The 115,343-nt window shown below is 46.7% G+C and carries 113 protein-coding genes and 4 riboswitches (2 of these 117 running past the window's edge); of the genes, 51 read left to right on the plus strand and 62 right to left on the minus strand.

Features of this window, described 5'->3' with window-relative positions:
- Both K7G97_RS15850 and K7G97_RS15855 read right to left on the minus strand, forming a co-directional pair.
- A protein-coding gene (locus K7G97_RS15850; RefSeq protein ID WP_223041013.1) for a glutathionylspermidine synthase family protein crosses the window boundary here: on the minus strand, positions 1-1,101 show its 5' portion. It extends 123 nt beyond the left edge of the window; only the first 1,101 of its 1,224 coding nucleotides appear in the window; its start codon is at positions 1,099-1,101; its stop codon lies off the left edge, out of view.
- On the minus strand, positions 1,098-1,427 hold the full coding sequence (locus K7G97_RS15855) for a hypothetical protein (RefSeq protein WP_035395686.1): 330 nt from the start codon (positions 1,425-1,427) through the stop codon (positions 1,098-1,100). The genes K7G97_RS15850 and K7G97_RS15855 overlap by 4 nt, the downstream gene beginning before the upstream one ends.
- Positions 1,428-1,574: 147 nt before the next feature.
- On the opposite strand from K7G97_RS15855, the gene K7G97_RS15860 reads away from it, so the two are divergent.
- The 4 genes from K7G97_RS15860 to K7G97_RS15875 all read left to right on the plus strand — a co-directional run bounded on the left by K7G97_RS15860 (position 1,575) and on the right by K7G97_RS15875 (position 4,785).
- A complete protein-coding gene (locus K7G97_RS15860) occupies positions 1,575-2,018 on the plus strand; it encodes a hypothetical protein (RefSeq protein WP_058704372.1) in 444 nt (147 codons plus the stop codon).
- Between the two features lie 86 nt (positions 2,019-2,104).
- Positions 2,105-2,278: a hypothetical protein gene (locus K7G97_RS15865; protein ID WP_023469740.1), complete on the plus strand. Its 174-nt coding sequence runs from the start codon at positions 2,105-2,107 to the stop codon at positions 2,276-2,278.
- 31 nt (positions 2,279-2,309) lie between these two features.
- The gene (locus tag K7G97_RS15870; protein ID WP_023469741.1) at positions 2,310-3,866 is read left to right on the plus strand and encodes an ABC-F family ATP-binding cassette domain-containing protein; all 1,557 of its coding nucleotides are present in this window, start codon (positions 2,310-2,312) and stop codon (positions 3,864-3,866) included.
- Between the two features lie 124 nt (positions 3,867-3,990).
- Positions 3,991-4,785, plus strand: coding sequence for an alpha/beta hydrolase family protein (locus K7G97_RS15875; RefSeq protein ID WP_262415773.1), 795 nt, complete (start codon positions 3,991-3,993; stop codon positions 4,783-4,785).
- A 9-nt stretch (positions 4,786-4,794) separates the two neighbouring features.
- On the opposite strand, the gene K7G97_RS15880 is transcribed toward K7G97_RS15875, so the two are convergent.
- Genes K7G97_RS15880 through K7G97_RS15890 form a run of 3 tightly spaced genes read right to left on the minus strand, consistent with a single transcriptional unit; the run spans position 4,795 to position 6,571 of the window.
- Positions 4,795-5,364, minus strand: a complete 570-nt coding sequence (locus tag K7G97_RS15880) for a ferric reductase-like transmembrane domain-containing protein (RefSeq protein ID WP_262415774.1) — start codon at positions 5,362-5,364, stop codon at positions 4,795-4,797.
- Positions 5,361-6,251, minus strand: coding sequence for an FAD:protein FMN transferase (locus K7G97_RS15885; RefSeq protein ID WP_223041016.1), 891 nt, complete (start codon positions 6,249-6,251; stop codon positions 5,361-5,363). The genes K7G97_RS15880 and K7G97_RS15885 overlap by 4 nt, the downstream gene beginning before the upstream one ends.
- Positions 6,252-6,262: 11 nt before the next feature.
- On the minus strand, positions 6,263-6,571 hold the full coding sequence (locus K7G97_RS15890; RefSeq protein WP_058704368.1) for a hypothetical protein: 309 nt from the start codon (positions 6,569-6,571) through the stop codon (positions 6,263-6,265).
- A 101-nt stretch (positions 6,572-6,672) separates the two neighbouring features.
- On the opposite strand from K7G97_RS15890, the gene K7G97_RS15895 reads away from it, so the two are divergent.
- The 3 genes from K7G97_RS15895 (at position 6,673) to K7G97_RS15905 (ending at position 9,005) form a co-directional block, all read left to right on the plus strand.
- Complete coding sequence (locus K7G97_RS15895; RefSeq protein WP_023469746.1) at positions 6,673-7,350, plus strand: response regulator transcription factor; 678 nt, start codon at positions 6,673-6,675, stop codon at positions 7,348-7,350.
- Positions 7,343-8,512, plus strand: a complete 1,170-nt coding sequence (locus tag K7G97_RS15900) for a sensor histidine kinase (RefSeq protein WP_223041017.1) — start codon at positions 7,343-7,345, stop codon at positions 8,510-8,512. The genes K7G97_RS15895 and K7G97_RS15900 overlap by 8 nt, the downstream gene beginning before the upstream one ends.
- 79 nt (positions 8,513-8,591) lie before the next feature.
- The gene (locus K7G97_RS15905) at positions 8,592-9,005 is read left to right on the plus strand and encodes a DUF2231 domain-containing protein (protein WP_050677186.1); all 414 of its coding nucleotides are present in this window, start codon (positions 8,592-8,594) and stop codon (positions 9,003-9,005) included.
- Between the two features lie 66 nt (positions 9,006-9,071).
- Here K7G97_RS15905 and K7G97_RS15910 read toward each other — a convergent pair whose 3' ends face one another.
- From K7G97_RS15910 to K7G97_RS15930, 5 genes are all read right to left on the minus strand, one after another.
- Positions 9,072-10,304 carry a DEAD/DEAH box helicase gene (locus K7G97_RS15910; protein ID WP_087681667.1) on the minus strand — a complete coding sequence of 411 codons (1,233 nt, stop codon included), beginning with the start codon at positions 10,302-10,304 and terminating at the stop codon, positions 9,072-9,074.
- 104 nt (positions 10,305-10,408) lie between these two features.
- Positions 10,409-10,708 carry a DUF3817 domain-containing protein gene (locus K7G97_RS15915; protein ID WP_023469750.1) on the minus strand — a complete coding sequence of 100 codons (300 nt, stop codon included), beginning with the start codon at positions 10,706-10,708 and terminating at the stop codon, positions 10,409-10,411.
- A 78-nt stretch (positions 10,709-10,786) separates the two neighbouring features.
- Positions 10,787-11,752, minus strand: a complete 966-nt coding sequence (locus tag K7G97_RS15920) for a ring-cleaving dioxygenase (RefSeq protein WP_223041018.1) — start codon at positions 11,750-11,752, stop codon at positions 10,787-10,789.
- A gap of 119 nt (positions 11,753-11,871) precedes the next feature.
- Positions 11,872-12,072: a cold-shock protein gene (locus tag K7G97_RS15925; RefSeq protein WP_023469752.1), complete on the minus strand. Its 201-nt coding sequence runs from the start codon at positions 12,070-12,072 to the stop codon at positions 11,872-11,874.
- A 274-nt stretch (positions 12,073-12,346) separates the two neighbouring features.
- A complete protein-coding gene (locus K7G97_RS15930) occupies positions 12,347-14,737 on the minus strand; it encodes an immune inhibitor A domain-containing protein (protein WP_223041019.1) in 2,391 nt (796 codons plus the stop codon).
- Between the two features lie 254 nt (positions 14,738-14,991).
- Between K7G97_RS15930 and K7G97_RS15935 the strand changes: the two genes are divergently transcribed.
- The 3 genes from K7G97_RS15935 to K7G97_RS15945 all read left to right on the plus strand — a co-directional run bounded on the left by K7G97_RS15935 (position 14,992) and on the right by K7G97_RS15945 (position 18,599).
- The gene (locus K7G97_RS15935) at positions 14,992-16,479 is read left to right on the plus strand and encodes an HD domain-containing phosphohydrolase (protein WP_223041020.1); all 1,488 of its coding nucleotides are present in this window, start codon (positions 14,992-14,994) and stop codon (positions 16,477-16,479) included.
- Between the two features lie 18 nt (positions 16,480-16,497).
- On the plus strand, positions 16,498-16,929 hold the full coding sequence (locus K7G97_RS15940; RefSeq protein ID WP_029342941.1) for a GyrI-like domain-containing protein: 432 nt from the start codon (positions 16,498-16,500) through the stop codon (positions 16,927-16,929).
- Between the two features lie 173 nt (positions 16,930-17,102).
- Positions 17,103-18,599, plus strand: coding sequence for a M4 family metallopeptidase (locus K7G97_RS15945; RefSeq protein WP_223041021.1), 1,497 nt, complete (start codon positions 17,103-17,105; stop codon positions 18,597-18,599).
- A gap of 107 nt (positions 18,600-18,706) precedes the next feature.
- Here the strand turns inward: K7G97_RS15945 and K7G97_RS15950 are convergent, their stop codons facing one another.
- The 4 genes from K7G97_RS15950 to K7G97_RS15965 form a co-directional block, all read right to left on the minus strand.
- Positions 18,707-19,573: an SH3 domain-containing protein gene (locus tag K7G97_RS15950; protein ID WP_223041022.1), complete on the minus strand. Its 867-nt coding sequence runs from the start codon at positions 19,571-19,573 to the stop codon at positions 18,707-18,709.
- Positions 19,574-19,640: 67 nt separating this feature from the next.
- Positions 19,641-20,624 carry a YhdH/YhfP family quinone oxidoreductase gene (locus K7G97_RS15955; RefSeq protein ID WP_223041023.1) on the minus strand — a complete coding sequence of 328 codons (984 nt, stop codon included), beginning with the start codon at positions 20,622-20,624 and terminating at the stop codon, positions 19,641-19,643.
- A gap of 257 nt (positions 20,625-20,881) precedes the next feature.
- Positions 20,882-21,391 (minus strand): hypothetical protein, encoded by a 510-nt coding sequence (locus tag K7G97_RS15960; RefSeq protein ID WP_262415775.1) that lies wholly within the window; start codon positions 21,389-21,391, stop codon positions 20,882-20,884.
- Positions 21,392-21,437: 46 nt separating this feature from the next.
- Positions 21,438-22,205: a hypothetical protein gene (locus K7G97_RS15965; protein WP_223041024.1), complete on the minus strand. Its 768-nt coding sequence runs from the start codon at positions 22,203-22,205 to the stop codon at positions 21,438-21,440.
- A 141-nt stretch (positions 22,206-22,346) separates the two neighbouring features.
- Here K7G97_RS15965 and K7G97_RS15970 point away from each other — a divergent pair, with 141 nt between their 5' ends.
- On the plus strand, positions 22,347-23,984 hold the full coding sequence (locus K7G97_RS15970; protein ID WP_223041025.1) for a glycoside hydrolase family 55 protein: 1,638 nt from the start codon (positions 22,347-22,349) through the stop codon (positions 23,982-23,984).
- A gap of 258 nt (positions 23,985-24,242) precedes the next feature.
- On the opposite strand, the gene K7G97_RS15975 is transcribed toward K7G97_RS15970, so the two are convergent.
- The 3 genes from K7G97_RS15975 to K7G97_RS15985 all read right to left on the minus strand — a co-directional run bounded on the left by K7G97_RS15975 (position 24,243) and on the right by K7G97_RS15985 (position 27,067).
- The gene (locus tag K7G97_RS15975) at positions 24,243-25,064 is read right to left on the minus strand and encodes a DUF1028 domain-containing protein (protein WP_223041026.1); all 822 of its coding nucleotides are present in this window, start codon (positions 25,062-25,064) and stop codon (positions 24,243-24,245) included.
- A gap of 100 nt (positions 25,065-25,164) precedes the next feature.
- Positions 25,165-26,568 (minus strand): YfcC family protein, encoded by a 1,404-nt coding sequence (locus tag K7G97_RS15980; protein ID WP_223041027.1) that lies wholly within the window; start codon positions 26,566-26,568, stop codon positions 25,165-25,167.
- Between the two features lie 217 nt (positions 26,569-26,785).
- Entirely contained in the window at positions 26,786-27,067 is a 282-nt protein-coding gene (locus K7G97_RS15985) for a putative quinol monooxygenase (RefSeq protein ID WP_087681678.1), read from the minus strand.
- 156 nt (positions 27,068-27,223) lie between these two features.
- Here K7G97_RS15985 and K7G97_RS15990 point away from each other — a divergent pair, with 156 nt between their 5' ends.
- The 5 genes from K7G97_RS15990 (at position 27,224) to K7G97_RS16010 (ending at position 33,457) form a co-directional block, all read left to right on the plus strand.
- Positions 27,224-27,709, plus strand: a complete 486-nt coding sequence (locus tag K7G97_RS15990) for a cupin domain-containing protein (protein ID WP_214748814.1) — start codon at positions 27,224-27,226, stop codon at positions 27,707-27,709.
- Between the two features lie 86 nt (positions 27,710-27,795).
- Entirely contained in the window at positions 27,796-28,686 is an 891-nt protein-coding gene (locus K7G97_RS15995; protein ID WP_223041028.1) for an aldo/keto reductase, read from the plus strand.
- Positions 28,687-28,699: 13 nt separating this feature from the next.
- Positions 28,700-29,632, plus strand: coding sequence for an aldo/keto reductase (locus tag K7G97_RS16000; protein ID WP_058265651.1), 933 nt, complete (start codon positions 28,700-28,702; stop codon positions 29,630-29,632).
- Positions 29,633-29,712: 80 nt separating this feature from the next.
- The gene (locus K7G97_RS16005; RefSeq protein WP_156501866.1) at positions 29,713-30,165 is read left to right on the plus strand and encodes an OsmC family protein; all 453 of its coding nucleotides are present in this window, start codon (positions 29,713-29,715) and stop codon (positions 30,163-30,165) included.
- Positions 30,166-30,292: 127 nt separating this feature from the next.
- Complete coding sequence (locus K7G97_RS16010) at positions 30,293-33,457, plus strand: DEAD/DEAH box helicase (protein ID WP_223041029.1); 3,165 nt, start codon at positions 30,293-30,295, stop codon at positions 33,455-33,457.
- Here the strand turns inward: K7G97_RS16010 and mutT are convergent.
- Positions 33,432-33,836, minus strand: coding sequence for an 8-oxo-dGTP diphosphatase MutT (gene mutT / locus K7G97_RS16015; protein ID WP_064300723.1), 405 nt, complete (start codon positions 33,834-33,836; stop codon positions 33,432-33,434). The two genes, K7G97_RS16010 and mutT, sit on opposite strands and share 26 nt — an antisense overlap.
- Before the next feature lie 184 nt (positions 33,837-34,020).
- Between mutT and K7G97_RS16020 the strand changes: the two genes are divergently transcribed.
- A complete protein-coding gene (locus tag K7G97_RS16020; protein WP_223041030.1) occupies positions 34,021-35,205 on the plus strand; it encodes a class I SAM-dependent rRNA methyltransferase in 1,185 nt (394 codons plus the stop codon).
- 84 nt (positions 35,206-35,289) lie between these two features.
- Here K7G97_RS16020 and K7G97_RS16025 read toward each other — a convergent pair whose 3' ends face one another.
- A complete protein-coding gene (locus K7G97_RS16025; RefSeq protein ID WP_223041031.1) occupies positions 35,290-36,288 on the minus strand; it encodes a zinc-binding dehydrogenase in 999 nt (332 codons plus the stop codon).
- A gap of 109 nt (positions 36,289-36,397) precedes the next feature.
- Between K7G97_RS16025 and pepT the strand changes: the two genes are divergently transcribed.
- The gene (gene pepT / locus K7G97_RS16030; protein ID WP_223041032.1) at positions 36,398-37,633 is read left to right on the plus strand and encodes a peptidase T; all 1,236 of its coding nucleotides are present in this window, start codon (positions 36,398-36,400) and stop codon (positions 37,631-37,633) included.
- 39 nt (positions 37,634-37,672) lie between these two features.
- Here pepT and K7G97_RS16035 read toward each other — a convergent pair whose 3' ends face one another.
- The 4 genes from K7G97_RS16035 to K7G97_RS16050 form a co-directional block, all read right to left on the minus strand.
- A complete protein-coding gene (locus K7G97_RS16035) occupies positions 37,673-38,692 on the minus strand; it encodes a WxLIP family cell surface protein (RefSeq protein WP_223041033.1) in 1,020 nt (339 codons plus the stop codon).
- 23 nt (positions 38,693-38,715) lie between these two features.
- On the minus strand, positions 38,716-39,408 hold the full coding sequence (locus tag K7G97_RS16040) for a WxL domain-containing protein (RefSeq protein ID WP_223041034.1): 693 nt from the start codon (positions 39,406-39,408) through the stop codon (positions 38,716-38,718).
- A gap of 16 nt (positions 39,409-39,424) precedes the next feature.
- Entirely contained in the window at positions 39,425-41,032 is a 1,608-nt protein-coding gene (locus K7G97_RS16045; RefSeq protein WP_223041035.1) for a hypothetical protein, read from the minus strand.
- A 232-nt stretch (positions 41,033-41,264) separates the two neighbouring features.
- Entirely contained in the window at positions 41,265-42,134 is an 870-nt protein-coding gene (locus K7G97_RS16050) for a prohibitin family protein (RefSeq protein ID WP_223041036.1), read from the minus strand.
- A gap of 299 nt (positions 42,135-42,433) precedes the next feature.
- Between K7G97_RS16050 and K7G97_RS16055 the strand changes: the two genes are divergently transcribed.
- The 3 genes from K7G97_RS16055 (at position 42,434) to K7G97_RS16065 (ending at position 46,496) form a co-directional block, all read left to right on the plus strand.
- A complete protein-coding gene (locus K7G97_RS16055; RefSeq protein WP_023469778.1) occupies positions 42,434-44,056 on the plus strand; it encodes an ABC-F family ATP-binding cassette domain-containing protein in 1,623 nt (540 codons plus the stop codon).
- Between the two features lie 64 nt (positions 44,057-44,120).
- Positions 44,121-44,501: an NUDIX domain-containing protein gene (locus K7G97_RS16060; protein WP_223041037.1), complete on the plus strand. Its 381-nt coding sequence runs from the start codon at positions 44,121-44,123 to the stop codon at positions 44,499-44,501.
- Between the two features lie 114 nt (positions 44,502-44,615).
- Positions 44,616-46,496: a PhoX family protein gene (locus tag K7G97_RS16065; protein ID WP_223041038.1), complete on the plus strand. Its 1,881-nt coding sequence runs from the start codon at positions 44,616-44,618 to the stop codon at positions 46,494-46,496.
- 39 nt (positions 46,497-46,535) lie between these two features.
- On the opposite strand, the gene K7G97_RS16070 is transcribed toward K7G97_RS16065, so the two are convergent.
- The 6 genes from K7G97_RS16070 to K7G97_RS16095 form a co-directional block, all read right to left on the minus strand.
- The gene (locus tag K7G97_RS16070) at positions 46,536-47,003 is read right to left on the minus strand and encodes an SRPBCC family protein (RefSeq protein WP_223041039.1); all 468 of its coding nucleotides are present in this window, start codon (positions 47,001-47,003) and stop codon (positions 46,536-46,538) included.
- Between the two features lie 75 nt (positions 47,004-47,078).
- A complete protein-coding gene (locus K7G97_RS16075; protein WP_223041040.1) occupies positions 47,079-48,026 on the minus strand; it encodes an ATP-grasp domain-containing protein in 948 nt (315 codons plus the stop codon).
- Entirely contained in the window at positions 48,023-49,081 is a 1,059-nt protein-coding gene (locus K7G97_RS16080; protein WP_223041041.1) for an LLM class flavin-dependent oxidoreductase, read from the minus strand. The genes K7G97_RS16075 and K7G97_RS16080 overlap by 4 nt, the downstream gene beginning before the upstream one ends.
- A gap of 75 nt (positions 49,082-49,156) precedes the next feature.
- Positions 49,157-49,259: riboswitch (SAM riboswitch) on the minus strand.
- A 111-nt stretch (positions 49,260-49,370) separates the two neighbouring features.
- Positions 49,371-50,009, minus strand: coding sequence for a DUF975 family protein (locus tag K7G97_RS16085; RefSeq protein WP_223041042.1), 639 nt, complete (start codon positions 50,007-50,009; stop codon positions 49,371-49,373).
- 90 nt (positions 50,010-50,099) lie between these two features.
- Positions 50,100-51,338, minus strand: a complete 1,239-nt coding sequence (locus K7G97_RS16090; protein WP_223041043.1) for a DUF2325 domain-containing protein — start codon at positions 51,336-51,338, stop codon at positions 50,100-50,102.
- An 87-nt stretch (positions 51,339-51,425) separates the two neighbouring features.
- Positions 51,426-52,211 (minus strand): DUF817 domain-containing protein, encoded by a 786-nt coding sequence (locus K7G97_RS16095; protein WP_223041044.1) that lies wholly within the window; start codon positions 52,209-52,211, stop codon positions 51,426-51,428.
- Between the two features lie 152 nt (positions 52,212-52,363).
- On the opposite strand from K7G97_RS16095, the gene K7G97_RS16100 reads away from it, so the two are divergent.
- The 5 genes from K7G97_RS16100 to K7G97_RS16120 all read left to right on the plus strand — a co-directional run bounded on the left by K7G97_RS16100 (position 52,364) and on the right by K7G97_RS16120 (position 56,356).
- Positions 52,364-53,029: a YczE/YyaS/YitT family protein gene (locus tag K7G97_RS16100; protein WP_058265637.1), complete on the plus strand. Its 666-nt coding sequence runs from the start codon at positions 52,364-52,366 to the stop codon at positions 53,027-53,029.
- A gap of 154 nt (positions 53,030-53,183) precedes the next feature.
- Positions 53,184-53,639: a MarR family winged helix-turn-helix transcriptional regulator gene (locus K7G97_RS16105; protein WP_223041045.1), complete on the plus strand. Its 456-nt coding sequence runs from the start codon at positions 53,184-53,186 to the stop codon at positions 53,637-53,639.
- 1 nt (position 53,640) lies between these two features.
- Positions 53,641-54,276: a nitroreductase family protein gene (locus K7G97_RS16110; protein ID WP_223041046.1), complete on the plus strand. Its 636-nt coding sequence runs from the start codon at positions 53,641-53,643 to the stop codon at positions 54,274-54,276.
- 51 nt (positions 54,277-54,327) lie between these two features.
- Entirely contained in the window at positions 54,328-54,963 is a 636-nt protein-coding gene (locus tag K7G97_RS16115) for a nitroreductase family protein (protein WP_023469790.1), read from the plus strand.
- A gap of 76 nt (positions 54,964-55,039) precedes the next feature.
- On the plus strand, positions 55,040-56,356 hold the full coding sequence (locus tag K7G97_RS16120) for an NAD(P)/FAD-dependent oxidoreductase (RefSeq protein WP_223041047.1): 1,317 nt from the start codon (positions 55,040-55,042) through the stop codon (positions 56,354-56,356).
- 21 nt (positions 56,357-56,377) lie between these two features.
- Here K7G97_RS16120 and K7G97_RS16125 read toward each other — a convergent pair whose 3' ends face one another.
- The 5 genes from K7G97_RS16125 to K7G97_RS16145 all read right to left on the minus strand — a co-directional run bounded on the left by K7G97_RS16125 (position 56,378) and on the right by K7G97_RS16145 (position 61,435).
- A complete protein-coding gene (locus K7G97_RS16125) occupies positions 56,378-57,814 on the minus strand; it encodes a DEAD/DEAH box helicase (RefSeq protein WP_223041048.1) in 1,437 nt (478 codons plus the stop codon).
- Between the two features lie 63 nt (positions 57,815-57,877).
- A complete protein-coding gene (gene rlmN / locus K7G97_RS16130; protein ID WP_023469793.1) occupies positions 57,878-58,951 on the minus strand; it encodes a dual-specificity RNA methyltransferase RlmN in 1,074 nt (357 codons plus the stop codon).
- A 124-nt stretch (positions 58,952-59,075) separates the two neighbouring features.
- A complete protein-coding gene (locus K7G97_RS16135) occupies positions 59,076-59,882 on the minus strand; it encodes an ABC transporter permease subunit (RefSeq protein WP_262415776.1) in 807 nt (268 codons plus the stop codon).
- Entirely contained in the window at positions 59,879-60,760 is an 882-nt protein-coding gene (locus K7G97_RS16140; RefSeq protein WP_223041049.1) for an ABC transporter ATP-binding protein, read from the minus strand. The genes K7G97_RS16135 and K7G97_RS16140 overlap by 4 nt, the downstream gene beginning before the upstream one ends.
- A gap of 15 nt (positions 60,761-60,775) precedes the next feature.
- Positions 60,776-61,435 carry a methyltransferase gene (locus K7G97_RS16145; protein ID WP_223041050.1) on the minus strand — a complete coding sequence of 220 codons (660 nt, stop codon included), beginning with the start codon at positions 61,433-61,435 and terminating at the stop codon, positions 60,776-60,778.
- Between the two features lie 89 nt (positions 61,436-61,524).
- On the opposite strand from K7G97_RS16145, the gene K7G97_RS16150 reads away from it, so the two are divergent.
- The 3 genes from K7G97_RS16150 (at position 61,525) to K7G97_RS16160 (ending at position 64,674) form a co-directional block, all read left to right on the plus strand.
- Positions 61,525-61,845, plus strand: a complete 321-nt coding sequence (locus tag K7G97_RS16150) for a heme oxygenase (protein WP_023469797.1) — start codon at positions 61,525-61,527, stop codon at positions 61,843-61,845.
- Positions 61,846-61,970: 125 nt separating this feature from the next.
- Positions 61,971-62,708: a uracil-DNA glycosylase family protein gene (locus K7G97_RS16155; protein WP_223041051.1), complete on the plus strand. Its 738-nt coding sequence runs from the start codon at positions 61,971-61,973 to the stop codon at positions 62,706-62,708.
- Positions 62,709-62,800: 92 nt separating this feature from the next.
- Positions 62,801-62,979, plus strand: a riboswitch (Lysine riboswitch).
- 111 nt (positions 62,980-63,090) lie between these two features.
- Positions 63,091-64,674 (plus strand): Na+/H+ antiporter NhaC family protein, encoded by a 1,584-nt coding sequence (locus K7G97_RS16160; RefSeq protein WP_223041052.1) that lies wholly within the window; start codon positions 63,091-63,093, stop codon positions 64,672-64,674.
- A gap of 64 nt (positions 64,675-64,738) precedes the next feature.
- On the opposite strand, the gene htpG is transcribed toward K7G97_RS16160, so the two are convergent.
- Together htpG and K7G97_RS16170 are read right to left on the minus strand one after the other, a co-directional pair.
- A complete protein-coding gene (gene htpG, locus K7G97_RS16165) occupies positions 64,739-66,601 on the minus strand; it encodes a molecular chaperone HtpG (RefSeq protein WP_223041053.1) in 1,863 nt (620 codons plus the stop codon).
- Between the two features lie 83 nt (positions 66,602-66,684).
- Entirely contained in the window at positions 66,685-67,554 is an 870-nt protein-coding gene (locus tag K7G97_RS16170) for a PDZ domain-containing protein (RefSeq protein ID WP_223041054.1), read from the minus strand.
- Between the two features lie 135 nt (positions 67,555-67,689).
- Here K7G97_RS16170 and K7G97_RS16175 point away from each other — a divergent pair, with 135 nt between their 5' ends.
- Positions 67,690-68,520, plus strand: coding sequence for an SDR family oxidoreductase (locus K7G97_RS16175; protein ID WP_050678545.1), 831 nt, complete (start codon positions 67,690-67,692; stop codon positions 68,518-68,520).
- A gap of 139 nt (positions 68,521-68,659) precedes the next feature.
- Positions 68,660-69,814, plus strand: a complete 1,155-nt coding sequence (locus K7G97_RS16180; RefSeq protein WP_223041055.1) for a M20 family metallopeptidase — start codon at positions 68,660-68,662, stop codon at positions 69,812-69,814.
- An 84-nt stretch (positions 69,815-69,898) separates the two neighbouring features.
- Here K7G97_RS16180 and K7G97_RS16185 read toward each other — a convergent pair whose 3' ends face one another.
- Positions 69,899-70,246 (minus strand): hypothetical protein, encoded by a 348-nt coding sequence (locus K7G97_RS16185; RefSeq protein WP_223041056.1) that lies wholly within the window; start codon positions 70,244-70,246, stop codon positions 69,899-69,901.
- 85 nt (positions 70,247-70,331) lie between these two features.
- Here K7G97_RS16185 and K7G97_RS16190 point away from each other — a divergent pair, with 85 nt between their 5' ends.
- A complete protein-coding gene (locus tag K7G97_RS16190) occupies positions 70,332-70,757 on the plus strand; it encodes a DUF1801 domain-containing protein (RefSeq protein ID WP_223041057.1) in 426 nt (141 codons plus the stop codon).
- Positions 70,758-70,806: 49 nt separating this feature from the next.
- Here the strand turns inward: K7G97_RS16190 and K7G97_RS16195 are convergent, their stop codons facing one another.
- Complete coding sequence (locus K7G97_RS16195; protein ID WP_023469805.1) at positions 70,807-72,045, minus strand: MFS transporter; 1,239 nt, start codon at positions 72,043-72,045, stop codon at positions 70,807-70,809.
- Between the two features lie 26 nt (positions 72,046-72,071).
- Positions 72,072-72,527, minus strand: a complete 456-nt coding sequence (locus tag K7G97_RS16200; protein WP_223041058.1) for a CBS domain-containing protein — start codon at positions 72,525-72,527, stop codon at positions 72,072-72,074.
- A 183-nt stretch (positions 72,528-72,710) separates the two neighbouring features.
- Here K7G97_RS16200 and K7G97_RS16205 point away from each other — a divergent pair, with 183 nt between their 5' ends.
- Positions 72,711-73,133 (plus strand): MarR family winged helix-turn-helix transcriptional regulator, encoded by a 423-nt coding sequence (locus K7G97_RS16205; RefSeq protein WP_029342988.1) that lies wholly within the window; start codon positions 72,711-72,713, stop codon positions 73,131-73,133.
- Positions 73,134-73,201: 68 nt separating this feature from the next.
- Here the strand turns inward: K7G97_RS16205 and mmuM are convergent, their stop codons facing one another.
- The 4 genes from mmuM to K7G97_RS16225 form a co-directional block, all read right to left on the minus strand.
- The gene (mmuM, locus tag K7G97_RS16210; protein ID WP_223041059.1) at positions 73,202-74,137 is read right to left on the minus strand and encodes a homocysteine S-methyltransferase; all 936 of its coding nucleotides are present in this window, start codon (positions 74,135-74,137) and stop codon (positions 73,202-73,204) included.
- Positions 74,112-75,515: an amino acid permease gene (locus K7G97_RS16215; protein ID WP_223041060.1), complete on the minus strand. Its 1,404-nt coding sequence runs from the start codon at positions 75,513-75,515 to the stop codon at positions 74,112-74,114. The genes mmuM and K7G97_RS16215 overlap by 26 nt, the downstream gene beginning before the upstream one ends.
- Positions 75,516-75,592: 77 nt before the next feature.
- A riboswitch (SAM riboswitch) is annotated at positions 75,593-75,694 on the minus strand.
- Positions 75,695-75,802: 108 nt separating this feature from the next.
- Positions 75,803-77,269 carry a polysaccharide pyruvyl transferase family protein gene (locus K7G97_RS16220; protein ID WP_064300751.1) on the minus strand — a complete coding sequence of 489 codons (1,467 nt, stop codon included), beginning with the start codon at positions 77,267-77,269 and terminating at the stop codon, positions 75,803-75,805.
- A gap of 204 nt (positions 77,270-77,473) precedes the next feature.
- Positions 77,474-78,388 (minus strand): ketopantoate reductase family protein, encoded by a 915-nt coding sequence (locus tag K7G97_RS16225; protein WP_223041061.1) that lies wholly within the window; start codon positions 78,386-78,388, stop codon positions 77,474-77,476.
- A 182-nt stretch (positions 78,389-78,570) separates the two neighbouring features.
- Here K7G97_RS16225 and K7G97_RS16230 point away from each other — a divergent pair, with 182 nt between their 5' ends.
- The 6 genes from K7G97_RS16230 (at position 78,571) to ahpF (ending at position 85,942) form a co-directional block, all read left to right on the plus strand.
- Entirely contained in the window at positions 78,571-79,287 is a 717-nt protein-coding gene (locus tag K7G97_RS16230) for a GntR family transcriptional regulator (RefSeq protein ID WP_149428065.1), read from the plus strand.
- Entirely contained in the window at positions 79,280-80,821 is a 1,542-nt protein-coding gene (gene gntK, locus K7G97_RS16235; protein WP_223041062.1) for a gluconokinase, read from the plus strand. The genes K7G97_RS16230 and gntK overlap by 8 nt, the downstream gene beginning before the upstream one ends.
- Before the next feature lie 24 nt (positions 80,822-80,845).
- A complete protein-coding gene (locus tag K7G97_RS16240; protein ID WP_087681717.1) occupies positions 80,846-82,192 on the plus strand; it encodes a GntP family permease in 1,347 nt (448 codons plus the stop codon).
- 20 nt (positions 82,193-82,212) lie between these two features.
- A complete protein-coding gene (gnd, locus tag K7G97_RS16245) occupies positions 82,213-83,613 on the plus strand; it encodes a decarboxylating NADP(+)-dependent phosphogluconate dehydrogenase (protein ID WP_214772358.1) in 1,401 nt (466 codons plus the stop codon).
- A gap of 221 nt (positions 83,614-83,834) precedes the next feature.
- The gene (ahpC, locus tag K7G97_RS16250; protein ID WP_023469815.1) at positions 83,835-84,398 is read left to right on the plus strand and encodes an alkyl hydroperoxide reductase subunit C; all 564 of its coding nucleotides are present in this window, start codon (positions 83,835-83,837) and stop codon (positions 84,396-84,398) included.
- A 14-nt stretch (positions 84,399-84,412) separates the two neighbouring features.
- On the plus strand, positions 84,413-85,942 hold the full coding sequence (ahpF, locus tag K7G97_RS16255) for an alkyl hydroperoxide reductase subunit F (RefSeq protein WP_050678558.1): 1,530 nt from the start codon (positions 84,413-84,415) through the stop codon (positions 85,940-85,942).
- A gap of 43 nt (positions 85,943-85,985) precedes the next feature.
- Here ahpF and K7G97_RS16260 read toward each other — a convergent pair whose 3' ends face one another.
- Positions 85,986-86,555: a hypothetical protein gene (locus K7G97_RS16260; RefSeq protein ID WP_223041063.1), complete on the minus strand. Its 570-nt coding sequence runs from the start codon at positions 86,553-86,555 to the stop codon at positions 85,986-85,988.
- Positions 86,556-86,805: 250 nt separating this feature from the next.
- Here K7G97_RS16260 and K7G97_RS16265 point away from each other — a divergent pair, with 250 nt between their 5' ends.
- Positions 86,806-87,348 (plus strand): ECF transporter S component, encoded by a 543-nt coding sequence (locus tag K7G97_RS16265; RefSeq protein WP_223041064.1) that lies wholly within the window; start codon positions 86,806-86,808, stop codon positions 87,346-87,348.
- 44 nt (positions 87,349-87,392) lie between these two features.
- Here K7G97_RS16265 and K7G97_RS16270 read toward each other — a convergent pair whose 3' ends face one another.
- Complete coding sequence (locus tag K7G97_RS16270; protein WP_223041065.1) at positions 87,393-88,886, minus strand: malate:quinone oxidoreductase; 1,494 nt, start codon at positions 88,884-88,886, stop codon at positions 87,393-87,395.
- Between the two features lie 244 nt (positions 88,887-89,130).
- Between K7G97_RS16270 and K7G97_RS16275 the strand changes: the two genes are divergently transcribed.
- A complete protein-coding gene (locus K7G97_RS16275) occupies positions 89,131-90,660 on the plus strand; it encodes a cryptochrome/photolyase family protein (RefSeq protein WP_223041066.1) in 1,530 nt (509 codons plus the stop codon).
- A 40-nt stretch (positions 90,661-90,700) separates the two neighbouring features.
- Here K7G97_RS16275 and K7G97_RS16280 read toward each other — a convergent pair whose 3' ends face one another.
- Positions 90,701-92,068, minus strand: coding sequence for an amino acid permease (locus K7G97_RS16280; protein ID WP_223041067.1), 1,368 nt, complete (start codon positions 92,066-92,068; stop codon positions 90,701-90,703).
- 160 nt (positions 92,069-92,228) lie between these two features.
- Positions 92,229-92,306, minus strand: a riboswitch (glycine riboswitch).
- A 209-nt stretch (positions 92,307-92,515) separates the two neighbouring features.
- Between K7G97_RS16280 and K7G97_RS16285 the strand changes: the two genes are divergently transcribed.
- Positions 92,516-93,055, plus strand: a complete 540-nt coding sequence (locus K7G97_RS16285; protein ID WP_223041068.1) for a histidine phosphatase family protein — start codon at positions 92,516-92,518, stop codon at positions 93,053-93,055.
- Here K7G97_RS16285 and K7G97_RS16290 read toward each other — a convergent pair.
- Positions 93,047-94,021 (minus strand): PD-(D/E)XK nuclease family protein, encoded by a 975-nt coding sequence (locus K7G97_RS16290; protein WP_223041069.1) that lies wholly within the window; start codon positions 94,019-94,021, stop codon positions 93,047-93,049. The two genes, K7G97_RS16285 and K7G97_RS16290, sit on opposite strands and share 9 nt — an antisense overlap.
- A 221-nt stretch (positions 94,022-94,242) precedes the next feature.
- Here K7G97_RS16290 and K7G97_RS16295 point away from each other — a divergent pair, with 221 nt between their 5' ends.
- Entirely contained in the window at positions 94,243-95,466 is a 1,224-nt protein-coding gene (locus tag K7G97_RS16295) for an MFS transporter (RefSeq protein WP_223041070.1), read from the plus strand.
- Positions 95,467-95,507: 41 nt separating this feature from the next.
- Here the strand turns inward: K7G97_RS16295 and K7G97_RS16300 are convergent, their stop codons facing one another.
- Both K7G97_RS16300 and K7G97_RS16305 read right to left on the minus strand, forming a co-directional pair.
- Positions 95,508-96,029 carry an NUDIX hydrolase gene (locus K7G97_RS16300; protein WP_223041071.1) on the minus strand — a complete coding sequence of 174 codons (522 nt, stop codon included), beginning with the start codon at positions 96,027-96,029 and terminating at the stop codon, positions 95,508-95,510.
- An 18-nt stretch (positions 96,030-96,047) separates the two neighbouring features.
- On the minus strand, positions 96,048-96,542 hold the full coding sequence (locus K7G97_RS16305) for an LURP-one-related/scramblase family protein (protein ID WP_047394907.1): 495 nt from the start codon (positions 96,540-96,542) through the stop codon (positions 96,048-96,050).
- Positions 96,543-96,684: 142 nt separating this feature from the next.
- Between K7G97_RS16305 and K7G97_RS16310 the strand changes: the two genes are divergently transcribed.
- From K7G97_RS16310 to K7G97_RS16325, 4 genes are all read left to right on the plus strand, one after another.
- Complete coding sequence (locus tag K7G97_RS16310) at positions 96,685-98,292, plus strand: FMN-binding glutamate synthase family protein (protein ID WP_223041072.1); 1,608 nt, start codon at positions 96,685-96,687, stop codon at positions 98,290-98,292.
- Positions 98,293-98,399: 107 nt separating this feature from the next.
- Complete coding sequence (locus tag K7G97_RS16315) at positions 98,400-99,398, plus strand: tRNA dihydrouridine synthase (protein ID WP_195866080.1); 999 nt, start codon at positions 98,400-98,402, stop codon at positions 99,396-99,398.
- A gap of 55 nt (positions 99,399-99,453) precedes the next feature.
- Positions 99,454-99,945, plus strand: coding sequence for a MerR family transcriptional regulator (locus K7G97_RS16320; protein ID WP_223041073.1), 492 nt, complete (start codon positions 99,454-99,456; stop codon positions 99,943-99,945).
- A 60-nt stretch (positions 99,946-100,005) separates the two neighbouring features.
- Entirely contained in the window at positions 100,006-100,737 is a 732-nt protein-coding gene (locus K7G97_RS16325) for an SDR family oxidoreductase (RefSeq protein WP_195866082.1), read from the plus strand.
- Between the two features lie 50 nt (positions 100,738-100,787).
- On the opposite strand, the gene K7G97_RS16330 is transcribed toward K7G97_RS16325, so the two are convergent.
- From K7G97_RS16330 to K7G97_RS16350, 5 genes are all read right to left on the minus strand, one after another.
- Complete coding sequence (locus K7G97_RS16330) at positions 100,788-101,309, minus strand: SF0329 family protein (RefSeq protein ID WP_223041074.1); 522 nt, start codon at positions 101,307-101,309, stop codon at positions 100,788-100,790.
- A gap of 31 nt (positions 101,310-101,340) precedes the next feature.
- Complete coding sequence (locus K7G97_RS16335; RefSeq protein ID WP_223041075.1) at positions 101,341-104,100, minus strand: glycoside hydrolase family 3 protein; 2,760 nt, start codon at positions 104,098-104,100, stop codon at positions 101,341-101,343.
- Positions 104,101-104,116: 16 nt separating this feature from the next.
- Complete coding sequence (locus K7G97_RS16340) at positions 104,117-105,181, minus strand: alpha/beta hydrolase (RefSeq protein WP_223041076.1); 1,065 nt, start codon at positions 105,179-105,181, stop codon at positions 104,117-104,119.
- 192 nt (positions 105,182-105,373) lie between these two features.
- A complete protein-coding gene (locus K7G97_RS16345; RefSeq protein ID WP_223041077.1) occupies positions 105,374-106,561 on the minus strand; it encodes a DUF4317 domain-containing protein in 1,188 nt (395 codons plus the stop codon).
- 82 nt (positions 106,562-106,643) lie between these two features.
- Positions 106,644-106,841 (minus strand): hypothetical protein, encoded by a 198-nt coding sequence (locus K7G97_RS16350; protein ID WP_223041078.1) that lies wholly within the window; start codon positions 106,839-106,841, stop codon positions 106,644-106,646.
- Between the two features lie 192 nt (positions 106,842-107,033).
- Here K7G97_RS16350 and K7G97_RS16355 point away from each other — a divergent pair, with 192 nt between their 5' ends.
- The 4 genes from K7G97_RS16355 (at position 107,034) to K7G97_RS16370 (ending at position 108,620) form a co-directional block, all read left to right on the plus strand.
- On the plus strand, positions 107,034-107,654 hold the full coding sequence (locus tag K7G97_RS16355; protein ID WP_396133879.1) for an HNH endonuclease family protein: 621 nt from the start codon (positions 107,034-107,036) through the stop codon (positions 107,652-107,654).
- A 15-nt stretch (positions 107,655-107,669) separates the two neighbouring features.
- On the plus strand, positions 107,670-107,909 hold the full coding sequence (locus K7G97_RS16360; RefSeq protein WP_058265610.1) for a hypothetical protein: 240 nt from the start codon (positions 107,670-107,672) through the stop codon (positions 107,907-107,909).
- Positions 107,910-108,065: 156 nt separating this feature from the next.
- Positions 108,066-108,218: a hypothetical protein gene (locus K7G97_RS16365; protein WP_215148623.1), complete on the plus strand. Its 153-nt coding sequence runs from the start codon at positions 108,066-108,068 to the stop codon at positions 108,216-108,218.
- 27 nt (positions 108,219-108,245) lie between these two features.
- On the plus strand, positions 108,246-108,620 hold the full coding sequence (locus K7G97_RS16370) for a hypothetical protein (RefSeq protein ID WP_223041080.1): 375 nt from the start codon (positions 108,246-108,248) through the stop codon (positions 108,618-108,620).
- A 1-nt stretch (position 108,621) separates the two neighbouring features.
- Here the strand turns inward: K7G97_RS16370 and K7G97_RS16375 are convergent, their stop codons facing one another.
- The 8 genes from K7G97_RS16375 to yycH all read right to left on the minus strand — a co-directional run.
- On the minus strand, positions 108,622-109,098 hold the full coding sequence (locus K7G97_RS16375) for a GNAT family N-acetyltransferase (RefSeq protein ID WP_223041081.1): 477 nt from the start codon (positions 109,096-109,098) through the stop codon (positions 108,622-108,624).
- 194 nt (positions 109,099-109,292) lie between these two features.
- Complete coding sequence (locus K7G97_RS16380) at positions 109,293-111,308, minus strand: hypothetical protein (RefSeq protein WP_223041082.1); 2,016 nt, start codon at positions 111,306-111,308, stop codon at positions 109,293-109,295.
- 93 nt (positions 111,309-111,401) lie between these two features.
- Positions 111,402-111,881: a 23S rRNA (pseudouridine(1915)-N(3))-methyltransferase RlmH gene (gene rlmH / locus K7G97_RS16385; protein ID WP_023469837.1), complete on the minus strand. Its 480-nt coding sequence runs from the start codon at positions 111,879-111,881 to the stop codon at positions 111,402-111,404.
- A gap of 72 nt (positions 111,882-111,953) precedes the next feature.
- Positions 111,954-112,115, minus strand: coding sequence for a CxxH/CxxC protein (locus K7G97_RS16390; protein WP_223041083.1), 162 nt, complete (start codon positions 112,113-112,115; stop codon positions 111,954-111,956).
- Between the two features lie 145 nt (positions 112,116-112,260).
- Positions 112,261-113,550, minus strand: coding sequence for a S1C family serine protease (locus K7G97_RS16395; protein ID WP_223041084.1), 1,290 nt, complete (start codon positions 113,548-113,550; stop codon positions 112,261-112,263).
- Positions 113,551-113,656: 106 nt separating this feature from the next.
- Positions 113,657-114,448, minus strand: coding sequence for an MBL fold metallo-hydrolase (locus K7G97_RS16400; RefSeq protein ID WP_023469840.1), 792 nt, complete (start codon positions 114,446-114,448; stop codon positions 113,657-113,659).
- A gap of 10 nt (positions 114,449-114,458) precedes the next feature.
- Entirely contained in the window at positions 114,459-115,295 is an 837-nt protein-coding gene (locus K7G97_RS16405) for a two-component system regulatory protein YycI (protein ID WP_058265606.1), read from the minus strand.
- Positions 115,296-115,301: 6 nt separating this feature from the next.
- Positions 115,302-115,343, minus strand: the 3' portion of a protein-coding gene (gene yycH / locus K7G97_RS16410; protein WP_058713711.1) for a two-component system activity regulator YycH. Its footprint extends 1,275 nt past the window's final position; the window shows 42 of its 1,317 coding nt (coding positions 1,276-1,317); the start codon falls outside the window, past its right edge; its stop codon occupies positions 115,302-115,304.

Genomic DNA, 115,343 nt, shown 5'->3' on the forward strand with positions numbered 1-115,343 from the left:
ATACATATACGCGACTTCTCCCTCTTCCCGAAGTGAGTACGTCGGTAATTCTTGATACGCTTGATAAACAGCCGGTTGATCACGAAACGTATGCTGTTCATTCTTTAGCATGATATGTCCTTGTCCATCATGGACCGTCACGGTATCTCCTTCACGCCCGAAGATTGGTTTTTTAACGAATGATCTCTGGCTTGAAATGAATGGATCAGCGGATAAGTACGTCGGTAAAAAATAACGCGCAATCGTCATGTGGTCCGTTTCACTCAAGTACGGATGATTGGCTTCATGCAACATCCAGATCAATGCAAGAACCGACTTGGCTTGCATTAAAAAGGCAGACGGTGGATTGATGATTTCGAGTCGCCCCGTCTCGACGAGTTGCAGGAGCAATTGTCCTAAATTTCTTCCGTCCTCATCCCGGTCAAGTAAGGCCATCTCGATCGGAAAGGTTTGACGATATAAAATATCGATTCTTTTACCTGCCTCATCGTACAGACCTTCTTCCGGACGAATCTCTAATGCATGAAGTGGACAGTAGGTCGCATCAACCCAAAATGACTGCAAATACTCAGCCGTCAATCGATCCTCGATGTGGTCACCATGTGAGGTGAAGACGACATGCGGATGCTGTTTCGTCCGATGTGTCGCGGCTTCGATCGCACGACGGACAGTTGCCTTCAGCCATTTGTTTTCCCCATCGTTGACCCGTTCAAAACCTTGTTTTTCCGCTACGACATCATTGACTTCAAATACTTCCTTAATGAAAGTCGGCGTATCCGCGTTCCATTCCATGAGTGAAATACGATCTGCCGTCGCAATGAAATCAAAGCGTCCGATGACGGTCAACGGTCGCATCGTCTCAAGTCGTAAAAAAGCGAGACTTTCAACTGGAAAGCCAAGCTCGAGCAGTGCCTCATCATCCATCGATCGAAGAATCGGAAGTACTTTTTCAAATATCTTGTAAACTTCTTGCGCCGCGATATGCAGTTGGTCGATTCGTTCGTCCGAGATGGGCATGATTTCCGTCACAGCGTACGGTTCCCCGTCCAGCACATCCCAAAAACGATCGATGTCTCCGTAAAAGGTTTGTCGTCTGTTCATCCGCCGAAAAAGCCGGAAGATGAGCCTGTTCCGAATCCCTTTGTCTTCGTGTTATAACTCTTTACTTCTTTTGATTTCGGCGTATACCCTTTCGTTCGCATCGCACTATGCATCAAGGCACGTGATGCGAAATAACTACCACCCCAGTAATAGTATCCTGAATGAGTTGATGAACTATCATCACAGTACCAAACGCCTTCATCATTATCATACTCATAGTCATCACAATCCGGATCATCTGGTCGTTCCGCTCGTGCATCATCCGATCCACACCCACTCAGTGTCGTTCCGATCAACAGTGTTGCAGCTAGTGTCGCTTGTTTCATCCAATTCACCGTCTCAGTCCCCTTTCCTTTTACTCTCGTTATGGATAGTATACGCTTTTTTGGAGAGAAAAGTTTCTTTGTTCTGCCGGAACTTTTTTTCCTTCAATGTGGTAATAGTATCTATAGAATGAAAAGGAGGATTTACGCATGTCACTCGCCTACTACGTTGAAGAAAATGGTGAATTCCATCCGATCTATCAATATGATCGTTATGCGATCGAACCAGAAGAAATCATTGCCCACCAACTCTGCGAATTTCATATCATCGAAGGACATCAATACGAGCTTCGTTCCAATGAGATGGCAGGTGAATATGATCAATTGATCGTCGACCACATTAAAGCATCACCACGTGCGACAGAAGAACGCGTTTATCCACCGCATCAAATTCATATCGAGTTCAGACAGTATTTATCTGACAGCGCGCAACCGCTCTTAAAGACATCAACGGTTCCGAATCACGTCCAAGCGATGCGTTTTTTGATCAAGGACAAGATCGAAGTCGAAGGACACGGTGTGTTTGAGCGTGACAGCTGTGAAATCGATATCGACCGGAATTGTTACGTCGTCTATCTTGCCGATACACTTTGAGATGTAAAATCAGGTCTCTTCATTTCCAAGAGACGTTTTTTTTGGCATACTAGAAAGTAAGAACGAATCAATCGAGGTGAACGAACATGAGTGAACAACCAAAAAAACTATCATTGCAAGAGGCAATGATCGAACGCTTGAAAGCAAAAAAACAAGCACAAACAAAACGTCCGACTGGCTTACAAGGAACACAAACGAAACAATTGACGAGCCAACAGACGAAAAAAGCAAACAACCAGAAAAAACGGACAGGCGTCTAAGTCACAGGAATTCATGAAATAAGGAGTAATTATGAGTATTTTAACGGTATCTAACTTAAGTCACGGATTCGGTGACCGCGCCATTTTCGAAAATGTCTCCTTCCGCCTGTTAAAAGGCGAGCACATCGGTCTCGTCGGTGCGAACGGTGAAGGAAAATCGACGTTCATGAACATCATTACGTCGCAACTTGAGCCGGATGAAGGAAAAGTCGAATGGGCGAAACATGTACGCGTTGGTTATTTGGATCAGCACGCTGTCCTTGAAAAAGGATTAACCATCCGCGATGCACTTAAAGGTGCATTCCAGTACATGTTCGACATCGAACAGGAAATCAATGATTTGTACGGTAAAATGGGTGAAGTCGAGCCAGAAGAACTGGAAAAGATGCTCGAAGAAGTCGGCGTCTTGCAGGACATTCTGACGAATAACGACTTCTATACGATCGATGCAAAAGTCGAAGAAATCGCGCGCGGTCTTGGGCTCGATGAGATCGGACTCGACCGGGATGTACAAGAGCTCAGTGGTGGACAGCGGACGAAAATCCTGCTCGCCAAACTCCTTCTTGAAAAACCGGACATTCTCTTACTTGATGAGCCGACCAACTATCTCGATGTCCAGCATATCGAATGGTTGAAACGCTACTTGAATGAATATGAGAATGCGTTTATCTTGATTTCGCACGACATTCCATTTCTCAATAGCGTCATCAACTTGATTTATCATATGGAAAATCAAGAATTGAATCGTTATGTCGGTGATTACGACAACTTCGTTACGATCCATGAAGCGAAGAAAAAGCAACTCGAGTCTGCGTTCAAGCGTCAACAGCAGGAAATCTCTGAGTTGAAGGACTTCGTTGCCCGGAACAAGGCACGTGTCTCGACACGGAACATGGCGATGTCACGTCAGAAGAAGCTCGATAAGATGGATGTCATCGAACTTGCGCAAGAGCGTCCAAAACCAGAGTTCCACTTCCTCCAAGCACGGACACCAAGTAAATTGATGTTCGAAGCAAAAGGTCTCGTCATCGGTTACGACGAGCCGCTCTCGCGCCCTCTTGATCTAACGATCGAACGTGGGCAGAAGATTGCGTTGCACGGTGCGAACGGGATCGGGAAATCGACGTTGCTCAAGAGTTTGCTCGGTGAAATTCCAGCTGTCTCGGGTGTCGTTGAGCGAGGCGAGAACTTGCATATCGGGTACTTCGAACAAGAAGTTAAAGAGAAAAACTCGAATACGTGTATCGAAGAGATTTGGAATACGTTCCCGTCTCTGACACAACAACAAGTGCGTGCTATGCTCGCGAAGTGTGGTTTGATGACGAAACACATCGAATCGAAAATCGAAGTGCTCAGCGGTGGGGAAAAAGCGAAAGTCCGTCTTTGTAAATTGATGAATACGGAATCGAACATCCTCGTACTCGATGAGCCGACGAACCACTTGGACGTCGAAGCCAAAGAAGAATTAAAACGTGCGTTACAAGAGTACAAAGGAACCGTCCTGTTGATCTCACACGAACCAGAATTCTATGAAGCTGTTGCGACAGACTTATGGAACTGTGAATCATGGACGACAAAAGTATTCTAAGCTACACCATACAAAAGATGGGATGCCCAGAAGGGTATCCCATCTTTTTAGTTCACACACTTAATCATTGCATGATTGTGCATCTTCACGCACACTAAGACTTAGAAAATGATTATGAAGGAGCGTGTTTTTTTTGGAAACGATCACGAAAAAGGCAACACTATCCTATCTCCATGTTCCAAGCGGTGGTTCAGAACAGTTGATTGCCCGTCTCTATTCACCTGAACATACAGCGAATGCTCCACTGATTGTCCTCTTCCACGGATTTCCCGGGAAACAGTTGAACATGGACTGGGCAGTTCAACTTCAAAGTGCAGGGTACCATGTACTCGTCACGTCGTATCGTGGAACGATCGGGAGCCCTGGAACCTTCCGATTCCAACATGTTTTGGAAGACGCGACCGCGACACTACAGTATGTCTGCTCAGAGTCTTTTACTGCCGAACATGGCATCAAGGCGGATCAGATTACCGTCGTTGGTCATAGCATGGGCGGCTTCGCCGGTCTACATGCTTTTGCTGAGACACCAGAGGCTGCACATTATGTCGGAATCTCTCCGTTTAATTTTGGTCTCGTCGGTCAGCTCGTCCTCGAACATCCGGAATACGAAGCTGCGCTATACGGTGTACTCGAACGAGGAGCTGCTTTCCTAAATGGTGCTGTTGCTGACGCGTTACTCGATGAGTTGAAGCACCATCATACGACTTGGAACTTACTGACGCTAAAAGAACGTTTAGCCGATCGCTCGATGTTGCTTATGACGTCAGAACGGGACGAAACATCGATTAAAGCACTCCATCATGACTTATTGCTACCCGACAGTCCGTTCGAGGAAGCAATCGTCGATAGTGATCACAACTATATCGAAAATCGGGACGCTGCCTTTAACGAATGGACGGCTTGGCTCGCCCGACAATGAAAAGAGCGCTCAGCGTACGACTGAGCGCTCTTTTGCTGAAGTTCGAGTCCGTTGCACAGGACGGATCCGCATCCGATAAAGGACGAGCGTAAACATCGTCAGTGTTGAGACAGTGTACCAAATGGTCGTGAATAGGGTTCCGGTATCCGTACCGATGAAAAGCCCATGTGCCGTCATTAATAGCCAAGCAGGTAAGACAAGCCAGTGCGTCAATTTCCAAAGCGTCTTGCCTAACGTTTCCTTCAAGAAATCCGATGTCACGAGAACGAATCCGAATAAGTAAAGACTGATCGTTCCTAGCGCATTCCAGAGTGGTTCATAAGAAGCTTGGCCCGGAATCAGGACCTCAAAAATCGTCAGTGGTGCGTATGAATCGACGATGATGAGTGTCGCATGAAGGACGATTGCGAGCAACCCTGCCCAGCCACTATATAAATGCACGTGATGTAGCCGTGCTTTTTGTTTTTTGAGTGCCGGGTAAGAACCGAGCAATCCCGCTAAGACAGAAATCGTCATGAAGAAGTGCCCACTTAATCCACTCAACCGAATCATCGTCCATGTCGAGAATAACCATTTCATCCAGTCCATATCTCACTCACTCCCTTCTGTTCACTTCGCCATTCCCCAGCAGTATCCAAAATCAATAATCGTCCTTTTGGAAACCAACGAAACAGCTTTTCCTGACGTTCTGTCTCTGTCATCTGAAAGGCAAGCTTCGTCATGACTTCTGCTTCATAGAGTTGTGGCGCAGATGCGGTCACTTGAAGAATCGGACTTTTCGTCGGACGTCCTGTTCGTCCATCTAATAAATGATGATGCGTCTGGTCGTCCGTCTTCCACGATCGATAGACACGGTTCGATGTCGCGACCGCGCCTTGTCGCAATTTCACATCAGCGACGCGTTGTTCGGTCTCGGGATGTGTGATCGTGATATTCCATGGTTCCTCATCCGACCAGACGATGACGTCACCACCCGCTTCAATCAATCCGCGATTCCAGGTTTTTCGTAGTCGTTGCGCTGCGATCATCGCGGCAGCTCCTTTCCCGATACCACCTAGGTCGATAAAACCGCCTCCGACTCTCGTCACGTCACAGCCTTCAATGATGAACGGGGCGATTTCTGGTGGAGCAACCTCTTCATAAACGACAGCTTGTGTGAAGGGAAATGATTGGCGATAGCCATTGGCTTGTTGTTGCGCCAGCAGGAATGGGGAAAAATAACGTTCGGTCTGCTCGAAGTATCGCGTGGCGCGGGCCAGCAAGCGGGCTAACGGTAAGGACACCGATAACGTGTCGCCGATCCGTAAGCGATTCAATCGACTGACTTCGCTTTGCTCATCAAAGCGTGACCACTGCCGATCTACATAATGAAAGAATCGGACAAGTTCCTCCCATTCTGCTTCATCGATCGGCTGATCCGTTACGAATCGCACCTGATTATGCATCGCATACAATTGTCGCTCCATCTTCCTCCTCCTTACCTCGAATGGCTAGACTGACCGTCACTCGATCCACCCGGTTGACTGAAGCCAGATGATTCATCACCTTGCCATTGATCGTCATCGTCTTCTTCGTAATATCCATCATCCCCTTCGTATTCGCCTTCATCATCGCTATACTGATTCCCTTGAGATGGTAGCGTCGTATCGTTCGAATACGTATCGCCTGTCGAAACAGGTGTCGTCGAGGAATCGTTCGAGCTAACACTCAACTGACCAATCGCAAGTCCGATGAAGACGGAACTACTAAGCCCGACGAGCCATTTCGCAAATGGTTTGGGTTTCATCTGTTTCCTCTCCCTTCTTGTTACGTTTACTGTATCGAAAAAAACTGACAACTAACTGACGGCAACTATGGGATAATGAGAAAAAAAGAGGAGCGATGTGCATGCGCGTTTTGGTAGCAGAAGATGATCAGCGTCTTGCGAAGATGTTACGCCTCCATTTGGAGCGGGCAGGATATCAGGTAGATGTTGCGCAGGATGGAGTGGAAGCGCTCCTCCAATGTCAGACGTATCGCTATGACTTACTCGTTCTCGATTGGATGATGCCTCGTAAGAGCGGAGTCGAAGTCGCCGCTACCTTACGGCAAGAACAGTTTGAAGGCGGCATCTTGATGCTGACTGCTCGTGATACGGAAATCGATCTCGTTCATGGTCTCGATAGTGGAGCCGACGACTATCTCGTTAAACCGTTTCAATCGAATGAATTACTGGCACGACTGCGCGCGCTCAGTCGTCGTCAACAAAAGGCATTCGTGTCGACGGTCTCCTTCAACGGACTAGTACTCGATCTATCGTCACAAACAATTTCCTATGAACATCATCCGATTGATTTAACACGACGTGAATTTGAATTCCTTTCCTTACTGTTAAGACGACCTGAACAGGTGATGAGTCGTGAATTGATCATTGAAGTCGTGTGGGGGATTGGGGCGGATATTACGGATAACGCGCTCGATGCGCTCGTCCGACTCGTTCGGAAAAAATTAGATGCGGTCGGAGCTCCTAATTTGATCCGGACAGTTCGCGGATTCGGTTATCGTTTAGGTGATCCGCATGCTTGAATCGATTCGAAAACGACTGACCTTGTTATTCAGCGGTTCGTTCTTTCTTGTACTAGTCCTCATCCTGATTGGTGTGTATGTCACGAACGCTCAATTGCTGAATCGAATGGAATTGAATCAATTGAAGGGCGTATCTGATCGAGATATCTTCGAACGGATCGAGCATGGGGAATATCAATTCATTCGAAATCCGATTTACTTCCAGTTACTCGATGGTTCAGGAAACGAACGCTATGCAAGTCTGCCGCCAGACGTCGAGTCTAAAACACTACGCCGTTTTTTAAGCTCGAATGATACGACGCAACAAGTGGAATGGGATGATCGACACTTCTTACTGTATCAACGAAGTACCGAAGAAGGACGACTACTACTGATGAAGGACATTTCTCCGACCGAAGATACCTTACAACGATTGATTGCCGTTCTTGCGGGGATTGCGGTGCTCGCAACGGTTGTCCTAACACTAGTCGGATACATCCTTGCTGGTCGAGCCGTCATTCCGGTGCAACAAGCATTCGATCGCCAACGTCGTTTTACGTCCGATGCTTCACATGAACTACGGACACCTCTGACAATTGTCTATAGCGGAATTGAATTGCTAGAAGCGGAATCACTTTCGAATGAAGGACGTACGATTCTAGAGGACATTAAAGCAGAAACGGCAGGCATGCAGTATTTGGTCACCGATTTATTATTGCTTGCGCGAGAAGGACAGCCGTCCCCAAAACAGGAAGTTGACCTCAGTTCACTCGTTCAAAAGACTGTCGAACGTTTTCAGCACGCCTACTTGGATCGCGTCATCCACGCCTCGATAATGCCTGACTTACGCATGAAAGGGGATGCCCATCAATTAAACCGCTTATTGACGGTCTTTCTTGAGAATGCTCTTGTCTACAGTGATGATGTCATCGATGTCTCATTAAACGAAACAGCCACAGAACGCCAGTTGACGATACAGGACCGCGGAATCGGTATCGCTTCCGATCAACAAACTAAAATATTCGAGCGCTTTTACCGAGGGGACCATTCACGTCACGGAACAGGAACCGGTCTTGGGTTATCGATTGCTCAATCCATTGTGGAGCAACATGGTGGAACGATTTCCATTGATTCAACATTAGGTGAAGGTACACGGTTCATCATTCATTTCCCAACTCTTTAAAACGATGTCAGTTAACTGTCAGATAAGCAGGGTAAAGTAAGACTAGGATTTACCATACTTATCCAAGGAGGTTTTTGATATGTTGGGAAATGTACCGCTTCATCCGCTTCTTGTCCATGCACCGATTGCACTTTTGTTATTCGCGACGATCTTATTACTCGTCAGCCTGAAATGGACGCAATTCAAACTGTTTGCCCTTTTTACGTTGGTCGTCGGTCTGATTTCTGGAGTTGCCGCCTATTTGTCTGGAGACGGGGCAGAAGAGTATGCGGAAGCGAATTTAAGTAGCGTCACCCATGCTGCCATCGAAAATCATGAGCATTTCGCGTTATTCAGCCTTGTTGCCTTTGGTGTCTCGCTGTTATTTCTTTTGTTGGGTTACCGCTCGAACAAAAAAATGTTTTTATTACTCAGTTTCGTCGTTGCCATCGTCGGTAGCGGACTACTTGCTTATACTGGTCATCTCGGTGGTCAAATGGTCTATGCCAAATAAAACAAGAGCCGGTCTATTTTCTCTTTTGATCAGAGAAGTAGACCGGCTCTTTTATATTGTTGCGATTTATTTACGATGTGCACGTCCCGGGCGACGGTTATTCGAACGACGCGTGTTTCCGCGTCCTTCTGTCGTCTTCCGTGATCCTTTACTTTGATCGTGTTGTGCGCGAATCGCTTCTTCAGACAATTCGACGACAATCGGCGTGACCGAGATGTTCAATTCCCGCTCCATATCACGGAACGTCCGACCATCTTTTGGCGTCACGATGGAAACGGCAATTCCGTCGTTCCCAGCACGTCCTGTCCGACCGATTCGGTGAACGTAGCTTTCCGCATCGTCCGGTAAATCATAGTTAAAGACGTGTGTCACACCTGTCACATCAAGTCCACGAGAAGCAACATCTGTTGCGATCAGGAATTGTGTTTTTCCTTGATAGAACTTCGCCATCGCTTTTTCCCGTTTCCCTTGCGTTAGTCCACCGTGCAATTCATCCGTCGGATACCCTTGCATCTGCAGTTCTTCGTTCAATTTACTGACGCGACGTTGTGTACGGCAGAAAATGATTGCTGCGTACGGACGCATCTCGTCAAGCATCGTCCGCAGTGTCGCTTGTTTGCGGCGATCCGTCGTCTCGACGACGAACTGTTCGATTGCTTCAACAGTAATACTTTCCGCTTCCACCTGTACTTCGACTGGATTACGCAAATACGTTTTCGCCAGTTCCTCTACTTTCGGTGGCATCGTTGCGGATAACATGACGAATTGACGATCGACCGGTGCTGCTTCGATGATGTCTTCGATTTCTGGCAAGAAACCGATTTGTAGCATTTGGTCCGCCTCATCCAAGACAAGCGTCCGTAATTCACTTAAATCAAGTGTGCCGCGACCGACGTGGTCAAGAATCCGTCCTGGTGTTCCGATGATGATTTGTGGCATCCGACCGAGACGTTGAATCTGTTTAAAGACGTCTTGTCCGCCATATACAGCAAGCGCACGGTACTGTTCCGTATTCCGAATCAGTTTATGCGTCTCATCGGCAATTTGACGCGCAAGTTCGCGTGTCGGTGCGACGATCAATGCTTGAACCGTTTGTGATTCGACATCAATTTGCTCAAGGATTGGTAAGAGAAATGCTAACGTCTTCCCTGTTCCCGTTTGCGCCTGACCAATCAAGTCGCGTCCGTCAAGTAATGACGGAATCGCCTGTTCTTGAATCGGTGTTGGCTCCTTGATGCCTTGTTTTTGTAATTTTTTTATCCACAGGTCACTGATGTGTAATGTTTCAAATGTTGACATGATATATCCTCCTAAAAATTATCCACAGAAAAAAGCTGTGGATAACCTGCTTCGCATAGACAAAAACAGTTATCCACAGCCGTGCTCTATTCAGTATACACAATTTACGCGTTTGTTGCTTCCTGTTTTAGTTTCCAGTCGAGTACGAATGTACCAAACGGGATGAATGATGCGATGAACGCAATCCCTGCCTTAACGATCGACCAATCATATTTGAATTTAACGACTGCAAGCCAAAGTGCATACATGACGAACAAGACACCGTGAAGTGCACCCACGACCGAAACAGCTTGCGGAATATCTGCCATATACTTCAACGGCATCGCAATCAACAGTAAGACTAAAAACGAAATTCCTTCTAGTATCGCAATCATTCGGAATTGCCCAAGCGTAGTTCTTAACATCCCGTCACTCCTTTTTCTTGATTCCTGTACTTAGTATACGGGATGGACGATCCTTCTGTGACCTGTGTCACAGGATTGTCAGATTTCGAGTGGACGTAACCGCGCTTCGATGGCAGCTCGCTTTGGTTCAAGAAACGGTGGTAACGCAAGCGTCTCCCCTAACGTTTCAACCGACTCATCCGTCGCGAATCCCGGTGTATCCGTCGAGAGTTCAAATAAGATATGGTTCGGTTCCCGGAAGTAAAGAGCTTGGAAATAGTGACGATCGACTTTACCAGAGTTCGGTAAGTGATAGGCATTCAGGCGTTCGACCCACTTTTCATATTCATCACTGTTCGGCACTCGGAACGCGACGTGATGGACGCCACCACGACCAAGACGTTCTCGATCGAGATCTGGACGTGCCTCGATATGAACCTCTGCTCCTATACCACCTTCTCCCGTTGCATAGACTTCAATCGGTGCAAATTCACCTGCTAAAGATGGATAAGAACCTACTTTTCGGAATCCCATGACTTCCGTCAGTACACGGATCGTCAACGTTGGATCGTTGACCGTCAATGTGACGGCTCCTAGTCCAACGATCGCATGCTCCGATGGAATCTCTTCTTGTGGCCATGGTACACCACCTGCGACACCTACCTCACCATCTTCCGCGACGAGAATCAAACGTGTTCCTTCCTGATCACGAAAAGCGAGTGTTCGACGCCCTGCTCGCTCGACGATTTCATCGTGATCCACACCTTTCGCTTCAAAACGTTGTTTCCAAAAATGAAGTGCAGCCGTTGTTTTGACACGAAGCGATGTCGAAGAGATACTCGATGCCCCCGGTACGCCCGTTCCAAGATGCGGAATATCAAAAAACGTCAAGTCCGTTCCTGGATTCCCTTCCGCGTCCCCATAAAACAAATGATACGATGTCGTGTCATCTTGATTGACAGTCTTTTTGATCAGACGCATGCCAAGTATTTGTGTGTAGAATTGATAATTGCGTTCCGCCATGCCTGTTAAAATTGATACATGATGAATTCCGAGTAATTCCATCTTCCTCACTCCTTGTCAATGATTTGGTAATTGGAGTATATCTCACATTTATCTTGAATTCAAGATATTAGTCTAATAAAAAACCGCCCCTCCGAAAAGGGACGATTGAATAGTTGAAATTAAAGTTTTACGACGTTAGCAGCTTGTGCTCCACGTGCGCCTTCAGTGATTTCGAACTCAACTTCTTGACCTTCGTCAAGAGTTTTGAAGCCTTCACCAGTGATTGCTGAGAAATGTACGAATACGTCTTCTCCGCCTTCAACTTCGATGAAACCGAAACCTTTTTCTGCGTTAAACCATTTTACTTTACCTGTGTTCATGGGAACAACCTCCAAAAATAAATTACTTAATACATATGCTGGGCATATGAAAAGAATTCATTATTGTCCCGAAATACATGGAGCAACGAAAAGATTGTTCGTGACACGATGTGAATCCGTAATGACAATAACAATATTAAGCTAACGTAAGTATAGAATGGATGCGCTTTAAAAGTCAAGTTGTCAGACCAATGTTTTTTCCAATTGATTCCACTTCTTCTACATAACTAAAATAAAAAACAGGTTCAGCCGAAACTGAACCTGTTCTTCTGTTTTAACGGTGGATCCAGACTGCTCCAGCAGAGTTATCTTTCGCTTCACCGATGACTTGAATCTTCAGCCCGTTGTTCGGAAGCAATTTCCCTGCGTCCGGAATCAACTGGTTGATGTACGATTTCGAATCATCAAACTTCGTCACACCTGGTAGACCTTTGTAGTCGTATGTTCCACGTGATGGCGAATCGATGAGCCATGCAGGTGCCTTATCGTAGCTGAAAGCAGCATCTGCGATCTGGTAACGTGTGCTTCCTGTCGTGACCGGTTTACCGTTGAGTGTTCCAACGATTGCTTCAGGGTGCGAGTCGACAACTCCAAGGAATCCTTCACCTGGGTGTACGCCAACCCAGTTATTGTCAAAGCTCGAGTCACCGTACCAGACGACAAGACCTGTGTTGTACTTGACGCCACGTGCATGCTCGAGTGCTTTATCCGAGCCTGCATAGTTACGCCATTCGAGGTAGTATGCGTTATCAGCATAAGAGAAACCATTTGAAGCGATGAAACCATTCAATGTGAATTTCGGAGTGCCTTCTGCATCATCTTCGAAGACGACTTTACCGTCAACTGTCAACTTCGCGTTATCAAGTGCGAATCCGTCAAGTGCGAGACCCGCATCACCGACATATTCGAACTTCAACGTGACTTTTTTACCAGCAAATTCGCTCAGATCATACGATTTATCAACCCATGCACCTTTTGTCGAATCAGCGCGCTGATCGCCATCTGTATCTTCATCACCGATTTTGTCGATGATTTTTGATTGACCACCGGCAGTTGCCGTGACAGTCAAGAAGTCATAGTTGTATTCAACGTCATATAGTGTCTTGAAGTCGAATTTCGCTTCTTTTGCATTCGTTAAATCGAATTCTGGTGATGTCATCGACGTTTTCAAATCATTTCCTTTTGTACTGTAGTAATATTTTTGACCGAACGCCGGCGCGATACCTTTCACCGGTTTTTTCGGTAAGTTAACCTTGATGATTCCTGGATTTTTTGATTTCGTTACGCTTTGGTCGAGGTACGATGCCGTCCCTGCCTTAGTGAGTGAATCAAAATCAATCTGTTGGATGTTCGCCCAGTTTCCACCCATCACATTTTGGAAGAACTCTTTGTTTTGTGGTGAGAAACTTGTTGGCTCTGTTCCAGCGATGTTACCATTCCAGCTACCACCACTCATGATCGACCAAGACGCAACTGGCTCACCTTGACCTGTGTACTGTGTATCGTACTCATCAGGAAGTCCAAGATCATGACCAAATTCGTGCGCGAAGACACCAACTGCGCCATCTTCTGGTTGGACTGTGTAATCAAATGCAGCCATCTTGCCGTCCCAATAATCGACGCTTGCTGTCGTGTTTTCTACAGGATGAACACCATCTAGCGTCCAGCGGTGCGACCAGATCGCGTCGTCACCAAGTTTACCGCCGCCTGCTTCTTGTCCTGTACCAGCATGAATGATCATCAAGTGATCGACGAGACCGTCTGGCTCATTCAAGTTGCCGTCTCCATCCATATCGTACTGGTCAAACTTATCGTAATCTGCTAAGTTGATGCCAGCTTTAACAGCTGCAGCTAACGAATCTTTAACGAGACCACGTGGTCCTTTTGCTCCAGGAAGGTTATCGTTCCCGCCTTTTGGATCATCAGAACCATAATCTTTTGCTGTTCCAGGAACTGTTAACCAATTCGATACCGTACCATCGACTGAATAACTACCACCTGATTGTTCTTCATAATATTGCTTGAACGTCTTTACTTTGTCTCCGTTGAAGAGCTTGAATTCTTTATCACCAAACATTAAATCTTGATAATGTTTTTGGTTGAAGTCATCTGAATACATATATCCAGGCTCTTGAACGACGTTGTTATGCTTGAAGTCGCTGTACTCGACGAGGAGGACAAGGACTTTATCCGTCCGTGTTGCGCCGTTATAGGCTGCCTGTTTTGCTTTATCCACTTTGACGAAGCCATTCGGATTGCCTTTTTTGTAGTTCCCGTGTTTTTTCTTCAATTGTTTAGCAAGTTGTTCTTTTTGTTTTGTTAAGAAGTCCTTTGTTTTCTTATCGAATGCGGCTTCTTTACTGGATTCATGATCGTGATCATGATCAGCGGCCGGTTTTCCGTTCGCCTTTTTGTCCAGATACTTTTGAACGGCTTGTTGTTTCGCTTCTGCTGAAGCTGCTTTTGAGATGACCCCACGTTTTTCAAGCACTTTTGCTAATCGATCCTGATCGACCGTGTTCAAGTCCATCGGTGCACCAGGTGCTACTTTTTCTGCTGCTTGTACAGACGTTACCTGCCCACCAGGTAAGACCGGACCAACAGCAAACGCAGCTGCCGTAATTCCAGACAGAACGGCTAGGCTAAGCTGTTTCTTTTTTCCCACGTGAATTGACCCCCTATGTAGTAGTGAAAAGCATGTGATTACTATACTTTTCTGAATATTCAAATCATAGATTATTTTATTTCGTTAATCAATTGCTTTTAAGACAATTAGTGCTTTCTAACCATACCTATTTTTAGGTAGTAATTTTAAATGATTTTCCAAGGATTCTTTCACCTCTTTTTCAAAAAAATACGCTTCTCTCATTTTAGAAAACGGTACGCTGAAGGCACTCTGATTACCATAAGGAGGATCCAATGAGCGCTTTACGACATTTTGAACGTCATTTACTTAGAAACTACCTGATTGGTTCATTCGTCGCTGTCTTCGGCGTCGGTTGCCTATTTATTTTCGAGACGCTTACCTTCACCGGAATAGAACAATTGATTTTAATCGGTATCATGGCTATGTCCGTCAGTCTGATGTTTTCACTGGAATACATGCTCTACTCCCGACATGTCGCTTCCTTACGTCGCTTTTTCGAAAACGATATTCCTTCGCTCGTCTCGTTTCAAGAAGCCTATCAAACGACACATCGTTTTCCGGTACTGACTGTACAGCGCATCATGGGACCACACTTTTTAGGTCTTTCCGTTCCTGCTTCACTTCTGACAGCCCTGGCGATCTCTCAAGGGTGGTTACAGATGCCGTACTATTTAATTGGTCTTGCTTGTTTTGGTGCGGTCCTCGTCGCCATCCTTCATGCTTTGATTGAGTTTTTTCTTACTTATCGTGTTACCGAACGTATGCTACTCACTTTAGAAAACTATGCGGTTGAACACGGATTTGATTTTCCTAAAAAAACGACGGTCGTCACACTAAAGCAAAAAATGCTCATCAGTACACTGATCATCGGTGTTTTTCCCGTCATGCTGTTCGTTCTCGCTTCAGCTGTCCAGTTAACGGAAAATGAGAGCCTTCGCTCTTACTGGAGTTGGGCGACACTCATTTTAATCGTCATCTTATCCGTTGCGACGTTTTGTAGTCTTCTTCTCTATGAAAACATCCGTAAACCAATCGCTACCCTGCAACAAGGGATTCAAGATGTCGAAAGCAATCGACTCGTCTCGTTACCGAATCCGTATTCGGACGAGTTCTCCCACCTCGTTTCTGGTTTCAACTTGATGATGGAAGGTATCAAAAAGCGTGATGCGGAAAACGAACAGTTACTCGATAGTTTGTTCACCTTATTCGCTGCGACACTAGATGCCCGCGATCCTTACACAGCCGGTCATTCCGTTCGTGTCGCTGCCTATTCAGTCGAAATTGCTACCGCTGCTAATCTTCCCAATGAACAAATCGAATTGTTACGTAAATCCGCACTGTTACATGACATTGGAAAAATTGGGATTCGAGACGATGTGTTATTGAAAGAAGGACGTCTTACCGATGAAGAATTTCAAATCATCCAGCAACATCCAGTCATTGGCGTGCACATTCTATCGCAAGTTCAGCTTCCAAAGACGTTACAACCGATTCTTCCTGGGGTAAAGTACCATCACGAACGCTACGACGGAAAGGGGTATCCGGAAGGTCTTATAGGAGAGGACATCCCACTCTTTGGTCGGATCATGGCGATTGCTGATGCCTATGATGCAATGACATCCGATCGTCCCTACCGTAAGGGAATGCCCGTGGAAAAAGCTTTATCTATCTTAGAAGAAGGCATGGGTACACAATGGGACGCTACCTTTACGCGTCTATTTCTAGATTTGAAGCGTTCGCCCGTCGAGGACGTGTCATAAGAAGGAAGGGAGTTTCTGATGCATCCAAAAATCGTTGAACGCCATGAATTTTATTTTGTTGGACTTGGACTGACTTGCGAAGAAAATGAACTGCATACGCTGATGCCGGAACTCTGGCGTGAATTTTCAAGACGTTCGCATGAGATTCCTGCGAAGCCGGATAGTTATCCGCTCGACATCTCCCTTGAACGAAACGGAACAAAATATTCGCAATGTGTCGGGTATCCTGTTGCATCACTTGATGGAATTCCAAAAGGAATGAAGGGTCACCGGATTCCTGCTGCGCGTTATGTCTTCTGGAAGCATGAAGGACCGGATATCGAAATTTGGAAATCGTTCGAGAAAATCCAACGCTTCGCTTCAAAACAAGGAATTGAGCTTGATCCACATGATTTTAAAATTGATGAGACCCGAGATGACGTCCACCATCTCTACCAACGCATTCGCTGAACCATTCTCTTGAATGGTTCTTTTTTTGTCTTGAAATATCTTTTACACTTAATAATTCAGTCCAGGTACTACGGACTATATTCAGAAAATTCTATTTAATTCGAATGACTTATTCTCGCTTCTCTGATTCTTTGGCATAGTTAGACTCAACCCAAACAAGGAGGCGATTTATTTTGAAAAAGTTTCTCGCTACATCGCTTGTCGCAAGTGTACTTGTTGTTCCTACGGTAGTAGGTGCAGAAGGTCTTCAGTCTGGTAAGCTCACGAAAGCTTCGTCAGAACCAGCTGCAACGATTGTTAAAGATTTTGTGAACAAAAAAGGTGACTTTGCTGTTCAGAACGTCGAAAAAGACGGATCTTCACAGATCGTACGTCTCCAACAAGAAGTGGATGGCGTCCCTGTCTTTGGTAGTGTCGTCGTCGGGAACGTCGCGAAAGACGGTACTTTGAAAGCAGTCGTAAACGATGCGATCAACGTCAAAGGAAAACCAGGTCTCGCGAAAAAAGCAACGCTCTCTGAAAAGAAAGCGATCAAACTTTATCAAAAAGCAATCAAGGCTTCTGAATTCGAAGTCGCTCCAAAAGCAGAACTCGTCATCTATCCAGTAAAAGATGATGCTGTCTATGCATACAAAGTCACATCGACGGTCCTCGCGGGCAAAGAGCCATCACGTTGGACATACTTCATCGATGCGAACTCAGGTAAAGTACTTAACAAGTTCGACCAACTCGCTCACGCAACAGGTACGACAGTACTTGGCACAAGCGCAACGTTCAACACGACATTGAGCGGTTCAACGTACTATCTCCAAGATACGACTCGTGGTAAAGGTGTCTACACATACGACGCGAAAAACCGGACATCACTCCCAGGAACACTCTGGGCAGATGCAGATAACGTCTTCAACGCGACATATGACCGCGCTGCTGTCAGTGCACACGTCAACGCTGCAAAAACATATGATTTCTATAAAAACACATATGGTCGTAACAGCTTTGATAATGCTGGTGCCCGCTTGAACTCAACGGTCCACTATTCAACGAACTACAACAACGCATTCTGGGATGGAACGAAGATGGTCTATGGTGACGGAGATGGCACGACATTCGTTGCACTCTCAGGCGCACTTGACGTCGTCGCTCACGAATTGACGCACGCTGTCACAGAATACACAGCTGGTCTCGTATACCAAAATGAATCAGGTGCGATCAACGAAGCCGTTTCAGATATCATGGGTACAGTAGCTGAATATACAGTCGGATCGAACTTCGACTGGCTCGTAGGAGAAGACATCTACACACCTGGAGTCAGCGGTGACGCACTCCGTTCGATGTCTAACCCAGCTGCTTACGGTGATCCAGATCACTACTCTAAACGTTACACAGGTACACAAGATAACGGTGGTGTCCACATCAACTCTGGTATCATCAACAAAGCCGCTTACCTCCTCGGTAACGGTGGAACGTTCTACAACGTATCTGTCACAGGAATCGGTGTACCAAAACTCGGTGCGATTTACTACCGTGCTCTTAACACGTACTTGACTCCGAACTCGAACTTCAGCTCACTCCGTGCAGCAGTCGTTCAATCGGCAAAAGATCTTTACGGTTCAACAAGTGCAGAAGCAACAGCTGCAGCGAAATCATTTGATGCAGTAGGCGTCTACTAAGAAAATCTCCTCCCAAAGGATTTTCATATTTCCTCCCGAGTGTCGGACTCGGGAGGTTTTTTTGCGCAAAAAAAAACGGATTCGCTTGAAGCGAATCCGCCGTTCATTCATTCTTGTCCAGGATCACGCGCAAGACGTAGACGCATCTTTCCGTTATCCGGGAACACTTTTAGTTGTAAGGATTCTCCCTCGTACCACGTACCATAGCTCGTATCGACGACGGGTTCACCCAATGTCGATAACCCACCAGTCGAAGCATTCGTCCAGTCGATTGCTTCAATGATTCCATCCGAGACGACGAGCAGATATCCAGCATTCGAGAAGTAGTACGTATTGACGGCATCTTGTTGTGTATTACCAACAGCACCATACTTCGCTTCGAATTCAGCAATCGGTTTTCCGAGATACTGCTCCGGCTTGTCGATCGGTTGATTGGCGACTGCTTGCGAAAGCGCCGCAAGAACGGCTTCGTCTGATGTCCCTTTTGGTGCTTCCAAACGAACATCACTTTCCGGTAAGTACCCTTCGATGCTGTCATTGAGTTTGAGATGGACCATACCGTCCTTCGCATCTAACACCTCATAAACGTCACCTAAATCTGCTTTGTAGATGACACTACTACGACTCGCATCGCTATAGACGTTCGCGAACGGACGTGTTACCCAAGCCGCTTGCGCATACTCTGCTGCTTTTTTCTTTGCTTTCTTCTTTTCTTTTTTCGCTTCTTTTTTATCATCCGTTGTTGCTGTTTTCTTCTTCGACTCTTCGTTTTGTGTTGCTTGATCGGTCGTTTTCGGCTTCTCGAGCGTCGATGTTGCTTGAGAGGCGTCGTTGTTCGTCAACATATATAACCAACCACCGACGATGAAGAGTGTTGCTAAAATACCTCCGAAAGCAATCCCTCGACGATTGCGTTTTTGTTTCCGTCTTTCTTGTCGGGACTGTCGTTCTTGTTCTTGTTGGTGTTCACTCATGTATGGTTCCTCCTGAAAAAGTCGACACAGTTTTCCCCACTATACCACCAATGTTTACTCGAAATATTTAAATTTCGATGACAGTTCGACCACGATGACGTGAAGTCAGCAAGGCTTCTGCAATTTCAGATAAATCGTTTAGTGTTTTGATATCGACTTCTGACGCAAGATCGACCTTCCAGTCACCCGCTAAACGTTGCCATAGCTCTTCGCGATAAGCGATTGATGTTTGCACCGCATCGATTCCGATCAAGCGGACACCACGTAGGATGAAGGGATAAACTGTCAACGTCATCTCTGCCCCACCGACGTTCCCACACGTCGTCACAACACCACCATATTGCACGAAGCGAATGACGGACGCGAGCAATGGTCCCCCGACCGTATCAATAACACCGGCATAAAGCCCCTTTTTTAGAGGACGATCGGTTTCTTCTAGGAATGTCGTGCGGTCTAGTACCTCAGCCACTCCCTTTTTGAGCAATCGTTCTTGTTCTACTCGTTTTCCAGTCACGGCATGTACCGTGTACCCTAAGCGAATGAGTAAAGCGATTGCAATCGTACCAACGCCTCCCGTCGCTCCAGTCACGAGGATCGGTCCTGCATCCTTCGAGACGATTCGTAACAATTCATCGACTGATTGTGCTGCCGTCAATCCGGCTGTTCCATATTGCATCGCTTCTAATGGACGAATGGATTCTGGAAGTAGCGTCACCCAATCTGCTGGTACGCGTATGTATTCTTGAAATCCGCCTGAAGTGTTCATCCCGAAATCAAAGCCATTGACGACGACGGCTTGACCAGGTTGAAACCGTGCATCTGTCGTTTGTTCGATATATCCTGCTGCGTCAACGCCTGGTGTATGCGGATAGGATTTCGTCACCCCACGATTACCCGACATCGATAAAGCATCCTTATAGTTGACGCATGAGTGCGTGACACGAATCAGAATATCTCCTTCTGGTAAATCATCGACGTGCTTTGTCTCGATATTCCCCTCGTATGATCCATCGACTTCTCGAACGACGAATGCTGAAAAAGTGTGTTCCATGATCTCTCTCCTTTCGCTTGTGCTTCTCTATACCCTGTTGTTTCCATCGACACACTAAAAACCCCTGCCGTTTCTCAAAGAAGCGACAGGGAGCGGGGACGGAAAAATAACATCAGGATTCCATAGGTGGTCAAAGGTAACAGGTCAATCTGTCAACGGTTCGTGGTCATCGGTTTGCCATCGCCATTTCTTCTCCACAAAGGAAAATTGAGGTCCGTCCCCTATCCTTGACGGGGAGTCTCACCGCGCCAAGGAAGTTACATATAACGTCCACCATCAAAGTCAATCGTCGTCTGATAGTTTGCCGCATTGATTGCATTCGATACTTTGTGTGCTCGTCGTTCCACTTCCTCCGCTTTTAAACGATAGGCATCTGGATCAAACAAGGCATGACGAATGATCGTCGTCCCTTCGAACCCGTATTGGAACTCGCGTTTTGGTCGACTTGCGAGCATCTGATAGTTTTGTGCCTTTGCCCGTAATTGGGTAGCCCACTCGATCGCTTCGACGAGTGGTATGTCTCCTTCATCCGTCTCAATTACGGTGTTTAAATTCGCTGCATAAACGAGACGATCCAAGACCCGCATGTCATGACGTACGATGTCCATGGCGGCTTCGACATCGGTTAAGGTTCGACCTTGTTGCGCGGGGAGTGCTTCTCCCTTTTCTAAATCAATGAAAGCGACGCGCTCCATCTCTTCAATCAACTGATCAAGCTGTTTCCTCAGGATACTCTTTAATTTCACAGCATCTGCTAGGTACATCATCATCTCCCCTTTCCTGTTCCATTTACGTCATCTAATTCAAAAAGTTTCAATTGAACTGGTGGACGAAGGCTCCGAATTCTCCCTGGATCGTTTGTTTATCCATCTCCGATAACGTAGTAGCTTTTTCTGTGTACCGTTCTAAGAGATAGGTTTTTATTAAGAGATGGGAAGGTTGAAATCCGATCCGCAGGAACCATTCCTGAAACGTCTCTGTATCATGCCGCTGTAAACGGACCGGTAGGATCTGATTGAACTGGATGAGCTGTTTGCGAATCCAGGCATCTGGTAAATCAATTTGTTTCTCGATCGAAACATAATCGTTGTGTATAGGCTGCAACGGGATATCCGTTCTTATCAAGTCTTCATCTTGTTTCTTGGTCTTTCGACGTTTCCGCCAAACGATATAGCTTATGATGACTAGAGGGAGAACAAGCAGACTCATCAGTAACATCGATGAGGACGATCCCCCTTTTCCGTTCATACCTCGCTTAGCATTTTTAACCCCTACAACGATCACCTTACTCTTTTTCGGTTTAAGGTCTTTCTGCTTCTTCGGCTTTTCCTTCGTATCCCAAACGCGCAAATCTTCATCATTCTTTATCTTCTTTTTAGGTAACCACGAAAGAAACGGAATGTTTAACAATTTGCCATTTTTCTTGCAGTTTGGTTTACATGATCTATTCATTTCGATTCCAGACGGCTGAACCGCTTTTGGCTTCATTGCTTGAACAGCCGCTTCTGTCAGTGGCTTACCGATCCCTAATAGCAACAAAATCAATCCGATACCAATTACGAGTCGTTTGCGAAGTGACATCAGAAGACCCCCTCTTTTAAAATCCATTATAATCCATTTAAAAAATTTTTGTGTATTTTAATGGATGTATTAAAACGAGGAATGTTTGTGTAAGGAGAGGGGAAAAGGTAGACAGACCTATTCAGAGAGGGGAACTATTTCATGTTAAAACTCGATCACACGCATGATCCGTATCAAAATGCGGCGTTGATTCAGGAATACGTTGAAACGTCAACCAACGAACAAGCAGTTCGACAAGCGGAACAACTGCTACACGATAGTCCATTCGTCGCACCAAGACGCAATCCTCACCTCAGTCGAACGCTTCGTTCGATGATTTCGCCATTATTTTTGACGAATCGTGATAAACATATTCTACCGCTAACACCTGCTTTCGTGACACCACGCGATGAGATTCGACCGAGTTGGTTCGGTCGTCTCAATCATGAGTTCGAGCGTTTGATCAGCGATGTCGAAACCGTCGATGTCTCGAACTACGGTGCAATCGGTGATGGACAGACGGATGATACACAAGCGTTCATCGACGCACTCGGTGATGGACATCGACAAGTCCATGTCCCACCCGGTACGTACGTCGTTCGGGGGATTCGTTTGCCTAGTTACACGATTTTAACGGGAGCCGGTAAAGGGAAAACGATTATAAAGATGCACGATGAGGCACCAAAAGGACGACGTCTCGTGACGAATCAAAATTATCTTCTCGGTAATCATCATCTCCTCGTCGAGAAAATGACGCTCGATTGGAACATTAAACGCATCGGTGACGCGAAAAAAAGTAGCACATGGGGGAACCACTCCAGTTGTCTCACATATGCGCATGTCACCTATGGATGGGTCTTTGATGTCGAGGCCGTCAACCCGGGACTTCACTGTTTTGATATCTCGACACCGTATTACAATTACAACGGAGACGGAGCCCGCGCGAACTTAAGTAGTTCGTTCATCTGGTTCGATGGATTGACTGGTTACGGATTCGGAGATGACGGGATCACGACGCATCATAGCGATCACCTCTTCATCTCGAACTGTTTCATGCATGACCCAAGTGGACGTGCCCATGCAGAAGGCTTCTCCAATTCAAACGGAATCGAAGTCGATGATGGATCACGCGACGTCTGGTTGTTCAATAACGCAACAAGTCGTTGTTTCGGTGGACTTGAAATTAAGGCACATGCAACCTCTTCTGCTGCCTCAACCGTCAAAATCGTCGGACACCTATCGATTGATGATCATCGCGCCTTTAACTTCCGACATATCGGTCACCATCAAGCGACTGATCCGACGTCTCAGACGGCTTATAATATCATCGCAACGCGTTTGATCGCTCAGACCCCTAAATACACGGAACTCTATGCGAATTCAAAACCGCGTGCGCTCGTCGTTTCCGCTTACCGTAATGTCGTCATACATGATTTTACGGTGCTCGGTGATCCGTATTATGACTATCAAGAACAACCGATGATCGGGATTCAATATAAGGCACGGAACGTCACGATCAGTCAGTTGAAGATGAGCGGATTCCGACAAGCGAAAACGGACATCCAAATCTTTGGGGGAGAAAACGGGGCTGAAGACGTACGCCTTCGTGATATCCGCATTGAGGATTCCGCCAAACACGGGATTACGATCGGTCCAGACATCACGCGTGTCAAGCTAACGAACGTGGCATTAAAAGGAGACGGAACAGTTGGCTTAAACGCTAAATCGGAACCGGAAATGGAACGGTTCATCGCGACCGGATTCAAAGTACCGATTCGCGCCAAGTCGACACAAGTATGAACAAAATGACGAGGCCGACTCAAAAAAAGAATGACGCGTCTTTTCACGCCCTTTCCTCAGGCGAGACACAAGCCAGTTTTCCTGCTTCGTTGAAGCAGGAAAACTGGTCTTGTTTGTCTCTGACAGCGCGATGCGCTTTTTCCTGTAGGAGTGGCGTGTGACGCGCCATTCTTTTTGTTACGAGATAAGGGAGGCAGATCATCATTCTGCCACTCGTATCTTTGGGAAAATCGACTTTTGAGTCAGCTCCGTCATTTTTCATTGGGATCGAATATACGCGAGAACACGTGTATCAATCGCACGATCCGCTTGTTCGCGCATCTCGAAGTTTTCCGTATGCAGATATGTCCGGAACGCGTCTTCGAAATCACCGCGATAGCCAAGCGCTAATAATTTATCCATCAACTCTGACTCTAAGGCATCATCGATCGGCTTGATTTCTTCCGGCTTACTCGGTTGCAGATACAGTGTATGCAGTTGATAGATGCGTTCGAGCTCTTCAATCGGACTCGGGTGATCGTCAACGCGTAAATCAATATAGCGGTCGTTGAATCCACCGTATCCGCCACCCTCCTTGACGACGAGAAGTGCCGCTGACTGCATTCCGCGTGAGTCCCCGCCTGCTGCTTGACCAGCTGCTAACGCACGCAACAAACGTTCTGCAAGCGGACCTTGCGTCGATTCAAAGACGCGTGCCATCTCTTTCACCGTATTGCCGTCTACAAGAATATTCCCTTGTGCTGCAAAGTGTTTACCGGCAATCCCACCTGCCCAGTCGTTACATCCCTCACCCGTGAATGTTGCACTCTTGCCATTCGCATCGATGATCCCGACCTGGCGATCCTCTCGTCCTTCATCTACTTCCGTCAATCGACGTAACACCTCGTCCGCTGAAGCGCCTTGTTCGATCATCCGCAATCCTTCAGGACCATACGTCGTGTTTGCAAACGACTGTGTCGCTACCGCACCCACTCCTGCCTTCGCAAATGGTACGGCACTCCCGACCGCTAAAAACTTCGACTGTACGGCAACACCCCACGCTTGTTCTTTTTCACAATACCCAACGATTGAATATGTCACTTCAGTTCCCCCTTTAGTCATTACCTAATTCCGTTCGTGATAACGCTTCCCGATTCCTGCAACTGAAAAACCTTCCGGACAGATGTCCGAAAGGTCGACTTCATTGAATACCAAGCGTTACGGCAAGTAATAAGGCAGCACATGCCAAGGCAATCCAAATCGCGAAGAGTTTCCAGACGAAGCGTAACCATTGCTCATACGGAATGCCTGCGATTGCGAGAAATGCCATCAAATGCGCACTCGTCGGGAAAATCATGTTCGTCAGTCCATCTCCATATTGGAATGCTAAGACAGCCACTTGACGCTCGATCCCGAGTAAATCCGACAATGGTGCCATGATGGGCATCGTCGTCGCCGCTTGTCCACTCCCCGATGGAATAAAGAAGTTTGTAATCAATTGCACGGCGTACATCCCGATGACGGCAAAGAACGTCGGTAAATGTCCTACGGCATTCGATAAGCCGTAAATGACCGTATCGATAACACGTCCTTCTTCGAGAATGACGACGATTGCTCGAGCAAATCCAACAATCAAGGCACCGAACGTCACGGCTTTTGCGCCGTCAATCAAACTCTCGAACGTACCGTTCACACCAAGCGTAACGATTCCCGCAATCATCCCGATGATCAAGAAGGATGCGGTTAATTCCGTCAAATACCAGCCCCACTCAAAGATTCCGATCACATTGAGCGTAATGCCACCGATTAAAACCAGTAAAACAAAGGCATGACGTTTCGAAAAGCTTGAAATCGTCGTCGCTGCTTCTTCCGAACGACGTTGTTCGAGATCATAAACAAGACTGCGCGCCGGATCATGTTTAACTTTCCCTGCGTAGTTCATCACATAAAGAATCGTCACCGCTAAAAATACGATATAAACAGCCGTTCGATAACCGAGACCACTAAAGAGCGGTACTTCCGCAATTGATTGAGCGACACCTACCGTAAACGGATTCAACATTCCGCCGGCAAAACCAACCGCCGCCCCTAGACTGACGATCGCGGCTCCTGTCATCGCATCATATCCAAGGGCACGCGCTAACATGATCCCAATCGGCACGAAGATGATTGTTTCCTCTGCCATACCAATCGTCGCCCCGGCAATCGAAAAGACGAACATCGTCATCGGAATCATGATGTGTCCTTTTTGACCGAATCGGCGAATCAATTGATTGATTCCTGCTTCAATGGCGCCGGTTTGACGAATGATGCCGAAGACACCACCAACAAGAAAGATATAGAAGATGATCGCAGCACCCGCTTCCATGCCTTGCGGGATTGCTTCAAATAAACCAAAGAGATTGACAGGTGCAGACTCTACCGCGCGATATGTGCCATCGATGACGACGGTTTGTCCGTCTTGTTTTTCACGGTCGAATTGCCCTGCTGGAAGTGTATACGTCAAGATGACTGAGATGATGAGAATCGCCATGATGATGGCATATGTATGAGGCATCTTGAAGAATGATCGCTTCGACTCTGGTGCATTCGTTCGTTCATTCATGATAAAAGCCTCCTTTTTGTGTCATTATAAGAATAATGCCCTAATCAGGGAAAAACTAACAGTTTCAATGAAATGTCATATGATTGTAAAAGAAAAGTGGAATACTTCTAACTTAAATAAAGGCTTTAACCGATTATGTCGCATAAAACAAAAAAGAAGGTATTCTAGGTCACGAACCCAGAATACCTTCCTTATGTGTTACGTCAATCTCTTATGATTATGCTTGGAACGATTGAACGTCTAATGGTTTAGCAAGAGCTGTTTGTGCAAACGCAACGAATTGTCCGAAATGAGCACTCGTGTTGTGTGCTTCGATTGCAGCTTGGTCTTCCCATTTTTCAATCATCATGAAGACATTTTCGTCTTCTGTGCTTTGGAACAAGTCGTAGCCAATGTTTCCAGCTTCAGCACGTGATGCTTCTACTAACGTTTTTGTTGCTGCTAAAAACTCTTCTCGTTTTGCTGGTTGTACTTCTAATTTTGCTTCGATGGCGATCATCAGAAAGCCTCCTTTGTAATTTCGTTAACTTAAGCATCTTAGCACCTCCGAATTCGTTACGCCATAAAGATGCTCGGACGATTGATGATATTTAATTACGGGTAATTACAGATGTAATTATTACTTTGTGCCACATCAGAGAAAGGAGCAACGAAGATGCGCGTTGAGGTATTTTATTTTGAGGATGACGGGCACATTCCGAACAATCCGACATTCCCGGTGTTGATTTATCGGCACGCATTTGCAGAGCCATCACACATCGAACAGACCTTCCATGCACATGATTGGCGTAACAGCTGGGTGGATGGCATTTTTGACTTTCATCATTATCATAGTATCGCCCATGAAGTGATCGGGATTCTTGAAGGGCATGCAACTGTTCAGCTGGGTGGTCCGCTTGGTAAGACCTTCACTTTGACGAGTGGAGATGTTCTTCTACTCCCTGCCGGTACAGGACATAAAGCACTTGATACAAGTCGACACTTTCGAGTAATCGGTGCCTATCCGGACGGTCAAGATTATGACACGCTGACAGGTCAAACAAGTGAACGCCCGGAAAATCTTCAACGTATTCGTCAGGTGATGCGTCCAACTCAAGATCCTGTATTCGGTGATCACGGTCCCTTGTTTGAGCATTGGTGACGTCTCTTTCTCTGGAAGAAGACGTTTTTGTTCAGAGTTCGCGTGGTAAACCCTACTATTGTCTCTCTACTAAAGGAGGAAGAACGATGAACGCAACAGAAAAGACGTTGATACTTGCTGCATTAAAGCAAAAAACGGTGACGTTTCCCGATCAGACGCATGTTCGGGCACTCGGACAAGGCACATGGCGGATGGGAGAAGAGTCGGAGAAGCACGAGGCAGAAATCGAAGCACTCCGTGTCGGTCTCGATAGTGGAATGGAACTCATCGACACGGCAGAGATGTACGGGGAAGGTGCTTCTGAAGAATTGATTCGCGACGCGATTGCAGATCGACGAGAGGAAGTCTTTCTCGTCTCGAAAGTGTATCCGCATCACGCTGGTGGAGAAGCGTTAAAGAAAGCTTGTTCCGAAACGCTTGAACGTCTCGGTACGGATTATCTTGATCTCTATCTTCTTCACTGGCGTGGTGACATTCCACTCAAAGAAACGGTCGAAGGACTGGAAGCTTTAAAACAAGAAAGCAAGATTCGCCGTTGGGGTGTGTCCAATTTTGACGTATCAGACATGAAAGAACTGTTGGCACTACCAAGTGGTGATCAATGCGCTGTCAATCAGGTACTTTATCACCTTGGATCACGGGGAATCGAGTACGAACTATTACCGTTACTACGTGAGCATGGTATACCAGTGATGGCGTATTGCCCACTAGCAGAAGGTGGTTCATTACGTGATCAACTTCTGAATCATCCGACCGTCGAGGAACTCGCCGAGACACATGGCGTTGAACCGGCACAGATTCTACTCGCATGGGCGATTCGTGAAGGTGACGTCATCGCGATTCCTAAGGCTGGTCAGGCACATCATGTCGAAGCCAATGGTCGCGCTGCGCTTCTGAATTTAACAGAGGAAGAGCTCGCTGCACTTGATCAAGCGTTCCCAGCACCAACGAAAAAAGAACCACTCGATATCGTTTAAGGAGGTCATTTTCATGACAAAACATGTTCAACTCGGTCAATCTAACTTATTCGTTCACCCCATCGGTCTCGGTACGAATGCTGTCGGTGGACACAACTTATATCCGAATCTCGATGAGCAAGCCGGACGCGATCTCGTTCGTGTCGCTTTGAAGCAAGGAATCAATTTCCTCGATACCGCTTTCATCTACGGACCAGAACGTTCGGAGGAACTCGTTGGTGAGGTCTGGAAAGACACAGTCGCTCGAGAAGATGTCGTCCTCGCGACGAAAGGTGCGCATCAGTTCGTTGACGGAAACGTCGTCATGAACAATTCACCAGACTTTCTCCGTCAATCGGTCGAAGAGAGTTTAAAACGTCTTCAGACAGACTATATCGATTTGTATTACATTCATTTTCCGGATGAATCAACACCAAAGGATGAAGCTGTCGCAGCACTCGCTGAACTGAAAAAAGAAGGAAAAATTCGCGCAATCGGTGTCTCGAATTTCTCACTCGAACAACTGAAGGAAGCGAACAAAGACGGACATGTCGACGTCTATCAAGGGGAATACAACCTATTCAAACGGGATGCGGAAAAAGAATTACTCCCGTATATCGTTGAGAACGGTATGTCGTTCGTCCCGTACTTCCCACTCGCTGCTGGATTATTGGCAGGGAAATATACAAAAGAGACAACGTTTGATGATTTACGAAAAAACGATCCTTTGTTCCAAAAAGATGTCTTCGAAGAAAACCTCGCAAAAGTCGATCAACTGCGTCCGATCGCAGAAGCACATAATGCGGAAGTCGCACACGTCGTACTCGCGTGGTATTTAGCACAGGACGGTATCGATGCCATCATCCCTGGTGCGAAACGACCAGATCAGGTGACGGATACGTTGCGTACGTTAGATGTTCAGTTGTCACAAGAGGATATCGAAAAAATCGACCAGATTTTTAGCTGATTGTTCTTTTCGTATGTACATGAGCAGAATAGGCGAAAAATCATGCTGAACTTCGTATGATGGAGGCATGGAGGCGATTGATCATGAAGCACCATTTTCATTTAACCGCAGACTGGCCGGGCAATCGCAATGATGTTGGTCAGATCGAGACGGGTGAACTAAAAACAAAAATTTCAATTCCGGACGCCATGGATGGCCCAGGGGTTGGTACGAATCCAGATGAGATGTTACTTGGGGCAGCTGCTACGTGCTATATCATCACGCTTGCCGCAATGCTTGAGCGTAGTCACATTCCAAAAGTCTCGTTAACGATGGAGTCTGAAGGCATCGTTGATGTCACGAACGGTGTCTTCACGTACGACGCGATCATACATCGTCCGAAACTTTTATTGCCAGCCGATCTGTCGGATCGTGATCTGGAGAAGGCGCAACGTCTTGCTGAAAAAGCGGAAGGTTCGTGTATGATTACGCGGGCACTAGCTGGTAATGTCAAAGTATCGCTTGAGGCTGTTGTGGAGCGAATTTCAAATTAATAAACAAAAATCATCGTTTAACTTTTTAGTAAAACGATGATTTTTTTACTTTATTTATCTATTTATTGGTATATTATTGATGATTTACTCGTTATAAATACCATTTACTATCATTCGGAGGATAACCATGTCTTATTATGAAACACTACGTTCTTCAACTGAAACTAACTCACAATCTGATACAACAAGTGTCTCTGTACCAGCACATGACTACACAACAGAATTACTTACACATCTTAATCAAGTACTATATCAATCTTTAGACCATTTACAAAAACAAGATAAACCTGATCAAATGGTTGAAACGGTCAATGAATGGCTCCTTCATTTAAATCAACCTCCGATCGACTCGCCGCTTCATCGTGAACTCACTACTAACACAACTCATGCTTTACCTACACAATATAAAAATTCTTTGCGTGCTTGGGAGCTCATTGCTCCTGGCCAACTTGAACAAGAACAGTTGTTGCATCACATCAATCAAGAATTGTGGACAGCATCTGCTGCTGATTGGATGGTAAGTTTTACACGACATTCTGGAATCCAGACGCTTGTCCCAGCTTTAAAAGAAGCAGAAGCTCAAAACAAACCAATTCGTATTTTGACTTCATTCTATATGAATATTACAGAAGCGAAGGCTATCCGACAGTTGATGGAATTCAGCAATATCGAAGTAAAAATTTATGAACCGATTAAAAAAAATCATGCGTTTCATCCGAAAGCCTATTTATTTTCACGTCCTGATCAGTTGGATAGTGCTATTGTTGGATCTTCTAATTTATCAAAATCAGCTTTAACGCACGGCATGGAATGGAATATTCGTATACCTTCTACACCCGTCACAACATTAGTCACTCAAGCGAAAAACTTGTTTGAACAGCTTTGGAACAGCCACGAAGCGACTATATGTACAGAAGAATTATTAGTTCAATACGAACAGTACCAACAAGAAACACCACCTATAAGATCATTTTCTATCCGCGATACAGTTGCCGAACCCGCTGTCGATTACACCGTTATTGAACCAAACCTCATGCAGATTCCAGCTTTAGAAGAACTGAATCGTTTGCGTGAGCGAAAAGAAACAAAAGCAATGGTCATTGCGGCAACAGGAACAGGGAAAACGTATTTAGCAGCATTTGATGTCCGTCAAGCTCAGGCTAAAAAAGTATTATTTGTTGCACATCGTGGAAAGCTACTATCACAAGCTGAGCATACATTTAGGCAAGTTTTTTCAAATGAAAGTTATACATTTGGTAGATATTCAGGATCACAACAAATTCAAGATGCACAATTTACCTTCGCTACCGTTCAAACACTTTCAAAAGAGGTTCATCTTAATCAATTTTTACAGGATACGTTTGACTACATCATTATTGATGAATTCCATCACGCTTCATCTGCTTCTTACCAAAACATTCTTAACTACTTTACGCCGAAATTTTTGCTTGGCGTAACGGCAACACCAGAACGAATGGATGGTCAAAATATCTTCCAGCTTGTTGACTATAATGTCGCTTACGAAGTTCGTCTGTATGATGCCTTAGCACAAGATTTACTTTCACCATTCCATTATTTTGGTATTCAAGATGATGAATCGATTGATTATTCTCTTATTCCTCAACAAAACGGCTTTTATGTAGAACAAGATCTTGTTGTTGCACTCGAACGCTCAACACGAACAGATTATATTGTTGAAATGATTCGTAAATTTGGGTTCAGTGGTAATCAGGCTGTTGGATTAGGATTCTGCGTCAATATCAATCATGCAGAGTTTATGGAGCAAGAATTTAAACGACATCAAATTGAAGCAATGGCTGTTACAAGTAAACAGTCTGAAGAAGAACGCGAAGAAGCCATTCGCCGACTAGAGGACGATCAAGATCCACTACAATATATTTTTACAGTTGACTTGTTTAACGAAGGAGTCGATATTCCAAAAGTCAATCTCATGCTATTTTTACGTCCTACGGAGTCTCCTACTATTTTTATTCAACAATTGGGGAGAGGCTTACGTAAACATAGCTCAAAAGAATTTGTTACGATTTTAGATTTTATCGGAAATAGTCAAAAGGCTTTTGTTGCACCGCTTGTGTTGTCTGGTCAACAATCGTTTCATTCTATTGATCGTTATAAAATTGCTACTGCTGTAAAACAGCATTTTCCGATTTTACCGGAAGGATCTTTAGCCATTCTAGACTCAATTACAGAAAGATTTATTATTGAACAAATGAAAAAAATAGAGTTTTCAGCTAGCAAACAGCTCCGTGAAAGTTATCAACGGCTGACACGTATGATCGGAAATCTTCCGAGTTTAAATGATTTAGTTACGCATAAAGACGCACCAGCTATTGAAAGTATTGTTCAGCAATGGAGAAGTACATTACGTCTTAAGCAACTTGAAAAACATGCTACCGATGAAGAACTACGTTTATTGCTCGATGACACGACACGCAAAATTGTTGAACAGCTCGAAGGACTATTCCCAATTCGTGAGCCCTTCAGCTTACTGATTTTAAAACATTTACTGCATCATCCTTCTGCTTCAGTACAAGATATTGAACAAGAAGTTTTCAAAGAATTCGCCTTATCGACGAATCATTCTTTTTCAAAACGACCTATCATTCATCATCTTTTTAAACGCTGGTCTACTGCGTTTAAAAATGACCGTATTCAATTGCTAGATGCTGTATCAGAAGAGCGCTATCGCTTTTCAAATACAGTCGTTCAAGCACTTCAACAATCAACTGAATTACGTTCATATATGATGCATTTTATCCAAGCAGGTCTACTTGCATTTCATCAACTACCAGATCGAATTAACTGGTTGATCGAAGACCAGGCGTTTCTATTACATCAAACATACAATCGTTCTGTTATCCAACGTCTTCTTTGTTCACCAAGTCAGGAAGGTTCTTGGCGTGAAGGCGTAGCTCAAGCTGGTGACGATTATATTTTATTCGTGAATTTACACAAAGATGAAGCCATTGATGAGCAACTAAAATATAATGATTATTTCTTAGATCAATATCGTTTCCACTGGCAGTCTCAAAGTAATGCAACTGCTACAGGTAAAGCCGGTACTTTATATCAAAACCATGAGAGCGAAGGAATTCGTATTCATTTGTTTATGCGGAAAGCAGATAAAGAACAAGGAAAAACGCTACCGTTCACATACTTTGGCCAGTTAAAGCATCTTCAAAGTACAGGTTCTAAACCGATTAGTGTGACTTGGTCACTTCATTCTCCATTATCAATTGAACTGTTTAAAGAGTGGCAAACTCTTTCTTAATGTACTCAACTGCAGGAATATCGGCAGGAGCCCATTCAAGCTGATCAAGGTCTGAAACAGATACCCAGCGAAGCTCTGCATGTTCTACAGCAATCGGTTCTCCTGTTACGATTTCAGCTTCAAACGTATGCAATGTAACAATAATAGCATCGTACTCGTACGTCGTTTTTTCGATTGGCTGTTTAACCTTAATGTTACATTTTAATTCTTCATTGATTTCGCGAACTAACGACTGTGAAGGCGTTTCATGTAGCTCAATTTTTCCACCAGGAAACTCCCATAAGTTGGGCAATGACATTTGGCTACTACGAAGTGCACACAATATTTCATTATGATCGTTGCGAATGACAGCCCCTACGACTTGAACATGTTTTTTCATTTTTATGTTTCACTCCAAATCATTATAGATTTTTCAGTTCTTTGCTTATCATAACAAAAACCGTTATTCCTTTGACTTATACAAAGAATAGCGGTTTTATTTATATCCAGTTATCCACATGTGGATAACCCCATTTATGGTATACTTATGGCACTTATCCACAAGTAGAAATGAGGAAACTAACATGCCCCGTGAACTTTATCCAGTTGTCGTCAAACCAGAATGGATTGAATCGATTCAAAGCGGGTATCCCGCGTTACGCAAGGAAATGTTCGAAGCTTTGCACCATGTCAAAGAGGCAGGCGCACTACTTCACCTGATGACAGAACATAAAGAATACCTCGCGACCGGTTATTTTGGCAAGCAGGAAAAAGGTGTCGGTTGGACTCTCTCAATGGACGAGCAAGAAGCGATTGATGTCGCCTTCTTCAAACAACTTTTTGAAAAAGCGTTAGACAAACGAAATGAATTTTTTGAAGAGTATTCAGAAGCCTTCCGTATCTTTAACGGTGCAGGGGATGGTATTGGTGGTTTGACGATCGACTGTTATGATCATCATTACCTCATTACATTCGAAAATGAAGGCATCTATACATTCCGCCCACTAATTCTTGAGGCTCTTGAATCACTACTGAATTATAGAAGCATTTATGAAAAACGAGATTTCCTCGTCGATCTTCAACCGGTCAAAGGCGACGACTTTTTGAAAGGGGAACGAGGTGATTTTCCTGAAGTCGCACAAGAATATGGTGTGTTGTATGAATATGACTTAGATGCTGGCATGCGGACTGGTTTTGACATTGCCCAACGTGAACTTCGCCGAATCCTTCTCGATTCCGTCGAACGAAAGACCGTACTTAACCTCTTTTCCGATACAGGAACGTTAACGGTAGCTGCCCTTTATGGTGAAGCTGCCCGAACGACAAGCGTTGATTTCTCGACACGTAGTCGAAATAAGACAAAAGATAATCTGATGTTGAACAGTTTTACTCCCGAAAAACAGAAGATTTTAGTTCAGGATGCGTTCGACTATATCGAACAAGCAGATAAGAAGACTCGTTTTGACGTCGTCTTGTTCCATCCGCCCGTACAAGTCAATACACGGACACGTCAGTTTCGAACGGAACAGGATCTCGCCCTTTGGATCCAAAAAGTCATTCACCTGACGAATCGCGGAGGATTGCTTGCGATTACGACAGATAGTCCTGCTCTTGATGCGTCACAATTGAAAAAAGCTGTCGAGCAAGCATTCAACAAGTTGCGTCAAAAATTCGAAGTCGTGTGGGAGCAACCGGAGCAGAAAGATTTCCCGACTCCTCCTTCCATGCCACAACTCGCTCCAAAAAGCATTCTTGTTCGCCGTAAATAATCTGTTATCTAAAAAATCCGCTACCGAATTTTTCAGTAGCGGATTTTTTATATTTTTAACAGGAAATGTAAAATGAATGGAGAATCATTTTTTAGGGGTTGGATATACACTCACCTTACCAAAGTGTGATGTTTGATCAAATCGTTGATAGAGATCGTTTAACGCATCGCGTTCATACGGAATCTGCTCTTCAATCCGAATCTCGATTGCGCCTTCTTCCACTAAATGAACGAGTTCTGATAAGTGACGTTGCTGTTGTTTCATCTCATCTACTTTTCCTTTCAGTAACGGAAGCGCGACGAAAACAGCTTCAAGGGACAAGGCTTTACTATGCATCATCGTTAAATCTTGTGTCGTCCGTGTCGCGATCGAAATGATGCGTCCCCGCTCTTTTGCGAGTATGAACGATTCTTGTAAATGGTCACCACCGACTGTATCAATGATGACATCGAATCCGTCCAGATCAAGTCGGTTTAATAACGCTTCAGCTGATTCTTCCTTATACCGATGAACGCGAATCCCTTTCGCTTCTAGCCAAGCTGCCTTCTTGTCAGAAGAGGCGCTCGCTGTGACGTCGCATCCATAATGACGAGCAAGTTGTACGGTAAGATGTCCTACTCCACCCGTTCCACCTGCTACATATACATGAATGCCTGGAGTAATCGCGATTCGCTCTTTTAATATTTCCATCGCGGTCAACCCAATCACCGGTAAACAACCAGCAACCTCAGCCGAGACCCCTTCCGGTCGTAAGACTGCCATCTGTTCAGGCACAAGCATTTCTTCTGCTAGCGCACCGGCACGTGTTCCAAGTCCACCGCCGAATGCGACGATGCGATCGCCGATAGAAAAAGACGTCACACCATCCCCAATCCCAATGACTTTCCCCGTTACATCCCCCTGGAGAATTCCAGTCGTCGAAGCCGCCGCCACATGTCCGAAGAACATCTTCGTATCAAGTGGATTGATGCTCGACCCCTCGATTTGAACCCGTAATTCGTGTTTCCCCGCTTTTTCAGGTGTGACGTCCTTTTCTGTAAGTGATGCGTCTTTTCCATACTGATCGACTACGAATGCTCTCATGAAAAATTCCCCCTTTTCCATTATTAGTCTATCATGATTCAGAATTCTCTCACATTAGTCGTTCATGCTATGATGAAGGTATCTTATGACGAGAAGGGACGTTTTTGATTTGAAACAAGAATTGATTGATCGTCTAACTACATACGTGAAAGTCGATACACAGTCGAATTATGAGAGTACGACTGTTCCAACAACTGAAGGGCAATGGACACTAGCTCGTTTGCTCATAGAAGAATTAAAGACCATTGGCATGGAAGAGGTCACGGTCGATGACAATGGTTATGTCATGGCGACGTTACCCGCTAATACAGATGCAGACATTCCGACAATTGGTTTTCTTGCTCACCTGGATACAGCAACGGACTTTACAGGTACGAATGTTCGTCCGCAACTCGTGGAAGCGTATGATGGAAATCCGATCACGTTAAGTGAAGTACCGTCCGTCATCCTGTCGCCAACTGATTTTCCGGCACTACACAACTATGTTGGTCATACCTTAATGACAACGGATGGTACGACATTACTCGGTGCCGATAATAAAGCCGGAATCGCAGAAATCATGACAGCCATGCATCATCTGATTTCACATCCAGAAATCAAGCATGGTCGCATTCGTGTTGCCTTTACGCCAGACGAAGAAATCGGTCGTGGACCACATCACTTCAATGTCGAAGCATTCGATGCCACGTATGCTTATACGGTTGACGGCGGTCCGCTGGGTGAACTCGAATACGAAAGCTTTAATGCGGCTGCAGCCAAAATCGTCTTCCACGGAACAAATGTCCATCCGGGAACAGCAAAAGATAAGATGGTCAATTCGCAGAAACATGCGATGGCATTCCACGATCGTCTTCCTGGAGAAGAGTCTCCTGAATTCACGGATGGTTTCGAAGGTTTCTTTCACCTGATTTCGTTTGACGGTTCTGTCGAAAAAACGACGCTCGACTACATCATTCGTGATTTCGATCGTGAGGCGTTCGAAGGACGGAAACACTTCTTATCTGCCCTTGTCGATGAGTGGAACAAAAAGTATGGCGCCGGCAGTGTCGAAATCGATTTACACGATCAATACTACAACATGCGTGAAAAAATCGAACCCCACATGCACATCGTCGATATCGCTCATGCAGCGATGGAGTCGCTTGATATCACACCGATCATTAAACCGATTCGTGGTGGAACGGATGGATCTCAACTTTCATACATGGGTCTTCCAACACCGAACATCTTTACCGGTGGCGAGAACTACCATGGCAAGTTTGAATTCATTTCGGTCGATAATATGGTCAAAGCAACACAAGTGATCATTGCCATCGCTCAAGGATTTGAACAAGCTTCGCGCTAATCAAAAAGCAGATTCTCAGCGCTGAGAATCTGCTTTTTTTCATGTCTGGCGTTGTTGTTTTTTCAAACGATAGATGTAACCAATCAGCAAAAAGATAATCAACGTCGAGGCAATCATGAGTTCCTTCGACCATTCACCGACGAAGGAGTTGGAATTTTCCTCAATCTCTCGCTCAGGCATCTGTTCTTTCATCTGGTCTGCTTGGCGCTTCGTGATTTTAAAGCTGTCTTTCCACTTCCACGTCTTTTCTTTTCCTTCAACACGGATCTTAATTTGATACGTACCTGGTTCTAAGATTCCTGTCGTTTCAATCGGTGTTCGCATATAAATCGACGGAGCAAATCGAACTTCCATCTCTTTACGAACAACGACTTTTTTGCCTTGCATGACGACGGCTTCGAACTTCATAGGCTGACTGATCGTCGGTACCTGATTGGCTAGCTTAACAAAGACGGTCGGTCTAGAAAAAGACGATTTTGCTTCTACCCCTTCGTACGTAATCTCAGGCGCCAGTTCTTTAATCGAAGATCGGACTTTCAAACCGATGATGTAAGAGTGACGATTTTGAATACCGATTGTATTTTTTTCAGCTGTTTCTTTTTCTGGTTTCTTTTCGACCCGAACACCCGCCAACAAGGTACCGTCTAAATCGTTCACAATCTCAAGTGGTAAAGAAACGACTTTCGATTCGCCGCCCTTGATGAACGTCGATGTCGCGTTCGGTTGAATGAGATCCGTCAACGAAGTCGGAGCTAACGGGACCGGTTTCTTTTGATCGTAAACGATCAAACCATTATCGTTCGTCGTTGCATTCCGGATTGATGTCAAAAACGTATGATCATCAGGTCCATGATTGAAAATTCGAACTTGAATGTTCGTCTTTTGTTTTGCCGTCATACGTAAGTCAAAGTACGAGACACCAGAATCGACTTGGTAGGCATTCGGAACGGCTTCAATCGAAAAATTGACGCGATCTTCTGCAAAACTAGTCGAAGGTATGACGCAGAATAACAATCCATAAAGTAGTATAGCAAGACAACTAGCTCCCCATCGTTTCATCTTTGTCTTCACCTGCTTTCAAGTCAATTCACGACATCCGTAAGCGTCCAGTCGAGTGTTGCGGTGTGTGTGCCTTGCACTTGAGAATTGATTGGTACATTGAGTTTGATGTAATCGTTATCGGTTCCGTTACCCTTCCAGTAAATTTGCCAAGTTGAGAACGTTCCTTCTGGGGATGTTAGTATCGTTTGCGCATCTCCTGCATTTCCTGGTGTCAATGTTATATCTTGTGTCGTAGGTGCCGCGAATCCTGATACATTCACTAATGTTTGAACAGTACCGGCATCAATGGATAACGTCGAACCTATTAACGAGGGCTTTCCACCTTCATCTATAAAGTCTCCCAACTTCACGGTTACTTCCCATTCTGTCCGATTAACCCGTCGATCCGTTACTTGGAGAAATGGTTTTTGATCGGTCGCCTTAAACTCTGCTTTATTGGAAAGCAATTCGTTTGATCCAAAATCAAAGTTAGGCGCATAATCGAGTGTCAATGGTCCTGTATTTCCTGTAGGTTTATTTCCGCCGTTTTTGTCTGGTTCATATGGATTGTTCGGGTCCCGATCATCTGGATCCACGATGACCGGTGCTTCATTCGTCGTGAACGTAATTTTTGCCGTCGACTCGCCCGTAGAAGTCGCCGCCCATGCAGTGGTTGTTCCTAAAACCAAAGCTGTACTCATCAATACCGTCGAAACAGCGAAACGTTTCTTCATTTCTGTTCTCTCCTTTTCATGGTGCATTGATTAAACTCCATTGAATGCCTGCGCTATACGATGAAGGTTTTGGATATTTGCCAGTTAAGTCGAGAATGATCCCTTCGTTTTCTGCGTAGGTTAACGGTGTCTGATTCGAGCTTGCCGACATCGTCCCTGTTGCGATTTCAATAGCAGTCGTTTGTAACAATTGGGTTTTCGAAGTGGTCTTAAAATAAAGAACATCGCTCAACACGTCATTGTCTGTACTCGTCAAAGGACGACTGAGACTTGCTTGTAACTTCCAGTTGTAACCTGTTGCATTTTCGTGCGAAATAGAAATCGTCATTGGGGACAAGCGAGGGATGATTTTCTCACGTCCTGTCAACTCATGACTTCCGAAATCTAGCGTATCCGGAACACTTAAGTTGAATGTAGGTCCGATTCCAAGTGTTGCTGTAGCCGTACCACTACTTAAAACATTCAAATCAACTAACCCATCTGCTAAAACACTCCGGAACGTATAGACTTTATCGACTCCGACTGGTAGATTTCCGACTTTGAAAGATAAGGTGAATCGATCGCTACTTAGAAGAGATAGCTTTAATAAAGAGCTAACATCAGCATAGATTTGGTTATTCGTTCGATCGATTATTGCTGTCGCATCCCTGGTTTGCGATCCAATTCCAAGTAATCCACTATAGCGATATTGCAGTTTGACGGAACTCGTTTCAATACTTTGCATCACTTCTGGTGGTAGTCGAAAAATAATATATCCACTTGATAAATTTAAGCTCAACAATCCAGAAACAGTATTTTCTAGTGTGATCGTTTTAGTCGTTCCATTATAGGAAGCATCTAAGCTTGATGTTCCGAGCAGTGCTACTCCAGCAAGCATCGGTACAACCGCTTGTTGCTTCTCTTGTCTTGGTTTAGGTGACGTTAGGACAGGAGTTTCGATTTCGTTCGGTGATTCTGCTTTACCAGAATCAGGTTGGTCGGGAATTTTGTTTTCCTCTTCATCAGTAGGTGCTGTCTCAGGTGTCAGTGGATCTTCATTCTCGGTTGGAGATGTCTCTGATGTTGATGGGTCTTCACTCTCGGTTGGAGGTGTCTCGGGTGTTAGTGGGTCTTCGTTCTCGGTTGGAGGTGTCTCGGGTGTTAGTGGGTCTTCGTTCTCGGTTGGGGGTGTCTCGGGTGTTAGTGGGTCTTCGCTCTCGGTTGGGGGTGTCTCGGGTGTTGGTGGGTCTTCGCTCTCGGTTGGAGGTGTCTCGGGTGTTGATGGATTTTCGCTCTCGGTTGGAGGTGTCTCGGGTGTTGGTGGGTCTTCGCTCTCGGTTGGAGCTGTCTCGGGTGTTGGTGGGTCTTCACTCTCGGTTGGGGGTGTCTCGGGTGTTGGTAGGACCTCACTCTCGGTTGATGGCGTCTCCTCTACTTCTACGAGCTCTTCGCATTGTTCGATTTCCTCTTTTTCCAACAAGTCCTTTTTCTTTGGATCATTCAACGTCTCTTCACAAAACGATGACGTCAAAGGGTCTGGAATTTCGAATTCCTCAGTCGTCGCATGACTGTGCGGAATCGGAAAGCTTGTTGCCAGTAAGATCATTAAGATGATAAAAAGATTCGGTGATCGATTTCGATACAATAAAATTCCTCCTTCAATTGGAACAATTCATTGACCTAGTTAATCTAAATGACTTTTCTTTACACCTTTTTCCTTATAAAAAAGGTAATTAAACCATTAATTTGGGATTTAAAAGATATAAAATGTATCATTTTTTATTGGTATATTAAAATTTAATACCATAAGAGCATTAGTACAATTATTTTATTATGATGAAATAAAAAAATGTGCTTGTCTCCAAGCACATCGAGATTTAATTCTTTTCTTCTGTTGTAGCATCTGGAAGCGGTAATTGAACCATACTACCCGACCCACTGACGAGTGGTGACTTCCCGTCCCACTTCTTAACGGCTTCGTATTGAATCATTTCTTCCGTCAATGTCTTCTGTAGTTCTTTTTGAGCTTTTGCCAATCCTTGCGCTTCGATCAAACGGGCATCTGCTGCTCCTTTCGCTTCTACGCGAAGACGTTCTGCTTCTGCTTTAGCGATTTCAAGATCCGTTTTCTTTTTATCGAGTTCCTGCGACGCTTTGACACGCGCATCGATTGCTTCCTGTGTCTTTTCATCTGGTTTCGGCGCACCGAGTGCGACATCTTCGATGATGAAACCGATATCCTTGACGTCTTCTGCAAACTGCGTCTGAATGCTCGTCGAGACATTCCCTGATTTTTCACCGAACAGTTCAAGGACGGTGACTTTCGAGATTTGCTCACGCGATGCATCATAAAGTCGTTGTTTTAAATAACCTTTTGCAATCTCATCGATTTCGATTGGTCCGAACTTGTTGAAGACTTTCGTCACCTTATCCGGTGAGACGGAGAAGCTGTATGTAAAGTCAACGACGATGTTCTTTCCATCCTTGGTTGCAAGTGTCATGTTCTCAAGCGCTTTTGTCTGTGTTCGAATCGGATACTCCGTCACCCGTGTGATCGGTGAAACGACATGCCAACCTTGTGATAACGTCTCATCTTTGACACCGCTTGACGGTGTATAGACAACACCAACTTGTCCAGGTTCGATTTGTTCAACGATGAACGGCGTTGTTGCAAGCAACGCTAGTACGAGCACACCAGCGATGATCATCGACGGGCGAATTTTTTTCTTCGGTTTGATTTCTCTCATTCTGAATCTCCTTTATCGATCTTTTCTTGGATATAGCGGTAGAGTTCCATGCCAAGCAAAACGATGAGGGCGAAAAACAATAATGTGAAAAAGATGGCCATCTAACCCCTCCTCTAACGAATTCCTTACTTTCTTCTACGTATCTATCTGGAAAATGTTTCATTTTTTTAAATGTCCGGTTGCTTATTTTTAATTTCTGTCCTAATATGGAGGGAACTTTGCCTGCTCTACGACAGATCACGATTTGTGGTACACTCGAATGAGCACATCACTTACTAGAAACGAGGGTTCATCTCTATATGATTACAGTACAAAACGTCGGTCTTCGCTTTGCAGACCGAAAATTATTCGAAGACGTCAACATCAAGTTCACACCAGGTAACTGTTACGGTTTGATCGGTGCAAACGGCGCCGGTAAATCGACATTCTTGAAAATTCTCGCTGGTGACATCGAAGCACAACAAGGCGATGTCATCATCACACCAGGCGAACGTTTAGGCGTTCTCCGTCAGAACCATTACGAATACGAAGAATTCCAAGTCATCGAAACGGTCATGATGGGACACAAACGTCTCTATGAAGTCATGAAAGAAAAAGATGCGATTTATATGAAAGAAGATTTCTCGGACGAAGACGGTATGCGCGCTGCTGAACTCGAAGGTGAATTCGCTGAGATGAACGGTTGGGAAGCAGAGTCGGAAGCCGCAATGCTTCTTCAAGGACTCGGTATCAAGGAAGACCTTCACTCGAAAACGATGGCTGAGCTGACAGGATCGGAAAAGGTCAAAGTCTTGCTTGCACAAGCGTTGTTCGGCAAACCAGACATTCTCTTACTCGATGAGCCAACGAACGGACTTGATTTGAAAGCTGTCAAATGGCTCGAAGAATTCTTGATTGGATTCGAAAACACGGTCATCGTCATTTCCCACGACCGTCACTTCTTGAACAACGTCTGTACGCACATGGCGGATCTCGATTACGGTAAGATTCAATTGTATATCGGAAACTACGATTTCTGGTACGAGTCAAGTCAGCTTGCTTCGCGTATGGCAAGTGACCAAAACAAGAAAAAAGAAGAGAAGATCAAAGAACTTCAAGCCTTCATCGCGCGTTTCAGCTCAAACGCTTCAAAAGCGAAACAAGCGACGTCGCGGAAGAAATTGCTTGATAAAATCACACTCGACGACATTCGTCCATCGTCACGCCGTTATCCGTTCGTCGGTTTTACACCGGAACGCGAAATCGGAAATGATCTCTTGATGGTCGACGGTATCTCGAAGACGATCGATGGCGTCAAAGTCCTTGATAACGTCCGCTTCTCGTTGAACAAAACGGATAAAGTCGCGTTCATCAGTCAGAGCGATATCGCAATCACGACTCTCTTCAAAATCCTTATGGGTGAGATGGAACCGGATAGCGGTACGTTCAAATGGGGCGTCACGACTTCGCAGTCGTACTTGCCAAAAGATAACTCGGAATTCTTCGAAGGCTCGGATAAGACGATCCTCGATTGGCTCCGTCAGTATTCGCCGGCAGATGAGAGCGATACGTTCCTCCGTGGATTCCTCGGACGGATGCTCTTCTCAGGAGAAGAAGTCATGAAAAAAGCCTCTGTCTTATCTGGGGGCGAAAAAGTCCGTTGTATGCTTTCAAAAGCAATGCTCAGCGGCGCTAACGTTCTCGTCCTCGACGATCCAACGAACCACTTGGATCTCGAATCGATCACAGCACTCAACGATGGCTTGATCGCTTACAAAGGCGCAATGCTCTTTAGCTCGCATGACCATCAGTTCGTCGAAACGATCGCGAACCGTATCATCGAGTTAACGCCGAACGGTATCGTCGATAAAGAAACGACATACGATGAGTACTTGAACAATGATACGATCCAACAGCAATTAACAGCGTTATACGCGCAATGATTTTGAGGAGACCGGAACTGTCGTTTCGGTCTCTTTTTTGAATACATTAAAGGAGGAATGCAACATGCGGCACCGCGTATGCGCTGCGTTGATTGAAGAGCAACAAATCCTAATGGTCGAATTACACACGCCTTCCCGGACGTTCTGGACGTTACCGGGCGGAGGTGTCGAGAGTGGCGAAACAAAAGAACAAGCCGTCGTGCGCGAAGTATTAGAGGAGACACACCTTCACATCACGATTGAACGGCAACTCTATGACATCTCGATCAATCAAGGAACTGAGACGTGTTTTCTCGTCCGACGTGCCTTAGGCAGTCCTGCACCTCGACTCGGGATCGATCCCGAACTCCCATTTGACCAACAAGAATTACGAACCGTCCGTTTCCGACCATTAAAGGAGCTTCACGATGATCCACAGATTGCTCGTTTGCTGACCTTACTGTAAAGGTAACATTAACTAACTGAGATAAAACTGACCAGGTTTCTTTACACCCTCTACATAATCGACTGATTAAATGGAAATGTAGCAACAACACAAACTCATTTGGGGGAAACAAAAATGAAACGAACACTCATGGTTGGTCTATCAGCAGCGGTCTTGTCATCAAGTATGGTCCCGATGTTCGCGGATGCCCATAGCTCTTCTCACACAACACGCAACATCAAGAAGGTCGAATTCTTGTCGATGGATGCACCGACGAAAATCGATCAGATGGTAAAAACTTATACAGAAGCAAAAGTCAAAGTCACGTATACGAATGGCAAATCAGAAGTGAAGCCGTTGAACTATAATCAATTATTCCTGTCGCAAGATAAAATCGTCGAAAACAAAGGCGAGATGATTGCAGCAGGTACACCAATCGATGCTAAAGGTAATCCGATCATCGACCGCAGTGTACCGGACAAACCGGAAGCTTTCGTCTCAGATGCACCCGACTCGAACAGTCTGCTTGAAGTGCACGGAAAAAAATACATGGTGTCTCACTTCGAGTATGACTCGATCGACAACGCTGGTAATGAAGTCAAGGGACTTCCAGCATCGATGACATTAACAGAAGTCGTACAAGATAAAAAGACAGGGCAACTTGCTGTCAAAAAAGCCAGCAAGATTGATTTTGAGAACGTCAATGGACTCTGGACACCATGTAACGGTTCGACGACACCATGGGGAACGCACCTTGGGTCAGAGGAATATGAACCAGATGCTCGTGCGTTTGAGTCAGACAAAACGTCAGCTGCTTATAAAGAAGTAAATGCCTTCGCTGAGCGCTATTTCGGAACGACCGAAAAAGCGAATCCTTACTTCTACGGCTTCACACCGGAAATCTCGGTCGATCGAAAAGGGAAAGCGACAGCAGTTAAACACTACAGCACAGGTCGTTTCTCACACGAGATGATGCAGATTCTGCCGGATCAAAAGACGGCGATTTTTGGTGATGACGGAAACAATACGATGATGTTCATGTATGTCGCGGACAAAAAGCGTGATTTCTCAAAAGGAACACTTTACGCGGCGAAGTTCAAACAAACACGCGCAACGGAAGGCGGAGCTGGTGATCTCGAATGGATCAAGCTTGGTCATGCTTCCGATAAAGAAGTCAAACGCTTGATTGATAAAGGAACGAAGTTCAGCGACATCTTCGAGACAGCCGATGCGCCAACTCCTGGCTTTAAAGCAGTCAAAACAGCTGCTAGCAAAAAAGTCGAATACTTGAAGCTCAAGCCTGGTAAGGAAAAAGAAGCGGCCTTCCTTGAATCACGCCGTTATGGTGCGTTGCTCGGTGCGACGTCAGAGTTCAACAAGATGGAAGGCATCACGGTCAACGAACAAGACAAAAAAGCCTACATCGCCTTGTCTTATGTGTCAGGCAGTACCGAAAAACAAGAGGGTGCTGTCCAAGACGACATCCAGCTTGAAAAACGCGAATCGGGTGCGACATTCGAAATCGATCTTGGTCGTGCAAAAGGTATCGACAGCCGTTACGTACCAACGAATATGCAAGCACTTGTCATTGGTGAAGATTTGAAGAAGCCGGATGCTTACGGCAACACAGCGAATCCGGATCTCGTCGCGAATCCAGATAACCTTGCCTACTCCGCGACATCCGATACACTCTTCATCGGTGAAGACAGCTCCTTGCATACGAACAACTTCGTCTGGGCCTATAATCTGAAGACGAAAAAGTTATCACGGATTCTGTCTGTTCCCGTCGGAGCGGAAGCAACTGGTCTTCGTTCACTTGATCATGTTGGTGGGTATAGCTATCTCTTGAGCAACTATCAGCACCCGGGTGAGGCACTGACAGGAAAACAAATCACCGCTGTCGATCCAAAAGCGCTCGAACAAGCGATGAAAGACGGCATCGGGATTCAAAAAACAGGTGGTGTCGGTTACCTCTCTGGTTTACCGAGCGGTCACAAATCATATACGCATCGATAAGATGCTAAAACGGATTCCCAGGCACGGGAATCCGTTTTTTCATGCGTTGTTCTTCTTTTGTTTTGCTGCCTCTTCTTCGACTCGTTGCAGCAGTCCATGAACAATTTTCTCGTTTTCCCGCTCGCCTCCAAGCGACAACAGACTCTTTCCAACAAAGTTCGCTCCCTCATTTTTTCCCGTATAGATCAACAGACAGCGATCATGGTCGATCGGTTTGAGCGTAAAGGTCATCTCGATCATGAATATTTTAGCCAGTGTGAATCCAATCGTATTTTGCTTGAAGTCCGGCTCGTTCGTATAGGCTAAATCAGTCACGATATAGGTTTCGAGTCGGTTGCCCTGCATGTACGTTTGACGATACGTCGAACCAACGACACCCGGTTTTCGTTCAATCACCTCATGCTGGACGACGTTCGGAATCAGACGTTGCAGCCGCGTGTGATCAAACAAGTGCCATGCTTCCTCAATCGGGATGTCGAGCTGTCTTTCTTCTCTCCACGTAATCATAGATCCGCCCCCTTTCTATAGAAATACCCCGTCATCCGGTCTTGTAACGTCCGGTGACAGGGCGAGAGCAGATTCTTATTTTACTGTGCTTGTTTCAAGGGCTGCACCGAGGAACTTCGCTAGTTCAAGCATACCGTAGCGTCCTGCAACTGCCTCGGCATCCGAATTATAGTTCGTATTCGTATTGACGTCATACGTATAGATCGTACCTGACGCATCCTTGATGAACTCGATGCCTGCGACCGCGATCTGGTTCGCTCGGAGGAACGCTTCGTACTTTTCAATGATTGGGTCATCGAAGCCTTCAACGATTTGGAACTTCATTGGAGTTTGCGGTGCTTCTTCTCCGACTGGGCAGAACAAGTCGTCGATCACACATGCATCCGCTGGGCAAAGCTCAAAACCTTCTGACGTATCGACTCGAACCGCGTAGACAAACTTTCCACCTACGAACTCACAACGTGTGATGTACGGTTCTGGTGCTTGAATATACTCTTGAATCAACGTGATGCCATCGACTGGTTCGTCGAATGTCGGACCGTCGAGATAAGCTTCAAGTGCTTCAATCGAGTGGAACAGCTGGACGCCGAGACCTTTCCCGGCACGGTTGTGTTTCGTGATGAACGACGAAACGCCGATCTCTTTTGCTGCTTGTACGATTTGATCACGTCCGACGGCAGCCGTCGTCTTCGGTACGCGAATCCCAGCCTTACGCAACGCCGTGTATTGATTGACTTTGCTGACTTCTAGACGAAGCGCACGTGTTCCATTAAAGACGGTTCGGTCATGCTCTTCTAACCAAGCGAGGACCCCTTCCGTCAACTCCGGCGCGTAACGATGTCCCCGAGTATGCGAAGAGGCGCTCATCCGGCTGTAAAAGACGCCTTCTGGCGGCAGTTCATCCAGCGGAACGATCCCTTCATTCAAGTGCCACTGTTCATACGGTAATTCGAGTTCTTCGAGACGTTTGATGAGATGGTCCGTCCATTCTTGGTTTTCGTGGAGAATATGAATTTTTGTCATGATTGTTGACCTACCTTTCGTTTCGCTTCGACCAGTGGCATTACGTCACGGGCAAAGCGTTCCATTTCTTCAAGTTGTGGTGAGAATTGTAACAAGAGTAACGTGACACCGACGGCTTCGAACGCTAGAATCCGTTCAGCGATTTGTTCTGGTGTCCCGATTAAATTCGGACGTAGACCACGGTTCGAGACAGAATAATCGTTCCGCTCGACCTGTTGCTCCAGTTGCGATTTACTGATGAAATCCTGATAACCGGCATAACCGGCGCTGTCTTCCTTGACGTCCGTGATGCGTTGCCACTCAAGCAGTGCTTCTTCTTCCGTATCCCGACAAATGATGTAGGCAGCAAGACCGAAGCTTTCGAGCGGCTTTTGTCCCGTCGCTTCCCGGCGTACTTTCATGTCGTTGATTTTATGGGCTACTTCTTCAACAGTGCCCCCATGCATGACATAAGCATCACAGTGTTCGACGATCGTCCGTTTCCCAGCCTCACTCTCTCCACCAGCGTAGAGCTTGATGCCTGGACGCTGGACCGGCTTCGGATGAAGTTCCGCCTGCTCGATCGTGTAGTGATGACCGGAGAAGCTATACGGTGACGCATCTGCCCATAGTCCTTTCATGACTGTGACGAACTCTTCCGTCCGAGCATAGCGTTCATCGTGTGCTGTGAAGATACCGTTGTATTGTTTGGCTTCCTCTGCCCACCACGCTGAAACGACGTTGAGCGTAAAGCGTCCACCACTCAACTGATCGATGTTTGCCGCCATCTTCGCCGTCGTCGCTGGATTATGGAACCCAGGACGAACCGCCGTCATGATCTCTAAGCGTTCTGTCGTTGCAGCAATCGCTGCTGCCGTCGTCCATGCTTCAAGACTCGGTTCCTTGATGCCTTTGATATCATTCAAATTCAATTCCGCAATCAACGTCGTCGAGAAGCCGATCCGTTCTGCTGTTTGTGCGACTTGTTTCGCATAATCGAATGTCGGTGGCATCTGTTCATCCTCGACGTTACGTAACCATCCCCCAAAAATCGGTAGCCAAAAACCATACTCCACTCCATCGTCCCCCTTATCATAAAAAAAACGCTCTTTTCGAAGTTCGAAAAGAGCGACGGTATCTTGTCCTGTCCGCTCTTATCTTCGGAAGGTATCCCTTCCTGGAAGTAGCACCTTCCGCCATGGCGGGGTTGCTGAAGTGTCTTCGGGCCAGTCCCTCGACTTCTCTAGATAAGATGTGTTGCATTCATCGTACAAAATTCACTGAACTAAAGCAACCATTAAACCGTCTTTTCCAATCGGAATTATTTAGAGCAAAAAAATCCCGACGTAATGTCGGGATCAGGAATTAATATGGTGCGACGAAATCTGATGTTGGCTCTGGTGCTTGTTCACCACGAACACGATCGTAGAATTTTGCCATTGTGACACTGAAGTATGGTCCAACCCATAAGACAGCAAGACCAAGTGTAACAATCACAAGTAATGCCCAACCAATGAATGATAGGAAGAGTAAGAATGCTTCCATTTTATGACCATCCATGAGTTGGCGTGAACGCGTGATGGCCTCGAGAATACCGACCGATGGTTCATCTCGAAGGATGTAGAACGTCAACAGGTAAGAGAACGACTTGATGATTCCTGGAATGATCAAGAGTAATGTCCATAGGAATAAGAAGACCGCTTGCACAATCGAGACGCCGATGACTTTACCGAAGATTTTATACGGTTCGAACAAATCAGCTACTTTGACTTCTTCATTGCGTGCGAACGACATCGCGACCCACGCCCAACCCGCTGCGATTGGGATCAATAAAATCGAAAGAATGATACTGACCGCACTCATCGCATTTAGATCTTCGTTAGGATCTGGTCCGATGAACGTCGGAACGCTCTGGATGATAGAAAACAGTACGAACATGAGGATGGCAAATCCCCAACGACCGCTGAGCGACTCCTTCGCTGCTTTTTTTAATTGAGATGACATGAGTAAGGTCCTCCTTGAAAAATAAGTTCTTACCTTACTTTACGGTCGAATTCTTCTAATGTTTCACTCTTTTTTCAATAATTTCCCGTCTCATTGCTGGTTGAGCCAGGCACGCTCAAGCTGTCGTTCACACGCCGTGTATAACGAGCGTCGACCGTCGAGCCGTTCCATCGCGAATGGAATACCATGCTTCTTCGCCTGCGCGATGACATGCGCACTCGCTGCGTGAGAAACGCGACTCGTTACGACGACAATCGCGTCCGTCTTTTTGGCGAGACAGGCAATCTTTTTCGCGGACTGTGCGTCCCCTGCCAGATGAATCAATTCGATCCCCGTCGGCGCAAAGAACTCACGATAGACAGCGGTCTGTTGTTCATTTCCGACAATGACGAGACGCATGCCTGTGAAGCGCGTGAAATCAAGCGGTGTCTTATCAACGAAATCCATCAATTGTCCGGGTACAGCTGTCGTCACGATCGGTTCAATCGTTCGCTCTTTTGGCATACGGACGCGACGCTGCGCTTTTTTAGCTTTCGGCACCGTTTGCCGTTTCATTTTCCGTGCATACCGATTTGACTTTTTGGTTGTCACAGGTGCCTTCACTATCGGTTGTTCTATCGCTGATGGGCGGTTGGATGATGTATTGACGATCGGCTCTTCATACGTGAACGGATGCTTCCAAGCAATCGTCAGTGTATCCTTCCGTCCCCGCCACATGACGAGATCGACGAGTTGCCCTGCTTCTAGTCGGAAGTAGCGCATGTCTTCTACCGGTACGACATAATAGAACGATCTGCCCGACTCATCCTGCAGTGGACCATTCACCGTTTCCTCAATGATTCCATGCGCTTTGACGATTGCTTGTTCAAACACGACACGTTCCGGATTCTCTTTCATTCGCTCCGTCGAGACGACGGCTTCGATACGACATATCGTTTTTTGATCATCCTGACGATCGACACGGACCCGGACTCCCATGCCGTGCTCGAGATTCCAATCGCGGACGTCTCGTTCAGAAATATGACTGCCGGACCACTCTAGTAAAGTACCGCCTTTTAACCCCCGCTGAAACGTATAGGCATAACGTTGCTTGCGTACTGGCTCGACCGGTACTTGTGGTGGCATTACGATGGTCTGCTCTAGCTCTACTACTTCGTCGACGACCGGTGTTTCTTGAACGTCGCGCGGTGCATAATACGCTGACATCTTGACCCATTCATCGATTCCGTTCACTTCGTCGAGCCAGAGTTGCCAATCTTCATACCGCTCCACGACCGCTAATTTCATCTGTACCAATTCAGTTGCTCGTTCCAACACCTGTTGCATCATCCGTAACCACTTCCTTTGCGTTTTTTTCACTATAGCAACGAAAAAACGCGGAAGTAGTTCAAAAAAATAGCCTGGTTATTTTTTTATTTAGGTACGTTGCTGAATTTCCACAGCCGGATCCTGACGCTTATATTTCGCGACGATGACGATCAAAACCGTGATGATCACAAGCAGGAACCAAGAAGATAATTTTCCGAGATCAACGACTGCCCAGCCTCCTTCCTGATGCGGATAGACCCAGCCTTTAAAGAACGTTACGATGTTCTCCGCGATCCAAATGAAAAAGGCAATCAGTAAAAAGGATAGAACGAGCGGCATCCGGTAAATCGTCTGCTCGATCGTAAAATGAACCCATGACTTATAGAAAACGAGGACGACGAGGACCATCAATAGCCAGCGCGCATCGAAGATCCAGTGGTGGGTAAAGAAGTTGAGATAGACGAGACTGCCGACGCTGATCGCAAGCCAAGGTGGTGGAAATGCTATGAATCGTAAATGAAATCGCCGAAACGCCTGGCAGACATAACTCGCGACGCTTGCGTACATGAATCCTGCATACAAGGGAACACCAGCCACTTTTGTCAAAGCGTCTTCCGGATAACTCCAAGACCCGACGTTCACTTTAAATAGTTCAAGTGCTAGACCGATGACGTGAAACAATAAGATCAGTTTGAATTCCGCTATCGTTTCATACCGCGTGACGAGTAAGACGATTTGGACGAGAATACACCAGAGCAACAGGAGATCGTATCGAGCGACCGGTTCAGTAGGAAGATAACGTGAAAGAGCAAGCGCCGCGAAAATCATCACGGGAAAGACGCAACAGATGGCTTCTATATATGTAAAACGAATCAAGTGCCGGATCGCTTTCATTCGGTCATCTCCTTTTTCTTCAGTATACGTTTCTCTTTTGACCTTCCCCTCCTTCTTAAGATGGAAAAAACGGAAAATTTCGTCTTTCTTCTTCCACTTTCCTCATGATACAGTTAACGAATCAATTATTTTTAAGAAATGAGGTGCCAGACATGACGCGTCATCGCGCTTCCTGGTTGTTACGCGCTACGTTAAAGTGGGGACTCTTCCTACTCGGTTTATTTTTACTCGCTCTTGGCTCATCGATGATGATCACGGCTGAACTCGGTGTCTCGACGTGGGATGTATTGCATCTTGGTCTCCAAAAAAAGACGCCACTATCCGTCGGAACGATCATCTTGCTTGTCGGTCTATTACTCGTGTTCGTGAAATACGCGTTAGACCGCGTCACACCGCAAATCGGAACGCTCGTCAACGCGATTTTCGTCGGTGTCTTCATGAATCTTGTTCTTGGTTCTCATCTCTTACCTTCATTTGAGTCGATCTGGTTGAATACACTCTGGCTGATTTTCGGCATTTTCATCATTGGGATGGGCGCTGGTCTGTATGTCGCTGTCGGATACGGGGCCGGTCCACGCGATGGGTTGACATTGACACTTGCAGAGCGCTTTGGAACGTCGATTCGTCTGATGCGGACGATCATGGAAGTTACGGCATGCGGCATTGGCTGGTTACTCGGGGGACCTGTTTTCTTCGGTACGATCCTCTCGATTTTCCTGATCGGACCGTTCCTGCAATTTTGGTTGTTCTATTTCCGCCGGATCATTGCAGCAATTGATGCAAAAGGACTTCCGGCGTCTGAGCGCCAAATTAGCTAAGTCGCTTGACTCGATATCATTCCGTGTGAATGATATCTTTTTTTATGTCAGAAGCAGATAAGTTGCGTCATCAAAATAAACACGTTATATTCGTTTACATATCAATCTTTGATACGTCAAAGGTTTCTTCGAACGAAGGGAAGGATGTGATGGATTGAGTATTTCCTGCACCGAAAAAGGACGTTTGATCTATGCACTCGTCTCCGTCAATAAGACGATTGCTCAAAAATTCGATCTCTGTACGGATGGTTTCAGTCAGACGCGAATGGATTTGCTTGCTCAACTACAAGTCGATCAAACGATCAGTCAAAAAGAATTGCAAAAACGCGTCAATGTCGATCACGCGGCGGTGACCCGTCACCTCAAACACCTGGAATCGACCGGGATGATTGCTCGCGAGCGTTCAACCGCTGACAATCGGGTGATTCTTGTTTCCTTAACGGAACAAGGGGCGACGCGCATTGCACGATTACGCGAACAAAAAGATGAGTTCCTCGAGAACTTACTCGAAGGATTCTCTGCTGAAGAACAACGGACGTTAGCTGAGATGATTCAACGCATCGAAGCGAACGCCGACACATTACCTAAATTAAAAGAGGAGTCGATTTAATATGGCAACGCAAACAACAACAGACTTCATGGAAATCGTCAAAGGACGCCGTTCGATCCGTAACTACGATACAGACGTGAAGATTTCAAAAGAAGAAATGACACAAATCCTTGAAGAAGCAACACTTGCTCCATCTTCAGTTAACATGCAACCATGGCGTTTCCTCGTCATCGATAGCGAAGAAGGTAAAGCGACACTCGCACCACTCGCGAAATTCAACCAAGTTCAAGTCGAGACATCTTCTGCTGTCATCGCCGTCTTCGGTGACATGAACGCTGTTGATCAACTCGAGAACATCTACGATACAGCTGTCGCAAAAGGACTCATGCCACAAGAAGTACGCGATCGCCAAGTACCAGCGATTCAAGGGATGTACAGCAGTATCTCAGCAAACGATTTAAAAGACAGCATCTTGATTGACTCGGGTCTCGTCTCGATGCAATTGATGCTCGTCGCTCGTGCGCACGGATATGATACAAACCCAATCGGTGGTTACGAGAAAGATCAAATCGCAGAAGCATTCGGTCTTGAAAAAGATCGTTATGTACCGGTCATGTTGCTATCGATCGGTAAAGCGGTGGACGCTGGATATCCATCAGTTCGCTTACCAATCAACGACATCGCAGACTGGAAATAAGTTTTTTACACTATAAAAAAAGAAAACACACACAAGGGAGATTGAATAATTATGACTACTCAAACAACAACGGACTTCATGGAAATCGTCAAAGGACGCCGCTCGATTCGCAACTACGACACGAACGTAAAAATTTCAAAAGAAGAAATGACACAAATCCTTGAAGAAGCAACACTTGCTCCATCTTCAGTTAACATGCAACCATGGCGTTTCCTCGTCATCGATAGCGAAGAAGGTAAAGCGACACTCGCACCACTCGCAAAATTCAACCAAGTTCAAGTCGAGACATCTTCTGCTGTCATCGCCGTCTTCGGTGACATGAACGCGGTCGACAGCATCGAGACAATCTACGACATGGCTGTTGAAAAAGGGCTTATGCCGCAAGAAGTACGTGATCGCCAAGTACCAGCCATCAAAGGTTTCTACCGTCCAGAAGACGTTGAAACATTACGTGATAGCATCTTGATCGACTCAGGTCTCGTTTCGATGCAATTGATGCTCGTCGCTCGCGCACACGGTTATGATACAAACCCAATCGGTGGTTATGAAAAAGACCAAATCGCAGAAGCATTCGGTCTTGAAAAAGAGCGTTACCTCCCAGTCATGTTGCTTTCAATCGGTAAAGCAGTCGACGCAGGATACCCATCGGTTCGTCTACCAATCGCTGACATCGCAGAGTGGAAATAAGCGATATCACCTAGTCCGGATTCCTTTCATAGGAATCCGGCTTTTTTGTATACTCAAAGAAAAGGAGGTGTCAGCGATGTATGATGTGACGATTATCGGAGCTGGTGTAGCAGGAATTTTCCTCGCCCATCAGCTTGTTGAACACGGGCAACGCGTCCTACTGCTCGATGCCGGAAAACCAATCCGTGAACGAACGACAGAAGATGCGTATCTTGGATTCGCAGGGCTTGGCAAATCAGAAGGAAAGTTCAATTATGCGACGGGATTCGGCGGCGAACTCGTCTCAAAAATCGGTGAAGAGACGACACGACGACTGTTCCAAGAAGTCGATGATCTCTTATGTACATATGGTGGAGGTACAGTTGAGACCTACTCGACGCATTCCCCTACTGTAGCGTCTCGTGCCCGTCGCGCCGGTCTGCATACGGTCGAGACGACCGTCCGTCATTTAGGTACGGCACGGACCGCTGCCGTCTTCACGGCGTTTGAGGACGCCTTATTACCACGTCTCGATGCCCGGTTCGAAACGACAATCGAGCAGATCACGAAATCGGAGCCGTTTACGATCAAAACAGCGGACGAGATCTTCGTCAGTCAACGAATTGTGTTCGCGACGGGTCGTTCTGGCGCGGACTTTACGTTGCACCAGTTAGCGACGCTTGGTGTCACCCCACAGCGGACTCGACTTGATCTCGGGGTGCGAATTGAGACGGATGAGGCACTATTTCGGACTTTGTTACAGGAGTCGTTCGAGACGAAGCTCGGTTACGACTCGCCTTACGGTCAAGCCGTCACCTATTGCATGAATCCGCGCGGACGGATCATCCGTAAATATCAAGAAGGACTCGTCATGCCGGACGGTCAAAACGTCCACGAGACGGCAGACGGCTCGACGAATCTGAACTTCACGCTATTTCTCCCGCGTTATTTTTCGACGCTAGCGAAAGCGAATGCGTATGCCGCGCGCATCATTGGCGGAATCAACCAAGGTGGTGATCGCATTCTCGTTCAGCGACTCAGCGATTTCCGAGCATTGCGAGCGACGGTACACGATCAACTGAGTCGCAACACCATCGTTCCTTCCCTAACCGCGTCTCCCGGTAATTTGCATGCGGAAATGCCTGCGGAAGACCTGCTCGTCTTAGAAGGGTTTTTAGAACGCCTTGAGCAACTCCTTGAAGTGGAACTTCCGGGAGATACGTTGCTTTACGGATTAGATGGCAAGTTTTACGCACCGATGCTTAAGACGTCAGAGACGTTTGAGACGACATGTCCCGGTGTCTATGCAATCGGTGATTGTTCCGGTGCGACACACTCGCTTGCCCAAGCAGCCGCAAGTGGACTCCATCTTGGGCATGCCTTGACGCAAAACAGCCGGTCGCTCTTCGCTTAAGCGGAAAATGACCGGCTTGTCTTATTTCTTGAATGCTTCGTACACTTTCAATTGTTTCCCTTTGACCTTCGTCGTCTTCATCGCCCGGAGGACAAGCGGACCTTTCCCGTTGAGGATATCGACATACGTCAACGTATCCTGAATCGAGATGATCCCGATGTCGTCTGCTGTGACGCCTTCAATCTTCGCAATCGTTCCAACAAAGTCGACGGCACGGAGTTTCTTCTTCTTCCCACCGTTGAAGAACAATTTCATGATGTCCGCATCAAGCTGTTCCGTTTTCGAAGAACGTGTATCTTCCGTCGCCATTTTCTCTTCAAACGCATCCGCTGTCCGCATCAAGTCCTTTTCCGTCGGTGTTTGGCGACGTGTCAGCTTCCCGTGATACTGCTCGATTTCCTTGAGGCGACGTTCGTCTGCCGGTGTGACGAGACTGATTGCTTGTCCGGCTGCTCCTGCACGCCCCGTCCGACCGGTCCGGTGAACGTAGCTTTCTCGTTCGACAGGAAGATCATATTGGATGACGTGCGTGATGTTCTCGATATCGATCCCACGTGCCGCGACGTCTGTTGCGACGAGAATTCGGAACTTCCCGGCACGGAAGGCTTTCATCGCATCGAGTCGATCGTCTTGTTCCATTCCACCGTGAATTGCTTCAACCGGATAGTCGTGTGCGCGGAGACCATTCGCGACGAAATCAACGTGTTCTTTCGTCCGACAGAAGACCATGCAACGATCCGGGTTTTCAGCGACGAGGACATCTTTTAAAATGGCGAACTTCGTCTTATCCGTCACCGGAATATAACTATGCGTAATCGTTGAGACGACGGTTTCACCCGCTTCGATCCGTTTTGGTGCCTCCATGTAACGGTCACTCAACTGTTCGATGTCTTCTGGGAAGGTCGCCGAGAACAATAGTGTCATCCGCTCCTTCGGTAACTCAGACAAGATGGCATCGACTTGATCGAGGAAGCCCATGTTCAGCATTTCATCCGCTTCATCCAAGACGACGTAACGGACTTTCTCAAGCGATAACGTGCCCCGCTCGATATGATCGCGTACGCGTCCTGGTGTGCCGACGACGACGTGTGTCTTTTGTTTGAGCTCCGTGACTTGCCCGCGGAACGGTTGCTTACCGAAGACGGCCGTCGCTTTGATCCGCTTGTAGCGTCCGATGTTCATGATATCTTCTTTGACCTGCAAGGCAAGCTCACGTGTTGGCGTCAAGACTAAGACTTGTGGTTTATTTTCTTCCCACTCGACGAGTTCACACAGTGGAATCGCAAACGATGCCGTCTTTCCACTCCCTGTCCGTGATTTGACGATGACGTCTTTTCCAGATAATACGACCGGAATGACGGATTGTTGGACTTCGGTCGGTGTCGTGTATCCGAGTTGCTCGATTGAATCGAGAATCGGTGTGCTCAAGTTAAAATCATTGAATCGTGTACGTGTCATACAATGTCCTCATTTCTTATCGTAAAAAAAGCTTCCCACCGAAACGATGAGAAGCCCAACGAATTATTTGGATGCTACTTTATCTTTTTTGATTTGCTTACTACGTAATTGACCACACGCTGCATCGATGTCTGTTCCGTGCTCAAGACGAACACCACAGTTCAAGCCGTTCTTTTTCAACGTATCGTAGAACGTCGTGATATCTTCAGACGTACTGCGCTGATATTGACCGTGCTCATCGACTGGGTTGTACGGAATCAAGTTGACATACGTCAGGTGACGTTTGTCTTCGAACAGTTTTGCGAGTTCGACTGCGTGTTCTTTTTGGTCGTTGACGCCACGAAGCAAGATGTACTCGATCGTGATTTTACGGTTCGTCGTTTGGACGTAATAATCGATTGCTGGCATCAATTTCTCAAGCGGGATCGCCCGGTTGATTTTCATGATTTGCGTACGCAATTCATTGTTTGGTGCGTGAAGCGAGATCGCCAAGTTGACTTGGAGTTTCAAGTCAGCAAACTTGTAGATCTTATCTGCCAAACCACTTGTTGAAACCGTGATGTGACGCGCGCCGATTGCAAGACCATTGTGGTCCTTGATGACGTTCAAGAAGTCGACCATGTTGTCGAAGTTATCGAACGGTTCACCGATACCCATGACGACGACGTGGCTGACACGTTCTTCGTTACCGACTGCATCGAGGTGATGTTGGACGTTCATGATTTGCTCAACGATTTCGCCTGCTGACAAGTCGCGGCTCTTCTTGATCAGACCACTTGCACAGAAGCTACAGCCGATGTTACAGCCGACCTGTGTCGTAACACAGACAGAAAGACCGTACTTATGACGCATCAGAACCGTTTCAATCAAGTTACCATCATATAATTTGAAAAGGAACTTGATTGTTCCGTCTGCTGATTCTTGCTTGACCGCTTCTGTCATCGAGTCAATCGTAAAACTCTGATCTAACAACTCAAGGCAATCCTTGTTGACATTCGTCATTTCCGCGAAAGTCGTGACACGTTTACGGTAGAGCCAATCCCATACTTGTTTGGCACGGAATGGTTTGTGCCCTTGATTCGATAACCATTCTGTCATCTGCTCAAGCGTTAATCCATAAATGGATGGTTTATTCATTTCGAAAGACCTCATTTCTTTTTCCAGAACTACAACATTCCTTTATCTTAGTAAAAATCAGCGCGTGACGCAACGTTCAAATCCTAAATGTTCACTTTCTGTAAAGTTTTTGCGCCACTTTCGATCAAATCGACAGACTCCGACGTCCGAATTGAACGACTGCTCCGGTCAAGAACACGAGACAGAGGACGAGTAAAAGAATGGAATGAAGAAGAAAATGATCTGTTCCTTTTAGTAATTGCGTCGTATTGAATAAGGAGAAGACGGATAGATAACGGAGCCACTCCGTCTTGTCACTTAGTTCCGACAGAATCGTCAAGACGATCGATAGAACCAGTACACTACCAGCAAGCGAAAAAGCACGACGTTCTTCGTCAAATAACGTCGCAACGAATAACGTAAAGGCACCGATCGCCAAGAGTAACAATAGCGCATTGAACTGAATCCGCCATAAGATGACGTCATTGATCGAAATATCTGTCATCCACCAGTCGGATACCATCAAGACGAGTCCATTCAGTCCTACGAGAATCATACTCGCGATACCCATGACGATTGCGACAGCAAACGTATACGCATTCCGGGTGATCGGGGCTGCGAGATAGACAATCAGCTCTCCGTTGTCAATCGGTCGCGCAACGAGGCGCGCTGCTAATGAGAGCAAGAATAGACTCGCAATGACTTGAAAGATCAGTCCATAATAGTTCCCTCCGAGCAGATCCAGTACATTATCGAACCCCGTCACCTTGTCATATTGAAATGCTTTTAAGACTTCTGGAGGTAACGCTTCTAGTTTTGCTTCTAGTAAACCGGTCTTCATCATCGATGGATAAAGCAACGCAAGCATCAATAAGTAGAGACTCGTTCCAATCGCATAAGCAAGCACGGGCTTTCTGACCTGCTTAAATAAAGAGCGGATCAGCAATATCACGACGATTCCTCCTCTCCATAATAATGCAAGAAGACCTGTTCTAAATCATCTGCTGACGGACGAATCAGCCGCACATCATACTGGGTTAAATAAGCGATTGCCTGATTCAAGCTCAGTTTCTCGTCCGTTTGAAAACTGACTTCCAGCCGCTTCGGTTCAACACCGACTTGCATCGCGAACTGTGCCGCCTCCACCTCTGTTCGGAAGACGATCGTGTACGTCTTTCGACTCGATCGAACCAACTCATGAATATCCGATTCGACGATGATGTGCCCTGCTTTGATTAAAGCCGCTCGATCGCACGATTTTTCCATTTCCGGAAAGTGGTGTGAACTCATTAGAATCGCTTTTCCAGCATGCTTCTCCTGTTCGATCCACTCTAAAAAACGCTCTTGCATCAAAGGATCAAGTCCACTGGTTGGCTCATCGAGTAGATAGACCGGTGTATCCTTCATGAAGCAACCGACAAGTGCTAGTTTTTGTTTCATCCCTTTTGACATCTTGCGGATTTTCGTCTTCGTCTCAAACGGAAATCGTTTCAATAACAATTGCCGCCGTGTCGAATCGCTACCATGTAGTCGTTGCATCAAATCGAGCATCTCTGCTCCTGTCATGTCTCCAGGTAAACTAATCTCCCCCGGCAAATAACCGACCAACTGCTTCACTTCTTTACTTTGCTTCCAGCAATCAAAGCCGCCGATCGTCGCCCTTCCTTCGTCCGCAGCCATTAGTCCCATCAAATGTCGGAGCGTCGTTGATTTTCCGGATCCGTTTGGTCCGATGAAACCGAATATCGTACCCGGCTCAACCGTAAAACTGACATCGAATATCCCACGTCCCGGCGCAAATTCCTTCGTCACATGCTCCAAGCGAATCATCATACGACCTCCTTATTATTTTTTATTTCTCTCATCACTGTATTGATACCCGTTTTGAAGCAGTTTGTTCGGATCAAAACGATAGATGACGAACCGTTCGTCATGATTTTTTTCATAGAGGTCTCGTAATCGAATCTCATCGACTTGCTCGAATACGGTATGTCGCTCTAAATATTCCCGGTATTCATCGGTCGGGTAATACAAGATAAGATCCACTGAACGCGAGGAACGTTCGACCGAACTTAAAATGTGGTCGATCACTTTCATGAAAATTTGTGAAGAGAATGGATTGAAGAAATAAAACTTATTCGCCTCATCTGGAATGGTATACTGCTCGGCATACGTCTGTTCAAATCGCAAACTTCCGGAACGCCGCTTCCGTCGACTTTGGTAGTTTGCCATATTCCGAAGTGCGTCCTCGTAAAATTGTCCATTCATCTCGATTCCGATGACGGAACAGTCGAATCGGTCGTGTAAGTAAAAATTCAAACGCCCTTTCCCACACCCGAAATCGATGACAGTGTCCTCTTTTTGAAACAAATACGTTTCGCATAATTCGTCGAGTGCCGCATAAGGCGTTGGTTCATAGCGATTGTAGTGACTAAACACACCATAGAGGTGTTGCATCTCAATAGTCTCAATTCGTAATCGTTGATCATATTCCTGTTCATTCATCGTCTTTTGTTCCTTCTTTCCGGCATTCTTTCCCTCATCGTACTATACTGAAGAAGTACGTTACTCGTTTTTTGAAAGGGGATTTTATGATGATCGTCGTTACGAACCGGATTAAAGTCAAAAAAGGGATGGCTGCAGCTCTCGCTCCTCGTTTTACGCGTCCAAGTGGACTCGATACGATGGACGGATTCATCCGCGTCGAGGTCTTATTGACGCAAAATATCGAAGAACACGATGAAATGAACGTCAACATGTACTGGGAAGATATGAAGAGTTTTCAAGCATGGCGGGAGAGTGACGATTTTAAAGCGTCACATAGTCGACCTGCGAGTAGTGAAGCTGGAGAATCGCCAATGCTCGGCAGCGAGATTCTGACATATGAAGTCGCTTCGGTCAAAGAACGCGCATGATGCACGAAAAGGACTCGTCTCGAGTCCTTTTTTTATATACCTTTACAAAAATAGTGAAAGGGTCGAATTGTCTCAAATGGTATTATTTGTTATCATAGTGCCATTACTGAGAGAGAGGGTCCTTCATGAATTCATTAACTATATTTGAACAAGCCATTCGTAGCTTACCTGACGATCGTACGTTACGACGCGATGAATTATGGACGGACGATTTTTTATTGCAACAGGAGAACGAACTGACCGTCTATTACTCTCCGATTGGCGAATACGTCAATACTGAAGCAAAAGTCGTTATTATCGGGATCACACCAGGTTTTGAACAGATGCGAATCGCTTTCGAAGAAGCGACGGATGCCCTCCATCATGGTGTTACATTAGAAGAGACGGCACGCCTCGTCAAATATACAGCAAGCTTTGCCGGAACGATGCGACGTAACCTCGTCCAGATGCTCGATACACTTGAACTTCCAGCATTGCTCGGAATCGAGACGACGGCTAGCTTATTTCATCAACATCAGAAATTATTGCATCCAACGTCACTGTTAAAGCAACCCGTCTTTTATCGCGAAAAGAATTACTCGGGTCATCAACCGAAGATCAATCGTAGCCCTTTATTAAGGCACTACGCGGAAGAACACTTCGTCGCTGAAATCAATCAGTTACAAAAACCAGCATTATTGATTCCACTCGGTCGGGTCGTCGAGACGCAAGTCCGTGGATTGATTCATGATGGACGAATCGAACAGCATCAGCTTCTTTCCGGCTTCCCCCACCCATCTGGCGCAAACGGTCATCGAAAAAAACAATTCGAGGAAAACCAAGCCTATTTGATGAAACAGCTCATTCAACATTTTGCTGAATAAACAACTTTGTCTTAAATTATCAGAATATATGGTTGAATCGCTTCTAAAATACATGATAAAGTGTCCATAAGAACAGAATATGACTATTCTATCGATGAGGTAGAGGCGCGATTTCAATCAGTACTTGGTCCGAGGATGACAACGAAGACGACTACAGGAAAGGTGACATCGCCGAAATGACAGTATGTGTCGAGCATATCGTCGTTGGTCGATTCGGGAAACACCCGATCGATTGCCATACATAACAATTGTATGGAGCACTCCAATTCGGCTAAGAAAGACGCATCCAGCGAGGGTGTCGGCTTTGTTGCCGGTGCCCTTGCTTTTTTTGTGTCGCGGGGTCTCATCTTTAAGCTATTTATTAAAGAGGAGGATATTTTTCATGGTCAACTATTCAGATTCCATCATTGCCCTTGTACCTGCTTTACTAGCTATCTTATTAGCCATCTTTACCCGAAAGGTCGTTCTTTCGTTAGGTGTCGGCATTCTCGTCGGTGCCCTGTTACTTCACCGTTTTAACCCGATCGATACGGTAACCTATCTCGGCAAGAATATCTTTAGCCTCTTTTGGGCGGACGGTGCCTTGAACGAGTGGAACGTCTTATTACTTGTTTTCTTGTTATTGCTCGGCGTCCTTTCCACATTGATTCAGACATCAGGTGGCGCTCGCGCTTTCGGTGAATGGGCTTCTACGCACGTCAAGACAGCGCGTGGTGCACGCTTAGTTGCCTTCGGACTCGGTATCCTAATTTTCATCGATGATTATTTCAATAGTCTCGCTGTCGGCAACGTCAGTCGTCCGTTAACGGATCGCCGTGGTGTCTCACGTGCGAAGCTTGCCTATTTGATCGACTCAACAGCTGCACCTGTTTGTGTCATCAGTCCGCTTTCGAGTTGGGGTGCCTTCATCATCTCCATCATCGCTGGTATCCTAACGACGCACTCGATTACGGATTACTCAGCGTTTAGTGCCTTCATGATGATCGTTCCGATGAACTTCTATGCGATTTTCGCGTTACTTTTAACACTTTACATCGCTTACTCTGGCGTCTCTGTTGGACCGATGAAACAACATGAACGCCGTGCCGCGAATGGTGAACTTTTTGATGCGTCAAAAGGAACACCGATGGGGATGGCAAAAGAGGTCAACGAACATACGAACGGAAAAGTCCGAGATCTCGTCGTTCCGATTGTCGTGCTCGTCATTGCTACGATCAGTGCGTTACTCGGAACAGGTGCTCAGGCACTTGCTGCCGACAATCGCCCGTTTACTTTAATTGGAGCATTTGAGGCAACAGACGTCACACGCTCACTCGTCGCAGGTGTCGTCATTAGTTTAATCGTTGCTTTCCTGATGCTGATCGGACGGAAAATTCCGGGCCGCGATTACCGGGCAAGCATCGTTGCTGGTATGCGTTCGATGTGGCCAGCAGTCTTGATTCTGTTATTCGCTTGGACGATCATTGCTGTCATCGGTGATATGAAAACCGGTGACTATCTCGCGAGCTTCGTTAGCAACTCGATTTCTGCGTCGTACTTGCCGTTCTTATTATTCTTGATTGCCGGCTTGATGGCATTCTCGACAGGAACAAGTTGGGGCACATTCGGGATCATGTTGCCAATCGGTGCGGATCTCGTCATGGCTGTCGATGCCTCACTCTTGTTACCGACGCTTGCTGCTGTTCTTGCTGGATCTGTCTTCGGTGACCATTGTTCACCGATTTCCGATACGACGATCCTCAGTTCGACAGGGGCTGGATCCCATCATATCGATCACGTTACGACACAATTACCGTATGCGCTAGTCGGTGCCGTCACTGCGGCAGTCGGTTATTTAGTCATCGGTTTCACGGAGTCTTCGGTCTTCGGTTTCATCGGAGCTCTTGTCACATTCGTACTCTTCGTCGTCGTCTTGAACGTTCTCTCGAAAAAAGGCGAAACCGCTTCGGATTTACAAACGGATTGATGAAACACTTTACGAAAAAGGCATTGGATGCACGCATCCAATGCCTTTTTTATATCTATTCGTTTCACACCATCAATAAACACACATCATTCGCGAACGCTACTGGATCCTCGAGTGGGAGTCCTTCGACAAGCAATGCTTGTTGATACATCAGTTTTGTATAGCGCTCAAATTTTGAACGATCGTTTTGATACGCTGTTTCAAGAGACTCGAACACTGCGTGTGACGGATTCAATTCAAGAATCTTGACCGCTTCTACCCCTTCATTATTCGGCATCGCCTTCAGAATTTTCTCCATCTCAATCGAGATGGCGCCGTCCGTCGCAAAGCAGACAGGATGCGATTTTAGACGTGTTGAGGCTTTGACTTCCTTGACTTGCCCACTAAGCACTTCCTGCATGGCTTGGAACATCTCTGCTTGTGCGTCCGTCGTCTCCGCTTCTTCTGCTTCAATCCCTAAATCGCTGCTCGTGACCGACTTGAACGTCTTCTCGTTGTACATCACAAGCATCTGGATCGCGAACTCATCGATCTCTTCCGTGAAGTACAAGATATCATACCCTGTATCACGAACGAGCTCGGATTGTGGTAATTTATCCAGACGATTCGTACTCTCACCAGCAGCGTAATAGATATGTGCCTGATCTTCCGGCATCGCTGCGACGTATTCGGCGAGTGTGATCAACTTCTTCTCCTTCGCTGAGTAGAAGAGGACCAGGTCCTGCACCTGTTCTTTATGCATGCCATAATCATTATACATACCGAACTTCAGCTGGCGTCCGAACGCTTGATAGAACGTTTCGTACTTCGTGCGATCCTCGCGCAGGAGGGCTTCGAGTTGTGTCTTGATCTTACTTTGGATATTTTTCGCGATCAGCTTCAATTGACGATCGTGCTGCAGTAACTCACGCGAGATGTTGAGCGATAAGTCTTCCGAGTCAACCATTCCTTTGACGAAACTGAAATGATCCGGCAACAAGTCGCTGCATTTTTCCATGATCAAGACACCGTTGGCATAGAGTTCAAGACCCTTTTCAAATTCCTTCGAATAATAATCGTACGGTGCCTGCTCTGGAATGAATAAGATCGATTGATAACGAACAGCGCCGTCGACACTGATATGAATGTGTTTCGCTGGTGTGTCGAAACCATACCGCTTCTCTTGGTAGAAGTTCGTATAGTCCTCGTCTGTCAATTCCCGTTTGTTCTTCCGCCAGATCGGCACCATGCTGTTGATCGTCTTGACGACTTCGACCTCTTCCGCCTCGTCACTGCCTTCGATCGGCTGACGTTCGAGTTCCTTCATCTCGATCGGATAACGAATGAAATCCGAATATTTTTTGATGATGCTGCGCAAGCGATACGTCTCGAGGTATTCGTCATACGATTCTTCTTCCTCGTTCGCCTTGATGTGGAGTGTAATCTCCGTTCCGACGGTTTCCTTGTCGACTTCCTCGATCGTATAACCTTCGACACCACGCGATTCCCATTTATAAGCGACTGCACTGCCGAACGGTTTCGTAACGACAGTGACGACGTCTGCGACCATGAAGGCGGAATAGAATCCGACACCGAATTGACCAATGATATCATGACCATCTTGTGCTTCATTTTCTGCCTTGAAGGCAAGCGATCCACTCTTCGCGATCGTACCGAGATTCTCTTCTAGTTCTTCCTTCGTCATTCCGATTCCCGTATCACGAATGATCAGTTGACGCGCTTCTTTATTTGGTTCGATCGTAATTTTGTAGTGTTCCTTTTCGAACGAAATCGTCTCGTCCGTCAATGCTTTGTAGTACATTTTATCCATGGCGTCACTTGCATTCGAGATCAATTCGCGCAGGAAAATCTCCTTATGCGTATAGATGGAATGAATCATCATCTCCAGCAATCGTTTTGATTCCGCCTTAAATTGTTTCGTTTCCATGCTCATTCTGCCTCCCCTTTTTTAGCACTCAATCATATAGAGTGCTAATTCATCTCCTATTATTAGGGAGTTCGAAATATCTGTCAATCTCCTTTTTTACTGTATGTCGTGACTTTTTCAAGGACAATTATTCCGATTTGACGTAAGTGTTCTGCTGACCCGTAGGTGCCATGGCTGACGCCGTTTTCATCCTTTCGATTACCGAGACCGATGAACTGCTCACTCGGTTTGAAGTGGAGTCCGACGACGGGTACCTGAAATCGTGACGAGAAGCCGACTTGAAAAATCGCGTCCGGATAATCCGTTGGTCGATAGGTCGTCCAATCGTTGTCTGGTTCGAGCTTCGCAAATCGTTCCGTGTGTTCCTTACCGAGCAGGATGATTCCTTTTATCGAAAACAGTTCAAGCAGGCGTAACAAAAATGTCTGACCGAACGGACTATCTTCCAACACGCTGCGTTCTTTGATTGCTCCCATGTAGTGGTGTGTCGGAAACGGGAAAAAATCCAAATGAATGACTGGATCAAACGTCTTTTCGTAAAACGACGCACCGAGTCCGTTCAAGAATCCTTCGAGCTTCCCCCCACCTGGTCGACCGAACCAAGTCCGGTAAACGTTCGGTTGTTTGAAATAATCGTTAAATCGCTGAATCGAATCCGTCAGCGTTTTCTCCTGCAGATAATCCTCCCATGCCATCGACTTCGGACGTATGAAAAGCGGACCATGCTCGTCAAATCGTAATGCACCTGTTCGGTCTAAAAACTGCGATCGGGATGGGTTCGTCGCGATCGTCACCCAACTGCTACGTGTCGCATCACCAAACCAGAGGACCGGTGTCGTTTGGTCGATCAATTCACTTGCGAATGCACTCTTCTCGAGTGTCATTTGGTACTGGACGGCTTCGTGTAATAAGTTTTTAGCAAGTTGCCATTGATCGGATGTCAGCGTTCTCATCTCCCTCTATATAGCGATTGTGCTGTTGTAGATGTACCCCCTATCTTCGATCACTAGACGCATCAATGGGTTTAATCTCCATTTCTCCGGGAATGTTTCATAAGGTGAACGATACGACTTAGGAGGGATTTAACAATGGGTAGACTCGATCAAAAAGTAGCTGTCATTACCGGCTCAGCAACAGGAATTGGACAAGCGACCGCGCTTGTCTTCGCAGAACAGGGAGCAACGGTTGTCTGTGCCGATGTCTCACTTGAAAAAGCACAACAAACAGTAGAACAGATTACACAACAAGGCGGGAAAGCGGAAGCTGTCCATGTCGACGTCTCAGACGTCGAGAGTGTCGAGCAACTTGCGAAGCACGTCAAAGAGACATACGGTACGGTCGACGTCCTCTTCAACAATGCCGGAATCGATGAACAAGGCGGAAAAGTCCACGAGTATCCAATCGATCTCTTCGACCGGATTATCGCTGTCGACTTGCGCGGTACATTCCTCGTCAGTAAATTCTTGATTCCACTCATGCTTGATAACGGTGGTTCAATCATCAATACGTCATCGATGTCTGGTCGCGCAGCTGACTTGAACCGGTCCGGTTATAACGCAGCAAAAGGCGGGATTGCGAACTTCACGCGCGCGATGGCAATCGATTATGCGCGTCATGGTATTCGTGTCAATTCGTTATCACCAGGAACAATCGAAACACCACTCATCGATACACTTGTCGGTGAAAAAGAAAAAGAGCAAGGTAAACAGTTCCGCGATGCGAACGCTTGGATCACACCACTCGGACGACTCGGTAAACCACGCGAGATGGCAACGGTCGCCCTCTTCCTTGCTTCTGACGACAGTTCATATGTTACAGGTGAGGATATCACAGCAGACGGCGGCATCATGGCTTATACATGGCCGGGGGAGATGTTGATCGATTCGAAGTGGAAAGACGAAGCAGAAAAAAGTGAATGAGTAAGGTACGGTGTAACCTTCTGGTTACACCGTTTTCTTTTATCTCAAGACGTTCAGCCCCGTAAATTATTTTCCGAATTCGTTTACCTCCCTGAAGTATTTTTATCAGGGTACAGGATAAGTAAAGGGGGAAATACTTATGCAAACAGCAATTACTTACTTACAACGGTGTCTTCAAATTCCAAGCGTCAACCCGACGGACGGAGAGGAAGCCGTCGCACGTTATGTGTACAATGTACTGGTCGATCATCACATCTCGACAGAATGGATTGAAGTTTCACCAAAACGAATCTGTCTCGTCGCGACCGTTCCTGCGAGCGAGGAGTTTTCACGTCCTGCTGTACTCGGATTATCTGGTCATCTCGATACGGTTCCGGTCCAAGGAGACGGCTGGACGAAAGATCCATACGGTGGTGAAATCGAAGACGGACGCATTTATGGTCGTGGGGCTTCAGATATGAAATCAGGTGTCATGGCGATAGTGCAAGCGCTCATTCAATACAAGGAACGTCAAAACCGTCCGAATACCGTCAAACTTCTGATTACATCCGATGAAGAGAATGGCATGACAGGAGCTCGTCATTTGACCGAACAAGGGCATGCGGATGATTTAGATGCTCTACTGATCACAGAACCGACGAGTGGGATGATCGGTTATGCACAAAAAGGGGTTGTCGGGATAGAAGTAACATGCCGTGGGAAAAGTGCACACAGCTCTGCCCCGCAACTTGGACGTAATGCAATTGATGACGTATATCGCGTCATCCAGGAAGTGAAGTCGGAGCGTTTTTCGATCACGGCGAATCATCACTCGGCACTCGGCCCGGTCGTTGCGTCGATTACCTCGATTTCAGGAGGTGAAGGACCAAACGTCGTTCCGAGTCAGGCTTCGTTTTATATGGACATCCGGACGATTCCTGGATTCGGTCGAGCGGACGTTCTTGCTGCCTTTACGGATATCGAGCGTCGACTTGTTGCAGAAGATCCTGACTTTGATATGAGCGTAACCGTCATCAAGGATATTCCTTCCTGTGAAACCGATGAACAAGCGCCTTTCTTGCAACAGGTCGCAGATACGATGGAGCAGGTCAGTGGCGTGACACCACGAAAAATCGCCATCCCAGGCGGAACAGATGGTGCAATGTTCAGCCAAGCAAAAAAAGCATTCCCGATCGCGATTGCTTCTTTCCATGATTTCCGTCTCGCGCATCAAGTCGATGAGTCGATTCCGTTATCCGAATATGAACAAACGATTGCGTTTTGCTTTAACTTGATCAACACACCATTACATTAATCACTTCCATCGCTTTAAATAAAAAAGGGACGACTTTTGGGTGCAATACCCAGAGTCGTCCCTTCTACTTTTACTGTGTTTAGTTTAGTACACACCAAGCTGTGCCAACGCCTCACTTAAATAACTTTGATCACTACGAAATTCTTGACTTGTTTGTCCGTCAGACCAACTGATGAAGACACGACCAAGCCGGTCATATCGTAAACGGAGACGTATCACGCCCTGTTCGAATACGACTTCACCGTGTAACGACTCATGGACGCGAGCAAAGTTACGGATGAACGCATCATATTGATTAAATGTAACTGAAAACTCGTGTGCACTATCTTGTCCCGTCATCTGAATCGTTAGTTCCTCTTGTTTAGGATATACGTGTAAGATGTCCCACGATAGACTGCTTTCTTCTCCTCGAAACACGATGCGATGCTTCATTCGATTTCCACCTCTGAGTTACAGGATATTTACTAGTCTTTCTCGAAAGTAACCGATATCTTCTTCATCCGAAAGGAGTCTGCTTATGTCTGATACGCCAAAAACAGGTCCTACCGAACAGTCCGTTGATGCTTTTTTGGCACAAGTCGAACCGCCACTACGTCAAGCAGATGGTATCACGTTACGTCAGTTCTTCGAAGATGTCACGGGATACGAAGCCGTCATTTGGGGATCTTCCTTGATTGGTTTTGGTGCCTATCATTATCGCTATGCCTCCGGTCGCGAGGGCGACAGCTTTTATGTCGGTTTTTCTCCGCGCAAGACGAACCTCGTCCTTTACCTCGCGCTTGGTGAAGACGATGTATCGGAACGACTGCTTGCCACTCTCGGTACGTATCGACGCGGTAAGTCCTGCCTCTACGTAAAACGACTGACTGACATCGATTTAAACGTCCTTCGGGAAATGATTGAGCACTCGATCCGCACGTTAAAAGACATGTACCCGTCTTGATTTCAATCAAAAACAGCCGAAGCGGATTCGCTTCGGCTGTTTTTTGAAATTAATGTCCGCCTTCTGTCCGATCGATATGGCGAATGTGTTTGAGATTGACCCCGATGATGATGACGGATAAGAGGACAAAGCCACTTCCGACATAAAATGGTAAGTTTGCGTTGAAGATTTCAGCCAATTTCCCGGCCATGAATGGCGCGATGGCTGCCCCGAGAAAACGTAGGAAACTGTATGCCGCAGATGCTGTCGAACGTTCGACAGGTGCTGCGTCCATGACAGCGGTCGTGATCAGCGTGTTGTTATTCCCAAGCACGGCTCCCGCTAAGATGACACAGACGATGACGACGGCAGGTGTTTCCGTGAAGATCCCCATTAATAGAAGCAAGATTGCGAATGTGATCAACATCATGACCATCGCTTTGATTGTCCCGAACCATTGTTTCAGTTTCGGAGCCGTTAAGACCGATGTGATCGCAAGCAACATTCCCCAACCGAGGAAGACGAATCCGAGTCCTTGCGCTGGTAGTTTCATGACGAATGGCGCATAGGCCATGATCGTAAAGAACCCAACGTTATAAAGTGCTGCAACGATCCCGAGCGTCAAGAGTGAACGATGCTTCATCGCTTGGAACGGTGCTTTTAACGATAACTTCTGTTTCGGTGCAGCAGATGCTGCTGGTTTTGGCATCAAGAAGAGCAAAACGAGGAACGCGATAACCATGATTGTCGCAACACCCATGAACGGGGCGCGCCATGTGATTGAACCGAGCGTTCCGCCTAACAATGGTCCAATCGAAATCCCAAGACCAACGGCTGCTTCATACAAAATGATCGCTTTGGCTGTTCCGCCTGACGATAAGGAAACAATCGCAGCGAGTGCAGTTGCGACGAATAAGGCGTTCCCAAGCCCCCAACCACCGCGTAACGCGACGAGCGTCCAGATGCTGTCTGCTTGTGAAGCAAAACCAGCAACGGTTGCGATGACGGCGATTCCGAGCATCAATGTTCCTTTTTGACCAATCCGTGATGAGATCGCGCCTGTAATCAACATCGCGAATGCCATGACGGCGTTATAACTTGTAAATAAGAGCGTTACTTCACTTTTTGACGCTTCTAAATTCTCGGCAATCGTCGGTAAAACGGGATTGACGAGCCCCATTCCCATGAATGCTGTGATACTGGCGAAAAAGACTGCCCATACAGCAACTGGTTGATGAAATAATCCATGTTTGCTTTCTGCTAATACCGTTTCCGGCTCAAGCGTCGTTGTTTTTTCAGCAAGTGCCATAGTGTCCCTTCTTTCTATTGGATATGTTACATGAACTGTTTAAACGATTGGCGGATGACGTCGCCTCGACTAATGATCCCAACAAGCCGTCCTGCTTTCAGAATCGGAAGCTTTTTGATCCGTTTTGCGCCGAGCGTTGCTGCAATCTCTTCCATTTCTGTGTCAGCGTCCGCAGTTACGACTTTCCGGCGTGCCAGTTCCATGACAGGTCGATTCAAGATATGACGAATCCGATCTTCATAATCTTCTTCGTCTCCTTTGATGACATCTACATATAAGAATGTATCGACGATGATGTCCTTGTGTTTTCCGATCGCGCGCATGATATCTCCATCACTGATATACCCGACGACCTCCTGCTCGGCATTGATGACAGGAACGCCGCTAATACCAGATTGAATGAATCGTTCGATGACCGTCCGAATCAGATCTGTATCGTTTACCGTGATGACCTCTTGTTTCATCGACTCATAAGCTTTCATCTGAATTCTCCTTTGTCGTTCGTTTCTCATATGAAAAAAGTTGTATGATACAATTAAAAGAACAAAAATGATTGTATAATACAACTACAACTCTGTCAAGCCTCCTGCTTTTCGCATTGACAGCTTATCCACATTGGGTAATCATGAGGGACAGAGAGACTTTTTTGAAAGGGGAGATACCCGATGTCTCAACAAGCACTCGAAACCATTGAATTGGAGTTAGCGATCCTGATCCGGCGCTTGACGACAGCGACGGCAGACAATCGTAATTTAGATCGTGCTTCCTACCTCTTACTACGACAATTAGCGGATTCCGGCAAGGTCGGTGTCAAAACACTTGCCCGTGAACTCCAGCTTGATGTCTCGACCGTCAGTCGCCAAGCTGCAGCGCTCGATCAAAAGCAACTTGTGGAAAAAGTAAAAGATCCGACAGATGGTCGTGCCTTCTTCTATCATATTACGGATAAAGGACAAGAAGAGCTCACGATTTACCGGACAGCACGTCTCGCGAGCATCGAACGTCTCCTGACGGATTGGCCATCGGACGATGCCGAAGATTTTGGACGTCTATTGCAACAATTCAACCGTGCCTTGCGCGAGCGTTAACAAAATCACACCATTTAAAGGAACGGACGCAAAATCAATCGATTTCGCGTCCGTTTTTTCGTCATTCTTCATGATGTATGAGCAACCTGACAAACCGAACGAATTTGTGCGATGTGTTCAGGTGACGTTCGGCAACAACCGCCGATCAATCGTGCCCCTGCCTCATACCATGTCTTCGCGACGGTTTGGAACGATGTACACTGATTCGTACCTGACCACGTTTTTGCGACCGGATCATAAACCTCACCAGAGTTCGGATAGACGATGATTGGCACATCCGTCAACGCCTTAAGGTGACGGATGAAATCGGTCGCGTAAGATGCCGGAAAACAATTTGCACCGATTGCTGCGAGCTGTGGATGTTGTCCAATTGTCTCGATACACGTCGCAAGTGCCGTTCCTTCACTAATGTGTGTCGCATCTTGAAGCGAGAACGTCAGCCAAGCGGACACTTCCGGATACGCTTCGAGAATCCGGAACAACACGACAGCTTCCTCGAGCGACGGAATCGTCTCAAATGCCAGCAGATCAGCCCCCGCTTCAATCAATGCTTCGATCCGTGGTCTGTGGAAGGCTTCTAGCACATCTGCTGACACCCCATAATGACCGCGATACTCAGAACCATCTGCTAAGTAGGCACCATAAGGACCCACTGATCCCGCGATCAATGCGTCACTCTTCCCGCTAAGCGTGCGTGCTTTTTGCGCCAAGGTGACCGTTTGTCGAATCAGCGCCTGTGCTTCCTCTGTTGTGATATGACGTTGCTTGAATCCTTCGATACTTGCTTGATAGCTTGAAGTGATCGCAACATCGGCACCTACTTCAAAGTAGTCACGATGGACGTTTTCGATCTGTTCCGGTGCTTCGATTAAGAGACGTGCTGACCAAAGTGGGTCGTTCAGGTCGAATCCCTTCTGTTCAAGTTCGGTTGCAAGGGCACCATCTAAAATAAGAAAGGGAACTTCCTGTAATCGTTGATCAACTGGATTTTTGATTCGGGACATCTTCAACACTCCGTTTCTGAGAAGAATTCGTGAACGCATGAACGATATAACAGATTACGATGAATGGAATACCACAGTACAAGGCGATTCGTTGTGTCGGATCAAATCCGATACCAATCAGAGAAATCAAACAAACGACGAAAGCGGCGATCGGTACGAATGGAAAGAGTGGTGTGCGATAGACCAATTCGTCGACCGTATGCCCTTCACGGAGGAATTGTTTCCGGAAACGATACTGGGCAACACTGATACTCATCCAAACAACGACGACAGCGAGACCGGAAATCGAGACGAGCGCGATATAGACACTTCCTGCTGCATAGATGCTAGACAGCAAGGCAAGTCCTCCGCCAAGCATGCTGAACAATACCGCTCGAAGTGGAACCCCACTTGGTGTCACCTGGGCGAAGAAGCGTGGAATCATGCGTTCGTTCGCAAGCGACCAGAGCATCCGAGAGGCAGCGTAAAGTCCAGAGTTCGCTGCCGACAAGATCGCTGTCAAAATGACGAAGTTCATCACGTCTGCCGCGTAGGGAATTCCGATTCGTTCAAACACGGCGACGAACGGACTTTCGAGTACACCTTTCCCATCCATTGGTAATAAGACGGCTAACACGATGATCGTACCGACGAAAAAGAGGACGAGTCGCAAAATCGTCGTCCGGATTGCAAGCGGAATCGTCCGTTTCGGATCGACTGCTTCACCCGCTGCGACACCGATTAGTTCCGTTCCCGAGTAAGCAAAGTTCACGGCAAGCATCGTCATGAAGATGACGAAAGCGCCATTTGGAAACAACCCGCCTTCGGTTAACGAAGAAAAGAATGGAGCCGGGCTACCATCTTGCAGTGGAATGAAGCCGACGATCGTTCCCGCACCGAGTAAAATGAAAGCAATGATCGTCACGACCTTAATGGCGGAAAACCAAAACTCGACTTCAGCGAACACGCGAACCTTCAAGACGTTGATACCGAGGATCATCGCAGCGAACAATGCGCTGAACACCCATACAGGAATCGACGGGAACCAACGTTGCATCAAAATGCCTGCTGCCGTGAATTCTGAACCAAGGGCGACCGTCCACGTCAGCCAGTAGAGCCAGGCTACTGTATAACCGGTGCCGGGTCCAATGTACTTCGTTGCGTACTTGTGGAATGATCCGGTTTCCGGCATGTGCACGGCGAGTTCACCGAGACTTAACATGACTAAGTAAACGACGACGGCCCCAATCAAATACGATAAAATCGTTCCGACGCGTCCTGCTTGTTCCAACGTATAACCTGTACTTAAAAATAATCCGGTTCCAATGACACCACCTAACGACAGCATGATCAGATGACGTGATTCCATCTTGCGTCGAAATGCTCCGCTCGTTTTCATGAATCCATTTCCTCCTCATTCCACCTACTTCAAACAAAAAACGCATCCTCACGGATGCGTCGGTCGACAATTCGGAAATCTTATCGATCGGGTGCAGCACCCGCAGGAATTAGCACAGTATCTTTCGACCTGTTGCTGAGGTTTCATAGGGCCAGTCCCTCCACCTCTCTGGATAAGTATGTAATTGTTCATAACCCTATCAAGTCTTTTTCAAATTGTCAACACAATTCAGAATACTTCTATCGAAAAAACATTCCGCATCGTATCGATCCGGAATGTTTAAAGGGTTACTTTTTAGCGAATAAATCCGCTGTTTTCAAGGCTGCACGAACCGCTTTCCGGTTCAATGTTCCTTGCTGGTGCTTCATTTTCTTCGTTTGGGCAGCCAATTGCGCTTTGAGTGCCGCAATCTCTTGATCCTTTTGAGCCGTTCCTGTTTGTTTCTGCAATGCTTTGATTTTCTTATCTTTTTCAGCTAATTGTGCTTTTGTTTGTTTTTGCGCATCCGCAATCTTCTTCTCTTGTTCCGGGAAGAACCGTTCAAAACGAGCGACTGCTTCCTCAAGACTTACGCCAGAGATCGGTTGGACTGGTGGGAGCAACTCGGTTTGCGCCATTTGACGGTCAAACGGTACATTCTCAGGATAGTTCGTCTCTTGGTAGATATGCTCAAGATTGTTCACGTTCAAGAAGTCAACGAAGTTGTCGAAGTTACGCGCTTGAACACGTGCCGGACTTTGGAAGTCAGCGCTTGCTACGACGTCGGATAATTGTGTATCCGCTGTGATGTCGTTCGCCCAAATGTGCGTCAACTGATGGTAATCCGTCAATTCGCGCATCCGTGCATCTTTTGGAATGAGGATACTCGGCGTACCTGCAAGCGTTGCTGTGATATTTCCGTGCAAGCGTGCACCAAAACTAAGGTCTGCTTGTCCGATGAAATCGAACCATGTCTGTGCGTTCAAGAAGAAACGAACCCGATCATTCATGTAAGCAGGATCCGACATTTTCACCGGATAGTTCGTCACTGAAAGATCTGCGATCGGGTGCGTCCCTGTATACGTCAACTTCAGTTCCTTCATCCACTGGGGAATGAAGTAATGATTTGGATACTCTTCCATCCCACGTGTAATGAAATCGAGGACGTTTTGTGGAGCTAAACGTGACGAGTTGACCGTAATCATCGACTCAGGTGTGATGTTCGTTTCACGGATGTGCAAGTCGCGACCGAACGCGTACATCGAAGGACATCCGATGACGCGATGATCGATCCCTTCGCGGAAACCAAGACGTGTTAAGTATTTCGACGTGATCTCCCCGCGAAGACCCAGCATGCTCGAGCGCTCGAGAACGGCACTGACGAACGCTTTGACATCTTCATCGAATGGGAATCCACCATCTAAGTCTGGTTCAAACGGTGCACGTAACCCTACACCGATGACGACGACTGGAATTTTTAATTTTTTGATGAGACGTGTATATTTCCGTAACGTCGGTACGAATTCTTTTCGGAATGCGTCCGCTAACGGAATGACATAAAGGTCAAAGTTGGCATTGATTTCGTCTGCCCGTTCTTCGTCGTAATAGTAATAGTCAGGTGTAATTGTCGTACCTTCTGTCATCAACGTCCGAAAGATACTGTATTGATAGATAAGATTTCCAACGTTTCCTCCAATGGAATTATGTTTCATCAAATAAGGAGCATCGAACTGTTCGAATGGTGTCATACCTGCACGAATAATAATACGTTTCATAATGGATAAACTTCCCCTCTCGTCTGCTTCATTCGTCCTTGCAAGAAAAAATACGGAAAAATATATTATCAGTTTTTTTCAATCTCATTAAGAATAGATGAACTTTATTTCGGAAGTCAACGATTCCTAAGGGAAACAGGTCTTTCGTCATCAAAACGAAACATTTGCACCACTCCATCATTTTTCTAAAATAGAAAAATGTGACTATTTAATCGTTTCGAGATACATGCGTAGATTCGCTTCGACTAATTTCAAGGCATGCATCTGATCAGTCTTAGCAGGCTTCAATAATGCACTGAAAAAATGTTCCACTTCGACGGGCTGTCCCTTTTCCATGTCGCGTAACATCGACGATTTCATCGTGTCTTCCATTGCATGCATCTGCTTCAGCAAGACCGCTTCTACATCGTCATTAAAGACTGCCCCTTGTTCTTCCATCGCCTGTTTCGCTTCCCCCATGACGTCTAAAATCATTTGATGTCCGACAGCTTCTTCTCGAATCGGACCGATTGCCGAGCGAAATAGCGTCGTCACGCCCGCAAATGTCGAAATGAAGAGATACTTTTGCCACATGTCATCCATGATATGCATCGAGTACTTCATTGGTGCCTTCGCTTTCGCAAAACACGCTGCGATTTTCTCTAGACGCGCTGTTGGTTTACCGGTTCGTGAACCAAACAACAGCCGATGCGACGGACTTGTCTGTACAATGCGCCCTTCTGCATCAAGCGTCGACTCAATGAAGCAAAGACCTCCTAGTACTCGATCTTCTCCGAAGACTTCTGTTAACCGTCGAATATGCTGCATGCCGTTCAATAAAGGAATGATGTACGTCTCGTTCGAAACAAATGGCGCAAGATCTTGTAGGACGTCATCTAAGTGATAGGCTTTCGTCGAAAGCAAGATGACATCAAATGCACGATCCGGTCGCATGTCTCGTGTTATCAACTGAGGCGTAATCGTCATATCGCCATGAGGACTAGTGATGTGCAGTCCTGTTTTTTGTAGTTGTTCATATCGCTTCGGACGGACGAGGAATGTCACCTGCTCTCCTTGCTCAGCAAGACGACCTCCGAAATATCCTCCAACTGCCCCTGCACCTACAACTAACATGTTCATATGTACTACCTCCTCCTTACCCGTTCTGTGCGTTGCTTACTCCTTCACCCTAACATATTTGGAACCGATTTCCTGATTTCTGCGTGGATCGATCCGTTTTAAGTTAAGCGTTTGCATTTTAGAAAAAAACGTATATACTAACTTGTATACAAGTATACTCACTTTAGAAATCAGGTGATTCCATGTCAGAAATGTTATACCCCTTGAAGTGGTTATCAAAAGCTTCCGCCGGAGATCGTGTTGCACACGAGCTACGGATGCGCATCATTTCAGGAAGGATTGAAAGCGGTACCATCTTATCTGAGAACAAATTAGCCTCTGATTTTTCAGTCAGTCGCTCGCCTGTCCGTGATGCATTAAAGGTCCTTGCATCCGAACAATTGATTCGTCTCGAGCGGATGGGAGCAGTCGTCGTCGGTTTGTCTGAGCGCGACATTCAGGAAATCTATGATGTCCGGCTACTCATCGAAACGTTTGTCTTCGAACGACTCGTCAAAATCGAACGGACAGAACTCGTCCGGGAACTCAGCAAAATTCTCGAAATGATGAAGGTTGCCATCAAATACAAGGATGCCGATGAATTCTCCTTCCAGGATGTACTGTTTCATGAAACAATCATCCGCTCGATTGATCATGGATATGTCAGCATGATTTGGCAAAATCTCAAACCGGTCATGGAAAGTTTCATCCTCCTATCGATGCGGGTACGATTCGAGGAAGACATCGAAGACTTCGAACGCATCCTCGCGAACCACGCCTTGTACATCGAAGCGATCGAGACAGGCGACCGTGAACGGATGGTTGCTTCCTTACATCAGAACTTTGATGACGTCCAGGAAGTCGAAGATCTCTGGAAAACGCAACAAATGATGTCGAAAGGAGTCGATTCACATGACTGAATACATGTTAGGCGTCGATATCGGAACGACGAGTACGAAAGCGGTCTTATTTACGACAAAAGGAGAGGTCATCGGACAAACGAACGTCGGTTACCCGCTCCATACACCGAATCGCTCGACGGCGGAGCAGGATCCGGAAGAAATTTTCGATGCTGTGCTCGAATCAATCCGTTTGATCACGAAACGTCATCCGAGCATGCCACCAAAGTTCGTCGCGTTCAGTAGTGCTATGCACAGCTTGATCGCGATGGACGCACAGCATCAACCATTGACTGCCTGCATCACGTGGGCAGACAGTCGGAGTGAAGCATGGTCGAACAAGATCAAGGAACAGTACGGTCTATCGATCTATCACCGGACCGGAACACCGATTCATCCGATGTCACCGCTCAGCAAAATCAGTTGGCTCGTCGAAGATCGTCCGGAGCTCCATGCTCAAACGAAAAAATATGTCGGGATCAAGGAATTCGTGTTCCAAAGATTGTTCGGCAGATATGTCATCGACCACTCTCTCGCTTCAGCGACCGGTCTCTTCAACATTCATGAATTAGGCTGGGATACGGGCGCGTTACACGTCGCAGGGATCGATGCAAGCTACTTATCGGAACCCGTACCGACGACGACGACATGTACCGGACTGAATGCTGATTACGCACGACAAATGGGACTCTCCGTCGATACGCCGTTCCTAGTCGGTGCCAGTGACGGTGTCCTTTCTAACTTAGGTGTCAACGCGATTCGCAAAGGGGAAATTGCGATCACGATCGGAACGAGCGGTGCCATCCGAACAATCATTGATCGTCCGCAGACCGATGAAAAGGGACGGACGTTCTGTTACGCGCTGACCGAGGACCAGTGGGTCATCGGTGGGCCCGTCAATAATGGCGGAATGGTCTTACGGTGGATCCGAGACGAACTCGCGTCAGCAGAAGTCGAGACAGCAAAACGCCTTGGCATCGATCCGTACGCTGTTTTGACGAAGATTGCCGAACGCGTCCGTCCTGGATCCGACGGGCTATTGTTCCATCCTTACTTGTCCGGTGAACGAGCGCCGCTCTGGAATCCGGATGTCAGCGGTTCGTTCTTCGGTTTGACACTTTCGCACAAAAAAGAGCATATGATCCGGGCGGCACTAGAAGGCGTCATCTACAATCTGTATACCGTCTTCCTCGCCCTAATCGAGTGTATGGACGGTCCCGTGACACGGATTCAGGCGACGGGTGGCTTTGCCCGGTCCGAAGTCTGGCGCCAAATGATGGCGGACATCTTTGAATCAGAAGTCGTCATTCCAGAAAGCTTTGAAAGTTCATGTCTCGGTGCTTGTATTCTCGGACTGTATGCGACGGGGGAAGTCGATTCGTTCGAAGTCGTCTCTGAGATGATCGGGGAAACGCATCGCCATGTACCAAATGAAGAAGCGATGCATGAATATCGTCAGCTCTTACCAATTTTCATTAGTTTGGCGCGGACATTGTCTGAGGATCATAAACGAATCGCTACGTATCAACGGAGCTTGATTCAAGAAGAAAACTAACTTAATCTTTTGGGGGAAGTCATCATGCCTTTAGTCATCGTAGGAATTGGGATCGTCGCGTTGCTCGTTCTCATCATGGGGTTGAAATTAAATACGTTCGTCTCACTCATCATCGTTTCCTTTGGCGTTGCACTACTGCTCGGCATGCCGCTCGATCAGATCGTCAAGACGATCGAAGCCGGTATCGGCGGAACGCTTGGTCACTTGGCACTGATCTTTGGTCTTGGTGCCATGCTTGGAAAGCTGATTGCTGACGCCGGGGGGGCGCAGCGAATCGCCATGACGCTTGTCGCCCGATTCGGGGAAAAGAACATCCAGTGGGCGGTTGTCGTCGCTTCATTCATCATCGGGATCGCCCTCTTCTTCGAAGTCGGACTCGTCCTGTTGATTCCGATCGTCTTTGCGATTTCACGTCAGCTCCGCGTCTCGATTCTATATCTCGGGATCCCGATGGTCGCTGCCCTGTCTGTCACGCACGGCTTCTTACCACCTCACCCGGGTCCGACCGTCATCGCTGGGGAATATAAAGCCAATATCGGGGAAGTCTTATTGTATGGTTTCATCGTTGCTGTTCCGACCGTCATCATCGCCGGTCCTATCTTTACGAAAATCGCGAAACGACTCGTTCCTGAATCGTTTACACGGACAGGAAATATCGCGTCACTCGGGGAACAAAAAGAATTTGATTTAGACGAGACACCAGGCTTCGGCATCAGTGTCTTCACGGCGATGCTACCGGTCCTCTTGATGTCGATCGCAACAATCTTCACGCTCTTACAAGAAACACTCGGCTGGGGTGAAAACAGTGTCATCTCGGCAATCGAGTTCATCGGAAACGCCTCGACGGCGATGTTGATTTCATTACTCGTCGCGGTCTACACGATGGGGATCGCGCGTAAGATTCCAATGCAAACGGTCATGGAATCTTGTACGACGGCGATCGCCCAAATCGGGATGATGCTATTGATCATCGGCGGTGGCGGTGCCTTCAAACAAGTCTTGATTGACGGTGGTGTTGGGACGTTCGTTGCACAATTATTTGAAGGATCAGCGTTATCTCCGATTCTGCTCGCTTGGTTGATCGCTGCGATTCTCCGAATCTCACTCGGTTCCGCGACAGTCGCTGCTTTATCAACGGCAGGTCTCGTCATTCCGTTACTGGAGCAATCCGACGTCAACTTAGCGCTCGTCGTTCTCGCGACTGGTGCAGGTAGTCTGATCGCTTCACACGTCAATGATGCAGGCTTCTGGATGTTTAAAGAGTATTTCGGATTATCATTAAAAGAAACGTTTGCGACATGGACTGTGCTTGAGACGATCATTTCCGTTTGTGGACTTGGGTTCGTTCTTCTCCTCAGCCTCGTCGTCTAAGAAAAGGAGTCGTTCTACTTATGCAACATTCTATCGGAGTCATCGGGCTTGGCGTCATGGGACGCAACCTGGCACTGAATATGGCGAGTCATCAAGAAGAAGTCGCCATCTATAACTACACACGTGATTTAACGGACGATCTCGTCGCACATGATGAGGGACTACCTCTTCATCCGTACTATGACATTGAAGCATTCGTTCAATCACTCGCTCGCCCACGTAAAATCTTCATGATGGTCACGGCTGGTAGCGCAATTGATTCGGTCATCGAATCGTTACTTCCACATCTCGAAACAGGTGATATCATCATGGATGGTGGGAACTCTCACTTCCTCGATACAGAGCGTCGTTTCGACGAGTTACAACGCCACGGGATCGAATACATCGGCGTTGGTGTATCGGGTGGTGAAGTCGGTGCGCGGACCGGTCCTGCGATCATGCCGGGTGGATCGAAAGAAGCTTACGAACATGTCGCACCGATCTTGACGAAGATCGCCGCTCACGTCGAAGGAGATCCATGTTGTGTTTATATTGGTCCGAAGGGCGCTGGTCACTTCGTCAAGATGGTCCATAACGGAATCGAGTATGCAGACATGCAACTGATTGCTGAAGCGTATAGCTTCCTCCGTTTCCGTCTCGGACTCGACGTCACGGAAGTCGCGGACATCTTCGCTGAGTGGAACGCGGGTGAACTGAAAAGTTACCTGATTGAGATCACAGCGGACATTCTCCGAAAAACCGATGACGAGACAGGGCAACCGTTGATTGATGTCATTCTCGATCAAGCCGGTCAAAAAGGAACTGGAAAATGGACGAGCCTGCAAGCCATTGATAATGGGATCGCCTCTTCGATCATTACAGAAGCTCTGTTCGCGCGTTACCTTTCAGCTATTAAAGAAGAACGCGTCGCAGCGTCTGCTGTCTTAAAGGGACCCGAAGACTTGTCGACGCTTGAGCGAGACGCGTGGGTCGAACGAATTCGTCAAGCGCTTTATATGGGGAAAGTCGCTGCATACGCGCAAGGTTTCACCCAGTACCGAACGTCGTCTGAGTTGTATGACTGGAACTTACGCCTTGAGGAGATCGCCTTGATCTTCCGTGGTGGATGTATCATCCGGGCCGACTTCTTGAACGTCATCAGTGAAGCGTTCAAAAATGATGCGAACCTCTCGAACTTGATGCTCGCCCCGTTCTTCGCTGAGAAAGTACAGGCGTATCAAGAATCGTTACGTCACGTCGTTGCCGAGGGTGCGTTATCTGGTTTTGCACTCCCATCTCTATCGACGTCACTGACGTATTACGATAGCTACCGGACAGCGAATTCGAATGCCAACATGTTGCAAGCACAACGCGATTATTTTGGTGCTCATACGTATGCTCGGACAGACCGCGAAGGGATCTTCCACACGGACTGGCAATAAAGAATACAGCTCCCGACTCCTGTTTCATTTAGGAGTCGGGATTTCTTTTTTTGTTCACACAATCTTTCCTGAAATAAGAAATTACCGATTATACCTTGACAAAAGTGTTGGTCTATATGAAATTAGTATTAGATTAGAATTATTCTAGTGTGATAAATACAGATTGTTTGTATGCACTAGAACAGATTCTAAAAATAGAACCCTTGAGGAGGATTTTTATCATGTCTTTAATCGGAAGTGAAGTAAAACCATTCAGTGCATCAGCATTCCACAACGGAGAATTCGTTGACCTAACGGATGCTAACCTTCGCGGTAAATGGAGTGTCGTATGTTTCTACCCTGCAGACTTTACATTCGTTTGCCCGACAGAACTCGAAGATCTCCAAAACCAATACGAAACACTCAAAGCGCTTGACGTTGAAGTTTACTCTGTCTCAACAGATACGCATTTCACACATAAAGCATGGCACGAAACATCAGAAACAATCGGTAAAATCGAGTACGTTATGATCGGTGACCCATCACACGTCATCTCACGTAACTTCGAAGTCTTGAACGAACAAGATGGTCTTGCTGACCGCGGTACGTTCATCATCGACCCAGACGGCGTCATCCAAACGGTTGAAATCAATGCAGGCGGTATCGGTCGCGATGCAAGCACGCTCGTCAACAAAATCAAAGCAGCACAATACGTACGTAACAATCCAGGCGAAGTCTGCCCAGCGAAATGGGAAGAAGGCTCTGCAACACTCACACCAAGCCTTGACCTCGTCGGAAAAATTTAAGGAGCGGATTCGCGATGGCTTTAGCACCAGACATTAAAGCACAACTCGCGCAATACCTCGAGCTTCTCGAAGGCGATCTCGTCCTAGCGGTTAGCGCTGGGACAGACGCCGTCTCGCTTGAGATGAGCGCACTCGTCGAAGAGATCGCAAGCATGACACCACGCATCTCCGTCGAGCAGGCAAGCCTTCCCCGGACACCAAGTTTCACAGTCAACCGTGTCGGTGAGACAAGCGGCATCACGTTCGCGGGAATTCCACTCGGTCATGAGTTCACGTCCCTCGTTCTCGCTCTGCTACAAGTCAGCGGTCGAGCACCGAAGGTCGATGCGGACGTCATCAAGCAGATTCAAGGCATTCAAGAAACGTACCACTTCGAGTCGTACATCAGCTTGAGCTGCCACAACTGCCCGGATGTCGTACAAGCATTGAACGTCATGAGCGTCCTCAACCCGAACATCAGTCACACGATGATTGATGGCGCGGCATTTAAGGAAGAAGTCGAACAAAAAGAGATCATGGCTGTTCCGACGGTCTTCGTCAATGGCGAAGCATTCGGTAACGGACGGATGTCACTCGAAGAAATCTTGGCGAAGCTTGGTACAGGTGCCGATGCTTCTGATTTCGCTGATAAAGATCCATACGATGTCCTCGTCGTCGGTGGTGGTCCAGCTGGATCGAGTGCTGCCATCTATGCAGCCCGTAAAGGCATCCGGACAGGTATCGTCGCAGAGCGCTTCGGTGGACAAGTCATGGATACGATGAGCATCGAAAACTTCATCAGCATGAAGTACACGGAAGGACCAAAACTTGTCGCAAGTCTTGAGGAGCACGTCAAGGAGTATGGCATCGATGTCATGAACCTGCAACGGGCAACTCGTCTTGAGAAGAAGGACCTCCTCGAGCTCGAGCTTGAGAATGGTGCTGTCTTGAAAACGAAGAGTTTGATCCTTTCAACAGGTGCACGCTGGCGTAACGTTGGTGTCCCAGGCGAACTCGAATTCAAGAACAAAGGCGTTGCCTACTGCCCACACTGTGATGGTCCGTTGTTCGAAGGAAAACGTGTCGCAGTCATCGGTGGCGGAAACTCAGGGATCGAAGCAGCCATCGATCTCGCGGGAATCGTCAAGCATGTCACGGTCCTTGAATTCGCACCGGAACTAAAAGCGGATGCTGTTCTTCAAGAACGCCTCGCTTCTCTTCCGAACGTCACGGTCGTCGTCAACGCACAGACGAAGGAAATCACAGGAACGGACAAAGTGAACGGTATCACGTACATCGAGCGCGAAACGAACGTCGAGCGTCACGTTGAGCTCGAAGGTGTCTTCGTCCAGATCGGTCTCGTACCGAACACGGACTGGCTCGGTGAAACAGTGAACCGTAACAAGTTCGGTGAAGTCCAAGTCGATCGCCACGGCGCAACGAACGTACCAGGCGTTTTCGCAGCAGGAGACTGCACGGATAGCGCGTATAAACAGATCATCATCTCGATGGGATCTGGTGCAACAGCTGCACTCGGTGCTTTCGATCACTTGATCCGGAATTAAACGAAAAGAGCGAAACTCAAACGAGTTTCGCTCTTTTTCTATTTCAATAGTAGATTTCACCAACGGATGAACAATGAAACTCTTTTGTGATGTGGTGCTTTGTTAAGATGCCTTGCTTCGCGTATGTACCACTGACCGTTACGACCATCGTTTGTCCTGCATCGATTCGGGTACCATCGAATCCTTTCTGTGTCCAAATGCCATCATTGATACCCTGAGACGTCATCGAAAAGACATCAGAGAACCATTGTCGCTCACTTCGCTCCAAAAGTTCCGTTTCGAAATTTCCCGTGATCCGAACTTCTTTTCCACCTTGTGTTCGTTCAAGTGCTCGTTGACCATCTCCATAAATACTCAGTTGAACATGCAACGGCTTTAACCGTTTGACTACTCGTTCCTGAAAACGTTCCGGCGAAACCCAGTCCTCGTCTGCGAATTGATTTGCTGCAAGCAACGTGATGTCCGCATTTTCATGTGTCCGATTCAATTCTTGCACGATTTTTTCATATGCTGCGTAATAATGTTCGTGTTGTGTCGTCTGATTCTTTGCCTCCGATGTGACTGGTGACAATGAAGCGAATAAAAAAACAGCTGTCGCGATCTGATATTTCACTGACTTCCCCTCCCTTTCGCTGTTCATTGTACGAAAATAACGAGGAATAGATTCGAAAACGACAACCGTTTTATGGATTTTTTCATTCAGGACTGTATCAATAGATCGTACGTTTCTGGAATTAAGAATAGATAAAGATTTGTATTCAAAACTGACCCCTATAAATAATTCAAAGTTGACACTTTTGACTAGTCCAGGCATCTGATAGATTAAAGCTATCTTAAAATCTATCATAAAGAAGGTTAGCCACATGCAAAAAGCAGCACCGTATTCTAGAACTCGTACCCGCCAGCTTGTCGTCACTGCGATGTCGATCGCACTTGTTCTTATCGCAACATTGTTAATCAAGATTCAATTACCAATCGCACTAAACGGTGGTCTCATTCATATGGGAACAGCGATGCTCTTTCTCATCGCGATTTTATTCGGTCCACGGACAGCATTGATTGCCGGTGCTGTTGGAATGGGGTTATTCGATCTTCTAACGGGCTATGCGATTTGGGCACCTGGTACGATCATCGCACGTGGACTTCAAGGATTGATCGTTGGTTACATCGCGTGGTCAGGTGGTCGTAACGGAACGAATGTCACGTTCAACTTGATCGGGATGATTGCTTCCGTTCCTGTCATGCTACTCGTCTACTTCGTGCATGAAGGGATTATGTTCAGTAACTGGGTCGCACCAGCCACTTCAATTCCAGGAAACATCACACAAAACGTCATCGGCATCCTCGTTGCGATTCCAGTCGGGATTGCACTGAAGAAAACACGTTTCTTCCGTAACTTCCGCTAAATCAAAAAGCCGTCCGGCTCCTCCTGGAGTCGGACGGTTTTCGTTTAGCGAATCGGTTGACCTTGTTCAAGCTCAAGCGTTTTTGCTGTTTCGGCATGGATCTGTTCGAACAGCTCCGGATGTTCAACGAGTGAGATCCCGTAAGACGGAATCATCTCCTTGATTTTTGCTTCCCACACCGGTAATTCGGACGGGAAACATTTCGCGAGTACTTCGAGCATGACCGGTACCGCTGTTGAAGCACCTGGAGATGCTCCGAGTAAGGCAGCGACAGATCCGTCGGCTGCACTAACGACCTCTGTTCCGAACTGGAGTGTCCCTTTTCCTTGTGGTGTATCCTTGATGACTTGGACACGTTGACCAGCGACGACGACATCCCAGTCTTCTGTCTTCGCATTCGGGATGAACTCTCGTAATTCGTTCATCCGTTGTTCCGTCGACAAGAGGACTTGTTCGATCAGATACTTCGTCAATCCCATCTCTTTAGCTCCCGCAGCAAGCATCGTCAAGACGTTGTTCGGTTTGACGGACGCGATCAAATCAAGATTTGATCCTGTCTTAAGGAACTTCGGTGAGAAGCCAGCAAACGGTCCGAAGAGAAGTGATTTCTTCCCATCGATGTATCGTGTATCCAAGTGTGGTACTGACATCGGCGGTGCTCCGACTTTCGCTTTTCCGTAGACTTTCGCATGGTGCTGTTCGATGATTTCAGGATTTTTACAGACGAGGAATAAACCACTGACCGGGAAACCACCAATCTGCTTCGATTCCTCGATGCCTGTTTTTTGGAGCAACGGTAGACTACCGCCGCCACCTCCGATGAAGACGAACTGCGCCGTATGATGCTCGATCCGGTGATCGCGCTCATTCTTCACTTTGACTTCCCAACCCCCGTCAACACGCTTCAAATCCTCGACACCATGCTGATAGTTGATCGCTACATCGTGCTGGGCGAGATATTCAAACAGGATTCGTGTCAACGCACCAAAGTTGACGTCCGTTCCTGAATCGATTTTTGTCGCAGCGATCGGCTCTGGTGACGTCCGACCGTTCATGATGAGTGGAATCCACTCGGCTAATTTCGCTGGATCTTCTGAATATTCCATTCCTGCAAACAACGGATTCGCTGATAGCGCTTCCAATCGTTTTTTCAGGAATTCGACGTTTTCTGTTCCTTCGACCATACTCATATGTGGAATCGGCATGATGAATTCTTTCGGATTCGGCAAGACACCTTCCTTGACGAGATGCGACCAGAATTGACGTGACAGTTGGAACTGTTCGTTTACTTTGACCGCTTTACTGATATCGATCGAACCATCGGCATTTTCCGTCGTATAGTTCAGTTCGCATAGTGCGGCGTGACCTGTTCCTGCATTGTTCCACTCGTTCGAGCTCTCTTCCCCGGCACTCGCGAGTTTCTCGAATACCTTGATGTTGATCTCAGGCGCGAGTTCTTTTAATAAGACCCCTAACGTCGCGCTCATGACTCCGGCACCAATTAAAATAACGTCTGTTTTTTTAGGCATACTGCTCATGATATCCTTCCTATCCCCGTTGATATTATGGACTACCTGTCATGAAAAACTTCCCCCTCATGACGACAACTTACCTTTCCATTATAACCCTATCATAGCTTGCACAGAAAGGAACTTCTTTTACATTCAGAAATGTGTAAAAGCGACGATTCCGGTAAGAAGATTTTCGTCAGCCGGCATACAATCAGGCATGACTTTGACGAAAAACGGTAATCATATAACGAAAGTAAAAGGAGGAACACTCATGGCGACACGCTGGATATTCGGCAATCAATTGAATCACGATCTCCCTTTATTGAAGGAAGCAAACAAACAAGACGACGTCATCCTGATGGTCGAAGCGACCTCACGCTCCAAGTGGAAGACGTACCATAAACAAAAACTTGTCCTCGTCTTCTCAGCGATGCGACATTTTGCGGAAGAACTGCGCGAAAAAGGCTTCACCGTCGATTACCGGGAAGCCGATTCGTTTGATCAGGCATTCAAGGCGCACCGGAAAGATCATGATCCGGATCATGTATTCTATACGGCGATCACGGACGAACCGATGCGAAAGGCGATGCACAAGTGGCAAGACGCTTTACCGAAGAAAATCAAGGTCGAGGTCTGTTCCGACGTACCGTTATTTTTACTGACACAGGAAGAAGCGGTCGAAGCAATCGGCGACAAGCCCTACAAGATGGACCGTTTTTATCGCAAACTGCGCAAGGAACGAAACGTTCTCATGAACGGCTCCAAACCGATTGGTGGAAAGTGGTCGTTTGACGCCGAGAACCGGAAACCGGCGAAGTCCGGGACGACGTTTCCGGATCCAATTCAGTTTCGTCCCGATCGCATCACAAAGGACGTCATCGACAAGGTTGAGCGTGATTTCTCTGATCATCCGGGAGCACTTGATTCCTTCCATTGGCCGGTCACGCGCAAGGAAGCGACGCGGGCTCTTCATCGTTTCATCGAAGAACGACTTGAGACGTTCGGAACGTATCAAGACGCCATGCTGACCGGTGAAGATACGTTATCGCATTCGCTCTTATCAGCAGCAATCAATCTCGGCTTGCTGACACCGGAAGAGGTCATTCGTCAAGTTGAAGCCGCCCTCGAAGATCAAGATGCTCCGCTCAATGCGGTCGAAGGTTTTATTCGACAAATCCTCGGCTGGCGCGAGTACATGCGTGCCGTCTACCTAGCCGAGATGCCAGACTATGCTTCCGTCAATGCGCTACGGCATGAAGCGGATCTACCGGACTTTTTCTGGACCGGGAAGACGAACATGAACTGTGTCGCTGAATCGTTACGTCCTGTCGTCGAGCATGCCCATAATCACCATATCCAGCGCTTGATGGTGCTCGGGAACTTCGCTAATCTGTTTGCGATCTCGCCGCAACAGACGGCAGATTGGTTCAACGAGATGTACATCGATGCCTACGACTGGGTCGTCTTACCGAACGTCCTTGGGATGGCGCTTCATGCCGACGGAGGGACGTTATCGACCAAACCGTACATCGCTTCGGCGAACTACATTAATAAGATGAGTGATTATTGCAAGGGATGTCCGTTCCATCAAAAGGACATGCTCGGAGAGGATGCTTGTCCGTTTAACGCCTTGTACTGGGATTTCATCGACCGGCATGAAAAACGCTTCGCTGATAATCAGCGGATGTCGATGATGTATCGGCAATGGGGAAAGCGCGATGCGGACAGCAAACGCGATATTCGAAAGAAAGCTAAAGCACTTCGGGAACAACTACAGGATGGTGCTTTCGATACACCATGAAACAAGCCGGTCGGATTAGATCCGACCGGCTTGTTTTGGCTTACGCACTTTTTTGATTAGCTGCTTGTTGTTTCTTTTTCCGGAGATGATACAGTCCGAATAGTCCGAGGAACCAGACCGGTGTCAGCAATAAGGCTGGACGTGTATCGTCAGCAAACAGCATGACGATGAGAATGACTGCAAACAATCCGAGCACAAGGTAATTGACGAGTGGTGTCAATGGTGCTTTGAATGTCGACGCCGCATGTAATTCCGGATTTTGTTTCTTGTACCGGAGATGACAGACGAGGATGACACCCCAGACCCAGATGAAGCAGATCGCACTGATCGTCGTGACGATACTGAATGCTTGTCCTGGTAACAGTTTACTGAGCAAGGCACCGACTGAGACGACAATCGTCGAGACAAACAAGGCGTTTGCTGGAACGTGATTTTTGTTCAACTTCGAGAACTTGTTCGACGCTTGCTGTTGATTTCCCAGGTTATACAGAATCCGGCTCGTCGAGAACATTCCGCTGTTACATGCAGAAGCAGCAGATGTCAGTACGACGAAGTTGATGATTCCTGCTGCGAGTGGAATCCCGATCAGACTGAATGTCTTGACGAACGGACTTTCTGTCGCACTTAATCCTGTCCATGGGTTGATCATCAAGAGGACGAGTAAGGCACCGACATAGAAGAATAAGATCCGAAGTGGAATCTTATTAATCGCGGACGGGATGTTCTTCTTCGGATCCGCTGTCTCCGCTGCTGATACCCCAACGAGCTCAACGCCGACATAGGCAAAGACGACCATTTGGAACGATAGCAGGAATCCAGTAATTCCGTTTGGCATCCATCCGTCATGTGACCAGAGGTTCGACACTGTCACGGGACCAGCGTCTGTTTTAAAACCGATCGCGAGCAGGACGATCCCGACACCAATCAAGGCAAGGATCGTCACGACCTTGATCAAGGCGAACCAAAATTCGAGTTCACCGAACAATTTAACCGTTAATAAGTTAAAACCAAGTAAAATCAAGAGAGCAAGAACGGCTGGAATCCATTGCGGGATATCAAACCAATACTTGACGTACACACCGACGGCAATGATGTCCGCCATCGCTGTCATAATCCAACAGAACCAGTACGTCCAACCGGTCACGAATGCGGCACGTGGTCCGAGATAATCTTCTGCGATATCCGTGAGTGACTGATAACCTGCTTTTGACAATAACAATTCCCCAAGTGCACGCATGACGAAGAAGATCGCGATCCCGACGAGTAAGTAGGCAAAAATGATCGATGGGCCGGCGAGTTGGATCGCTTTACCTGATCCTAAAAACAAACCCGTTCCGATCGTTCCACCAATAGCAATCAACTGTACATGACGATTCGATAAATCCCGCTTTAATCCTTGCTGTTCCAAACCTGAACTCCTCCTTGTGATGGTTTCTCTACGCTTCAGACCGTTCTGTCGGTCCTGAAAAAGAAAAAAAGAGACTGGACGAATGTCCAATCTCAACAAAATCAAAGGAATAATCCATACACGCCACTACGACATTCTATGAATGCCCGTCGCTGCATGTGATTACTCTTCTGTCCGTTTGCCTGAGATTGTGAACCCTTCGGCGCCGTGTCGACACGGTCTCTCCAGAAGCTGCTCCTGCCATAGTGTGACCCATGACAATCATAGCTTTCTCTTTATTTGATTATCCGATGCGTCGCTGCATCGATGAATTGTTTCTAATTCTAGTAATCTCGACAGCGTTTGTCAACGCCTTTTTCAAAATGATTTTTCAATCTATGAAAAGGACTTTACCATCTTTTCCAGAAATCATACAGCACCACTTGATCACGAAAGGATGAAACATTCATGTCGACGATTTACTTGATTCGCCACTGTGAAACGACTGGTCAAGCACCCGATGCCCCGTTAACACCTCGCGGAAAAGAACAGGCGCAACGACTGTGTACGCAGTTATTTGAGCTTCCGATCACACATCTTATTTCGAGTCCGTATCGCCGAGCGCTCGGCTCGATTCAACCACTTGCGACTGCTCTGAAACTACCCGTTGCACAAGAAGAGGACTTAAAAGAACGACGGTTAAGTGCCGTTCCACTTGACGATTGGCAGGATCATCTTCGTCGAACGTTCATCGATCCAGACTATACGTGTCCTGGTGGTGAATCTAGCCGGATAGCAACTAAGCGCATCACGCGTGTCGTTGAAGAAGCGTTGCAACAGCATGACGGAGCCATTCTCGTGACGCACGGGAATCTGTTATCTTTATATCTGCATTCGATTGACTCTACGTTCGGATTCGAAGAAAGTTTACAGCTGAAGAATCCGGATATTTTTAAGGTGACACAGGTAGATGATGTAATATCTTTTCAACCAATCGATCTACACTAACGGAGCCTGACTAAAATTTGTACAACGCTTCAACTCTAATACGGTTTGTTCAAAATTAATTGTTTGATCATCAAAGACTTGTATGTAATTAAGACGTTGTGCAATCGTCATCGTTTTTCCGCTACGAACACTTTTTGGTCGACTTAAATTCAACTCATTTTTTTGAGAATACTCCAATAATGCTTGCATGCACTGATCCCGATACTCTCTTTTATCTTGACTATCAGCAGCTTCTACCTTTGCTTTTAACACTGATTCTTCTAACTGCCAATAGTGCGGTTGACTATCGTTTCCTTTCCACCAGAATGCCCAAAATCCTCCACGTGCATTTGCAACGCGTTCCCATTTTCCGTTCTTCAATTCTTTTTGCAGGTCTCTATAGAATCCTTGCCAAGAGAAAAAATTCCATTCGGTGATTGGTAGTGATTTATAAGATTCGATCGAGGTGTCGATCTGCTTGAGATACTTAAGATAATCGTTCAAAATATCATTGGTCGTCGAAGTATGAAGGCCGCTCAGTACTTCGATCATCTTCGTTCGCGTAAATATTTTATATCCTGCTCCTATCACGTCGGAGTAGTCACCTTGTTCTACGATTTTGTAATAAATCGGTAACGGTTTTAAATGCTTGGTTTTAGAGTGATTTTCGACCATTTGCAAATATCGATTTAATTGATTTGAATGATGACTCGTAAATACTTTATCCTCAATCATAATGGCATATTTCTCATTGATAATCGCTAATATATCTAGGCTATTGAACTGTCTTTTAATACACACACTTTGAATCGATTCGTTTAACTGACAGTTATGAAGATCAAAAACTTCTTTAACAAATACATTCGCAATCGTATGGAGTTGCGGATCGTGACTTCGTGCTCCTTCTTCCGCCCACTTCAATAACCAACATAGAAAAGCATCTTGTGATAGCTCACTTGTGGCATAATCAAAAATATTAGGTTTCAAATGAATACCTCCTTTTATTACAATTATAACCATTTAATTTCCTTTTATTATTCATTTGAAGAATAATAATGAACTCTACTCATTCAATTTGCTTATAGATTTCATAAGAACTATCTATTTTACTTCCCTTCGGAACGGCTTTATATTAAACGAATTGATAACAAAGTTAAGTAGTTTTCGATTCATGTATGAAGCGGAACTTCAGAAAAGAAGGGATTTTTATGTCTACCACAAAAAAAGGCTATTTCATGATGATCGTCCTCTGGTTCGCCTATGCGACCTTCGCCATGAACTGGGTCGCGGGTTCATCGTTGACGCCACAAATCACGGCGCATTTCTTCGGCAATCAGACCGTTGACCCTCTCATCTCACAACTCGTCAACTATTCGATCACGACGGCACGTGTCTTCGCCAACATTCTCGCTGCGCTCATCTTGATGAAGCTCGGTCCGAAAAAAGCTCCGTTACTCGCACTATTCTTCCTGATGATGTCGATCGTTGCCATCTACCTGCCGAACTACTGGGCGTATACGGTCGCTCGCATGGTCATGGGACTCGGTGGTTCAATGGTCATCGTCTACATGAACCCGGTCGTGACACGTTACGTCCAGGACCCGGCTGAAAAATTACGCATCAACGCTTTCAATACTGTCTCCTATAACGTCGGTGCATTCGTCGTGTCACTCTTGTTCACCTTGTTCGCTGATCAATTCGTCAGTGACTGGAAACTGACGTTAACGATCTTCGCGAGTCTGACAGCGATTCTCTTCTTCGCATGGTGGATCGGTAGTGAATCGTTCGAGTTGAACGATGCTACGGACGCGGACGAAACGCCTTACGGTTACGGAGATGCTGTCCGCGATCCGTTCCTCTGGAAATATGCGGTTGCCTTCGGCGGTTTCTTGACGCTCTATATCTTATCGCTCGTCGGCTTGAAACCTGTGTTCGATACGTATACACAGTTGAACGGTTCGCTCGTCAACCTGTTGGTCTCAGGTGCCGGAATCGTCGGTACGTTCGTCGGTCTGCGGATCGGTAACAAGGGAACACCTCGTAAACCGATTCTGTTGATCAGCGGGACGGTCATGATCGCGAGTTTCCTTGTCACGGTCTTGTTCGGAAACATCTCGCCACTCGTTTCGTATGTCTTTGCGTTCGTTTCCGGATTTGCGATGTACATCCAGTACCCGATCTTCATGAACTTGGCACACGAACGAAAAGGCATGACACCGCAAAAGATCACCGTCTTATTCGGTCTCTTCTGGGCGATCGCTTATGCGACACAGACGATCTTTACGATCATTTGGAGTTACGCACTCGGACATGCGGGATATACGGTCTCGATGATCGTCTTCTTCCTGTGCTGTTCCGTGTATCTGTTCTTCACGTTCTTCTTACCAGAAACAAAACCAAAACGGACGGATTCATTACGAAAATCCGCTTAATCAAGCAATAAGCCCTTCCGAATCACCGGAAGGGCTTATTTTTATGCTTCGTTATGCGCGCCGTAACTATGGCGAAGGGCAAACAACAGTCGAATCAATGATTCATGGTACCCGATGAACCATCCTTCTTCGATCCCGTTGACGATCGCTTCTTCTGTCATCCAAGCGACGCGCTGGACTTCTTCTTCCTGCAACGTCAGCGTCGTCAAATCCACTTCCTGCTCGACGAGATAATAATCATCAAAACCGATTTCAAACGGAATCGTCAGATGGGGACGGATGCCTGTGAAATCGATATCGAGTCCAAGCTCTTCCGACAGTTCCCGTTGCGCTGCCATCTGACTCGTATCCCCGCTGATTGCACTGCCTCCGACCGTCACATCCCACATGTTCGGCCAACCAGATTTGAACGGTTGCCGCTGTTGGACGAGCATCTCTCCTTTCGCGTTAAAGACACAGACATGAATCGTCATGTGATAATCGCCGGCTGTATGTGGCGTCCCCCGTGTCCAGAGCCGTCCTGTTTTCTTACGATCTGCTGTGTATACGTCCCACTGTTCCATTCTAAATCCTGCTCCTTTTTAATCAATGAAAGATGTAGAGTTCGAACTTTCCTCCGCCTTGACGCAATCAATTGCGACGACGAGGGCGATCAACAATTCTTCCATCGCTTCATCTTCAACTTCAATGATGTACTGATCGGTCCAAGAGATCCATTTCTTCTGCACGCGACCAATCCGTTGCCCTTGTTGTAAGACCTCAAAATCAACATCCCACCAGTCGCCCGTCACTTCGAATTGATCCGAATTGATCGTATAGCGGTCCTTGAAGAACGTGAACTCTTTAATGATTTCAAACGATTGTCCTGCTGCTTCGACATAAAAGACCGGTCGGAAACTGAACGTCTTCTTCGTGATTTCCGCGACTTCCTCTCCATCTCGGTTCGTCACGCTGAATGACTTCGGGAGTTTCATAAAACTACCCTCGATGTGATAGGCGTCGTGCCCTGCCTCGTCTTGAATCGAGAATCGTCCACGTAAACTGAACGCTTTTTCTTTCATATAGAGTGTATGCATACCGGTCTCCTCCTTTAATGTATAAGTTCATTTACGCGATCATCGACGGAAAAGATTCAATATCTGGAAATTCTCGTTTGTGTCCGAACTTTCAGTGGTATCAACTTACATACCACGAATCTACGGGAAAGAAGGAATTTTGATGTCTATCAATACGATTGTTCTCTTCATTTTACTCGCCATCGCCCTGTTGATCATCCTTGTCCCACCGCTTCTCTTTTGGCACGTCTGGCGCGCTGATCGTCGTCAGCAAGAACACGCGGTCCTGCGAAACTTCCCTGTCCTTGGAAAGATGCGCTATATCCTCGAGAACATGGGCCCGGAACTCCGCCAATACTTATTTCTCAACAATAACGAAGGGAAACCCTTCTCCCGTAATGAATACAAGACGGCCGTCCTATCCGGCAAATATCAAAGTCGGATTCTCGGTTTTGGATCAGAACGTGATTTTGAAGAAGCTGGGTTTTATGTACAAAACGCCCTCTTTCCAACGAATCGTCAGGAATTACGGATCGATCAATCCGAACGTGTGGATACGCACATCTATCAAATCGACCGTGACGAACTATTTACACGTAAGGAACATCTCGTTGAGAAGCAAATTTCACCGTATCTCTTGAAAATGGAGGATGCACCGGTCATTGGCGCGACGACCTGTCGACACCCTTATCAAATCCAAGGACTGATCGGTCAATCGGCGATGAGTTTTGGCGCACTCGGTGACCGGGCGATCACTGCGCTCTCGATTGGGCTCGGTCGCGCTAAAGGGAGCTGGATGAATACCGGGGAAGGCGGGCTGTCTGACTTTCATCTTAAAGGTGACGTCGACATCATCTGTCAGATCGGTCCCGGTCTGTTCGGTGTCCGAACGGAAGACGGTGATTTTTCGTTCGATGAGTTCCAGAAAAAAAGTGAGTTACCGCAAGTCAAAGCCTTCGAACTCAAGCTCGCCCAAGGGGCTAAGACACGCGGTGGTCACCTCGAAGGATCAAAGGTCACAGAAGAGATTGCCGCTGTCCGGAAGGTCAAAGTCGGTGTCGGCATCGATAGTCCGAACCGCTTCAACGAATTCACGACACCAGAGACGATGCTCGACTGGGTCGAACGTCTACGTGAGATTGGCGGAAAACCGGTCGGAATCAAAGTCGTCGTCGGTAATCTTGAAGACATGCGGCAGTTGATTGCTTATATGAAAGAATCCGGACGTCATCCGGACTTCATGACGGTCGACGGAGGTGAAGGAGGAACAGGCGCGACGTTCCAAGAACTCGCAGATGCTGCCGGTCTACCACTCTTTTCCGCCTTACCGTTCGTCCACCAACTCCTGACGGAAGCTGGTTTACGCAACAAGGTCAAAGTGTTTGCATCCGGTAAGCTGATCAGTGCCGATAAGATTGCGATCGCTCTCGCCCTCGGTGCCGACTTCGTCAATATCGCACGTGGTCTGATGTTTAATGTCGGCTGTATCCAAGCGCAAGTCTGTCACACGAATCACTGTCCGGTCGGTGTCGCGACGACCGACCCGAAGCTGCAAAAAGCGCTGATTGTCGACGAAAAAAGTTTCCGCGTGACGAACTACATTATTTCGTTACGAGAAGGTCTTTATAACCTGACGGCGGCAGCAGGACTCGTCTCGCCGACGGAACTTCGACCCGAACACGTTATCTATAAGGATGGAGCCGGACATCTGATTCCGGGACCGGACTGGATGGCACGGCATATGATGGATCGCTCTCTTTCCTCACGGTAACGAATAGCACTCACTTGCACTTTTTAGCCAGAGCGCTTAAAGTGTATAGTTGATGAAATTCTTTAACCACACATGTGCATTACCTTAAGGAAAGGGTTTAATATACTATGAAAAAGAACTTTTGGCAGGACCTACCACGACCATTTTTCGTCTTAGCACCGATGGAAGACGTCACCGATGTCGTCTTCCGCCACGTCGTCGCAAAAGCGGCGCGTCCGGACGTCTTCTTCACGGAATTCACGAATACAGAAAGCTACTGTCATCCGAAAGGCAAACAGAGCGTCCGCGGACGTCTCGAGTTCACGGAGGATGAACAACCAATGGTTGCTCACATCTGGGGCGACAAACCGGAATATTTCCGCGAAATGAGCATCGGCATGGCAGAGATGGGCTTTAGCGGAATCGACATCAACATGGGCTGTCCCGTCCATAACGTTGCTGTTAACGGTAAAGGCTCCGGCTTGATCAATCGTCCGGAAGTCGCGGCTGAACTGATCCAAGCTGCAAAAGCGGGCGGTCTCCCAGTCAGCGTCAAAACGCGTCTCGGCTATACGAAGGTCGAAGAGTGGCACGATTGGTTGCGCCACATCCTCGAGCAAGATATCGCGAACCTCTCGATTCATCTCCGGACACGTAAAGAGATGAGCGCCGTTCCAGCGCACTTCGAATTGATTCCGGAAATCAAGAAGTTACGCGATGAGATCGCACCACAGACGTTACTGACGATCAACGGGGATATCAACGATCGCCAACACGGGCTTGAACTCGTCGAGAAATACGGTGTCGACGGTGTCATGATCGGTCGCGGGATCTTCCACAACCCGTTTGCATTCGAAGTCGAGAAAAAAGAACATTCGAGCCAAGAACTCCTCGATTTGTTACGTCTGCAGCTTGATTTGCATGATCATTACTCGGCTCAATTCGAGCCACGTCTCTTCAAGCCATTACGCCGGTTCTTCAAGATTTACGTCCGCGGATTCCGCGGTGCGAGTGAACTGCGGGTCAAATTGATGGAGACGAACTCAACGGATGAAGTGCGTGCTTTACTCGACGCCTTCGTTGAAGAAGAAGGGATTCACGAGGTCAACTCGTTTTCAATTTCATGATACGTAAAAGAGAAGTCGAATACGACTTCTCTTTTTTGGACAGGAGGACTAACGAATGAGTATGCGCATTGGTGAAGTAGCAGAACGGATGGGAATTTCAACTTCCGCGATTCGGTTTTATGATCGCAAAGGGTTACTTCCGTTTGTCGATCGTGATGAGCACGGGCGACGGCAATTCAAGGAAAATGATTTCAATTATATTGAAACAATCGATTGTCTGAAACGGAGCGGTGTGCCGATTAAAACGATTGCGACGTTTATTGAATTATGTATGCAAGGCGATGCCTCTCTTCGTCAGAGATACGACTATTTGGATGAAGAAGAACGACATCTACAAGCAAAAATCGAGGAATTACAAGCGCAACAAGCATTTCTTCGCTTCAAGAAGTGGTACTACAAAACAGCCATCGAAGCTGGAACCGAATCACTTCACTTCATACCTGGCACCACTCTGTTCCAACCGGATCTTCAAGAACAATTTGAGCGTCTTTTGGCAGCAGGACAGTCCATCGATGCTCTGACTCATCTTGATGAGCAAAGGGGTTGACTTAAACTAAGGTTTAACCGATAAAGTCGAGATAATCATACAGAAAGAAGGGATTATCTCATGAATAAACCATTAGTCGTCATTACAGGTGCAAGCTCGGGATTCGGTGCTGAAATTGCCAAACGTTTTAACAAGGAAGGGTTTCCGCTCTTATTACTTGGAAGACGTCTTGAGAAAATGGAGCAACTTCCACTCGATTTTGAGCATGTCCTTCTTAAACAAGTCGACGTGACAGATCTTACTGCTTTTAAATCTGCTGTTCGGGAAGCAGAAGAACGTTATGGAAAAACCGATCTTCTCATCAATAATGCCGGTGTCATGTTGCTCGGTAACATCGAGACGCAACAACCTGAGGAATGGCAGACGATGCTCGACACGAATGTCCGAGGTGTGTTGAACGGGATGCAAATCGTGCTTGAGGATATGAAAAATCGTCAGCATGGGACGATCCTCAACATGTCTTCCATTGCCGGCTTCAAAGCGTTTGTGAATCATGCTGCTTACGTTGCAAGTAAGTTTGGTGTCCATGGAGCAACGGAAACGATTCGCCAAGAAGTCGCCGAACACAATGTTCGGGTTTCTCTCGTCTCTCCTGGATATGCAGAAACAGAATTACTGCACCATGTCACGAATGAAGCACTTGTCTCAGGAATTGAAGATTGGAAGTCAACGATTGGTGGTATCACGCTTGATCCACGTCATGTGGCGGATACGGTTTTCTTCATCTACTCTATGCCGCAAGACGTCACTGTACGTGAAGTTGCGTTAGCGATCACGAAACAAACACCATGATCCTAGAACAAAGCACGCCTCCTCGACTTGAGGAAGCGTGCTTTTTCGTGTCACCAGCGTTCGACGGTTTGCCGCGTATCTGCACACCATTGTTCAAAGTCAGACTGATGCGTCAGCGATAAGAAACGTCGTTTGCCGAGTCGCCGATCGAGCCGTGCGATGCCACGGATGAAAGGATGTGGATGAACAAGCGCTTGTTCGAACGCGAGGTTCGGGTACTGCAACAAGTCCTGTTGGATTTCGTAGTTCGCTACGTATCCGTCCTGTTTGACCTGTCGTTCGATCTCCGCCGATAACGCATGCGACTGTTTCAACCAGTCGGACTGCCATAATTCTCGGAAGGATGCTTCTGGTTTATCCGGTAACTGTGTAGCTTGTAACGCATAACGCCGCTCCACTTCCCGTTCGAATCGAAAGTCGTCTGCTCCGAGAATCTCTTCACCGTCAAACGTCACCCAGACGCGACTAGGACTATCTTGAATCCGGTAGACGGCTGCATGAAAAGCAATCCGTCCCTGTAACGACGGGGCAAGCAGTTGCTCGACCCGTTTTTTGATGATGGAAAACTGCACGCAATCCGTCCTTTCCGTCCGGCTAATCTAATCAGCCGTTCTTCATATGAAACGATTCCGCAAGCGTAAACGTCAACTCTTTTAACTCGAGACCACCGAGTGCAAAGTAGAGTTTCAGATAGTTGTGTGGGTTGAAGACGAAGACGTCCTTCGTCTGACTGACCCACTCGCCGTTCGTTCCGTTGAAGGTGAAGGTCGCGACCGGCATGTTGTTCGCAAACAATGTCACTGGCATCTGCGCCAGTTCACCAGCATTCGAACGTGCCGTCAACGTGACCTGATACATCCCTGTCTCTTCCGCCGTGACAGCGAAGACATGACTGCTTCCTGTCGTCGTCGTGACGTCCGTTAACGGGAAGGCATCTCCACTGATGAGGCGTTGGTGCGAGACCGCTTGCTCTTCGAGCGTCTCTTCTTCGACCGGTGCCCCGAGGACCTCGACAGGTGACGCCGTTCCCATCACACGGTCCATGACCGGTGAGCGTAACAGGAACTGACAGATGTTCGCGGCACTCCGCAGTAACTCGGAACGTCGAAGTGTTCCGTCAGCGAGAGCCGTCAATGTATCATCCTCGAACGGATTCGTTCCCGGTTCGCCGACGACCATGTAGAGATCGTTTTGCGAACGGACCATCGTCGCCGTTTGCTGACGGTTTGCTTCCGTTCCTTCGGCGTTGATCTTCGCCCACCAGTCGGTCATGACGATTCCGTCAAAGCCCCACTCATTGCGCAAAATACGTGTGTTCTGATCATATAAGCCGGCAGTCCAGATCCCATTGATGGCACCATACGTCGTCATGATCGAGTAGGCTTTCCCGTCTTTGACGGCCATCTCAAACCCTTTCAGGTACAACTCACGTAACGCCCGTTCTGATACGATCGAATCCAGATCATGCCGATGGAATTCTTGGTTGTTGGCACTGAAGTGTTTCAACGTTCCCGTCACACCAACACGGTGCATGCCGTCGAGTTGTGCCACTGCCATTTTTCCAGTCAGATACGAATCTTCCGAGAAATACTCGAAGTTCCGTCCATTGAGTGGATGGCGGTGAAGGTTCATCCCGGGTCCAAGCAACGTATCAATCTCGTTCTTCCGTAACTCAAGACCGGTCATCTCAAATAGATCGGCAATCAATGTTGTGTTAAACGTCGAGGCAAGCAACGTTCCGTTCGGTAACGAGAAGGCTTTCGTCCCGATGTCCATCCGGATTCCAGATGGACCATCTGCACAACAGCCTGCTGGAATGCCGAGTGCTTCGAGTTCTGTCGTCACGCCACCGAAGGCGCCCGCCGTTCCTGGTGTGACGCGAGGTGAGTTCATCCCTTCGCCCCGGACGATCGCAGCGAGATCCGCATCCGTCAATTGATCGAGAAACGTCTCGAGCGTGACCCGTCCTTCTTTGACGTCGCGTAACTTCCAACCGGCATCTTCCGTCTGCGTCCGTTCAACAGGACGCTCCTGTTGACGACGTTGTTCCGGATCGATCGTCCGTAGTGGTGTCGCTTCATACGTCACCGTATATCCCGTTTCGGTCGCTTGTGGTTTGATACGTTCAAACGCCGTCACCGGTGCCATGTTCTCCGTTAAGACGTCCGTGACGTCAAGCGTCTCGACGGAATGGCTTGCGACTGGAACCGCCGACCGGACGTCCGTTCCAAGATAGAGCTGATACGTGCCAGGTTCGATGACATAAGACGATTTATGCCCGGTGACACCACTATCGTCATAACTCGCAAATGAGGCGAACGGTACGACGAGTGTGAGAGATTCTTGCTCGCCTGGTGCGAGTTCTTTTGTCTTTCCGAACGTAACGAGTTGACGCGTCGGGTTCCCGAGTTGTCCTTGTGGTTTCTCGAGATAACCTTGTACGACTTCCTTCCCGCTCGTCTGACCGGTATTCGTCACCGTCGCTGTAACCGTCCAAGCATCATCTGACGTCGTCACGTCTGTCGTAAGGTCGAACGACGTATACGATAACCCATAACCGAACGGATACAAGACTGCTTTCGGTGCGAACGTCTCGAAATAACGGTACCCGACATAGATGTCTTCTTGATACAACGCACGATCGGCATGACCGAAGTGTGGTGTCGATGGATAATCATCGAGTGAACGGACGATCGTATCCGGTAATTTTCCGGACGGTGAGACGCGGCCGAGCAAGAGATCACTCAATCCAGTTCCGCCTTCCATTCCTCCTTGCCACGCGTAGAGGACAGCACTTGGCGTCGTCTCTTCGACCCAGCGCATATCGATGATGTTCCCAACGTTCAAGACGACGACGGTTTTTTTGAAAGATGTCGTCACGAGACGGAGCATCTCCTGTTCCGTCTCCGTTAAAAAATAACTCCCTGGATCCGCTGTATTGTCGCGATCTTCCCCAGCCGTACGACCAATCATGATCAAGGCAACATCGGAGTCAAGTGCTGCTTGCTGAACGAGTGTCGCGTCAAGCGGCATCTCTTCTTGCGACCACGGCTCGGCTGCCCAGCCTTCCCCTTGGTCAAACGGATGGTCTTCAATCCAGTTCTCGTACGCCTTGAGGACGTCTGCGTTCAACGTTACGTCTTCGCGTAGCATATCGAGCGGACTGACGACGTTCGTAACGTTGACCATCCCGCCTGATCCTGTTCCACTTTTATAGTAGTTGAACTGATTACGTCCGAAGACAGCGACCGTCGATGCGGGTTGTAACGGGAGTACACCATCATTTTGTAAGAGGACCGCCCCTTCCGCGACGGTTTGTCGTGCGAGTTTTGTATAGGCTTGCCAATCGAGTGTGTATGTCATACGTCATCCACCTTTATTAGTTAGTTTGAGAAAAGAGTCGTTTTAAGTCCTTCGCGATTTCGTCTAAGCTGTCTTCGGCTTGCGGATACAGACCGAGTTTATCAAGAAAGGCATGTTCCATCCCGCGGTAGTGGAGATAACGAGTCTTGACGCCGGCGCGCGCGAGCTTTTTCGCATACGCTTCTCCTTCGAGACGTAAGTAATCAAACTCTCCCGTAATGACGAGTGCCTCTGGTAGATCGTCGAGCGTCGCGAACAACGGTGAAATCCGTTGATCCGTCGAATCACTTGCTTGAACGTACCATTGCTCGAGGACACCTTCTTCATCTTGAAGCGACAAAATGATTCGTTCGAGTAACTGCGGTTCCGTTTGTCGGTCATACGCTTCAAGCGTCCAGTCATATTCCGAATTCGGATGTTCCCCGACATTGACGACCGGATAATACAAGACTTGATAGCGGATATACGGCGTCGGACGCTCGCGGTCGAGCAAACAACAGACCGTCGCTAAGTTCCCACCGGCACTATCACCGGCAACCGCGATTGCGCCTGGATCAATCCCAAGTCGGTCAGCGTGTTCAACTGCCCAATCGATCGATGCATGACAATCTTCAAGCCCTGTTGGAAACGGATGCTCGGGTGCCAATCGGTAGCCGACCGACAAGACGGCGACGTTCGCTTTATCGGCTAATGCCTTACATGGATTCTCGACCGTCTCGAGCGTGCCACCGAAAAAACCACCGCCATGGAAATAGACGACGAGCGGGAGCGGACGCGCTGCTTCCGGACGATACAGCCGTGCTTCGATCGTGGTATCGGGTCTTGGAATCGCAAAGACGTCTGTTGCAATCTGTCGGGTCGTCACGTCTTCGTTGTTCCACCCCATGCCAGCACGCGCCAATTCAACTGGCGACGCCCCTTCTGGAATCGAGACCGATGGACGCTGCGTGAGAACGACCTCACGGACACGCGGATCGAGTGTTCCCGGAGCTGAGACGTCAGGAATCGGCTTATCGACGATTTCGAGTCCGTCTTGATGAATCGATGAACGATTTCGCAACGTTCGTAGCAAATCTTGCATCGAGGCAGTAGACAAATGAATCGCTTCCTTTCTTATTCAAATCGTTATCGAAAGCGCTTTCGATAACAGTTAAAAAAATTTCGAATGCCTCTTTTTTAAAAAAGAGACCGCTTACATCATAATATACCTGTCTTTGACAGACGAAGCAAATGTTTCACCTAAAAAAATCAGCGCAGTCGCCTGCGCTGATCCTCATCGTAATTGTTCTTGTGAAACGATTGTAAAGCCATCGATGACCGTGTCTTCCTCGACCTCGATCAACAGGCAGCGTTTCCCTTGATAGTTGACTTGTTTGACGTACTTCAAGTCTTGCGGACTAATTGCGATGTTCGCGACCTTCGTATTGATTTTAATCGATTTCGCTTCATAGTTCGGGACGATGTTACTCGCTTTCATCTCGTATGTCGGGTCGTCAACGACCGTCTTGAACGCCCGTTCGACTTGTTCCGTGCTGACATCTTCGACACCACTTGCCTTGAGCACACGCTCGACTTCCTGAACGTCGAGCATTGGTACTTCTTCCTCACCCTGATCCTCTTCGACGACGATCAACTGGTTGATGTTTTCATAGACACCGGCTAACGTCTTCGTATCCATCGATTCACCGACGACCGATTTGACGATTTCCTCGAAGATCGCTTTATCCTCATCTGCCGTGACGATTGGTTGACCGTTCAAGACATTTTCAAGGAAGCCAAAATCCGGTTTATTCGGCTTGCCCGCCGCATACAAGACATGATTGACGTCTGCTGCGTTGTCGGTGAAGGTCGGGAAGAGGAATCCACCGATCGGTGATGCCAGTTTGATGACCGGATTGATGAATAAGTTCGACTTGAATTCGCGTTCGACAAAATCAAAGACGAGCGATTGTTTCGGTAACTCCGTTAAGTTAAGGCTACCGAGGATGAACGGCGTCGTATAGACGTCGTCATTCGGATCGATCTCTGTCTCATCCGCTTGGCGCTTCGTCGTTTTATAGTATTGTCCGCGAATGAACGTGACGACAAGGTCGTTCTCGTACTGAACGTCCTGAACCATCTTCAACGCCATCGTCTGCATCTGTTCGACCCAGTCCTCCGGCTCTTCCGCATACAGTCCTTCATAAAGAAGCTGCTGCGTATGACCCGTCTCCCCTTCTTCCGGATGCGTGAACTTGACCTCGAACAGCTTGACGTCGAGTTTTCCACCTAGTACTTTCTTGAAGTTCGCAAGGAACAGTTCCTGTTGCTCCGGATCAAGCAACGGAAACGGTCGGGCTTCCTCATGATAGATTTCGCTCGTCTCTTTTCGGATATAGACGTTGTAGATTTCATGGATTTTTAGTAAATCGGCATCCATCTTGAAATGACGACGGATGTCGGCGATGTCTTTTTTATTCATGCATACCAGCTCCTCGAATCATTAAAATCCTGCTTCCTGAAAAGCGTACCATATGCGAGATGACCCGACATCTTTTAGAAAATCAATGCGCACGGAATGAATACGCGCGTGTGACAGGATTAGCGATCTCATATTCATATTCTTGGTGGGCGGCGCGAGCTTGCGCGATGCAATTATCTAGTTCTTTTGTGTTGAAATAACGTTGCGCTTCCGTCAACGTGCCACTTACGACTAAAAATACGCCGAACACAATCAACCATCCTCTAATTCGTTCGTTCATGATGTAGTCTCCTTTCTTCTCCACCTAAATCCTAACATCAGACCCTTCAATATAATGACAAAAGTTTAATTTTAATAACATTTACACGATATTCATTTTCTCCTAAATAAGTGATGCCATACTAAAAATTGTGAAGGGTGTCTTCACATCATCTCGTCTCATACATAGGAGGAATGACACGTGTTCAAAGCCATCAAGTCCATCGTCATCACTACGCTCGTCTGCCTGACCGCTTTCCAATTCGATACGACATCCGTTTCCGCACTACCTTCGGGCATCTCATCAAAAGCGACGGCCCAGTCTCAACTCGATGCCTTAACGGTTAAAACAGAAGGCAGCATGACCGGTTATTCACGTGATTTGTTCCCGCACTGGATCAGTCAAGGAAGCGGCTGTGATACACGACAAGTCGTCTTAAAACGTGACGCCGATTCATATGTCGGATCGTGCCCCGTCACATCCGGTTCTTGGTATAGTTACTATGACGGACTGACATTCACGAATCCATCTGACCTCGACATCGATCACGTCGTACCGCTTGCGGAAGCATGGCGTTCAGGAGCAAGCAGCTGGACGACGACGACACGTCAAGCATTCGCAAACGATTTAACAGGTCCTCAATTGATCGCTGTCTCTGCAAGCTCGAACCGTTCAAAAGGGGATCAGGATCCGTCGACATGGAAGCCGACACGAGCAGGTGCGAGCTGCGCTTACTCGAAGATGTGGATCAATACGAAGAGCCGCTGGAACCTCAGCTTACAGTCGAGTGAAAAAACAGCCTTACAAACGATGTTGAACACATGTACATACTAAAAAGGAGTCGATTCGATGGAAACGAAAACCTCTACCTTTACCGCCACACATGGTGTCATGACGCAAGAAGTCGGTGTCATCAGCGGTGAACTCGAACTCCGGACGACCTGTCAGGAAAACGGGACGTTGGAACTAAAGATTGCTTATGTCGGGGCAATAGACGTCTATACGTTACCTGGCAGTTATCGTGTCCATGACGTTCGGGATCATGACGTCATCCATCAGATGCTCGTCAATGTACTAGAGCGAACATAACGAAAAACAGACGCTGTCCAAGTTAATGGGCGGCGTCTGTTTTCGTTATGCATATTCAAAATCAGATTGTCATTATTTACTAAAGTATGCGTTTTATCTGACGTTCTATCCGGTATAGTGAAAACAACGTCATTATCCTTTCGGGAGGAATACTTTATGCGAAACGTTTTGATCCCAACCGGCGTCATTTTAAGTGGTGCAGGTCTCTATATGGCACTAGAAAGTCACGTGCCTGCGTTACTCGTTACGGGCATCATCATGCTGTTTGGTTGCGGTATCGGTATCATCACGAAAGAAAAGTCGGAGTAATCCATAGATCCAGTCAGGAGGATAACTATGATTCAACAATTCATCGAGGAACAGCAGTCACACGATACTATTGGCGGATTTATCGCTAAGTCTGTTGACCCGATCCTCGCCCACGTCAATCCATCGCGTTTACAAGACAGCGATCTTGTACTATTGATTCAAGCTGATCAATCGATTTTTGTCTCTTTTGCTAATTCACAAGATCAATCAGATTGGACGCCACTATCACGAGAGCAGATTCATCAATCGAAAAGTCTACTCGCACCTAAAGCATGGTACTTTAAAATTACGCACGGTGAATATGCCGGAACCTATTTGATTTCACCGGATTTGATTGTGAATGATCAATTCAAGAGTGAGAAAGATTATTTAGAAGTTCTAACATCAACAACGAATAAGTAACTCATAAATGTTTTATCAAGACGATTTCGTCTTTAATCGGAACTCCCTTTTCATTGTATAACGGGATTTCCGGTTTTATTTTGCGTGCAAGGTCCACGGCATTCGGAATCACTTGCGATACTGTATATCCCCGATGTTGATAGAAACGTATCGCATGCTCATTATCATTCGTTGTAACGAGTGTCAGCAAGTCGCATTGTTGCCGTATTGCCTTTTCCTCTACCACTTGCATCAATCGTGAACCAATTCCTTTGCCTTCTTCAAGACTATCCAGTGAAATGATTTCGCACGTCTGCGAAGTAATATGATAGGTAATCAGTCCAATGATTTCATGATCATCGTTTATGGCATAAAACCCGTCTAACAGACTGCAATCATGAACACCTGTCGACGTTACCATTTGTGAACTGCCCCAGTGCTTGGTAAAAAAGGCTTTAACCTGACTACGTGTTTCCTTTTCAATGGCCTGAATAATCATTATGTCTCCCTTTCGCTTATGTTTTTATCCTTTTATATTAAGTAAAATATAAAGTTGACTATCTATTTTTAAAATAAAGATTATCTTCAACATTAATTCCATAAGAAAGATAATCTTTTTTATGATTTTTATTAATTTAATCGGTATGAGTTGTTCATCTTATTTAGATTTTCAAATTTTTTCTAGTTTACTAATCATGCTTTAGCATAAAAATCAAGTTTGTTCATAGCATCATATACTGTACCTATAGCATAGTAATTTTCTTTAGAACGACCAACGCATTTCATTAGTGATGAAGATAAAAACTGCAGCACTTCAGCAATTTCATTCAATGAAGGAGGCGTATCAAAACTTTCATCGCTTCTTAAAGTTCTATATATATCTTTTTCTTCTAATAGTCCTTCAGTCACAGTATCATTACTTTCTATAACAAGACATTCCATAACTGCTTGTAATAACTTTCTTGACCTCTCAATTTCTCTTCTATCGACTTCTAAACAACTAATATCAATTTTTCCTACTTGCATAAATATTTTTTTATATACATCTGCTTGTAATGGCGTTTGAAAATGGAATTTTATTATTTTCTCGAGAGAATCAACATCTATTAATGCTACTTTATGTTCTATAGCCCGTTTAATTAGACGTTCACCCTGAAAAGAGAATCCTATGACTGCAATATAATCAGCTGAATGAAGTTTTTTATGCTCTTTTAAAGTATCAAAATTAATTTGTCCCTCATTGACTGCTCCTGATTGCGTTGATTTTGCATCAACAGTTACAGTGTATGAAAATTTAGGTATGCTTGGAGAATGTATTAAAACATCTGTATTTCCTGATCCTCCTAGCCAAGATGAATTGAAACCTAATATCGAAAAAGCATCTTTAATCGCTTTTTCGAATCTATTGGGATTCGAAGAGTCTTTTGATGCTAAGCGAAGTTCGGTTATATACTTGTCCACTCCCAGAGAGCTATATTTAGTGTTATCCTCTTCAATATCTGTTTTATTGACTAATGTAGTTCTTTCTTGTAATTTAACTTTCTTTAAAATATTTTTTGCTCTTTGAGTCACACTATACTTGCCAGACTCTTCTTCTTGAATAAGAAGAGCACTTTTTAAAATATTTAAGCGTTTCCTAATCTCATCTATTCTTTCTTTATCAAATCCGTAAGATACTTTAGCTATTACAGCGAGTTCCTTAACAGATAAAGCTTTTTCTTCTAATTCTTTTAGGATTTCAAATATAAACAATACTTTTGAATGCAAACAATAAACTAAATCTAAAGCAGATTTGGTAGATATCCAATTTTTTGATATAGATGTAGCTTCATATATGCTTCTTGACTTTCGTTTTAAAAAACCAATATTAGATAAAGTCGTAACAAAAGAATTTGCTGAAGATGGAGATATTTTATAAGTTTCCCACGAGTAGTTAGTAAAAGCTTCTTTATCAATACCAGAATATATCAATTGAATGTACTCATCAAAAGTATTATATATATCAGCCATATTTCCTGGAATGTAACCAACAGAAGGTTTTCGAGACTGTAGTTCTTCTTGACTCATTTGAATTACCTCTTCTGCCCAAGAAGATACTGGAACTTCAACCTCTTCAATTGTTAAATCGCGAATTGTTTCTATTTCATTTGGATGAACATAATTAATATTTTTTATAAATTCCTTTCCTTTTTCATTTAAAACATACGTATTTTCAAAATCATTAAAACTTACTAAGTCTAATTGCCTAAACCAAGTTAATCTATTGCCTATTTCTGATTTAGTATCCCAGTTTAATTTATATTCCTCATTAGCTATCTTTAAAATTTCCATAATAGTCAGTGGTGTATTTATAGTTATTAGGAGTTCGCCAATAAACCTAACATTGGCACAAAATAGTGCTGTTAAATATAAATCATCTTCAGAATCTAAATATCGTTTACTCTCCTCTGAAATTTTCCATACACTGTTTTCCTGATATATCAAACCTATAGGTCTTAACCACCTACATAAATCTTCTAATGTAGCTTTACTAGTGCTACCTTTAAACTTCATTTTTGTACCATAAGGAACCTTATTTACTATCGCTTTTAGAATTTCTCTTAAAACTGCTGGCTGACCTATTTCACCTCTAGGAATTTTTGGAAGTGAAAAAACTTTAGTATTCCACTTTCTATGTTTTGGATAATTTAATGGCTTAATTGTATTCATAACTTTCTTCTCCTAAGAAATTTATTTTTACATAAAATGTATCACAAAATAAAAAAGTCTATCTAACTTATTAGTTAGACAGACACTAAAAAATTATTTATGGTACGGTTCATTCCGATTAATCCGGTACGCCCGATAAATCTGTTCACAGAGGATCATCTTCATCAATTGGTGCGGAAATGTCATCTTCGAGAACGAAATTGTATCATTCGCCCGCTGCATCACTTCTGGTGCGAGACCAAGCGATCCACCGATGACGAAGGCAATCTTGCTCTTACCGTATGTCGCGAGTTGATCGAGTTCTTTCGCGAACTGTTCGCTCGTCCGTTGTTTTCCTTCGATAGCAAGTGCAAGGACATGAACGTCCGGTCCAATCTTCGCTAAAATCCGTTCGCCCTCTTTTTTCTTCACTTGTGCCATCTCCGCTTCACTCAACTGCTCCGGTGCCTTTTCGTCCGCAACCTCGATTTCTTGGATCGAACAGTAGGCGCCGAGACGCTTCGTATATTCGGCGATGCCTTGCTTCAAATACTTCTCTTTTAGCTTTCCGACCGTAATGATGGTAATTTGCATCTTTTTTCTCGCTTTCTGACAGAAAATTCAGGAGTTATCCACAGAGTTATCCACAAATCCACATGTTGATATTTATTTTTTGCTTGACACAAGATATGTTGCCGGTTCGTCACAGTATTCACACGTGATGTTTTTTTCTGGATTTAGCTGATCGAGAATCGGGTATTGTTCTGTTTCATCCACGATTTCGTCAAGCGCGAGCTCGACATGTTCTAAACAAACGTACTTATCCACAGGTGGTCTCCTCCTTTCACTTATCCACATTTATCCGCTTCCAGTATAACAAATATCAACCTTTCTGACCGGAAAAGGCGCAGGTTTCCTCACTCAAAAAAACCATCCACAGGTCGGACCTGTGGATGGTTTTTCAGGTTATGCCTTATTGAACAGTTGGTGACTGGGCCGACAACTTCACATCTGCTGTCTGTTTTTCACCGCCCCGGTAGAACGTGACTTTGACCGTATCACCGACTTTTGCATCCCGGTAGAGGACACTTTTTAAATCCGCGAACGATGCGATCGCTTTTCCGTTGATCTCAACGATGACATCGTTCGCTTTCATACCCGCTTTTTCGGCTCCACTGTTACGTGTTAGACCGACGACGACGATTCCTTTCGTGACATCATTCGGTAATTTCAGACGATCTTCGCGATATCCGCTTGGGAATTCCTGCACGTCACGAATCTGAATCCCGAGCTGTGGACGAACGACTTCACCGTTTTGCTCGAGATCACGCATGATTGGTAACGCTTCGTTGATCGGAATCGCAAATCCGACTCCTTCAACACTTGCTTCCGCAATCTTCATCGAGTTGATCCCGATCAATTGACCGGCTGTGTTGATGAGCGCTCCACCGGAGTTCCCCGGGTTGATTGCTGCATCGGTTTGAATGACTTCTGTATTGAAGTCTTGCTGTCCATCCTTGTTCGTATCGACTGGAACCGTCCGTTCCTGTGCACTTATGACACCGCGCGTGACGGAGTTCGCGAAAATCCCGAGTGGGTTTCCGATTGCAAGCACCGTTTCACCGGCACGTAACGTATCCGAATCCCCGAGTTTTGCGACTTGTGTCACTTTCGATGAATCAATCGAGAGGACCGCTAAATCGTACGTCGGATCTTCCCCGAGGACTTTTGCCTCGAGTGCTGTTCCGTCGGATAACGTGACAGACAGACGGCTCGCGCCTTCGACGACGTGGTAGTTCGTAACGACGTAGGCTTTATTGCCATCTTTTTTATAGATGACGCCGGACCCTGCACCCGTTTCCTGATCGGTCCCTTGGAACGAGCTCTGAAGATTCGTCACGCTCACGACGGCTTCCTTCGTCTTACCGACCGCACCGACGATGTCGGCTTCATCCTCCGTCGTCTGTGTCGCAGTCTGTTCCGCTGTCGTCGACGAAACCGGAGTCGGACTCTTCATCTCATCGCGGACGAACGGCCACGCGACGAGGGCGATCAACAAGGCTCCGACGATTCCGCCGATCAGACCGACGAAAAAGGCTTTTCCGGCACCGCGACGACGCGGTGGTTCTGGTTGTTCTTCATATGGTTCACGATAAGGGCTGACCGGTTCGCTCGTTGCCGGCTGACGGGGCGGGAAGCCGCTCTCATCGGATGACTGTTCGTATCGTTCGGATTCGTTCCGTGGTTCTTCGGGTCGATCCATCGACATACGCCTCCTTTATGACTCTCTTTACACAAGTATACCCCCATCACGTGGCAAGTGAGCCAAATGTGGGGGTCTTTTGAGCATATTCAGTAATTTCCCATAATCAAAGCTTTAGGAGTGGTGTCGGAATGACCGGATCCGTGTCGAGAAGCTGAATCTTACTCAGATCGACGTCACGGCTCGCGAGCGTCTGGGAGACGCTCATCCGGGCGAGTTCCTTCATGTTGTTGTCCTTGCTCAAGTGGGCCATGTGGATCCGTTTCGTCCGGTCATCCAGGACCTCGCTCATCGCGATTGCGGCGTCCTCGTTCGAGACGTGTCCGTAATCCCCAAGGATCCGTCGTTTGACGCTCCACGGGTAATGTCCCATCTGGAGCATGCCGATATCATGGTTCGCTTCAAAGATATAGGCATCAGCGCCCCGAATGACACCTTTCATCCGGTCCGAGACGTATCCGGTATCCGTGATGTGTGCCAATCGTTTTCCTTCATGAGCGAACTGAAAGAACATCGGATCTGCTGCATCGTGACTGACATTGAACGATTCGACTTCGATGTCACCGAACTGCTTGACCTCTCCGACTTCCCAGAGGAACTTCAGCGCCGGATCAATCTTGCCGATCTTCGCTTCCATCGCCGCCCATGTCTTTTCGTTCGCATAGAGCGGGATATTGTACTTCCGTGCCATGATGCCGACGCCTTTGATATGGTCGGAGTGCTCATGGGTGACGAACAGACCATCGATGCCATGCGGCGACCGGTCAATCTGGTCGAACAAGGCGAGCATCGCCTTGCCGGTCAGTCCCGCGTCGACGAGCAAGCGGGTCTGTTCACTTTCGATATAGAGGGCGTTCCCCGTCGAGCCACTGGCCATGACGCTGTAGTGTAGGCTCATCGTGCATTCCTCATTTCTCTGAGACTGTATCCAATCGTTCGACGGTCTGGACACCGCCGTCAATCGCATTGACGAAGTAGACTTCTTCATTGTCGAGCTCGATTTGCCACGTCGGCGGCAGGATTTGAACCGATTCCGTGCCTTCCGTGACGAGACAGAAATAACCGAGCTTATGACTCGTCAACCGTTTTGATGCCGGGAACAACCCTTGCTCCGACAACTGGACGATCGCTTCACTTGCCGATAACAACGTCACGTCCTGCGCTTGCCGGACGACCTTGTTCAAGTGGCGTTGTTTGTAGCTGACGATTTCCTTCGCATCATTGAGCTGCAAGACGAGCAGGGACGGTCCGATCATCGCATCGTCCTCACGCGACTGCTGTGGTGTCGAATAGAGCGGCTGTCCCTTATACGTCTGAACGAATGTCATCTCCTGATACTTACTATCATACTTCCAAAATGTATATTCGGCACCATACCGAACGGATGCCTGGACGAACGATGAAGCGGAATCCCGCATCGTCTTCGTTTCGAGTCGATACGGTTTCGTCAACCGGACCGACCACTCGACATCATTCTTGACGGAGGCAACCGCGTCACGAATCGGTGAACTCGCAAGTGGCGCCAGTGTTCGCGCATCGACTTCGGCTGTTAAATAGCCGATGTCTCGCGTAACCGGTTGTAGTTTTTTCTCATCGATTTGACGATCCTTCAAGATCGATTTACCGGTCGCACTCGTCGCGACAATCCGCGGCTCGACCATCCGGTCCATCAATTGAATGGCAAGGTAGACGTTCAGGATCAAAAAGGTCAGCATCAATAAGGTCTTCGCTTTACTCCAGTCCATTCATCCTCACCCCTCATTCCCGACAGCTTGATTGATCGATTGCCAGAC

The sequence above is a fragment of the Exiguobacterium acetylicum genome (assembly GCF_019890935.1).
In the GTDB taxonomy this organism is placed as follows: domain Bacteria; phylum Bacillota; class Bacilli; order Exiguobacteriales; family Exiguobacteriaceae; genus Exiguobacterium_A; species Exiguobacterium_A abrahamii.

Coding starts and splice junctions, on each gene's coding strand:
- K7G97_RS16125 (WP_223041048.1), bottom strand. CDS start 57,814: ATGACACGTACACGATTCAATGATTTTAACTTGAGCACACCGATTCTC.
- K7G97_RS15980 (WP_223041027.1), bottom strand. CDS start 26,568: ATGAATGAACGAACGAATGCACCAGAGTCGAAGCGATCATTCTTCAAG.
- K7G97_RS16315 (WP_195866080.1), top strand. CDS start 98,400: ATGAAAAAGAACTTTTGGCAGGACCTACCACGACCATTTTTCGTCTTA.
- K7G97_RS15880 (WP_262415774.1), bottom strand. CDS start 5,364: ATGAAATGGTTATTCTCGACATGGACGATGATTCGGTTGAGTGGATTA.
- K7G97_RS16115 (WP_023469790.1), top strand. CDS start 54,328: ATGACTACTCAAACAACAACGGACTTCATGGAAATCGTCAAAGGACGC.
- gnd (WP_214772358.1), top strand. CDS start 82,213: ATGCAACATTCTATCGGAGTCATCGGGCTTGGCGTCATGGGACGCAAC.
- K7G97_RS16025 (WP_223041031.1), bottom strand. CDS start 36,288: ATGAGAGCATTCGTAGTCGATCAGTATGGAAAAGACGCATCACTTACA.
- K7G97_RS15950 (WP_223041022.1), bottom strand. CDS start 19,573: ATGAGTGAACACCAACAAGAACAAGAACGACAGTCCCGACAAGAAAGA.
- K7G97_RS16215 (WP_223041060.1), bottom strand. CDS start 75,515: ATGAAAACGAGCGGAGCATTTCGACGCAAGATGGAATCACGTCATCTG.
- K7G97_RS16170 (WP_223041054.1), bottom strand. CDS start 67,554: ATGAGAACGCTGACATCCGATCAATGGCAACTTGCTAAAAACTTATTA.
- K7G97_RS15935 (WP_223041020.1), top strand. CDS start 14,992: ATGAGCGCTTTACGACATTTTGAACGTCATTTACTTAGAAACTACCTG.
- K7G97_RS16275 (WP_223041066.1), top strand. CDS start 89,131: ATGGCGACACGCTGGATATTCGGCAATCAATTGAATCACGATCTCCCT.
- K7G97_RS16190 (WP_223041057.1), top strand. CDS start 70,332: ATGTCTGATACGCCAAAAACAGGTCCTACCGAACAGTCCGTTGATGCT.
- K7G97_RS15995 (WP_223041028.1), top strand. CDS start 27,796: ATGAACGCAACAGAAAAGACGTTGATACTTGCTGCATTAAAGCAAAAA.
- K7G97_RS16365 (WP_215148623.1), top strand. CDS start 108,066: ATGCGAAACGTTTTGATCCCAACCGGCGTCATTTTAAGTGGTGCAGGT.
- K7G97_RS15920 (WP_223041018.1), bottom strand. CDS start 11,752: ATGGAATTACTCGGAATTCATCATGTATCAATTTTAACAGGCATGGCG.
- K7G97_RS16300 (WP_223041071.1), bottom strand. CDS start 96,029: ATGGAACAGTGGGACGTATACACAGCAGATCGTAAGAAAACAGGACGG.
- K7G97_RS16175 (WP_050678545.1), top strand. CDS start 67,690: ATGGGTAGACTCGATCAAAAAGTAGCTGTCATTACCGGCTCAGCAACA.
- K7G97_RS16065 (WP_223041038.1), top strand. CDS start 44,616: ATGAAACGAACACTCATGGTTGGTCTATCAGCAGCGGTCTTGTCATCA.
- K7G97_RS16320 (WP_223041073.1), top strand. CDS start 99,454: ATGAGTATGCGCATTGGTGAAGTAGCAGAACGGATGGGAATTTCAACT.
- K7G97_RS16230 (WP_149428065.1), top strand. CDS start 78,571: ATGTCAGAAATGTTATACCCCTTGAAGTGGTTATCAAAAGCTTCCGCC.
- K7G97_RS15915 (WP_023469750.1), bottom strand. CDS start 10,708: ATGTTAAGAACTACGCTTGGGCAATTCCGAATGATTGCGATACTAGAA.
- K7G97_RS16100 (WP_058265637.1), top strand. CDS start 52,364: ATGACGCGTCATCGCGCTTCCTGGTTGTTACGCGCTACGTTAAAGTGG.
- K7G97_RS16270 (WP_223041065.1), bottom strand. CDS start 88,886: ATGAGCAGTATGCCTAAAAAAACAGACGTTATTTTAATTGGTGCCGGA.
- K7G97_RS16310 (WP_223041072.1), top strand. CDS start 96,685: ATGTCTATCAATACGATTGTTCTCTTCATTTTACTCGCCATCGCCCTG.
- K7G97_RS16000 (WP_058265651.1), top strand. CDS start 28,700: ATGACAAAACATGTTCAACTCGGTCAATCTAACTTATTCGTTCACCCC.
- K7G97_RS16335 (WP_223041075.1), bottom strand. CDS start 104,100: ATGACATACACACTCGATTGGCAAGCCTATACAAAACTCGCACGACAA.
- K7G97_RS15960 (WP_262415775.1), bottom strand. CDS start 21,391: ATGATGTACCTAGCAGATGCTGTGAAATTAAAGAGTATCCTGAGGAAA.
- K7G97_RS16120 (WP_223041047.1), top strand. CDS start 55,040: ATGTATGATGTGACGATTATCGGAGCTGGTGTAGCAGGAATTTTCCTC.
- K7G97_RS16145 (WP_223041050.1), bottom strand. CDS start 61,435: ATGAATGAACAGGAATATGATCAACGATTACGAATTGAGACTATTGAG.
- K7G97_RS16180 (WP_223041055.1), top strand. CDS start 68,660: ATGCAAACAGCAATTACTTACTTACAACGGTGTCTTCAAATTCCAAGC.
- K7G97_RS16305 (WP_047394907.1), bottom strand. CDS start 96,542: ATGCATACACTCTATATGAAAGAAAAAGCGTTCAGTTTACGTGGACGA.
- K7G97_RS15925 (WP_023469752.1), bottom strand. CDS start 12,072: ATGAACACAGGTAAAGTAAAATGGTTTAACGCAGAAAAAGGTTTCGGT.
- K7G97_RS15910 (WP_087681667.1), bottom strand. CDS start 10,304: ATGTCAACATTTGAAACATTACACATCAGTGACCTGTGGATAAAAAAA.
- K7G97_RS15905 (WP_050677186.1), top strand. CDS start 8,592: ATGTTGGGAAATGTACCGCTTCATCCGCTTCTTGTCCATGCACCGATT.
- K7G97_RS15965 (WP_223041024.1), bottom strand. CDS start 22,205: ATGTCACTTCGCAAACGACTCGTAATTGGTATCGGATTGATTTTGTTG.
- K7G97_RS16055 (WP_023469778.1), top strand. CDS start 42,434: ATGATTACAGTACAAAACGTCGGTCTTCGCTTTGCAGACCGAAAATTA.
- K7G97_RS16185 (WP_223041056.1), bottom strand. CDS start 70,246: ATGAAGCATCGCATCGTGTTTCGAGGAGAAGAAAGCAGTCTATCGTGG.
- K7G97_RS16035 (WP_223041033.1), bottom strand. CDS start 38,692: ATGAAACGATGGGGAGCTAGTTGTCTTGCTATACTACTTTATGGATTG.
- mutT (WP_064300723.1), bottom strand. CDS start 33,836: ATGAAAAAACATGTTCAAGTCGTAGGGGCTGTCATTCGCAACGATCAT.
- K7G97_RS16375 (WP_223041081.1), bottom strand. CDS start 109,098: ATGATTATTCAGGCCATTGAAAAGGAAACACGTAGTCAGGTTAAAGCC.
- K7G97_RS16010 (WP_223041029.1), top strand. CDS start 30,293: ATGTCTTATTATGAAACACTACGTTCTTCAACTGAAACTAACTCACAA.
- K7G97_RS15985 (WP_087681678.1), bottom strand. CDS start 27,067: ATGATCGCCATCGAAGCAAAATTAGAAGTACAACCAGCAAAACGAGAA.
- K7G97_RS16060 (WP_223041037.1), top strand. CDS start 44,121: ATGCGGCACCGCGTATGCGCTGCGTTGATTGAAGAGCAACAAATCCTA.
- K7G97_RS16345 (WP_223041077.1), bottom strand. CDS start 106,561: ATGAATAAAAAAGACATCGCCGACATCCGTCGTCATTTCAAGATGGAT.
- mmuM (WP_223041059.1), bottom strand. CDS start 74,137: ATGTCCCGAATCAAAAATCCAGTTGATCAACGATTACAGGAAGTTCCC.
- K7G97_RS16325 (WP_195866082.1), top strand. CDS start 100,006: ATGAATAAACCATTAGTCGTCATTACAGGTGCAAGCTCGGGATTCGGT.
- K7G97_RS16160 (WP_223041052.1), top strand. CDS start 63,091: ATGGTCAACTATTCAGATTCCATCATTGCCCTTGTACCTGCTTTACTA.
- K7G97_RS15900 (WP_223041017.1), top strand. CDS start 7,343: ATGCTTGAATCGATTCGAAAACGACTGACCTTGTTATTCAGCGGTTCG.
- K7G97_RS16285 (WP_223041068.1), top strand. CDS start 92,516: ATGTCGACGATTTACTTGATTCGCCACTGTGAAACGACTGGTCAAGCA.
- K7G97_RS15940 (WP_029342941.1), top strand. CDS start 16,498: ATGCATCCAAAAATCGTTGAACGCCATGAATTTTATTTTGTTGGACTT.
- K7G97_RS16395 (WP_223041084.1), bottom strand. CDS start 113,550: ATGGATCGACCCGAAGAACCACGGAACGAATCCGAACGATACGAACAG.
- K7G97_RS16295 (WP_223041070.1), top strand. CDS start 94,243: ATGTCTACCACAAAAAAAGGCTATTTCATGATGATCGTCCTCTGGTTC.
- K7G97_RS16150 (WP_023469797.1), top strand. CDS start 61,525: ATGATCGTCGTTACGAACCGGATTAAAGTCAAAAAAGGGATGGCTGCA.
- htpG (WP_223041053.1), bottom strand. CDS start 66,601: ATGGAAACGAAACAATTTAAGGCGGAATCAAAACGATTGCTGGAGATG.
- K7G97_RS15870 (WP_023469741.1), top strand. CDS start 2,310: ATGAGTATTTTAACGGTATCTAACTTAAGTCACGGATTCGGTGACCGC.
- K7G97_RS16155 (WP_223041051.1), top strand. CDS start 61,971: ATGAATTCATTAACTATATTTGAACAAGCCATTCGTAGCTTACCTGAC.
- K7G97_RS16095 (WP_223041044.1), bottom strand. CDS start 52,211: ATGAAAGCGATCCGGCACTTGATTCGTTTTACATATATAGAAGCCATC.
- K7G97_RS16020 (WP_223041030.1), top strand. CDS start 34,021: ATGCCCCGTGAACTTTATCCAGTTGTCGTCAAACCAGAATGGATTGAA.
- K7G97_RS16225 (WP_223041061.1), bottom strand. CDS start 78,388: ATGAACATGTTAGTTGTAGGTGCAGGGGCAGTTGGAGGATATTTCGGA.
- K7G97_RS16205 (WP_029342988.1), top strand. CDS start 72,711: ATGTCTCAACAAGCACTCGAAACCATTGAATTGGAGTTAGCGATCCTG.
- K7G97_RS16140 (WP_223041049.1), bottom strand. CDS start 60,760: ATGATTCGCTTGGAGCATGTGACGAAGGAATTTGCGCCGGGACGTGGG.
- ahpC (WP_023469815.1), top strand. CDS start 83,835: ATGTCTTTAATCGGAAGTGAAGTAAAACCATTCAGTGCATCAGCATTC.
- ahpF (WP_050678558.1), top strand. CDS start 84,413: ATGGCTTTAGCACCAGACATTAAAGCACAACTCGCGCAATACCTCGAG.
- K7G97_RS16380 (WP_223041082.1), bottom strand. CDS start 111,308: ATGAATACAATTAAGCCATTAAATTATCCAAAACATAGAAAGTGGAAT.
- K7G97_RS16405 (WP_058265606.1), bottom strand. CDS start 115,295: ATGGACTGGAGTAAAGCGAAGACCTTATTGATGCTGACCTTTTTGATC.
- K7G97_RS16070 (WP_223041039.1), bottom strand. CDS start 47,003: ATGATTACGTGGAGAGAAGAAAGACAGCTCGACATCCCGATTGAGGAA.
- K7G97_RS15990 (WP_214748814.1), top strand. CDS start 27,224: ATGCGCGTTGAGGTATTTTATTTTGAGGATGACGGGCACATTCCGAAC.
- K7G97_RS16360 (WP_058265610.1), top strand. CDS start 107,670: ATGGAAACGAAAACCTCTACCTTTACCGCCACACATGGTGTCATGACG.
- K7G97_RS15890 (WP_058704368.1), bottom strand. CDS start 6,571: ATGAAACCCAAACCATTTGCGAAATGGCTCGTCGGGCTTAGTAGTTCC.
- K7G97_RS16200 (WP_223041058.1), bottom strand. CDS start 72,527: ATGAAAGCTTATGAGTCGATGAAACAAGAGGTCATCACGGTAAACGAT.
- gntK (WP_223041062.1), top strand. CDS start 79,280: ATGACTGAATACATGTTAGGCGTCGATATCGGAACGACGAGTACGAAA.
- K7G97_RS15885 (WP_223041016.1), bottom strand. CDS start 6,251: ATGGAGCGACAATTGTATGCGATGCATAATCAGGTGCGATTCGTAACG.
- K7G97_RS16075 (WP_223041040.1), bottom strand. CDS start 48,026: ATGACAAAAATTCATATTCTCCACGAAAACCAAGAATGGACGGACCAT.
- K7G97_RS15855 (WP_035395686.1), bottom strand. CDS start 1,427: ATGAAACAAGCGACACTAGCTGCAACACTGTTGATCGGAACGACACTG.
- K7G97_RS16110 (WP_223041046.1), top strand. CDS start 53,641: ATGGCAACGCAAACAACAACAGACTTCATGGAAATCGTCAAAGGACGC.
- K7G97_RS16195 (WP_023469805.1), bottom strand. CDS start 72,045: ATGGCACTTGCTGAAAAAACAACGACGCTTGAGCCGGAAACGGTATTA.
- K7G97_RS15860 (WP_058704372.1), top strand. CDS start 1,575: ATGTCACTCGCCTACTACGTTGAAGAAAATGGTGAATTCCATCCGATC.
- K7G97_RS16400 (WP_023469840.1), bottom strand. CDS start 114,448: ATGAGCCTACACTACAGCGTCATGGCCAGTGGCTCGACGGGGAACGCC.
- rlmH (WP_023469837.1), bottom strand. CDS start 111,881: ATGCAAATTACCATCATTACGGTCGGAAAGCTAAAAGAGAAGTATTTG.
- K7G97_RS16370 (WP_223041080.1), top strand. CDS start 108,246: ATGATTCAACAATTCATCGAGGAACAGCAGTCACACGATACTATTGGC.
- K7G97_RS16050 (WP_223041036.1), bottom strand. CDS start 42,134: ATGAGAGAAATCAAACCGAAGAAAAAAATTCGCCCGTCGATGATCATC.
- K7G97_RS16090 (WP_223041043.1), bottom strand. CDS start 51,338: ATGATGCAACAGGTGTTGGAACGAGCAACTGAATTGGTACAGATGAAA.
- K7G97_RS16040 (WP_223041034.1), bottom strand. CDS start 39,408: ATGAAGAAACGTTTCGCTGTTTCGACGGTATTGATGAGTACAGCTTTG.
- rlmN (WP_023469793.1), bottom strand. CDS start 58,951: ATGAATAAACCATCCATTTATGGATTAACGCTTGAGCAGATGACAGAA.
- K7G97_RS15955 (WP_223041023.1), bottom strand. CDS start 20,624: ATGGAACACACTTTTTCAGCATTCGTCGTTCGAGAAGTCGATGGATCA.
- K7G97_RS16240 (WP_087681717.1), top strand. CDS start 80,846: ATGCCTTTAGTCATCGTAGGAATTGGGATCGTCGCGTTGCTCGTTCTC.
- K7G97_RS16350 (WP_223041078.1), bottom strand. CDS start 106,841: ATGAACGAACGAATTAGAGGATGGTTGATTGTGTTCGGCGTATTTTTA.
- K7G97_RS16220 (WP_064300751.1), bottom strand. CDS start 77,269: ATGAAACGTATTATTATTCGTGCAGGTATGACACCATTCGAACAGTTC.
- K7G97_RS16085 (WP_223041042.1), bottom strand. CDS start 50,009: ATGTCATCTCAATTAAAAAAAGCAGCGAAGGAGTCGCTCAGCGGTCGT.
- K7G97_RS15895 (WP_023469746.1), top strand. CDS start 6,673: ATGCGCGTTTTGGTAGCAGAAGATGATCAGCGTCTTGCGAAGATGTTA.
- K7G97_RS16265 (WP_223041064.1), top strand. CDS start 86,806: ATGCAAAAAGCAGCACCGTATTCTAGAACTCGTACCCGCCAGCTTGTC.
- K7G97_RS15970 (WP_223041025.1), top strand. CDS start 22,347: ATGTTAAAACTCGATCACACGCATGATCCGTATCAAAATGCGGCGTTG.
- K7G97_RS16340 (WP_223041076.1), bottom strand. CDS start 105,181: ATGCAAGATTTGCTACGAACGTTGCGAAATCGTTCATCGATTCATCAA.
- K7G97_RS15865 (WP_023469740.1), top strand. CDS start 2,105: ATGAGTGAACAACCAAAAAAACTATCATTGCAAGAGGCAATGATCGAA.